Origin of the sequence: Nonomuraea sp. NPDC049141 (assembly GCF_040648415.1) — a bacterium.
Taxonomy (GTDB): domain Bacteria; phylum Actinomycetota; class Actinomycetes; order Streptosporangiales; family Streptosporangiaceae; genus Nonomuraea.
In genome coordinates this window covers 1-110,909 of record NZ_JBEZDR010000005.1, presented here as the reverse complement: position 1 = coordinate 110,909, position 110,909 = coordinate 1, and the positions used below count along the sequence as shown (strand labels likewise).

Below are 110,909 nucleotides of genomic sequence, written 5' to 3'. Positions count from 1 at the left end.
GAAGGCCAGGTCGCCGATGAACGCGACGCGCTGCCCGCCGGTCTCGGCGACGATGTAGGAGTCGGCGTGGCTCTCGGCGGGGCCGGCGTCGGTCACCGTCAGCCGCACCCCGCCGATCTCCACCTTGCCACCGCTCTCCAGCAGTTCCTCGGGGACGCGGAACCGGTCCGGCCATTCCTCGCCGTACATCGGCTGCCACTGTTCCCGCTTCGCCACCGCGCTGTCCTGGATCACCTTCGCCACCGAGGCGGTGGCGTAGACGGGCACCTCATCGGGGACCACGTACGGCAGCCCGTTGAAATGGTCGGGATGGGGATGCGTCACGAACGCCGCCAGCAGAGGCTTGCGCAACGCGGCCAGCCGGGCGGCCAGTGCCCTGGCGTCCGACACCAGCAGGCTCGCATCCACCAGCACGACTCCTTCGGCCGTCTCGACCAGGTAGCTGTTGACGAAGATGCCCGTCTCGGCCGCGCTGTAGGTGTGCACACGAAAGTCGGTCATAGAGGTCCCTTCCGGTTACTGTTGATCCCGAACGTAGGCCGCGAGGCCACCGGCGGGACAGAAGGCACTTTCAGGTGCCCTTCTCGGTTGGGAGACGTGGATGGCGTTGATGATCCCTGACGTGTTCGAGGAATCGTGCGCCACCCGCCAGGCTCTGGAACGGCTCGCGGCGAAGTGGCGGATCCTGCTGATCTACGCCCTCCTCGACGGCCCCCAGCGCCACGCCCGGCTCCGCCACCGCCTGCCCGGCATCACGCAGAAGGTGCTGACCGAGACGTTGCGCGGGATGGAGGCCGACGGCCTGGTGAGCCGCCAGATCGTCAAGCAGAGCGCTCCCCAGCATGTGGAGTACGCACTGACCGAGCTGGGCGCCTCCCTGAAGGAGCCCTTGGCCGCCATCTGCGCCTGGGCACAGGAGCAGACCCAGGTCCGCGCCTGAGCGGCCGATCGTGTCAGCCGCGGAGCAGATCGAGGATGTGCGGCCAGGCGGCAGCTCCGAGCTCGGCGTCGGCGACAGCGTCACCGCCGTAAAGGAAGTGCGGCGATGCCGAAGCGGGCCCTTCCCCCGGAAGCCGCGGCCGATGGCCGGCTTCGGCCCTGCTGATCAGCCGAGCTGTACGGCCGGCGCTACTGCGACGGCCGACAAGCCGCTCAGCGAACGGGAGGGACGGCCACATCGCATCGTCCCCGCCCGCCACCAGCAGCACGTCGGCACGGGTCTCCTCGATGGGGATCTCGGCGGCGAGCAGCAGGTCGGCGAACGTCTGTTCACTCTTCTCGTACCAGCCGCGGACAGCGACCGGACCGTCCGCCGGTTCAGCGGCCGTCCAGTCATCGTCGTAGGGCACGAAGGGCAGCGGCTGCCCCTTCCAGGTCCAGGACGACCGGTAAGGGCGCTGCTTCCCGTCTCGCCCTGGGCCGACATTGCCCCACACCACCGAGGTGGGCGACATCGCCACGACGCCGTCGACACGCGGGTCATGAACGGAGGTGAGCAGGACGGCCTCCGCGCCCTTGGACGACCCCATCAGGCAAATGCGCCGTACTCTGGTGGATTCGAGCAGATCGACGGCGGACACGAACGTCTCCAGCGGAATCTCGCAGATGCCCGGTGACTGGCCAGGACCGCCGAACCAGCGAATCGACATCGCGGTCATCCCCTCCTGAGCGAGGATGCGGGCCCTGTCCCGTTCGATACGACCGCTCGACCCCGCCAGAACGAGAACGCCTGTGTGACCGATCGGTCCCGGACTGATCAAGACGCCTTCCCACGGCTCGGTCAGTTCCCGCTCATCCATGTTCACCCTCACCTGTCAGCACAGAAAGCCCGTATTTACCGTAGCTCGGCGCCATGTCATCATGCGCTCAGCGTCTGCCGATGGGAGCGTAGTGATTCGCGACCTATTGACCGTTCTGCGCTGTGCCCGGCTGGCGATCGCCCTTCCCGTCGCGCTCAAAGACGCCGTCGCCCGCGCTCCCGGCGCCGTGCGTGACTTCGAGCGGGCCGTGGAACCGATCGTCCGCGACCTCCTCTCCGAGCCTGAGCGCGAGGCGATGATCGCCTCGCTGCGCGGCACCGCACTGTCCTTCAACGTCGGTATCCATGCCTACGCCAGGATGGCGGGGCAGCCTTGTGACGGCGAGCTGGTCATGCTCGCCGGATCGGTCGCCCGGCTCTACGACGACCTGATCGACAACGGCGGCGACCCGGAGATCGACTCCTGGGTGTCGTCCCTGTTCAAGGCCGGCGGGCATGCCGTACCACATGATCATCACCGACGCCTGCTGGCCGCGCTCTACGCGGAGATCCACCGCCGTGCTCCCGGCGAACTCTGGCACACCGCCCTGCTCGAACTGCACGACTACCAGGTGCTCTCCCGTACGCAGCGCGATCCCGGCACCCCGCCGGCGCAGCTCGGCAAGATCACTCGGGGGAAGGGCGGGCTGGCGGGCGTCGTGCTGTTCGGCCTGGTGCATCCGGACATGAGCGTGGTGCAACGCGAGGCGGTGATGGAGGCGGGGGAGGCACTGCAGCTCCTGGACGACTACCTCGACCAGGACGCCGACCTGCGCGACGGCATCGGCACCCCGCTCAACCGGGGTGAGGTGAGCCTGGCCGAGGTGGGCGCCCGGCTGCGGGCGCTGCGGCCCCGCCTGGCCGCCTGCTACGGGGCAGCCGCCGCCCGGCCCTTCACCGCGACGCTCCTTCTGGTCCTGGTGGCTGACGTGCTCAAACACCACCAGAACAGACGGGCCACGAGAAAGCGAAACACCCCGCTCGGGCTGCTGCTCGCCGGCGGCACCCACGCCATCCCCCCGAAGAGAGCCTCATAGATGCGCAGGCTGCAGACCGCGCTGCTCGTCATCCTCCCGCTGGCGTTCGTCATCCTGGCAGTCGTACGGCTGGCAGTGGGCGGCTGGTCCAACGTCGAGGCGGTCATCGCCGCGGCCGCCCTCGTCGTGGCCTACATCGGCACCCTGCGCGGCACGCGGCCCTCGGACGACACCTCCGACCTGGCCGACCGGCTGGCCGACGAGGTCATGCAGGCGGCCAGGCGGGAAGCGGGCAACCGAGACGTCCCCCACAGCCGTGGCATCCCGATCCGCTGCCAGTCCGGCCACCCGCTCCCCGCAACGATCGAGGAGCTGGCCGACCACCTGCTCACCACGAAAGGGCGCGTGGTGGTGACAGGAGAGCGGGGCTCCGGCAAGACCACGCTCGGCCTGCTCCTCGCGTTGCGGCTGTCCTCGGTGCGGCATCGGCCGATCCCGGTCACGCTGCCACTGTCGTCGTGGGAGCCGCAGCTGGCCCTGCGTGAGTGGGTGGCGCTGCGGCTGGCCGCCGAGTACCCGTTCCTGCGGGCCGCGCCTCTCGCGTTGGAACGGCTGATCAGGGGCGGCAGCCTGCTGGCGGTGTTCGACGGCTTCGACGAGGTGCCGCCGGCGCGCCGTGCCGAGGTGGTCAGGGCCATCGACGAGGACTGGTCCGGCTCGCCGTACGTGCTGACCAGCCGCGTCGAGGCGTTCACCGGCCCCGTGACCCGCAGGCTCGCCGGGACGCCGGTCGTGCGGCTGCTGCCGGTGGACGCCACTGGGATCGCCGGATACCTGGAGTCGCGCTGGGGTGACGTACCCGAGGCCGCCGCGCTGGTCGCCCAGCTGCGCGCGGAGCCGGACGGCCCGCTGGCCGAGGCGCTCGACACGCCGTTGATGATCTTCCTGGCGGCGCGCATCTGCGAGAGCGGCCACCCCCCACGCATCGACGGCACCGCCACGCGGATCAGGCAGAGCCTGGTCGCCGGGTTCGTGCCGGCCGTCTACCGGCCGGAACCGGAGGCCGATCAGCGGTGGAGCCCCGACGAGGCGGCCCGCTACCTCCGGTTCCTGGCCGATTTCCTGCGCCGCAGGGGGACCGGCGACCTGGCCTGGTGGGAACTCCACCATGCGGTGCCCCGCGCGGTGCTCCCCGCCTTCCAGACCGTGCTCGGGATGGCCTTCTTCGGGCCGCTCTGCGCCGCGGAGTTCGCGCTGTTCGGGTTGGGCCAGGTCGGCTGGTGGTTCGGCCTGACGGTCGGGCTGGCCGGTGGTTTCGCGGTGTCGCTGGCCAGGCAGCACTACCCGCGTGAGGCGCGGCCGAAGCTGCGCAAGACGCTGACCCGGCGCTACCTGCTGCGCCGCCTCGGCCAGGGCCTGGTGTGCGTGGTGCCCGGCATGGTAATCGTCCTGGTGCTGTACGACGGGGTGACCTTCGCACTGACCGAGGGTGCGGTGTTCCTGCTCGGCTTCCTGGCCGCCTCCCTCGCCCTGGCCCCCGCCAACGCCGACAAGGCGGGCACGCCTGACGGCTTCCTGCGTAACGACCGGGCGGCCGTGCTGCTGGCCTTCACCGCGGGCGGCTTGGTCGGGCTCGCCGTCGGCGCCTACCTCGGCTGGTGGATGGAGAGCGGGCTGCGGGTCAGGGACCACGTGCTGCTGCTCACGCTCGACCGGTGGCAACAGACGCTCATCGGCGCCGCCGGTGGCGTGGTGCTCGGGGCGGCCGGGTTCGGCGTCACGATGATGGCGCCGAGCGCGTGGGGGCGGTTCATCAATGTCCGGATATGGTACGCCTCGCGGCGGACGCTGCCGCTGCGGCTGATGGCCTTCCTGCACGACGCCTACGAGCGCGGGGTGCTCCGCCGTACCGGACCCTACTACCAGTTCAGGCACGAACTCCTGCAGGATCAGGCCGCAGCCGAGCCGGCACCGCCGGAGTCAGCAGCACCCGCCCGGCCAGCGACCAAGCCGTGACCCGGCCGCTCGCGCCGATGACGTAGCTCGCCTCGGGGAAGCGCACCCGGCCACTGTCCGGCGCGAAGCGCGCGTACTGTATCTCCAGCTCCGCGCGCTCGCGACGAATCCGTTCGACCGCGACGCGCCCACTCGCCGCGGGCCGGTAGCCGAACTCCAGCACCACCTCCGCGTCAGGCGCGGCCCACGTCAGCGCCGCCATGTCACCCGGCCTGGTCAGGTCGCAGACCCGCCCGGCGACCGTACAGCGCAGGACGTCGAAGCCGTGCCCGCGCAGCACCCGCGTCTGCGCGGCCAGCCAGTCAGGCTCGAATCGCCGCTGGGCCCGCGCCAGCAGCCGTAGCGTCACGACCCGCGCCGCCACGTACGCCGCGGTCAGCCAGGTGGCGGCGGAGAAGGCCGGATGCGGCACGAAGATCGCCGCCAGCGCGAGCGCGGCGGTGACCAGCGCCCAGCCGAACGTCGCCGTGGCGGCGCGCTCCGGCGACGTCCCGCCCAGAACACGGCGGATCGTCACGGGCACCCCGGGCAGCGGCACAGGCGGGACCGGCAGGTCGGGGCGGGAGTATTCGGGCCCGTAGGTGACCGGCATCCTGCCAGTATCACCCGAGACGCCGCCTGGTGTTACTGACCTGCCGGTCCATCCTCCGATATGGACCCACGATCATCGGGGACCGCAGAGCGGAGTGGTAGGGCGCCCGGGAACCTGCGGATTGAAAGTCGCAGTGCTAAATGCCGCCCACTATTGAATCGTGTCTCACCGTACTTGAAATGTCCAAGAATGCCGCCCGGCATTATGCCGTATCAGGTGCCGATGCGCATCCAAACAGCAACTATGGGGCTTGGCCGTTCGTACCTCGCCTGGCTTCGCGCCGATACCGGTTTGAGTTGAGTGAAGACCGTGAGTGCTGTTACCTTCACACGGTGGACGACAGGCGTGCACGTGCGGAGACGATCGAAGGCTTTGCGGCGACTCTGCGGGAATTGCGTAACGTAGTCGGTAACCCACCTTTCCGTGAGATGTCCGGCCGTTCAGGGGCGATTTCTCACACAACGTTGCACGAAGCCACAAAGGGTAACCGGCTCCCGAGTTGGGAGACCACCGTCGAGTTCGTTAAGGCGTGTAACGCGGACCCGGCCGCCTACCGCGAACTCTGGGAGAGAGCGAACCTGGCGGTCAGATCGGCGAGCGCCGGGGACCCGTCAATCCGCACGGACACCTCGGCGGACCGTCTGTCCGGTGGACTCGCGGCCTCCGCCACAGGCGGCGCCGTGGAACTTCGTACCGTGCACCTCGCCGTCGGGTCGCAAGCGCCCCGGTCGGCCGGCGAGATCTCGGCATCCGTGCCTACGTCGTCGCCCGACGAGATCGCGGGCGACATTCAGCATCTGCTCCCCACGCGAGGGAGCAAAGAGAGATTACGGCCGACCCGCCCGGCCGTGTTCGCGGCAGCGGCCGTCACCGTGGGGGCCGTGGTCCTCATCGTGGCCGCCGTCAATCGCGACTCCACGCCCGACGGACACACCCTGAACCCGACCGGCAGCCCATCGATTGCCGCGGTGGCCCCAGTCGGTTGCCCGGTGCGTTCGACCAACCCGCCTTGGGCCCAGCCGTTGCACGAGGGCGATGCGGCCGTGTTCATCGCGGACCTCACGCTCCCCGACTGCACGCGCGTCGGCGCCGGCAAGACCATGACCAAGGTATGGCGGCTGAAGAACACCGGAACCGTGCCGTGGAAGGGATATTCGCTGCGGCGTCTAGACGTCACGCAGCGTGCCGATCAATGCCAGACCATTACCGACGTGCCGATCAAGGACACGCAACCCGGCGAGATGGTCGACATTCGGACGGACATCACCACGCCGAGGAAGCCGGGCCTGTGCTACGTGCGATTCAAGATGGTGGACGCTTCGGGAACGGTCGTGTTCCCCGGAAGCCGGCCGATCAACTTCCAGATCATCGTCGAGGAACTCTAATTCCCCGCCGCGCATGACACGGCGGGGAACCAGAGTTAGGGGGTTCAGGAGCCGATAACGATCCCCGTGTAGTAGTTCTTGAGGATCCTGGAGTAACTCCAGCCCGCATTGGCCTTGTCGCGAGAGCCGTACTGCGACATCCAGTCCCCGTCGACCCAATTGCCGCACGCCGTCGTCGTGGAGCAGTATTGGGCCCGGAAGATCTTCCCATTGCGAGTCAGCCGGGTGCCCCATGTCGCGTCCACCGCGGCGCTCGTCACCGCCTTCGCGGAGCCGGGCTTGTACACCTGGCTCGAGGTGTGGTCATAGACGTCGAAGCACTGGCCGCTCGGCGTCTTGCTGGCGGAGTGCAGCGCCCAGTACCAGCCGAAGTTCTTCACGGCCATCGCCCCGGCCTTGAGGGACTCGCTCGGCCAGGTCGTCACCCACTCGTTGGGCAGGACGTTCTTGACGTAGGTCTTGAAGTCCACCCGCTCCACGCGATTGAGAGACTCGCGGTACACGAGGATCGTCGTGGGCAGCTTGCTGTCCGTGCCGTCGGTCTTGCATTGGGTCGGCGGCAAGGAACTACCCAGGAACTCGTGCGAGGCGTTCTGGTTCTTGAGGGTGGGGTTCAGGTTGGCTTTGGCACCTGGAGCGAAGTCCTGGTACGTGCCGGTGAGGCCGGTGTTGAAGTAGACGCGGACCTTCTTGCTGCTGCGGTTCCAGGCGGAGGCGGCGGCGTTCTTGAGGCACTTGCCCTTGCCCTCGCCGGGGCCCTTGAAGTCGTAGCAGCTGGGCTGCGTAGTGGAGTAGTCGGGGATTGATCCGGTGAAGTCGGAGACCGACCCTTTGTTGTTGCTGTTGAAGTAGTAGCAGAACTCGCCGGTGTCGCAGACGCCGTCGCGGCTGGCCGCCGAGGCGGGCGTCGCTGTGGCCAGCATGGTTCCGCCGAGCGCCATCGTCGCGGTGAACCCCGAGATCAGCCGTACAGTTCGTGAAGGCACAGGTGTCTTCCTTTTGTCAGCGGTCAGGGTTCGTTATCGGACGTTGTAGCCCTGGGAGTTCCAGAACGAGGTCGGGTTCGGGTTCTGCAGGTTCGGGTCGCCGACGCTCTTGGCCGCGAGCGTGACCCGTCCGGGGCGCATCTCGACGTGGGTGTGCGCGGATGCCTTGGTCGACACCCCATGCCACGACTCGGTGGCGATGACCTGGCCGCGGGTGACCTGCTGGCCCACGCGCAAGGAGGACAGCGGAGCGGAGTGCAGGTAGATCACCGTCTTGTTCACCGAGGAGATGTAGATGGCGATCGTGGAAAGTCCCGCCCTGCCGGTGGCGCCACGTGCGACGTTGATGATCTGGCCCGTCACCAGGGAGCGAACATTCGAGCCCACGGCGCGGGCGATGTCGATGCCTTCGTGCCGGCCGGAGGTGGAGGTGTAACCGTCGAAGCCGCAGGAGATGCCGCCGCCGCTGGTCCCGTACAGCGAGAACGACATGTTGGTGCGCGTCGATGATGACGGGCTGAACTGGTGCGAGGCGTTCTGGTTCTTGAGGCTGGCGTTCAGGTTGCCTTTTGCGCCTGCGGCGAAGTCCTGGTAGGTGCCGGCGTAGCCGGTGTTGAAGTAGACGCGGACGGGCTTGCTACTGCGGTTCCAGACGGAGGCGGCGGCGTTCTTGATGCATTTGCCCTTGCCCTCGCCGGCTCCCTTGAAGTCGTAGCAGGTGGGCTGCGTGGTGTCGTAGTCGTCGATCGATCCGGTGAAGTCGGAGACCGATCCCTGGTTGTCGCTGTTGAAGTAGTAGCAGAACTCGCCTGTATCGCAGACGCCGTCGCGGCTTGCCGCCGAGGCGGGCGCCGAGGTGGCGAGTACGGTCCCGCCGAGCGCCATCGCGGCGGTCGTCGCGGCGAGGATCCTGGTGAGCGTGGTCATGTTGTTCTCCTTCTGTCTGCGGAATGTCTGCGAGCCTGTGTTTCGGATGGTCAACGGGGGTGGAGTCAGCGGCGCTGGTACTCCTCCCAGGTGCGGATGGTCACCTTCGGGCCGTCGTCGGGGCCACGGCCGGCGAGCCCGTTCAGACCGAGGTAGTAGTCACCGATCTGGTGCTGGGCCTGGCTGGAGAGGGCGGTGTCGCTGATGGCGGTGGCGTGGATGTGCCACGGCCAGTCGTCCTGCTGGGGGTTACGCACCCATGCCGCGAAGCCGACAAGGCGCAACGCGCGGACGACCGAGGTCCGGGTGGCGGAACTCATCCCCTCGACCGAGATGTCGACGACGCCGCCGCCGTCGTGGGTGCCGGCGGACGTGGGGTCGCCGCCGGGGTTGTACGACCCCTGATCCAGCTTGAGGTTGCGGCCGAGCAGCCGCTTCGCCTCGGCCAGCATGCTTCGCGTACGGGTGTTGATGGTGAACCCGCCGGTGGACACCCGGGCGCCCGAGTCGATGGCGTTGGTGACCTTGAAGCGGCCGGTTCCGAGCTTGGCGAGCGACGTCTTGCCCGGCAGGCCGTTGGCGTCGAGACCGGTGAGGCCGAGAGACTTCTGATACTTGGCGAAGGCGGTGACCGTCGTGGAACCGAAGTAGCCGTCCACCCACTTCGCGTCGAGGAGCTGCCGGTCACGCAGCGCCTGCTCAACGAGGAGCACGCTGGCCTTGGCACCCGGGGTCAGCGTGCTGTCGGGCCGTCGCGGGTCGATCTGGGCCGCCTTGACGGTGGCTTCCATGTTCACGCTCGGAAGCGCCCCAGCGTCGGCCGCTTGTGCCGCCGACGCCCCGTACGCTCCAATCAGCGAAGCGAACAGGACGGCCGGCACGAGGGCAGCGGCGTATGACGGCAACTTCATAGTTACTCCTGGTGCGGGGGCTGAGGCGATTCCGGTGCGGCGGAAGCCAACTTTTCGGATTGCTCACATGTCCGCAAGAAGATCGGTGTTGTCAGCCTGTCCGACAGGCGCCCTCGTACAGGCGTACGCGCATGTCACAGGTGATCCGATGGCGGGTGAGCTGCGACCCCACGACCAACACGGAGGTAGCGTTCAGCTGATACCTGTGGGGCGTGGCCGGTTGTCCAAGGACGCCGAAAGACCTGCCCTAGCCGCCGAGCCGGATGATCCCCCGCGTGGCCGCCACGGTCACGGCGGCGGTGCGGTCGTCGACGTCGAGCTTGGCGAAGATGTGCAGCAGGTGGGTCTTGACCGTGGCCTCGCTGATGCACAGGTGGGCGGCGATGGCCTTGTTGCTCATCCCCTGGGCGACCGCGCCCAGGACCTCGATCTCCCGGCCGCTGAGCGCGCCGGGCGCGTCGGTGCGCGCCCATGACAACACCCGGGTCGCGATCGCCGGCGACAGGGCGCTCTCGCCTCGGGCCGCCGCCCTGATGGCGTCGAACAGCTGCTCACGGCGGGTGTCCTTGAGCAGGTAGCCGATCGCTCCGGCATCGATGGCACGGGAGATGTCGCTGTCGGTGTCATAGGTGGTCAGGACGATCACCCTGGCGCCGGGGTCGTGCTCGCGGATCCGGCTGATCGCCGCCGCGCCGTCGAGCTCGGGCATCTGCAGGTCCATCAGCGTGACATCCGGCCGCAGATCGCGCGCCAGCCGTACCGCGTCCGAGCCTGAGACCGCCTCGCCGACCACCTCCAGATCGTCCTGGGTGCCGAGCATCGCCCGGATGCCGTCACGGACCACCGGGTGGTCGTCGGCGATCAGGACCCGGATCGCCGCCCGCGCGGTCATCGCGCCACCGCCGGGAGGCTGGCCACGACCGTGGTGCCCTCCCCAGAGGTGCTTTCCACGAGAAGCGTCCCGCCAAGTTGCTCCATCCGCTCAAGCATGATCAGCAGTCCGTGGCCGGCGGCGGCCCGCTCGGGATCGAAGCCGTCGCCGTCGTCGTGGACGTCCAGCACGACCAGGTCCTCCATGTACGACAGGGTAAGGGTGACATGTTCGGCATGGGCGTGACGGCGGGCATTGGCGAGCGCCTCCTGCGCCACCCGCAGCAGTTCCACCTGGAGGTGCGTGTCCAGGGGCCGCAGCGCCCCGGTGATCACGGTGTGCGCGTCGATGCCGGTCTCGTCGGACAGCCGGCCCGACAGCCGCCGCAGCGCCTCCGGCAGGCCGCCGTCGTCGAGCTCGCCGGGCCGCAGCGCCCGCACCACGCGGCGGCTTTCCGCGAGGTTCTCCCTGGCCGCCCGTAACGCCTGGGTCAGGTGCCGGTCGTCCGGCAACCGCTCCTGCGCCGCCTCCAGCAGCATCACCACGCTGGCGAACCCCTGGGTCAGGCTGTCGTGGATGTCGCGAGCCAGCCGCTGCCGCTCGGCGGACACGCCCGCCTGCCGTTCGGCCGCCGCCCGCGCCTCCTGGGCGGCCTGCAACTGGTCGATCAGCTCCTTGCGCTCGGCGCTCTGCCGGGCCACCGAATAGAAGTACCCGACCGCGGCGGTCGCGCTGATCGCGATCAGCCCGGTGATGGCGATCTCGGTCCAGGTGATCGACCCGCCTTCGTGGTAGCTGTGCCACAACCACCCTCCGGCGCACGACAGCACCGCGACCAGCCCGACGCGCAGGGCGTCCATGCAGTACGGCACGAGCACGCTGAAGCAGACCACCAGGAAGGACGAGTCGATCGCGAACAGCCCCAGCCAGAGCAACCCGCCGCCGACCACATAGGGCAGGGGCACCTCACCCGCGGGAGGCGTACGCAGCACGAACCACACCGCGTACCAGGCGGCCAACCCGGCCACGAGCGCCACCGGCAGGACCTGACGCACCTCCATCAGCGGCCCGGCCGAGGTCAGCACCAGCCACGAGGCGAAGAAGGCATGCTGCCACCGACGCCGGGACCGCTCCCAGGACTCCACAGCACCGACGATAATCAGCCACCCGTCTGTCCGGCATCAACCAGTCGACTGACCCGGCGATCGGTGTCCCGTTCGATGTGCGCGCAGCCACACCGGAGCCAGACTCGACGGCGTGACAGCCATCCCCAGCCCGTCCCAAGCCGTCTGGTACCTCGGCCCGCTGCCCATCCGCGCCTACTCCCTGCTCATGGTGCTCGCCGTCGCCGTCGGCATCTGGGTCACCCAGCGCCGCTGGACCGCCCGCGGTGGCGAACGTGGCACGATCGGGGACATCGCCGCCTGGGCCGTGCCGTTCGGCATGATCGGTGCGCGGATCTACCACGTGGCCACCGACTGGCAGCAGTACTTCGGCCCCGGCAAGAACCCCCTGCGCGCCTTCGCGATCTGGGAGGGCGGGATCAGCATCTGGGGCGCCGTGGCCGGCGGCGCGCTGGGCGCGTGGCTGGCCTGCCGCCGGCGCGGCATTCCGCTGCGCGACTTCGCCGACGCCGTCGCGCCCGGGATCGCCCTCGGGCAGGCGATCGCCCGCTGGGGCAACTGGTTCAACCAGGAGTTGTACGGCGGGCCGACCACCCTGCCCTGGGCGCTGGAGATCGACCCCGCCCACCGACCGCCGGGCCTGGAATCCACGGCCACCTACCACCCGGCCTTCCTTTACGAGTCGCTGTGGGACCTGGGTGTGGCCAGCCTCGTCCTCTGGGCCGAGCGGCGCTTCCGACTGGACCGTGGCCGAACATTCGCCCTGTACGCCGCGGCCTACACCACCGGCCGCGCCTGGATCGAATGGCTGCGCATAGACCCCGCCCCGCACATCCTCGGGCTGCGCTTCAACGTCTGGACCGCGCTGCTGGCCTTCGGGGCGGCGATCACCTACCTGACCGCCACCCGCCAGAAGCAGCCCACTGGCCCCTGACCACCCCCACCAGCCCAGCCGATCCGCACTTCATCCGAGTGGATCACCACCAAAGTCACCAAGACCGGCATCCAAAGTGTCTGGCGGAAGTAACCGGGGTTGCCACGTTCCGGCCGTTCGCCAGCAGAAACGGGCTCCCGCCACCCGGCACGCTGGCCCTATGAACGCACCCGACAGGCCAAAGGGCGGCCGCCGCGCCGCGCTGACGCTGGCGGTGATCACGCCGGTCATCGCCGAGCTCTTGCTGGGCAACCCGCCGCTCAGCAAGATCTGGCTGATGCTCCTCTGGATCCCGATCTACGGCGCGGGCACCGTGCTGATCCGTGAGCTGGTACGGCGGCGCGGCGGGGGCTGGCCGCCGATCCTGCTGCTCGGGCTGGCGTACGGCATCGTCGAGGAGGGACTGGTGCTGCAGGCGCTCAGCAGCCCCACCATGTACGGGGTGGCCGGATGGGCGCCCAGATTCCTCGGGCTGAACAGCGCCTACACCGAGCTCAACCTGCCCTACCACGCCGTGTTCAGCGTGGCGCTGCCGATCCTGCTGGCCGACCTGATCTTCCCCAGCCTGCGCGACCGGCCGTACCTGAAGCGGACCGGACTCGTGGTGGCCGGGGTGGTGTTCGTGCTGGGCGGACTCCTGCTGCGGGTAACCGTGGCAACCTCCATCGACCCCGGCTACCAGGCGCCGGTCGCGGTCCTGGCGGGGTGTGTGGTCGCCGTGGCGCTGCTCGCGTTCGTGGCCCTGCGCGTACTCCGCGAGGCGTCCGCCGCCCCATCGACGGTGCGAGGTGCGCGGGTCGGGGCCTCGGTGGCGGGGGTCTTCGGGGTGTTGGCGGGGTTCGGGTATCTGGCGCTGCTGTACCCGTTCGGCGGGGCCAGTCAGCCCGCCTTCACCCACGGCGCCTGGGTGGCCGTGCCGATGCTGGGCGCGGCGGCCCTCGCCGTGCTGACCGGTTGGCTGGTACGCCGGTGGACGGCGAGCGGCGAGTGGACGGACCGGCACAGCCTCTGCCTGGCCGGCGGGGCGCTGGTGGGACACACCGCGTTCGGGGTGGTGTCCAACGCCGTCACCCTTGCCGACAAGCTGGAACTGTCCGCCCTGGGGCTGCTCACAGTGGTCCTGCTGGCGCTGCTGGGCCGCCGTTTGAAGCCCACCGGCCGTCGTAAAGGACCGAGAACATTTCGCGCCGGAATGATGTAGAGAACGTCGCCCCGGTTCCGACCCACCTTCGCGAGCAAAGAGAGCGGGAGCGAAACATGCGTAAGATCATCTACTGGGTGCACACCTCGATCGACGGCCACATCGACGGCCCGAACGGCGAGTTCGACTGGCCCCTGATGGGCGAGGAACTGTCGGCGTACTCCGAGACGCTGAGCGACCGTTGCGACACCTTCCTGTACGGGCGCGGCGTCTGGGAGGGCATGGCGGCCTTCTGGCCGAACGCCGAGTCGATGTCGGACCACCCACACGTCCTGAAGTTCGCACCTCTCTGGCGCGACACACCCAAGATCGTCTTCTCCAGGACACTGAAGGAGACCGACTGGGCCACCCGGGTCATCGGCGACGACCTCGCCGAGCGGGTTACCGAGCTCAAGCGGCAGGACGGCAAGGACCTGCTGCTCACCGGCGGCTCCAGCCTGGCCGCCGCGCTCACCGACCACGGCCTGATCGACGAGTACCACATCGCGGTCCACCCGGTCGTGCTGAGCGGCGGCCGCCCACTGTTCGTCCCGCGCGACGAGCGCCTGGGTCTGAGGCTGGCCGAATCGCGTACCTACGATGCGCAAGTGGTCGTGATGCGGTACGACCGCGTCTAGCGGGAGCGTGGCAGGGCTGCTGGTAGGTGATGGACCAGCGGCGTAACCGGGCCCGATATGCCCCGGCCTTCGCCGCCGCGATGACCGCAGCGGCGGTTTGTTCGACGGAAGAAGCCGCGAAGGACCTCTACCGCGCGCGGGTTGTGTACCCCTGCGGCGAGCAGGCCCGCCGGGTCGCGCCGGCGCCGATCTCGCCACGAGCGCGAGCGGCGACGGGCGTGGATCGCCGACCGACGCCCCATCCCGAATATCCACAAAGGAAACGATCAAAGGAACATCGTGACCGAACCCACGATCCGCAGGTACACCGGCCTGTTCGGCATCATCGCCAGCCTCTTCATCGTCGTGCAGGTGCCGCTGTACTTCATCTACGAGACCCCACCGGACTGGGACATCCTGACCCGCAGTCTCATCGGCATCACCGGCTGCACCTTCTACATCGTCTACTTCATCGGACTTCGTCAGCTCATCCGCCACGTCAACCCGGCCTACGACTGGATCGCCGGCATCGTCCAGACGGCGGGTGTGCTCTGGGTGGCCATGGTGTTCGTCCCCCAGTCCATGGAGGTGGGCGCGGCGATCTCGGTGGACCACGACCTCGACACGACAGCGCAGGGGCCTTTCGCCGCGGCGCAGTACCTCATGCAGGGCGCCGTCTCCCGACTCCTCATGGGCCTGTTCCTGATCGCCCTGGGAATCGCCGTGTCGAGGCTCGGCCTGCTCCCGCGCTGGGTGGGCCGCTCCGCGTACGTCCTCGCCGCGATCAACCTCGCCTTCCTGCCGGCCCTGTACTTCGGCGACAACCCCGCCGACTTCTACAGCGCACAGGGCTGGGGGACCACCGCCAGCATGGGCGCCCTCTGGAGTCTGTGGACCCTCGTGGTCAGCATCAGCACATTGCGCAGCGCCCGCCACACCGCGGCCACGAGCGTCGTGACTCCGGCCGCCGCCGCGGCCACGACACGGTAGTCGGAGGACATCACAAGGCCGAGGACGGCAGGAACACAACAGCCTGCCCTTCTCAACCGGACGCCGGTCAAGGAGAGCATGTGGTCATCGGCGACGCCGATGACCTTGCGGTTCCCCGGTGAGGAACTCCAGGCCGATGACCGCCGCCTCGACGGGGCGACACCGCGGAGGCGTGTCGCACCGTGGCTCACGATCAGATGACCGTGACTACAGAATGCCGCTCTCTGTTATGTCGTATCGCATGCCGATGCGCACCTGCCGAGCATTCACCCCTGGTGTCAACGAGTACTACGCACCACCGATAGCCGCATAGAGTCACACCGCAAGGTCCGCTGTCCGGAACGATCTTGGCCCCTCAGTCGCCTTGGCGGCTCCCCGCCCGTACATGTCCGCGCTGCTGCGCATCACGGGCCTGGACCGCAGCCTGCCGATGGTGGCCTGAGCGGATGTTGCCGTGCCGACCGGCGTCACGGTGAACATGGGCTCGCTGGACGCGAAAACGACCCCGGCGTGTTCGCGCCGGGGCCGTCCCTTCCAGGCCGTTGCACATGAGAGTGCACGCCCTGCATACAACACTACAGCCGACCGAGCCCGATTCCTCGTCAATCGAGTTGCCGATTCCAGGACGGCCGCAAAGGTGCCGGGAGTGGTGTCAATCGCGGGGCCGGCTTTCCCGCTACAGGTACTGTCCCGCCTCGGCGCTGTCTGTCTTCGACACCCGCACCAACACCACGTTGGCCAGGTTGATGACCACGCCGTTCGTCTCGGTCTCCCGGTCGTACCTAGCGCGGGTCAAAACCAGGCTGCGCTGCTCGTCAAGAGCGCGAGCGATCACCTCGAGCGCCCCCTGCTCTCCATCGAAATCTTTACTGATCATGGAGATATCTTCACCGCTTAGTGAGTGAAATCGAATGATCAGTACGCAGTTGTCAGGCACTGTTGCCCCCTTTCATCAGAACCGGATTCAGGCAGCGGCTCAAGCCTGGGCTCTGTGCGGTCCTGCGGGCGATCTCCCCAGAGGGACAATGCCCGTACACGGGGCCCTCCTGGCCGCGCGCAGGTCCGAGGCTCAGCCGTAGGGCGGATGCTCCGGCCGGAGGTCTGAATGGAACGCGGGCGGCAGGTGAGGTGACTTGCCTTGTCGTCATGATCGACCGGCCGTCTCGGCCGGCTGGGGCCGCAGTGGTGAAACGCCCCGGACGGCGCCGACGTGATTGCCGGCGCGCTAAATATCTTTAGCGACTCCATTGTACTCGCTTCGGTGGAATTCAGTTCGATTGGCGCTTTCCGGGGATAATTTTGGGCGTATATTGAAGATGTCGCTTTCGTCCTACGTAGCCGATGCAAGGTGCGGGACGAGTCGGAAAGGCTTGGGGCGTCTTTCATGTACGGCCGGCACGGGCAGTGAAAGGCGAACTGAAGGCGGTGAAATGCGGCGACTCTCCTGTCATGATCCGACACGAAACCGACCAGCATATTCATCGTCACTCAGGAGTCGGTCATGGGCATCGTCGCCTGGATCATTCTCGGCTTCATCGTAGGATGCGTCGTCAAGCTCGTCATGGGTGGAAAGGACGTACAAGGCATCGTCGTCACATGCCTGCTCGGCATCGCGGGTGCGCTGTTCGACGGCGCCCTCACCGCTCTGTTCTTCGACCTCGGCGGTACCGGCGAATTCTTCGGCGAGGGCTTCCCGTCTTGACAGGGGAAACGGCGGCGACCTTTCTGAGGGGGAATCGCCAGGGCGCTCCGATCGGAGAGACGTGATCGTCAGCGTGTCACGCTGACCAGCGGAACTGGATCACGCGAAGGTCAACTCATACGCCACTTCGCTGGACGTGACTCAGAGCATCGGAGCTACGTCAGGTTCGCTGGGACGGGACATCAACGGCGGCCAGAGCGGGCTTGGGCGGTTGAGACCGTGGCGGAAGGTAGTCGTGGGTCAGCGGTGGCCGGTACGGCTGGTCCCGGTGTGGGCGGCGATGGCCGGCAGCTTCACCGGTTGCTCCCGCAGGGCTTCGGACAGCCGTCGGTCGACATCGACGGGCAGATAGCGGGCGGTCAGCGGGGGTATACCGGGGTTGGTGGGGGCCGACTGGCGCCGGTGGGGGGCGACCGGCCGCAATAGGCACCAGGCGCAAGCGGCCAGGGCCGTGATGAGCGTGTCGGCCGCCACGGGTCGGTGCGGCGAGGGGGCGTCATGATAGGGATTCCGGCCGAGTCGGAACACGAGTTCCTGACGGCACTGCGGTATTGACGCCGATGGCGACCTACTCGTTCAGGTTGTACGTGGTAGGGCAGACACCGCGGTCGCTGGCCGCGGTGGCGAATCTGCGGGCCCTGTGTGACACCTATCTTCCCGGCTGCCATGAGATCGAGGTCATCGATGCCGCCGAACAACCGGACCTCGCGGAGGAGGAGCGGATTCTGGCCATCCCAATCGTGATCAGGACCAAGCCGCTCCCACGTTTCCGGGTTATCGGAGATCTGTCCGATCAGGCTCGGGCTGCAGCTTTGCTCGGCCTTCCTGAGGTGGGCAGATCGTCCCCAGAAGGGCAGGCGCAATGACGGGCAGTGCCACGGTCGGGCGGACACCGACCGGTATCAATGGCTTCGACGACATCGCCATCGGGGGGCTTCCTGCCGGTCGGTCCACGCTCGTGGCCGGCACGACCGGCACCGGGAAGACGCTGTTCTGCCTGGAGTTCCTCGCCCGGGGCATCGCCGGTTTCGGTGACCCCGGCGTGTTCGTCGCCTTCGACGAGACACCTGAGAACCTCCGCCGCAACGTCGGCTCCCTGGGCTTCGACATCGCACGCTGGGAGGCCGAGGGAAAGTGGACGTTCGTCGACGCCTCGCCGGAGGCCGGTGAGCAGACGCCCACCGTGGGGACGTACGACCTGGGCGCGCTGATGGCCCGCGTCGATCGCGCCGTGCGTCAGATCGGCGCCAAACGGGTCTCCTTGGATTCGCTCGGCGCGGTCTTCATGCGTTTCGACGATCGGGAACTCATTCGCCGTGAGTTGTATCGGCTCGCCCGGGTCTTGGAGTCGCTCGAGGTCACATCGGTCCTGACCGCCGAACGCGACGCAGAATACAACCACATTACCCGGCAAGGCATAGAGGAGTTCGTATTCGATAACGTCATGATCATGCGGAACGTCATGCGGGACGAAAGACGACACCGGACGATCGAGATTGTCAAGTTCCGCGGCACCACTCACCGCACCGGGGAGTGGTTGTTCACCATCGACCCGAAAGACGGGCTGGTCATCATCCCGGTCGCGTTCCTCGTGCCACGTGACCGGGCATCGCAGGAGCGGGTCTCCACCGGGAACATCGAGCTGGACGCCATGGTGGGCGGTGGTGTCTTCCGGGACGCGGTCGTCCTGCTCATCGGGTCGTACGGCGGCGGAAAGACCCTGGCGGCTCTGCAGTTCGCCGATGCCGCGTTCCAGGCGGGCGAACGCTGTCTTTTCCATGCCTTCGACGAGACTCGCGGGCAACTCGGCCGCAACGCCGCTGGCTGGGGTCTGGACTTGGACGTCATGGAGGCGTCGGGACTGCTCCGAGTAACTGCCACGTACCCGGAAGTGGCCTCAGTGGAGGATCATTTCCTGCGTATCAGGAGAGACACCGAGGACTTTGCCCCCGCTCGGCTCATCATCGACGGTCTCTCCGCCCTTGAGCGGAGAGCGACGCCGCGGACACTGCTGGATTTCGTCATCGCACTGGGCGGGGTCGTGCGGCAGCACGAGATCACGACCCTGTTCACCTCCGCACCGACCGGCGGGGGAACATCGATGTTCACAGCGCCGATCATGGAGGTCGCCAGCATCGCCGACGTGACGATCCTGCTGCCCTACATCGAAGGGGCGGGTGTGGTCCGGCGTGCCATCGCCGTCCTGCAGACGCGCGGCTCGGCACATGACCACACCATCCGCCAGGTCGCCATCGACGGTGCCGGTATGCACATCGGTGACCCCTATACCGAAGCCTTCCACATGCTCTCCGACGCCTGCGTACTGCCACGCCACCCGGAGTGGCCGATCGACCCAGACCGCGCAACGGCCGGGGACCAGGATGAGAGCTGATGGGTGAGCCCCGCGACAGCGCGGAGAGGCCGAACACCGAACCGATGCGGCTCTCCGATCCCGGACGCGACGCCGGACATATGGTCATGGCGGCGCTGGCGGACGGGATCGTCGCGGTCGACGAGGACGGTGTGATCCGGATCTGCAACCCCGCCGCCGAGGAACTGCTCGGCCGGCCGTCGGACGAACTCATCGGCACCCCGTTCGGTTACCCGGTCGTCAACGGCGAATCGACCGAGATCGACCTGATGCTGCCCGGCGGCCAGACGCGAGTGGTCGAGATGCGCGCCACCACCGCGACGGTGGCAGGAGAACACCTGTACGTCGCCGCGCTGCGCGACTTCACTCTCCGGCGCGAGGCCGAACAGCAGCTCGAAGCAGAACTCGAACGCCACAGCAGGGTGATCGCCGTGGTTGCCCATGAAGTCCGCAACCCGCTGGCGGGGATCGGCCTGCTGGTGGACATGCTGCGTGAGCCCGAGGAGAGCTTTTCCGACGAGGAGCGTGTCGACGTCCTCGACCGCATCGCGGTTCGTACGGCGAATCTCCAGGCACTGGTCAAGAAGCTGCTCACCGTGGCGAAGATCGATGCGAACGCCGTGCGGGTCTCTGTGGAGCCGGTGCCGGTGCTGGAGGTGATCCTCGAACGGCTGGCCGAGTTCGCCGATCGGCCCAAGGACGTGTACGTGTCGTGCGATCCCCAAGTCCGGGCTCTGGTGGATCGTAGCGAGTTGTCAGAGATGTTGATCAACTATCTGGAGAACGCCTTCCGATACGGAGCCCCGCCGTTCGAGGTACGGGTAGCCGAGCAGCCCGACGGCGTGGAGATCCGGGTGTGCGACAACGGGCCCGGCGTGTCCGAAGAGTTCCGGCCGAGCCTGTTCGAGCGGTTCAGCCGTGAATCGCGCACCCAGCGGGAGACCGAGGGCTCGGGGCTGGGTCTGTGGATCGTCCAAAGCCTGGCCCAGGCCAACGGTGGCGACACCTACTTCGAACCGGGCGAACAAGGAGGCGCTTGCTTTTGCCTGCGTCTACCCCAGGCACCGCCGTTCTAAGTGTTCGCCTGTGGGTGCCAAGAACTCGCGCGAGGAGTTCGATACGTCGGCCGCCCGTGTAATGCTGGTATCTGCGGGGAAAGCGGCTTGATCAAGTCTTGATGTGGTAGCAGGCGAAACCCGGATCGGGCTGCCCGGCTTGGTGTTCTCTGGCCTTCCTGTAGCTCTGGCCTGAAAAACGGGCCCCATCCAGGAGCCGGGATGCCCGGTGATGTGCCGGAACCGTGCCGAAGAGCAACCAGCGAGCGGCCGACGGCGTATCTCGGCCTCCCCGCGAGGCCCCGAGAATCGAGAAATCGCAGGTCAGATCGAGTGTGGAGTAGTAGGGCGCCCGGGGCTCGAACCCGGAACCTATGGATTAAAAGATCCAGTCCGGCCCGTTCCAGATCGTTCAATGCAGGTCAGAGGGCATACGAGGTCCATCCTGAACGGCTCTGAACGGCCTCGTACTGCAACCCGAACTGCAACCCGGCGGCTAACCGACCACACACGTCGTTGAAGATCATAAGCACGAACCGAGCCGGACTGGCAGTGCGGTCGTGTTGGGGCCAAGCCCGCTTGACTCTCGGGTAGCCCGAGACCGGATGCTGTCTGAGTGAGTAGCGACAATCTCTTGGGTATCGGTGTCTTCGCTCTGGTTTGCGGCCTGTCGATCCATGCATTACGGCACTACGACGAACTCGGCTTGCTGCGGCCGGCGGTCGTTGATCCGGTCACTGGTTATCGCCGCTATCGCCCTGAGCAGGTCCGGCAAGCCAGGCTGATCTGTGCGCTACGGCGCGTCGATGTGCCGATCGACGCTGTTCGCGTCGTCATGGACGACCCGGACGGCGAGTCGTTGCGCACCGTGCTGCACCAGCACCGAGAGCGGCTGGTGGATCGCGCCGAGGTTCTGTCCCGCATGGTCCGCGTTGTGGACCACTACATCGAACACGGAGTGGCTATGCCTGACCTGAAGACCCCGCGCATCGTCCAGGTGACGATCAACGTCGCAGACTTGGCCGAGTCGATCGCCTTCTACCGGGCCGCGTTCGACGCGGTGTTCAACGAGGGGATCTCTTCGTTCCAGTTCGGTGCCTGGCCGAGTGAGGAGTTCTTCCTGCTGACTGTCGCGCATGAGGCCAACGAGCATGGCAAGCAGGACGGTCCAGCCGGGGTGTCTCGGTTCGGTTTGCTCGTCGAGGACGTGGACGCTGCGCACCGCCGCGCCGTTGATGCCGGGGCCATCGAGGTCTACCCGCCGGTGGACAAGCCGTGGAAGCCGCGGTCTTCGTGCGTGGCAGATCCCAATGGGAACCGCATCGATCTCTATCAGGGCTGACGGAAGACGCTCGACGCATGGTGCCCTTGCTACCTCCGCTATGTCGTCGCTGGTGGTTCGGGCTGTTGCTGGACGGTTTCAGGGGCGAGCGGTGCCACTGGAGGACGGGCGAGTGCTGCACGACGGCGAGAAACGCGTGGTGGTCAGCCACGATCCCCGGTGAGCCAGCAGCGGTCACCGATGCGGGCCAGGCCGCGAGCTTGCACGTCGGGCGGTCTCGGCCTCTTCTCGCTCCCCGAGGTCGTAGTGCACGCACCCCAGCAGGGCGGTCAGCCAGTCGGTGATCACGAGCAGTTCGCGGTGCTGGTCATGGGGCGAATGGTTCAACACGACCCGCCTGCACTCCTCGATCGGCAACATCCCGCCGGAGGAGTACGAGGCCCTCTACTACGCTCAACACCAGCCCAGCGAGCCTGTTGGCAAGCCCCTGAGATGTGCATTCGCCCTCTGCATTCGTCCCGTCAAGTGATCGATATGGAAGGGCATCCTATGATCCGAGTTATCGCTCAGGTCCGCAGCCTGCCGACGGTCTTGATCGTGTGCGGGTACGCGGCGGCTGTACTCACGCTGACATGGCTGACCCATGACGGTTATCTTGGCGACGCAGCCTTCGGAGTGATGGCCATGATCCTGATGGCCTTCCCTCTCTCCCTTGTCGGGGGCTCGCTGTACGGGACGCTGGAGGACACGATCATCGGTCAGAGCCACGATGATCCCACCTACGGCTGGAACTACAACTACGCCTGGGACTACGTCTTGATGGCCTGGCCGGGGATCGTCACGGCCGGGGCCCTGGCGCTCCTGTTGATGTGGAGGCGGACCCGTCCAGTGGCGATGGTGATCGGCTGGGCGCTGAGTGCTGTCGTCGTCTTGGTGGGAGTGACGACGATCTTCGACGAGTGGGGACCTCGCCGACCGTACGGCTGGCCCTTTCTCGCGTATGGACTGATCATGGCCATCGGGTTGATCGCCGCGCCTAGGGCCGCACCAAAGGAAGCTGTTGCCAGTGAGGCGTAACGTGCCCTTCCATTGCTCGACATGTGATCTGAGGTCGCGCGACTCGGGCGACGGGCCGGTGTAAGCGCGGGTTGACCTAGCGGTTGATGTACCGCAGAGCACCAGTCCGAGGCAGGACAGCAATCTGGTTCCCCGGTGGGCCGGGGCTGAGGCACGGAGTCCCGGACCGTCGATCGCCCCCTACCCCGTGCGATGGCTGGCCACAGCATGGCGATCGTCGTGCTGTATCTGTACGGCGGCGGCGCGCCCCTGGTCGGCGGGTGAGGCTTGGTGCGGCGGGCGGCCCGTGTTCTCGCCGCCGTTCGACGCTCTCTGGGGTTAACTGCAACTGGGTGGACTTCTTGATCATGGAGATCGGGGAGTCCGCCCAGGTCATTGAGGTAGGGCGCCCGGGGCTCGAACCCGGAACCTACGGATTAAAAGTCCGCAGCTCTGCCAATTGAGCTAACGCCCCCAGCAACAGCAAGGGTACAGAGATTACCGCCCCCCACGCGACGCCCTTTCGCCCCCTCACCGGTAAGCCGCGAGCCCCGTCAGCGCCTCGCCCAGCACCAGTGTGTGGATCTCCTGGGTGCCTTCGTAGGTGAGCACGCTCTCCAGGTTGTTCATATGCCTGATCACAGGGTACTCCAGCGTGATCCCGTTCCCGCCCAAGATCGTCCGAGCTTGGCGGGCGATGTCCAGCGCTGCCCGTACGTTGGCCAGTTTGCCGAAGCTGATCTGCCGGGGCTCCAGCTTTCCGGCCTCCTTCAGGGCGCCCAGATGCAGGGCCGTCAGGCCGGCCTGGGCCGTCCCGACGTACATCCACGCGAGTTTCTCCTGTGTCAGCTGGAAGGCTCCGATCGGCTTGTCGAACTGGATGCGGGTCTTCGCGTACGAGACCGCCGCCTCCAGGCAGGCGCGGGCCGCGCCCACGACGCCCCAGATGATGCCGAAGCGGGCTTCTGAGAGGCAGGAGAGAGGGCCCTTGAGGCCGGACACGCCTGGGAGTACGGCGGAGGCGGGCAGGCGTACGTCGTCGAAGTACAGGGACGAGGTGACGGAGGCCCTAAGGGACAGCTTCTTGTGGATCTCAGGGGCGGAGAAGCCGGGTGTATCGGTCGGTACGACGAAGCCGCGGATGCCCTCGTCGGTCTGGGCCCATACGACGGCCACGTCGGCGATCGAGCCGTTGGTGATCCACATCTTGGAGCCGTTCAGGATCCAGTCGGAGCCGTCTCGTTTGGCGTACGTGCGCATGTTGGCGGGGTCGGAGCCGTGGTCGGGTTCGGTCAGGCCGAAACAGCCGATCGCCTCACCGGCGGCCATCGGGGGCAGCCATTGATCTTTCTGCTCGGAGGACCCATAACGCCAGATGGGGAACATCGCCAGCGATCCCTGAACCGAGACGAAGGACCGCAGACCCGAGTCTCCGGCTTCGAGCTCGCGGCAGGCGACGCCGTAGGAGATGGCGTCCGTGCCGGCGCAGCCGTAGCCCTCCAGGTGCATGCCGAGCAGGCCGAGCGAGCCCAGTGCGGGCGCGAGCTCGCGGGCGGGGAAGGTGCCCTGCTCGAACCAGTCGCCGACGTACGGCAGGACGTGGTCGGCGACGAAGGACTTGACCGTGTCGCGGATCAGCCGCTGGTCGCCGTTGAGCCGGTCGTCCAGGCGCAACAGATCATCCATCGATCGTCCTTCCGTAAGTAAGGGCCTACCAGGGTTCTACCAGGGGGAATCCTGATGTGCGAACGCCGGGCCGAAGGGCACTCTTGAGGCATGAGCGAATACAACGTCAAGAAGCTTCGTCGGACCAACAACGGCCGGATCATCGCGGGTGTCTGCTCGGGGATCGGGGAGTACGTCGGCATCGACGCCAACCTGATCAGGATCGGCCTGGCGATCGTCACGCTGTTCGGTGGGCTCGGGATCGGCGTGTACGCGGTCGGCTGGCTGCTCATGCCGGAAGAGGGCCGGGACGCCTCGATCGTCCAGGACCTGCTCGACAAGCAGCAGGCCAAGTCCACCTGGCAGGACCACACCGACTACAGCGGCGAGCAGAAGCCGCAGCAGTGATCAGGCGGGGGCGGGGGTCTCGGCGCGGGACTCGGACCAGAGGATGGCGAGCACGGCCGCGGCCGTCACACCGATGACGCCGGCCAGCGCGACCACCGGCTCTGGGCCGAGTCTCTCCGCGGCGAACCCGCCGATCAAGATCCCAATCCCCTGTACGGCCATGAGCCCCGACTGCACCAGGCCGAACGCCTGACCCCGTCGATCCGCCGGTACGCACTGAACGAAAGCGGCATTCGCCGCGAGCTGGTACGCCCCACCAACCCCTGACAGGAACCACGCGGCCAGCACCACGGCCAACGGTGGCCGCAGCGCGGTCACGACCAGCGGCAGACAGCTCAACATGGCCATCCACCCCATCATGCGCAGGCGCCGCGGCGGCGTGACGAACCTGCTGAAAAAGAACGCCCCCACCGCGGTCCCCGTCGGCATCGCCGCCATCAGCAGTCCGGTGACCACCGGGAGCGACAGGGCGCCGGTGCTGAGCTTCGCCGCATAGGGGACGGCCAGGCCCTCCGGCAGGATGTAGAAGCCGCAGAGCCACGCGAAGAGCACGAGGGTGCGGAGTTTTCGGTCACCGAAGACCAGGCGGGCTCCCGCCCTGGTCATCGCCCACATCGACGGCCTGGCGCCCTCGCGGGCGGCGGCTGGACGTGGTCGTACGCGGATGACCAGGATCAACGCGGAGCCCAGGAACGTGATCGCGTCGAGCGCGAGCGCGCGGTAGGGGCCTATCGTGGCGATCATCGCGCCGCCGGCCGCGAAACCGAGCATCTGGATGCCCTGGTTCGTCATGTTCTGCAAGGCGGAGCCGACGACGTACCGGTCGCCTTCGAGCACCTCGGGCAGCAGTGCCGCGCGCGCGGCCGAGAACGGCGCGCTGAGCAGCACCACGAGGAACACCAGCCCGCACAGCACGGGGAACGGCACCCCCGGGAGCGCCATCACGCCCACCAGGCCCGCGCGGAGCAGGTCGCACGTCATCATGACGCCCCTGCGCGCGAACCGGTCGGCCAGGCCGGCCAGCAGCGGGCCGCCGAGGATCGTCGGCAGGTAGGTCAGCGCGTAGACGGCCGCGGTCGCCAGCGGTGATCGTGTGCGGTCATAGACAAGGACGGCCAGCGCCACCTGGGCGAGCTGGTCACCGAGCAGGGAGAGGCCCTGGCCGTACCAGAGCGCGCGAAACTCCCTGATGGCGATGACCTCGCCGTATGTGGCTTGGCGTTGGAGGGCGCGGCGATGCCGTCCCAGCAGCCGTCGCGTCCGCATGGCCCCCATTGGACTCCGCTGTGCCTGACTCAGAGTGCTCGCTATGTCACCTAAGGTGCCCGATCCTTTAGCAGCCCGCAACCCAAAGCAGCCAACCCATTGCGAACGGTTACCAGCCTAGTTCATGAAGCCGGGCGTCATCGATGCCGAAGTGATGCCCGACCTCGTGGACGACCGTTATGCGTACTTCGTCGACCACGTCGTCCTCGGTATCGCAAATCTGGCATATCGGGTTCCGGTAGATCTCAATACGGTCGGGCAGGACTGCGGAGTACCAATCGCCGCGCTCAGTGAGGGGGATTCCGGTGTACAGGCCCAGCAGGTTGGGTTCGGGCGCATCGTCGACGACCGTGACGACGACATTGCTCATCGCCCGGGTCAGACCTGGGGGAATCGTGTCCAACGCCTCGGCTACGAGCTCCTCGAACTTCTCCCGCGAAACCTCGATCACCCTTGCCATTCTGCCCCGCTGGTCGGGTAAGCAAGAAACTGTATGAAGTTCACTGACAGAGTGAAGGCAGTCCTCCAGTCGCGGGTGTCCAGGGCCGTGGCCGTCCTCATCGTGGCCGCGGTGGGCGCCTGGCTCGGCATCTTCCTCAGCGGGACTCTCAGGGCTCAGGTCGGTCCGGTTGAGACGGGTATGTCGCTCCGGCCCGCCTGGGACGGCGAGACGATCGTGGACGCCAGCCCGCTGGGCACGCTCACGTTCCGCACCCATGACGCCCCGCTCAGACTCCGCATCTCGCTCGAGAACATCGACCAGGAACGCGCCAAGGCGCTCCTCGAGGACCCGCGCCTGGCGGACCGGCTGCCGGAGATCATCGAGCGCGACCTGCTGGACGGTGTCCGCTTGCTGCTGATCCGCTCGATGCTGTGCGCGGGAGCTGGGGCGCTGATCGCGAGCCTGCTGGTGTTCAGGCGCCCGCGGGTGGCGTTGCTCGGCCTGCTGGCCGCCTCGGTGGCGCTGGCCGGCACGAGCGCGCTCGCCGCGCTCACATTCCGCCCCAATTCGCTTGTCGAGCCCAGATACTCGGGCCTGATCGCCGCCGCGCCGTCGCTGGTGGGCAGCGCGGAGTCGATCGTGACGAAGTTCGAGTCGTACCGGTCGCAGCTCACCAAGCTGGTCACCAACGTCTCGAAGTTGTACGACACGGTGTCGACACTGCCGTTGTACGACGCGGACCCCAGATCCATCCGGGTCCTGCACATCTCGGACATCCACATCAACCCGATCGCCTGGAACGTAGTCCGCTCCCTGAAGGACCAGTTCAAGGTCGACATGATCATCGACACGGGCGACATTTCCGACCACGGCACCAAGACCGAGAACAAGTTCGTGGACGAGATCTCCACCCTCGGTGTCCCGTACGTCTACGTTCGCGGCAACCACGACTCGATGATCACCCAGAAGGCGGTCGCCAAGCAGAAGAACGCCATAGTTCTGGACGACAAGGCCCAGAAGGTGGCAGGTCTGAACATCTACGGCCTGGGTGACCCCCGCTTCACCCCCGACAAGACCGTCGCCGTCGACTCGGACCCGGCCGTGCTGGCGCAGTTCGGCCGCTCACATGTGCCGAAGATCGAGAAACCGGACGTGGTCGCCGTCCACGACCCGGAGGTCGGCCGCGGCTTCTCCGGCGCCACACCGATCATCCTCGCAGGTCACACCCATGAACGATCGACGACCGTGCTGCCCACGGGCACCCGTCTGCTGGTCCAGGGCTCCACGGGCGGCGCCGGCCTGCGTGCCCTCGAACACCCCCAGCCGACCCCCGTACAGGCCTCTGTCATGTACTTCGACAAGGAGACCAGACGCCTGCAGGCCTGGGACGACATCACGCTCGGGGGCCTCGGGGAGCAGTCTGTGTACATCCAGCGTCACGTGGAGCGTGACCCGGGACGTATGATTTCTCCAGCGCCAACGAACGCCCCGTCGCCAACGGGATCGATCACTGGCACGACAACGCCGGCCGCCGGTCCGCCACTTTGGCATCAAGGGCAATCGTCCCCTATGCTTCAGAGGTCTCCGACGGAAGGCGACAGGGAAAGTTCCTGAGCCCCCATCGTCTAGCGGCCTAGGACACCGCCCTTTCAAGGCGGCGGCACGGGTTCGAATCCCGTTGGGGGCACCGCAAAGCGCACCACAAAACGGTTGGTCGAAGGCCACCGAAGAACTGGTAAGCTAAGCGAGTCGCAAAGCAAGAAAGCAAGGTCCTGTAGAGCAGTTTGGAGTGCTCGCCACCCTGTCAAGGTGGAGGTCGCGGGTTCAAGTCCCGTCAGGACCGCTCTGGGTCAGGTAGCTCAGTTGGTACGAGCGTCCGCCTGAAAAGCGGAAGGTCGGCAGTTCGACCCTGCCCCTGACCACATTTTTTTGCCCCGAACGGATCATCGTTCGGGGCTTTTTGCTCTTCTGGGACGGTTTATGGAGCCCGTGGATTCCGTCGAGCCGAAATTCCTCCTGATCGACGGTGATGATCAGGTTCTCGGGGTCTGCCTCGACGCGGACGGCTTCTTCGCCGACCCGGGCGAGGACGTGACGGCCGAACTCCTGGGCTGCCTTCCCACTCAGCGGCTACGCGACCACCTCGCAGGATCCAAGCGCTACCGCCAGAGGAACCCTCTGGGCCTGGAAGGGCTTCGGATGCTCGACACGGCAGGAGAGCCGCTCGCGGACTTCTGGATGAGCGAGATCATCGACTGGCGACCCTCGCGACTTGATCCCGAGCGGGTGGACATCGTCGCTCTGTGGGGATTCGACAGCCCTCCGCCCCGGATGCGGCATCTCTGGGAGCGCTGGCGGGTGGCTCGGCCTGATCGGCCGAACCAGTGGGCCGAGTACGGGCCGGAGGACCGGGCGGAATGGCTGACCATCGTCCGCCGCAGCAACTCCCGGCGGGTAAGACAGCTCGATCATCCGCCAGGACGCGTCTACCACCTCGAAGGCACTCACGTCACCGATGAGGCCGCCTTCTACCTCGCGCTCGGAGAAGCCATCAACGGGCCCGGTGGCTACTTCGGCGGGAATCTTGATGCGCTGGACGACTGTCTGCGGGGTCGCTTCGGAGCTAGGACGCCGTTCACCCTGATCTGGAACGACTCCCACGTGGCGCGGTGGTCCCTGACGAGGGCATTGGCGGACGCTCAACCGTATTTCGCGCTCATCCAGACGATCTTCGCGGAACACGATGTGGAGGTCGTGTGGAGGTGACCTCGTACGACGGCGGGGTCCGGGGCTGTGTGGCCACCCCGAACCCCGCCCCGGACCCCGCTTCGTGATCAGGCGGTGGCGCCGCCGTCGATGACGAGATCGTGGCCGACGGCGAATCCGGACTCGGGGGAGGCGAGCCACAGCACGGTGGCGGTGACCTCTTCGAGCGTGCCGACCCTGCCGAGCGGAATGTGCGGCGCGAGACGGGCGTCGCGTTCCTCCCGGCTCTCGCCGGGCCGCGTTGACATCGGGGCGTCGCTGGCTCCGGGGCTGACCGCGTTGATGCGGATGCCGTCATCGATGTGGTCGAGTGCCGCGGTACGGGTCAGGAAGCTCACACCCGCCTTGGAGGTGCCATAGGCGCTCGCCCCGCGGAGTCTGCGATGGGCGCCGATGTTGGAGGAGGTGTTGACGATCGTGCCTCCGCCGTTGGAGCGCATGTGCTGAATCTCGTACTTCATCGACAGGAACACGCCGGTCAGGTTGACGTCCAGCACGTTGCGCCAGCCGTCGACGTCGAGGTCGGCGAGCGGAGCGACCTGGCCGAAGACACCGGCGTTGTTGTGCGCGACGTGCAGGCCGCCGTGACGCTCCACGGTCGTCGCCACCATCCGGGCGACGTCCTCCTGCTTGGTGACGTCGGCGATGACCAGGCTCGCTCGCCCGTTCTCGGCCTCGATCAGCTTGACCGTCTGGTCGAGGTTCTCCGCGTCACGCCCGGAGACGACGACGGTGGCGCCCTCACGGGCGAAGGCCCGGGCGGTCGCCCGGCCGATGCCGGAGCCACCGCCGGTAACCAGGGCGACCTTGCCGATGAATCGAGCGGTCATGATGTTCTCCTTTATCGAGGGGTGCGCAGCAGTAGGGCTGCGATCGGGGCCATGAGGATGAAGGCGACAGCGGCGATGCCGAGCGCGAAGCCATAGCCGGAGGTCGTGCCACCGGCCAGCGACACCAGCGCGGAGAGGCCGAGGGTCGGTCCGACCTCCATCGCCGTGTTGACCACGCCACCGGCGAGCCCGGCCTGCTCGTCGGGCACGTCGGTGACCGCGGCCACCGTCGCCCCGGCGAACGTCAGGGCGATGCCGAGCGGCAGGACCAGCAGCCCGGCGATGAGGGCGCCGTCGAACCTGCCGACCAGCACCAGTCCGGCCGCGGCCGTGATCAGCCCGGTCGTGAGAACGATCCGGATGCCGAAGCGCGCGAGCAGCCGCCCGGCGACCGCGCCCGTACCGATCAGGACCGCGCCGTACGGCAGGAACGCGGCAGAGGTCAGCAGCGGAGACAGGCCGCGAACCTGCTGGAGATGCAGCGAGAGGAAGAAGAAACTGGTGGCCATGCCCGCTGAGCCAAGGACGATCGCCGCCAGGGCGACGGCTCTCCGCGGTACGGCGAAGAACGCCGGTGGCACCAGAGGGGCGGCCGTACGGGATTCCACGATCATGAAGGCGAGCAGCAGGACGGCTCCGCCGATGAGCGGGCCGTACGAGCTCTCCACCAGCCCGTAGCTCAGTGTGGAGAGTCCTGCCGTCACCAGTGCGGCGCCGAGGATGTCGATGCGTGTACGCCGGACCGGCCGATCGGCGGGCAGCAGCCGGGGTGCCGCCACCAGGGCGATTGCCGTGGCGATCACCGGCACGCCGAATGCCCACCGCCATGACGCCCACTCGGCGAACACCCCGGACAGCAGCATGCCCCCGGTCGCCCCGATGCCCGCCAGACCACCCCAGACGGCGGTGGCCCGGGCTCGCCGGTGGGGGTCGGGAAAGACCACACCGAGCAGGGCCATGGCCGAGGGAGCCACAAGGGCGGCACCGATGCCCTGGGCGAACCGCGCGGTGAGGAGCAGGCCGAGCCCCGGGGCCAGGGCGGCCGCGGCCGAGGAGACCCCGAACAGGCCGAGGCCCAGCATGAACATCCGGCGCCTGCCGTACAGGTCCGCCAGCCTGCCGCCGAGCAGGAGCAACCCGCTGAACGCCAGCCCGTACGCCGTGCTGACCAGCGCCAGATCACCACCGCTGAGCCGTAACTCATCCTGGATCGCCGGCAGGGCGACGGAGACGACGGTGATGCCCGAGATCAGCATGATCTGGACACCGCCGAGCAGCGCGAAGGCGGGGGCGGGCGAGACGGCTATGGGGACGGCCACGGACGCTCTTTCCAGATCGATCGTTCTAGTATGAAGGCATGAAAGTCTGAAGCTTCTAGGGGAGGTTCGGGCTAGTCGAGAGCGCGCAGCGCCTGTGCGGCGGCGTCGTAGAGGCGCTCGGGGTCGTTGGAGCTCTTGCCGATGACCCGCATGCCCTGCATCACGGTCAGCAGGAACCGGGCGAGCGCCCGGGGATCCTTCTCCTCGGCCAGCTCACCCTGGGCGCGGGCCCTGGTCAGCGCCGAGGTCAGCGTGGTCTCGATGAAATCCCAGTTGGACTCGACAAGCCGGGCTACCGTGGGGTCGTGCGGCGCCACCTCCACGGCGGTGTTGACCACCAGGCAGCCGCGCCGCCTCTCGTCGTGGGCGGACTCCTCGGCGAACCGCTCGACCAGCGCGCGTACGACGGGCAGCACCGGCCCCGGTTGGGACAGCAGGCCGATGTAGTCGATACCGTTCTGCTTGTAGCGCTCGTAGGCCTTCAGGTAGAGGTCGCGCTTGTTGCCGAACGTGGCGTAGATGCTGGCTCTGCCGATCCCCAGGTGCTCGACGAGGTCGGCCATCGACGTCGCCTCGTACCCCCGCTCCCAGAACAGCTCCAGGGCTGCCTGCAGAGCCTCGTCGGGATCGAACTCCTTGGTCCTTGCCACGACGCAGAGCCTACGGTTTTCTAGAACGACCTGTCAAATATGGTTCACTTCTGGCGTCTCCAGAGCTTGCCTGTCGCCAGGTCGAGGTTGTAGACGCGGTCGTTGTTGTAGGTGCGGACCAGGAAGGAACCCTCCTTCGACCAGCCGAGGCCGATGTCGAGGAAGTCGGCGTCGGGGATATGGGGAACAACGCTGGACACACGCTCGCCGGTCCGTGGGTCGAAGGTGTCAACACGGCCCTCACTGCCTCGGACGGCCACGAAGTGGGTTCCGTCCGATCGGAGGTGGTACGTGTCCTCGGAATCGTCTTTCTCGATTTTCCTGAGGGGAAGCGCCATTCTCGTCTTTCCCCGATGGTCCAGAACGAGCACCTGAGATGCCGTCGTGACCACGATTCCGCTCTCGTTGAGGTCATGGACCTGCCGAGCGCCGGGGATCGACAGCGTGGTCCAGGTCTTGGTGTCAGTGATCTGCGCGCTGTCCTTGGCCAGGGCGACGTACCTGCTCTGGGCGGCGAACGTGGGCGTAGGCACTGCGGTGTCAGTCAGGCTGCCGGTGAGGTAGTGGACACCCCCGGCGTCCTGATACACCATGCGGCGATCGTGTCTGCCCAGGTAGACGACGGCCTTCTTGTCGGAGCTGCGGACGAACGGCGCCCGCTGAGGTGCTCCGCTTTTGCTGACGATGTACGGCGCGGCCTGGGAAAATGGCGCCTCGTTAACCAGCCAGTACCGGCAGGGATTGTCCATCTGAGTGGTCCACGGACAGGTAGGCCCCTTGAATTTGTCCACCGTCGCGAAAGTCCCTATACGTTCAGGAAACGACTGGGGCATCGAGTATTCGGGCAGTTCGCGTTGTGGCGGTTGCCCAGGGATGAGCAGCGCCCCTGACAGAACGATCGCGGTTCCCGCGAGGTAGAGGGTCCGCGTTGACCATTGACCGATGGCCAGTTCGGCTTGGGCTATGTCATCCGAAGCTTCGGGTGCCGGCCTGGCGCTCAGTTTCCGGGCGGCGAGTGGTACGGCTGCCGCCACGACAATCACGATGACGGCATGGGCCAGACGCGCCGGGGTGGCGCCCTGGATCGCCAGGAGATAGCCCTCTGCCACCACGGCGCCGCCCAAACCGAGCAGCCATGCTTTCCGATAGATATTCGCTTCGTCGTGCGCATGGAGCAGCCGTACATCGCGGAAGACAGAAACGGCGCACCACCCCAGGACCAGATAGAACAGGTCATTGGTGAGGCAAGCCAAGGGAACGGCGGGGGTGAGGGCGATCAGCCGCCACCGGCGCAGGCCGGCGAAATGGTCGATGACCTGGCGGGCGTTGGCCTCTGTGACGGAAAGGCCAATCAGGGCGGCGAACCTGTTGAGCCGTTCTCGCGTGACCGGAACGGCTGCCGCCAGCAGGGCGATGGCGGAGACTACCCAAGCGATCATCGGAGGTATCGTCACGAAGGGCCACCATATATGGTTCTATATCGTGAGTTCGGACGATATATGGCAGCAATTTGGCATCGCCACGTGGCGTGCACGGCGTGCGCGATTACTGGTCGTGGTATGCAGTTCACTGTCGCTCGTGATTATCGCCGCCGCCCCGTGGTGGTCAACGGCGATAACACCGCATATCCGCTGGGAGGTCGACCCGTTCTTCGTCCATGCGGACGTCGACGAGAATGGCGTCCTGTCCACCAGGGCGTTCATCGAGCTCGAAAACGAGGGACCGGTCTCCGTCACCCTCACCGATATCTCGGCGGAAATCCCGGGCCTCCGCTTGCTACCTGCTGACAAGGTGGACGAGGAAAGTTCCGTGGTCACCTTGAGGCGCGGTGGCTCGGCGACCGTGAGTAGGCGCATCGTCATCACTGACTGCGCGGCGGTGCCACATGAGCCCCAGCCGATGCGCTTCACTTTCCGGACCTGGACGGGCTCAGGGTCAGCGGAGGCGCTGGCGGACTCATGGCAGCTGACAGGACCCACAGGTAGTATCCCGCTCGCCTGGCAGCGAGGCCTCGCCGACGACGTGTGCAATGACGCGGTGAGCCCGCAGTGGCCCTGACAGTCAGCTCAGACCCGCCTGGAAGGTTGTGGCGCATGCCGCCCGTCACGAAGATCGCCACCGGGTTCGTGTTCGTGTTCGGTGCCCTCCGTTTCAATGGCTTCGACCTGCTGTTCGACCCCGTCGGATGGGGATTGTGCGCGGCCGGGCTGGCTCAGCTGCAGCGATCCGTCGACGACCCCTTCAGCCGGGCCAGGTTCTTCGCCGCCGTCATGGCCTGCGCCTCGTTCGTCGTCATGCTCGCGTCCGGCGAGCGCTCGGGTCATCCCCTGACGGTTTTCTCCTTTTCGCACGTGCTCGGCCTCGCCAACACAGTCGGTGCCTTGGTCACGGTCTGGCTCGTGGTTGAGGCCATCATCGGACGGATTCGTCCCCGTGCGGAGAGCTCCAGGACCGCCCTCCTCGACGTGCTGCGCTGGGCCGTGGTCAGTCTGGGCGTGCTCGGCCTGCTGTCCGGGTACGGCTACGCCGATCTGGGACCTGCCACGACCATCGCGTGGTTCGCGACCGTCGTGGCCCTGATCGTCGTGCTCTACGGTTCGGCCGGCCTGCCGTACCTGGCCCCGACCTGGGAGCCCGTGGCCGATCGCGTGCCGTGACGAGTGCTGCTACTGGGTCGTGCAGACGGTTCCGTTGAGGGTGAAGACGGCAGGCAGCACGTTCGGGCCGTTGTAGTTGCCGACGAAGCCGATCGAGGTCGATCCTCCGGTGGGTAGTGAGCCGTTTCCGGTCTCGTTGACGGCCTTGACGTCCGATCCGGTCTGCGTCCAGACGGCGCTCCAGCCGCTGCCCAGGCTCTGCCACGTTCGGGGCCAGCTGAAGTTCAGGGTCCAGCCGTTGATCGGTGCGCCGTTGTTGGTGATGTCGAGGGCGCCGACGTAGCCGCTGGCCCAGTCGGTCTGGATGGTCAGCCGTACCGAGCAGGAGCTGGAAGCGGGTGTGCCGGTGGTGAACGTCAGCGGCGGGGAGGCCCACGACAGGCCGCCGCCGCTGTCCCGGGCGATCACGTTGAGTGTGTAACGGGTGCCTGGAGTGAGGTTGTTCACCGTGAGGGAGGTGCCGGGGGTCTCGCTGAGTTGCTCGCTGATGGCGCCGTTCTGGCGGTGGAGCTCGTACTTGACGATCGGGCGTGCGCCGGGGGCGGCGGCGGGCCAGGAGATCGTGGCGGTTCTGTCCGTGACGTTAGCGGCGGTCGGCTGCCCCGGCGTGCCCGGACGGCCGGTCTGGGGTGTGGAGGGGTGCAGGACGATCGTGGTCAGCGAGAGCGGTGACAGGGTCTGGCTGGTCGCGGTTCCCGCTGTCGAGCTGGTGATGCTCGTGGCGCCGTTGGTGTGCGTCAGTACGGTCGGCGCGCCGGACGCCGGGCTGAAGCCGGAGTAGTTGATCGTGACGGGGTAGGACGTGTCCGACGACGTGTTGATCAACAGGACCGACAGATCGCCGTTGGGGCGGCGGGCGGCGTGCGCGGTGACCTTCGCCTGGTCGGTCGCGGCCCGGATGAACTGGTCGCCGGGGCGGGCGAACCTGCTCATCATCTGGAGTGCGTAGTACGGCGCGAACGGGGTGTTCAGCGGCGGCTCGCAGACGCTGCCGTCGGAGGTGCACGTAGCGCTCGACAGCAGGCCGAAGTCTCCGTAATCGGTATGTCCTTCGACCTGGGTGACGTTGCCGATGCCGTTGTGGACGTTCCACCAGTCGACCGTGAACACCCCGTTCGCCAGCACCGTCGCGTAGGCGTCGGCGGCGGCCAGCGCGCCGGGCTGCGTGTTGGTGCCGGCGCTGCTGGACCCCGTGTTGAACTCGGTCATGGCGATGCCGATCCGCTCAGAGCCGGTCCCGGCGTACTTCGCGATCTGCTGCCTGGTGAGCTGGATCATGTCGGGGACCTGGGCGGCCTTGTCGAGGGCGCCGGGATACCAGTGCAGGATCACGAAGTCGATCTTCGGTCCGGCGATCGACAGGACGACCTTGTTCCAGGTGCCGTTGTCGCCGTCGGCGACGATGGCGTCGGGCCAGTTGGCGGCCGTGGTCAGCACCGCGCCGATCTTGATGGTGGGGTCGACCGCCTTCATCGCGTCCGCGTAGGACACGACGTTGCGGGCGTACTCGGCCGGGCTCTTGTCGGCGTGGTTGTCCGCCTCCCAGGCGGAGCCGTAGTGGCCGTTGCCGTAGTTCTCGTTGCCGATCTCCCAGTACTTGACGCCGTAGCCCTTGGTGACGTTGGCGCTACGTACCCAGGCCGCGGCCTCCTCGGCGGTGCCGGTGCCGTAGTTGGCGGTCACCATCGGCTGCGCCCCGGTGCGACGCGCACCACGCATGAAGGTGTCGAAGTCGGTGTTGGGCGCCACATAACCGCCGGGAGCGGTGTGGTCGGCCCAGTGGTAGATGTCCGAGTAGGAGCCGCCGGGATAGCGCAGCAGCTTCACGCCGGCGTCCTTGAGGAGGTCGGCGGTCGCGTCGGTGCCGAGATTGGTGTCCCAGATCGCATGGTTGGTGCCGATGCCGGTTTCGGGGACGGTGGCGAGCGCGGCGCGGGCGTTGACGGTCACCGCGACCGGGGTGACCTCGTCGGCGTACGCCGTGGGGGCGTTCAGGGCGGTCAGCGTCAGCAGGACGGCGGACGCTGCTCTTAGTGAGAACTTCGGCATCGGCGCACCTCGCCATGGATAGCGGCAATCACTCGACGCCTCCTTCCGACCCAGGAGGCACCATGATCGTGCGGGGTGACGCCAAGCCCGTCAAACAACAGTGAAACTTTCACACCGACAGCTGTGGCTCTATTGATGACCGATCCGGGGCTTCGCTGGAGCGGCGGTTCCGGTTTTGCCGAGGTGCCTATCAAATCGAAAGATGTCCGCATCTGGACATGCCTGGTCGGCAACGCGATCAAGGCAGTGATCGTCCCAGATTAGTCCTGCTTTATCGGTATTTATCTGGGAGCGCCTGTTGCTCAGACGTCTGCTCGTTTCCGCCGCTCTCGTAGGCTCGGCGCTGGTCGTGCCCGTCGCGGCCGCCCTGCCTGCTTCCGCCGTTCAAGTGCACGTCAACGCCACGGCGGCCGCCTGCACCTACCAGCGATCCGGCAACCACTGGAACTGCGTCACGCCGGGTGCCTACTGCCCGAAAGCCGCGCACAGCCGGTACGGATTCGCCAAGGTGACCAACCGTAAATATCAGTGCAGCCAGTACAGCAACGGGCAATGGCGGTGGAAGAGGGTCTGAGCCTCCACGCGAAACGACCGCCCCGCCGAACCAGCGAGGGCGGTCGTTTCCCTGAGGCTCAGGATGACGGCTTCCTGTCGGTCCAGCCGGCTTCCAGTACGGCCTGCGAGCTCCACACGGTGCCGGGTTCGAAGGCACTCTGGACACCGTCGGGCTTCACCAAAACGCTCTCGTTCGCCAGGCCCCGCCCGGTCGCCTGGTCGAAGATCAGCCGAGTCTCCACGACGCCGGAGTATTTGGTGTGCGACTTGACCGCCACGGCGGTGCCCTGGCGGCCCTCCGCGTCCGTGACGTTCTCGATGACGTCGACGGTGTCGAGGTCGGCGAGCATCCGGAAGGCGGCGCCGCGTACCTGGGGTGTAACCGGCATGTCGGTGATCAACCCCACGCTCACGGTGAAGAGCCAGGTGTCGGCCGGCATCGGGTCGCTGCTGGACTCGGTGCTGTGCCCCTTGTACGAGCGAAGCAGCCACGCCTTGAGCTTGGCCGGGTCGGAGGGCAGGCCGCGCAGGTCCTTCATGGTGACGTTCCGGCCGAGCCAGAACACCTTGTCCCCGTCGACCAGGGGGCTGTGGCTGATGCTCGTCTTTTGGGGAGAGGTCGAGAGGGTCAGCGCGCCTAGCTTGCCCGGCACCTTGACTGAGATCTTGGCCGGGGAACCGGCCTGCTTCCACGCCTCCTCGTCCGCGGCGGTGGCCGGTCGCGCGCCGAGCGGCTTGGTGCTGCCCCACTGGTCGCCTCCGGTGGCGCTGGGCGTCCAGCCCTCGTTCCGCTGCTGGTCCATGACCAGGTAGTCCGCGCCATCGGCTACGAACAGGGTCCGCTGCACGGACACGGTGTGCCAGTAGGCGCCCGTCCCGCCGGGCTGGCGGGCCGCCTTCGCGGCGGCGGTCAGCAGGATGTCCCGAGCCGACAGCTTCACCTTGGGCGTGGCGGAGTTGGGCGTGGACGAGGTGAGCGTCGCCGGGGCCGCGTCGGGCGCCCGCGGCGTCGTGCCGCCGGTGCCGGAGACCACGACGGCCACGGCGGTCGCGGCCGCGGCGGCGCCGACGAGGCTGAAACCCCACACCGGTCGTACGGTCCTGCGCTTACGCCGCGCCGACCGCGGCTGGGACATGGCGTACGAGAGCTCCGCGGCCCTGGTGCGTTCGTCGACCGGCGTGTCGCCGAGGTGTGCGGGCCGGGCGGCCCGTAGTTCGTCGATGGGGTTCATGACCACTCCTCACTGAGGTTCCGCACCCGGGTCCGGGACTGTCCCGCCGGTTCCATCGCCTGCTTGAGCCGCTTGCGCGCACGATGCAGCCGTACACGGAAGGCGGCGGACGAGCAGCCGATGACCCGGGCCGCGTCCTTGGGGGACAGGCCCTGCCAGGCGATCAGGAGGAGGACCTCCCGGTCGTCCTCCGGCAGTTCGGCCAGCGCCCGCAGTACGCCGAGCCGTTCGGTCACCTGGTCGGCCACGTCGCCCTCGGTCCAGGCCCGCAGCTCCGCGTTCAGCGCCTCCCGCCGGGTCTCCGCGCGGATGTTGTCCCGCAGGACGTTGCGCGCGACGCCGAGCAGCCATGGCAGGGCCGGTTCCGGTACGTCGTCCAGCCGCCGCCAGGCGATCGCGAACGTCTCGCTCACCACCTCGTCCGCCACCTGCCGGCCCGCGCGACTGACCACGTAGGCCCACACACGTTGTCGGCATCCGTCGTACATGCTGGTGAACCGGTGCGCGTCATCCGTCACCGCCTCAGCCCCTTAATCCCGGACATCGTTCTTCTGACACCAGGAAGTGGTCCGAGCCCCATCGTTGTTACAGCAATCCTGAAATATACGGACGGCCTCCTACGTAGAAAGAGCCCCTATACGCTCGATGCCGACGTAGCCGAGGGCGGGGGACGAACGTGGACGAACGGATCGAGCGAGCCAGACTGCTGTACGAGCGCGCCGTCTTCGACGGCGATGCCGCGGCACTGGAGACGGCCGACCGGGAACTGGACGCCGCCGAGGCGGATCTCGCCCTGGCCCGCGGCCGGATCATCCATGGTCGATTCCTGGACGGGGAGAAAGAGGACCCGGCCGAACTGACCCTGTTCGAGCGCGCGGCGCGGCTCTACCAAGCGCTCGGCGACGTGCGCGGCGAGGGCGAATCGCTGTTCTGGATCGGCATCTTCCACCAGGTCGTCCGCCAGGACGACGACACCGCGGTCCCCGCACTCGAACGCTCCCGCGAACTCGCCGCCCAGGCGGGCGACAAGCTGACCATGTCGTACGCCCTCCGGCACCTGGGCATCGCCGAGCACGTCGCCGGCCGGCTGGGCCCGGCCCGCGAACGGCTGGAGGAGTCGGTACGCCTGCGCCGCGAACTCGGTTTCCTGCCCGGCGTCGCCGCGAACCTGATCGGCCTGGCCTACATCACCGCCGCCGAAGGCCGCCGTGACGAGGCACTGGAGGTGCTCGCCGAGGCGGGCGAGCTCGCCGAGGCCGCCGGCGCCCACGGCATCCTGCGCTCGGTCGAGGAGACGCGCAAGACCCTTGGATAAAGCTACGTTCTACGTACTATGGCCTTCGGCAAGACGGGGGTTGCCTGAGCGACGCCCGCCAGCCGTACGGTCACCGCCAGGCCGCCTTCGGGCCTGGCCGCGGCCGTGACCGTGCCGCCGTGCGCGTCGACGATGGCCCGCACGATCGACAGCCCGAGCCCCGACCCCCTGGCCGACCGCACCCGATCGGCGTGCAGCCGGTGGAACGGCTCGAACAGGTCGTCCACCTCGTACGGCGAGACCGGCGGGCCGGTGTTCTCCACCACGATGACGGCGCCGTCACCGTCGGGGCGGACGGTCACCCACACCTCGCCGTCGCGGACGTTGTACTTGATCGCGTTCTCCAGCAGGTTGAACACGCAGCGCTCCAGGAACAGCGGGTCGCCCCCGGCGACGGCCGGACGCAGGTCCTCGTGCACGGTGACGTGCCGCTTCCCGGCCGCGAGCTCGATCTGCTCCAGCGCGATCCGGACGATCCGCGGTAGCTCCACTGGCTTGCGCGCGGTCAGCTCCTGCTCCGACTGCGCGAGCAGCAGCAGGCCCTCGATCAGCCGCTCGTAACGGGCGTTGGTGCCCAGCAGCGCCCGAGCCAGTGCCTTGAGATCCGGCGAGGCCGCCGGCTCCTCCAGCGACACCTCCAGAATCGTCCGGTTGATCGCCAACGGCGTCCGCAACTCATGCGAGGCATTACCGATGAACCTGCGCTGCGCCTCGAACACCCGATGCAACCGATCCAACATCGCATCGAACGTATCGGCCAGCCGCTTCACCTCATCATGCGGACCCCGCAACCCGATCCGCTCACGCAACGTACTCTCCGACAACCGCCGCGCCGTCTCCGTCACCCGATCCAACGGCCGCAACGCCCGATCAGCCACCAGATAGCCGAGCACGAACGCGATGACCCCGATCAGGATCATGATGACGACCGAGGACCGCAGCATGTCACTCAGCACGGTGGCCGCCCCTTGTTCCACGTTGACCTGTACCTGCTGCATGGAGGGGCCGACGATGGGCGGATCCTTCGTGACGGCGATCGCGGAGCCGCCGAACCTCGTGACGAACTGCGTGTTCAGCGCCTTGGCGGTCAGCAGATAGGTGACCCAGAGCAGCATCGACCCGGCGACGAAGAACAGCCCGCCGTACAGCAGGGCGAGCCGCATCCGCAGTCCGAGCCGGTCCCACGGCCGCGCACGCGTCACAGCCGGTAGCCCTTGCCGGGCACGTTCTGGACCGCGAGCGGCGCGCCGAGCTTCCTGCGCAGCGAGGTGATCGTGACGCGCAGCACGCCGGTGCCGGTGTCGGCGTGCTCGTCCCAGACGCGCCTGCGCAGCTCGGCGGAGGTGACGAGGTCGCCGCCGGCCAGCAGCAACTGCTCCAGGACGTCGAACTCCTTGCGGTTCAGCGCGACCACCCGCTCGTCCCTGGTCACCGTACGGCGGCCGGGATCGAGCCGGATCCCGGCCCGTTCCAGCGCGGCCGGCGCGGCCCGGGAGGACCGGCGGGCCAGCGTCCGGATCCTGGCCACCAGCTCGGCGAACGCGAACGGCTTGACCAAATAGTCGTCGGCGCCCAGCGACAGCCCGTCCACCCGGTCGTGGACCTGCCCGGCGGCGGTCAGCATGAGGATCCGGCTGGAGCTGGCCAGCTCGCCGCAGACGTCGTCGCCGTGCACCTCGGGCAGGTCGCGGTCGAGGACGACGACGTCGTAGTCGACGTACGAGGCCAGGTTCAGCGCCTCCTGCCCGTCGTAGGCCACGTCGACGGCCATCGCGTGCAGCCGCAGGCCGCGCGCGACCGCGTCGGCCAGCTCTTCCTCGTCTTCCACGACAAGCACTCGCATGTGGTCGAGCGTGGCGGGTCGGGTGTTAGCCGCGAGTAAGCGCCTTATCCGGGTTTAGCACGGCTGGGAGTGGAGTGGGCTCCGCATCCCGGGCGAGTGACCCGGGCGGCGAAGGAGCGGGTCATGAGAGTTCGACTGCTGCCTGCAGTACCTCTGCTGGTGTTGGCACTGGCGGCATGCGGGCAGAGCAAGGCCGCCGACGACGGGATCGCCAGCGCGGGCAAGGGTACGGCCACGCCCACCGCGTCGAGGTCGGTGTCGGAGACCGACCGGCAGGCGGCGCAGCTGAAGTTCGCCCAGTGCATGCGGGAGCACGGCGTCAACATGCCCGACCCCGGGGCCGACGGCAGCGTGCTGCTCAGGCAGAAGAAGGGCGAGGACCCCAGCAAGATGAAGAAGGCGATGGAGGCGTGCCAGCCCCTGATGAAGGACGTGATCGGCGACAAGGTGAACCAGCCGATGGATCCGAAGCAACGGGACCAGATGGTGAAGTTCGCCCGCTGCATGCGGGAGCACGGCGTGGACATGCCGGACCCGGGGCCGAAAGGGGAGATCAAGATCAAGATGCGCGGCGGCGAGAAGAAGCTCCAGGAGGCGCAGGAAGCCTGCAAGAGCCTCGCTCCGGGCTTCGGTAGCTTCCGGGCCAAGCCGTGAGGCGGCCCCTGGTCGTCGCCGGCGCCGCCCTCCTCGCGGTCGCCGCCGCCTGGACAGCGCTGACCGTACTGAACCAGAGCGGCGGCACGGGCGCGGCGGCGCCGAGCAAGCCCCCGGTGCCCGCCACCGCGGAGATCACCAGGCAGGACCTGGTCGACACCAAGACCGTCAGCGGCGCGCTCACCTACTCCGGCGAGCGCGAGCTCGCGGCCGGCTCCGCGGGCACCGTGACGTGGGTGGCCGCGGAGGGCGCGGTGATCCGCCGGGGACGCCCGCTGATCAGGATCGACCGGAAACCGCTCGTCCTGATGTACGGCAAGCTGCCGCTCTACCGGACACTGCGTTCCGGCATGTCGGACGGCCCCGACGTCGAGCAACTGGAGCGCAACCTCAAGGCGCTCGGCTACGGCGACGACCTCACCGTGGACGACCACTTCAGCTACGCGACGCGGCTGGCCGTCAAGGAGTGGCAGGACGGCGTGGGACTGTCCGAGACGGGAGAGGTGGACGCCGCGCAGGTGACGTTCCTGCCTTCGGCGGTACGGGTGACCGAGGCGAAGGCCGCGGTCGGCGGCAAGGCCGGTCCCGGCCGGACGGTCCTCACGGTCAGCGAGCTGCGGCGGCTGGTGCACGTGGACCTCGACACCGGCGACCAGGCGATGGCCAGGAAGGGCGCCAAGGTGAGCGTGGAGTTGCCCGGCGGCGAGCAGGCGGCCGGGAAGATCAGCGAGGTCGGCACGGTGGCCAAGAGCCAGGAGGACAGCACCACCATCGACGTGGACATCACGCTGACCAAGCCCCCGAAGTCCAAGCTGGACCAGGCCCCGGTCGAGGTGGAGCTGGTCAGCGAGCGGCGTAAGAACGTGCTGAGCGTGCCGGTGGAGGCGCTGCTGGCGCTGCGCGAGGGCGGCTTCGGCGTCGAGGTGGTCGAGGGCGGCGCGACCCGCGTCGTGGAGGTGAAGGTCGGCGGCTTCGGCGGCAGCCGGGTCGAGATCAGCGGCGCGGGGCTGGCCGAGGGCATGAAGGTCGGGGTGCCCGCGACATGAGCGTTGTGGAGCTGCACGACGTGACCAAGGTCTACGAGGGCCACGTCGAGGCGCTGCGCGGAGTGGACCTGACGGTCGAGCGGGGTGAGCTGGTGGCCATCGTGGGGCCGTCGGGCTCCGGGAAATCCACCATGCTCCACATGATCGGCACCCTGGACCTGCCCACCAGCGGGACCGTGCGCGTCGCCGAGTACGACGTCGCCGAGCTCTCCGACCGGGAGCTGTCCGCGCTGCGGGCGCGGCATCTGGGGTTCGTGTTCCAGCAGTTCCATCTGGCTCCGGGGGTGAGCGCGCTGGACAACGTGGCCGACGGCCTGCTGTACAGCGGCATCGGGCTGCGGGCCAGACGCGAGCTGGCCGCCTCCGCCCTGGAACGGGTGGGCCTCGGCCACCGGCTGGGCCACCGGCCGAACCAGCTCTCAGGCGGCGAACAGCAGCGGGTGGCCGTGGCCCGAGCCGTCGCCGGTGACCCGCCGCTGCTGCTGGCCGACGAGCCGACCGGGAACCTGGACTCCGCCTCGGGGGCCGAGGTGCTGACGGTTCTGGGCGGGTTGCACGCGGCCGGTACGACGATCGCGATCATCACCCACGACGCGGAGATCGCCGCCTGGTGCCACCGCCAGGTCAGGCTCCGCGACGGCCGGATCGTCGCAGACCTCACACGGACCGCCGACCTCACGCGCAACGCCGACCCAGAGCGGGCCGCCGGTTTCGAGCAAGGAGCTCCAGAGTGACGCGTAACCGGCTGACACCCGCGCGTCTCGGCTTCGCCGACGTCCTGCGGGTCGGCGCGGCCGGGCTCAGCACCCGCCCGACGAGAGTGATCCTGTCGGCGCTCGGCATCGCCATCGGCATCGCGACGATGATCGCGGTGATCGGCATCTCGGCCTCCTCCCGCGAGCAACTGCTGCGTCAGCTCGACCGGCTCGGCACCAACCTGCTGACCGTCTCGGCCGGCCAGACCATGTTCGGCAAACCGGCCGAACTGCCCACCGGCGCGGTCGCCATGGTCGAGCGCATCGGCCCGGTCCGCACGGCCGGCGCCACCGGAGCCATCACCGCCACCGTGCGGCGCACCCGCTACATCCCCGAGGAGGTGACCGGCGGCATCGCCGTACAGGCGGCGACCACCGGCCTGCTTGCCACACTGGAGGGCGGCCTGTCGAAGGGCACCTGGCTGAACGCCGCCACCGAGCGGCAACCCGTCGTCGTCCTGGGCGCCAAGGCCGCGGAGACGCTCGGCATCTCCAGGACCGGCGTGCGGGTGTGGATGGGCGGCCGGTGGTTCACCGTGGTCGGCATCCTGACCCCGATGCCGCTCGCCCCGGAGATCGAGCGGTCGGTGCTGGTCGGGTTCCCCGCCGGGGCGGAGCTGCTGGGCTTCGACGGCCACCCGTCGACGATCTACGAGCGGTCGGCGGAGGAATCGGTGGAGGGCGTACGAGGGGTGCTCCCGCGTACGGTCAACCCGGAGAACCCGCAGGAGGTCAACGTCAGCAGGCCGTCCGACGCGCTGGCGGCCAGGGCGGCCGCCGCGGGCGCGTTCACCAACCTGCTGCTCGGCCTCGGCGCGGTCGCGCTGCTGGTCGGCGGCGTGGGCGTGGCGAACACCATGGTGATCTCGGTACTGGAACGACGCAGCGAGATCGGCCTGCGCCGCTCGCTCGGCGCGACGCGTGGGCAGGTGCGGGTGCAGTTCCTTTCGGAGTCGCTGCTGCTGTCCGCGCTGGGCGGGGTCGTCGGGGCGGTGCTGGGCGCGCTGGCCACCACCGGCTACGCGCTGTCACGCGGCTGGCCGGCCGTGGTGCCACCGTGGGCGCTCGGCGGCGCGATCGCCGCCACACTCGTCATCGGCACGATCGCCGGCCTCTACCCGGCCATGCGAGCCGCCCGCCTGTCCCCGACGGTCGCCCTGACGACCACCTGATGGTGGCGCTACGCGCGGGTCGCGCGGTCGAACGTCTCGACCAGTTCGTCCGCGCACAGCTCCGGATCCAGCCCGTCGACCAGCCGATCGGCCACGGCGTCGACCGCGGCCCGCAGCGTCGTGGCCATGATCGTCGAGTCGAACGACCGGAACGTCCCCGTACGCCGGCCATCATCGAAGAACGCCACCAACCGGGCGATCGCCGCGTCCCGCTCCTGGCCGCCGAGCGGGGCGGAGTTGGCGGCGATCTGCTGAACGGCCCGCACATGGTCGGGATGGGCGGCGATGAAGGCCACGTTCGACCGGATGTAGGCCTGGAGCAGGTCGCGGGCGCCGTCGGCGGCGTCGAGCGCGGGCCGCATGAAGGCGGCCGCGTCGTCCACGACCTTGCGGACCACGGCCGCCAGCAACTCGTCCTTGCTGGAGAAGTGGTAGGAGATGAGCCGCTTGCTGCTGAGCCCGGCATGCTCGCAGATGGCCTCGAAGGTCGTCGCGGCGTAACCGCGTCCGGCCAGCAGGGCGATCGTGGCCTGGGTGATCTGGGCCTTGCGTGCCTCAGTCGCCGCATGACGAGCTGTCTCCATGTCATCCGAGCTTGCCACGCTTCGGGTAGGCCTGCCGTACGGTCCGGCGGTTGACGAGCGTCGCGACGGCCACCAGCAGCACCCCGACCAGCCCCTGCTCGACCCGCATCCAGAGCGGGTAGCCGCTGGACGGGACGGCCACGATGAGCAGGATCCCGATGGGGGCGATGGTCGCGATGAAGCGGATGCGGACATAGGCGGCCCGCCTGCCCTTCTCGGCCTGGCCGGTCAGCGCGATGAGCCAGGCGGCAGCGGCGGCCACGGCCACGCCGCGTACCCACACCACCCAGTCCCCGCCGATGATGGCCGCCACCACCAGAGCCAGGACCGAGACGGCGAGCATGACGACGAAGAGCGTCCTGACATGAGTCCAGATTTTGTTATCCATGCGAGTAAATTTATCCGCACGGATAACTAGTTGGCAAGCAGTAATCGGCACGGCGCCGGCCGTACCGATCACTTGTTCGTCACATGTTGATCATGTGGCCGGCGAGGCCGTGGATCGCTTCCTTGACCGCTTCGCCGAGCGTGGGGTGGGCGTGCACGTTGCGCGCGACCTCGTGCACGGTGAGGTCCCACTGCTGGGCCAGCGTCAGCTCGGGCAGCAGCTCCGTCACCTCCGGGCCGATCAGGTGCGCGCCGAGCAGCTCACCGTACTTGTTGTCGCTGATGATCTTGACGAAGCCGTTCGCGTCGCCCAGGCCGTGCGCCTTGCCGTTCGCGGTGAACGGGAACTTGACCACCTTCACGTCATAGCCCAGGTCCCGGGCCTGCGCCTCGGTGTAGCCGAAGCTGGCCACCTGCGGCTGGCAGTACGTGGCCCGCGGGATCATCACGTAGTCGAGCTCCATGGTCTCCGCGTCGCCGATCGTCTCGGCCGCGATGATGCCCATGGACTCGGCGGCGTGCGCCAGCATCAGCTTGGCGGTGACGTCGCCGATGGCGAAGATGTGCGGCACGTTCGTCCGGCACCTGCCGTCGATCGCGATCGCGCCCCGGTCGGTGAGTGCCACGCCGGTCTTCTCCAGGCCGTAGCCGTCGACGCGCGGTGCGAAGCCGATGGCCTGCAGCACCTTGTCGGCCTCCAGCACCTGCTGCTGCCCGTCGCGGGTGACGGTCACCTTGACCGAGGCGCCGGTGTCCTCGATGCCGTCGACGCGGGTGGAGGTGAGCACCTCGATGCCGAGCCGCTTGTAGCGCTTGGCCAGCTCGGCCGAGACCTCCGCGTCCTCCAGCGGGACCATGCGGTCGAGGAACTCCACGATCGTCACCTTGACGCCGTAGTTGTGCAGGACGTACGCGAACTCCACCCCGATCGCGCCCGCGCCCGCGATGATGATGCTGCCGGGAAGCTGATCGGTCATGATCTGCTCCTCGTACGTCACCACCCGCTCCGACAGCGACGTGCCCGGGATCAGCCTGGTGCTGGCCCCGGTGGCGATGATGCAGGTGGCGAAGGTGATCGTCTCGTCGTTCACCTGGATCGTGTTGGCGTCGAGGAACGTGCCGCGGCCGTCGTACTCCGTGATGGCGTTCTTCTTCATCAGGTAGTGGACGCCCTTGACCCGCCCGTCGGCCACCTTGCGGCTGCGCTGGAAGGCGGCGCCGTAGTCGAAGCTGACCTCGCCGCTGATGCCGAAGGTCTTGGCCTCGTTGTGGAAAATGTGCGCGAGCTCGGCGTTGCGCAGCAGTGCCTTGGACGGGATACAGCCCACGTTCAGGCAGACGCCACCCCAGTACTTCTCCTCGATGACCGCTGCGCGCAGCCCGAGCTGGGCGGCGCGGACCGCGGCCGTGTACCCTCCGGGACCCGCGCCGAGAACGACGACGTCATAGTGAGTGCTCATGAGTCAGACCGTACCGTCCACCTAGCGCTACCCCTGAACCTCGCCCCCGTGCCAATGACCCGGCCGATCGCGCTCGGTTGGATCTAGGCATGACCGAATTCCCCGGACGGTGGGCCGAAGGCGTCAGCCTCGTGATCGCGCCGGTCCTCATGCTGGCGGGCGTGCTGCTGCGCCTGCCGTACGACGCCTTCTTCCCGCGCCAGCTCGCGGCCTTCGCCGGGGACCCGGCGCTGATGACCGCCTCCTACAGCTGTTTCGCCGCGGGCAACGTGCTGCTCTGGCCCGGCGTGCTCGGCCTCGTGCGGCGCTCGCCCGGCTCGCGGTGGGTGCTGTGGGGCGGGGTGATGGTGATGCTGGGCCTGTTCGAGCGGGCCTTCCACGCCGGGGTCAGCCATCTGGCGTTCCAGCTGGTCTCCGTGCAGGGCCTTCCGGCCGCGCAGCGGGCGGTGGCGGACTCCTACGGCGCCTTCCACGTCTTCGCCTCGCTCAGCGTGGCGCTGTTCTTCGGCTGGATCGTGCTCGCCGTCGGCCTGTGGCGGGCCGGCACGCTGGATCTCGTACGGGCGGTCGCCCTCGGCCTCATGTCCGCGCTGCCGATCGGTGTGCTCAAGGGCACCGGCGTGATGTCGATCGTGGCCACCGCGGGCCTGTGCGTCGCGCTCGTGCCCTTCGGCGTCAAGGTGCTGCGCGACGGCCCCGCGCCGAAGTGGTGGGCGTTCCCCCTGGCTCTCGCCATCGGCGCGGGCGCGGTGGTGCTCGGCACCCTCGGTTAGACCTCCACCTTGTACGGCAGCGCCAGCTCGTCCGCCGGGACCCCGCGGATGCCCCAGTTGACCTTGGGCATCTCGATGATCGTGATCTCCACGTCCTCGGCGGCGAGCCCCGACCTCTCGTAGATCGTCCGGATCAACGCCCGCTTGGCGTCGTCGCTGCGACCGGTGAAGCAGACCACCTCGATGATCAGGTAGTCCGGGCCGCGCTGCGGGCACACGAAGTCCTCGGCGTCGAGCAGCAGGAACCGGTGGAAGCGCTTGTCCTCCGGCAGCCCCCACGCGCTCACCACGCAGGAGTGCAGGAGATCCGAGAGCTCCCGCTGCCGTCCGGCCCACACGTCCCGCCGACCATAGATCTTGAGCTGCGCCATGCCGGTCAATATAGGGGGTCACCGTGATTGGTAGCCTGACCCCTGATGTATCGCCTCGTGTTCACGCAGGTCTTGCGACGTTTCGACGCCGAGGCCGTGCACCATCTGACTGTCAGGGCCCTCGCGCTGCTCTCGGCGCTGCCCCTGCTCAAGCGGCTGCTCTATCGAGCGCTCGCGCCGCACGACCCGGTTCTGCGCGTCAGCGCGTTCGGCGTGCACTTCCCCGGACCGCTCGGCCTGGCCGCCGGGTTCGACAAGGACGCCGCCTGCGCCGAGGGCGTCGCCGCCCTGGGCTTCGGCCATGTCGAGGTCGGCACCATCACCGCGCACGCCCAGCCGGGCAACCCTCGGCCCCGGCTGTTCAGGCTGGTGCCGGGACGGGCCGTCATCAACCGGATGGGTTTCAACAACGCCGGGGCGGTCGCCGCGTCGCGCCGCCTGCGCCGCCCCAGAGGGTTGCCGGTCGTGGTCGGGGTCAACATCGGCAAGACCAAGGTGGTGCCCGAGTCCGGGGCCGTCGCCGACTACGTGGCCAGCGCCAAGGAGCTGGCGTCGCTGGCCGACTACCTCGTGGTCAACGTGAGCTCGCCCAACACTCCCGGACTGCGCGACCTGCAGGCCGTGTCGCTGCTGCGCCCGCTGCTCGCCTCGGTCAAGGAGGTCGCCGACGGCACGCCGCGCCGTACCCCGCTGCTGGTGAAGATCGCCCCCGACCTCGCGGACGAGGACATCGACGCGGTCGCCGACCTGGCGCTGGAGCTGGGGCTCGACGGGATCATCGCGACCAACACCACGATCCGGCACGGCGGCCAGACCGGCGGGCTGTCGGGGCGCCCGCTGAAGGCGCGCTCCCTGCAGGTGCTGCGCCGGCTGCGGGCCCGCGTCGGCGACCGGCTCACGCTGGTCTCCGTGGGTGGCGTGGAGGACGTCGACGACGTGTGGGAACGCCTGCTCGCCGGGGCCACGCTGGTCCAGGGCTACACCGGGTGGATCTACGGCGGGCCGTTCTGGGCCGCGCGCATCCACCGGCAGCTCGCGCGCCGCGTCCGCCGCCACGGCCTCACCTCGATCTCGGAAGCGATCGGTCGTACGGCCTGAGACAGCCGACGATCGGTCGTACGGCCTGGAACGGGTGGACGGCCTGGAGTTCACGGCAGGCCGAAGAACGAGCCAACTGGGACGGCACGCGTTCCCGGCGTTGCTAGGGTTCCCGGATGCTCGATGATCTGCACGCCACACCCGCGCGCCTGTGCCGGGACTACCTCGAACTGGCCGATCGCCACGCACCGGGTCTGATCGAGGGGCTGTACCTGCAGGGGTCGATCGCGCTGGGCGACTACCGGCCGCGGGTGAGCGACGTCGACTTCGTCGCGGTGACCGGCCGGCCGCCCGATCCCGCCGCGCTCCGTACGATCCACGCCGAGCTGAAGACCCGTGGGGCCAAGCCGCACTTCGACGGCCTCTATGTCACCTGGGACGACCTGCGCAAGGACCCGGCGCAGGCGCCCGAGGGGCCGTCGGTGCACGAATGGCGGCTGACCGAGTCCGGAAGGTTCGAGCGCGGCCTGGTCACCTGGCACGTGCTGGCCCAGGGTGGCGTGGCCGTGAGAGGGCCGTCGGCGGCCCAGCTCGGCATCCACACCGACTGGGACACCCTGGCCAGGCAGACCAGGAAGAACCTGGCGACGTACTGGACCAGGTGGGTACAGCACAGCGCCCGGCCGGCCTCCCGGGCGGGCGTGGCCGCGCTGAGCGAGTACCAGACCGCGTGGGGGGCGCTCGGCGTCACCCGCCTGCGCCAGACGCTAGCGGTGGGCGAGGTGACGTCGAAGACCGCCGCCGGCGAATACGCGCTGGAGGTGTTCGACGCGCGTTGGCACAGGATCGTGCGCGAGGCGCTGCGGATCAGGCTGGGCGGGCCCGCGCTCTACCGCAATCCGTTCCGTCGCCGGGCCGATCTGCTGGCCTTCATGACCATGGTGCTGGAGATGTGACGGACGGTCACACGCTGGGTCTGGTCGACTCCGCGTCGTGGGTCATCGAGTCGACCCGCTTCATCACCTCGGCCACGCGTACCGTGGCGGGCCGGTGGGGTCTGCGCCGCTGCCACGGCTTGGGCCCGTCCAGCGGCCGGTACTCCACCCCGATCGCGTCGAGCCGGCCGAGATGCTCCTCCAGGCGGGCGGGGAAGTCGGCCCCCGCCGAGCCGGACCACGCCACCTCCGCCAGGGCGCACGCCCGCGGCCACGCCCGGTAGTCGAGCGTGCGAGGGTCGGGGATGCGCTCGGTCCAGAGCTGGGCCTGGGCTCCGACGACCCGCGACCGCTCTTCGCCGGACCAGTCGTCCGGGGCGGGGGAGAAGGCCGCGACGTCGGCGACGGTGATCGCGTCACCGATCGCCATGGGCTCGTCGGCCGACGCCGACTCCGCGTAGTCGAAGTACAGCGGGAAAACCGGCGTCGCGATCACGTCGTGGCCCGCCGCGGCGGCCCGCCGGCCGACGCCCATGCCGCGCCACGGCATCACCAGCGTGTCGTGCCGCAGCTCACCGCTGACGAACGCCTCGTCCCACACGACCGCCCGCGCGCCGCGGTCCGCGAGCACGTCGGCGAGCCGGCGCAGGAACCACGCCTGCAACTCACCCATGGACGACAGACCCAGCGAGTCGCGGTAGGCGGTGATCTCGGGGGAGGCGGCCCAGTGGTCGAGCACCACCTCGTCGCCGCCGATGTGCACGTAGGGAGTCTCGCCGATGGCGCCGATCAGCTCGTCGAAGATCGTGGTCAGGAACTCGACCGTGGGCGGCATGGGGGACAGGATGGCCGGGGTGATGCCCCACCGCTCCAGCACCTGGTAGTCGTCGTCGGAGGAGCCGAACTCCGGATAGGCGGCCAGGATCGCCTGGGCGTGCCCCGGCACGTCGATCTCCGGCACGACGATGACCGCACGGGCCCGCGCGTAGGCGGCGATCTCCGTCAGGTCGTCGAGCGAGTAGTAGCCGCCGTGCGGGATCTCGTCGTAGGCGTCGGGCTCGCGGTAGTGGTTGGTCGCCGTACGCGAGCGGTGCGAGGCCACCTCGTGCAGCCGCGGGTACGCCCTGCTCTCCACCCGCCAGCCCTGGTCGTCGACCAGGTGCAGGTGGAGCCGGTTCAGCTTGTGCATCCCCATCAGGTCGATCAGGCGGAGCACCTCACGCTTGGGGAAGAAGTGCCTGGCCACGTCGAGGTGCAGGCCACGCCAGGAGAAGCGGGGAGCGTCCTCGATCCGCACCCCGGGAACGATCCACGCCGCCTCGGCCGAGAAGCGGTAGGAAGCGGGCGGCAGCAACTGGTGCAGCGACTGCCCCGCGTAGAAGGCGCCCGCCCGGTCACCCGCCGTGATCTCCACCCCGCGCGACCCCACGACCAGCCGGTACGCCTCCGGGCCGAGGGCTGGGTCGTGCCGCAGATCGACGGCTCCCGCGTCGCCCGGTCGCAGGTCGAGCACCGGCAGCGCCAGCCGTACGGCGTCGACCAGGTCCTCGGGCCCCGAGACGGCCGCGCCCGAGGTCAGCTCGTAGGAACCGGAGAGATTGCTCAGCAGATTGGGGCGAGGAATCATGCTTTGAGATAGTGCTGCAAACCGTCGGCCAGCGCCACCGCGATGCGCTGCCTGAACGCGGAATTCTGGAACTTGGCCGCCTCGCCCGCGTTACGCATGTTGCCGCACTCGATGAAGATCTTCGGCACCGTCGACAGGTTGAGGCCGCCGAGGTCGTCGCGGAAGTCGAGGGCGTTGCTGCCGATGTAGGTCGAGTAGGGCAGCCCGGTCTCCTTCTTGTACGCGTCACGCACGGCCAGGCCCAGCTTGCGCGAGTCGGCCACGACGGGGTCGACCGGGCCGTTGATCTTCTTCGGCATGATGACGTGGAAGCCGTGGTTGGCGGCCGCGGCGCCGTCGCCGTGCACGGAGATCGCGGCGTCGGCCTTGGCCTTGTTACCGATCGCGGCCCGTTCGGTGATGCACGGCCCGACACTGCTGTTGTCGGCCCTGGTCAGCTTCACCGTGGCGCCGCGGGCCTTGAGGATCTTGACCATGCGGTTGGAGACGTCCCAGGTGAAGGCGGCCTCGGTGTAGTGGCTGTTGGTCTCGGTCCCCGTCGTGTCGCACGGCTTCCATTTGGTCAGCACGTTGACCTTGCGGTTGACGGCCTTCGGATCGCGGTAGTTGCCGCCGTTGTGCCCCGGGTCGATGACGATGGTCTTGCCCTCCAGCGGCCGGGCCGCGGCCTGCGGCTTGGCGCGGGCCTGGGGCTTGGTACGAGCCTGAGCCGGGGCGGGGGCCAGGGTCGTCGCGTCCGCTTGGGCGGCCTGACCTGCCGCGGCGCCACCGCTGCCGGTGCTGCCGCACGCGGTGGCGATCAGGCCGCAGACAGCGAGGAGTGACGCAGGAAGAGCACGCATGCGTTCCAACTTACGTCAAGAGCGGTCCTCGCCAGACGCTTATGTCCAGAGCGGTCCCCGCCGGAGGCTCACCTCAGGGGCGGGCGTCACCAGACGTGTTCGCCCACCTCCTGCCGTTCGAGCAGCGCGGCCAGCTCCCGTGCGTCCTCGGCGTCGAGACCGAGAACGACGCGGGGACGGCCCCATGGGTGGTCGAGGGAGTGGGCGACGTAGCTGGCCACGGACTCCGCGCCGACGTCGGTACCCCTGTCCCTGCCCGCGCGCCACTGCGCCCAGGCGCGTTCGAGCTCGGTCGCCGCGCGCTGGGCGCAGGACACCAGTTCCGGATCACGCATGGCTGTCCCCCCGGATCAGATCGTGTCGCTTGACCTGACGAGTAAACCTCCGTGCGGCGCCGCCACCGCACGGGTTGACCCAGCTTTGGCCCTCTCTAAACGCGACCCGTGCTCCCTCGGCCCTCCCTAGGCGGGTCCGGTGCTTCGCCGGACGATCAGTTCGGGGGTCACCTGGCGCAGCCGGGCGACTTTCGCTGGGTCTCCGATCCGGTCGCTGAGCAGGGCCGCCGCGGACCGGCCCATGGTGCGGCGCGGTTGGTCGACGGAGGTGAGATTGATGTGGTGCGAGGCGGCCAGGTGGGTGTTGTCGTAACCGACCACCGACAGGTCGTCCGGCACCTTCAGGCCCAGTTCCGCCGCGGCCGACAGGACGCCGAGCGCCACCACGTCGTTGGCGGCGAAGATCGCCGTGGGCCTGGGTTCGCGGCTGAGCAGGGCGAGGGCGGCCTGCCGGCCGTCCTCCTCGGTCGACTCCGCGGCCTCGACCATGATGTAAGGCGCCAGCGAGTGCCTGCGCATCGCCACGAGATAACCCTCGCAGCGGGATGAACGCGGACCCTCGATGTGCGCGATCCGCTTGTGGCCGTGGTCGACCAGGTGGTCGATGGCCAGACGGGCGCCGAGCTGGTCGTCGTCGACGACGATGTCGACGCCCTCGAGCTCGATGTCACGTTCCCCTACGACGACCGTGGGCGTGTAGGAGGTCGCCTCGATCAGCGTCTCGCTGGTCGGCGCGATGCCGAGCAGCACCAGCCCGTCGACCCTGAGCTCCAGGAAGGCCTCCACGGCCTCGTCCTCGAACGCGGGGTCCCACTGGCTGTTGCCGATCAGCATGCGCAGTCCGTCGCCGTGCAGGCTCTCCTGCAGACCGTCGAGGAACTCGGCGTAGAACGGGTTGTGCAGGTCGGCGACGAGCGCGCCGACGAGGTGGGTACGGCCTTCGACGAGGCTCCGCGCGACCGCGTTGGGCCGGTAGCCGAGCTCGCGGGCCGCCTGCAGTACAGCTTGCCGCCGGTGTTCGCTCACGTGCGGGGATCCGCGCAGTACGAGTGAGACCAGCGATTTCGAGACGCCGGCTCGCTCGGCGACGTTGCGGATGGTGGGTCTTGGCCGAGGCACCGCGTCTACCTCACGGAGCTCGGCGATAGTTGAAGTGTTGACGGGTGGTCCTGACATGTGTCTCCCCCGCGATGCGAAGTTGGGCACCTGTCTGACCAAACGATCGAGTTCGCCACAGGGTACGGCTTCAGGTTAGGGAAGGCTGATATTGACCGGTTGGCTACATGTCCGCTATTAGGCAGGGGGTCGGATACTGTGCAGTTGTGACACTCGGGAAGTCAGCCGAAGCGGCCCGACCGGCTCGGCGCAGGCTCAGCGTGGATCGCCGTCGCGAGGAGCTCATGGCCGCGGCACTCGAGCTCTTCAGCACACGCGACGCGGAAGACGTCTCGATCGACGACGTGGCCTCGGCCGCCGGCGCTTCGCGAGCACTGGTCTACCACTACTTCGGTGGCAAGCAGGAGCTGTACGTGGCGGCGCTGAAGAGCGCGGCCGAGCAACTGGAGTCACGGCTGCGCCCGCAGGGCGGCGGCAGGCCGCTGGACGAACTCGCCTCGGGGCTGCGGCGCTACTTCGACTTCGTCGAGGAGCACGCGGCCGGCTTCGCGGCGCTGCTGCGCGGCGGCCCCGCCAACCGGGCGGGAGAGATCGGGGAGATCGTCGACGGAGTGCGGCAACGCCTCTTCCGGCTCATCCAGCGGCAGATGCGGGTCGAGCGGCCGAGTCCGGTGCTGCGTACGACGCTGAGATCGTGGATCGCGTCGGTGGAGACCGCGGGCCTGGACTGGCTGGAGCACCGCGACATCGAACGCGCGACGCTGGAGAAGATGCTCGTCGATCACATGGTGGCGCTACTCAGAGTAGCCGCCGGCTATGACGCGGAGGTCGACGGATTGCTGGATCTACTGACCAGGGAACAGCTCGCCTAGGGAAGGATGGCGCCGGGCGGGCGGCGCCAGCTTCCCACTACGACATGACGTCGTCACCTGGGTGGACCGGGCTGTCCAGCACGGCCCACCATTCAACCCCCCTGAGGTTCGTGACGACCCCGGCACTACTCCGAACGCTGCTGCGGAATGCCCGCCAGCAGTGCCCGGACCTCGGTCTCCCGGTAACGCCGGTGACCGCCGAGGGTACGAATCGACGTCAACTTGCCTGCCTTCGCCCACCGGGTAACGGTCTTGGGGTCGACCCTGAACATGGTCGCGACCTCAGCGGGCGTGAGCAGCGGCTCGGCCTCGGGTGTACGAGCTGACATTTGTGCGGCCTCTCCTCCGTGTGGACCGGCTCAGCGATCCTGTGACTCCCTTTGCGCGTGTCACGGATGTCCCCCTATAGCCCAGAGCGTGCGGCTTTTCTGAGCCATATGCGGCATCACCCGAAGTGACCATACCGCCACGCAGAGCGATTTGCGAGCCCTTCTTTGACCCAACTGCCCGCTCACATGGCGATGTCACGCTCGGTGATTCTAGCGACACGTTTCGTGGTATCGCAGTGAAAACGGCAAACTACTCAGTTCGCAGAAGAGAGCAGCCGCGAGTCATGACCTACTTATGCAGGTCAGACGGTTGTATTGGGGCTCAGTTGGCAGATTCCAGAAGTTGCATTGACTTCCAGCGCAGGATCACCCTCTGATACATGGCGTAGGCAAGCTCTTCTTGACCCGTGTCCAGCCCCGTGAGGGCCGCGGAGAGCTCCGCGACGGACTGATCCGCTTGCAGAGCGTCATCATCCATAAGGCGTACCAACCCGCCGTAATCGAGCTCGACCAGCGAGTGCGGATGGAACTCCTCAAGCCACCTGGCCACGTCCTCCACGTCGAGGTTGGCCGACACCTCGCCCAGGTGCCTGCGCAGCACCTGCAACGCCCGCGCGGAACGCCTCCTGGCCTGGGCCATGGAGGTGACGTAGATGAGGTTGCGTCCCGTCGTGGTGGTCACGTCCTGTCCCGGGGTCGAGGAGCCGAGCACCAGCCAGCGCTCGTTCCCGTCAAAGGGCACGAACCACGCGGGTGGCACGTGCCAGGCCGTGGTGCGGATGTGGGTCCGGAGCGCGGAGGAGCCACCCGTGCGCTTGTACCTGTCGAAGTCGTCGACGGTCTGCTCGGCGATCGCCTTCGGGACAAACCGGTCCATGAGCTTCACAGGAGTGCTCCCACGCAGCCTTGAGAACGCCAGCCACGAGCGCAACCGCGTCTGCCACGGACAGACATAGAGCCGGTCCTCAACGCGCCGCAGATAGGCGTTGGGGCTCTCCTGCGCGGGTGCCGGGTGGGGCGGCATGCCGAGCAGGCGCCTGACGGCCTCGTCGTGCTCGGCGTTGAGCGCGGTGGCCCGGCGGGGGCGGTCGCGCGATTCGGCGTACTCGGCCCAGACCTTGCGCTCGGACTCGGCGAACGCGGTCAGCGGCTCGTAGACCCGGAGGTAAGCGGCATAGGGCAGCACGGAGGCATCGTGTCATGAAGACAACCTGCTCGCACCGTCGCGGCTATTACGCTGAGAAGCGATATCCGTCGCGACGGAGCGACGGAGTGTAACGGACAGGGAGTCACTACCGTGACCGATGTCTTCGGTTCGTCCCACAAGGACGTCCATGAGCAGGTCGTATTCTGCGCGGACGAGCAGAGCGGCCTGCGCGCCATCATCGCCATCCACAACACCGCACTCGGGCCGGCCCTGGGAGGCACCAGGTTCTACCCCTACCCGGACGAGCAGGCGGCCCTGGCCGATGTGCTCAACCTGGCCAAGGGCATGGCCTACAAGAACGCGCTGGCCGGTCTCGACCTCGGCGGCGGCAAGGCCGTCATCATCGGTGACCCGGGCCGGGACAAGAGCGAGGCGCTGCTGCGTGCCTACGGCCGCTTCATCGAGTCGCTCGGCGGGCGCTACATCACCGCCTGTGACGTTGGCACGTGCAGCGAGGACATGGACGTCATCGCAAGGGAGTCGCGCTCCGTGGTCGGCCGCACGCTCGCCCACGGCGGCGCCGGCGACTCCTCGATCCTCACGGCGTTCGGCGTCTTCCAGGGCATGCGGGCCTCGGCCGAGCGCGTGTACGGCACGCCGTCGCTGCTCGGCAGGCGGGTCGGCGTCGAGGGCGTCGGCAAGGTCGGCCACCGGCTGGTGGGCCTGTTGCGCGAGGACGGGGCCGAAGTGGTCGTCTGCGACGTCGACCCCAAGGCGGTCGAGCGCGTACGGCAGCGCCACCCCGAGGTGGACGTCGTGGCCGACGCGGCGGCGCTCACCACGGCCGACATCGACGTGTTCGCCCCGTGCGCGCTGGGCGGGGCGCTCGACGACCAGGTCTCGGCCACGCTCCGGGCCAGGATCGTCTGTGGCGCGGCCAACAACCAGCTCGCCCATCCCGGGGTCGAGAAGCAGCTAGCGGAGCGCGGCATCCTCTACGCGCCCGACTACGTGGTCAACTCGGGCGGCGTGATCCAGGTCGCGGACGAGCTCGAGGGCTTCAACATGGAGCGTGCCAGGGCCAAGGCGACCCAGATCTATGACACGACTCTGAAGATCTTCGCGATCGCGACCGAGGAGGGCGTACCTCCGGCGGTCGCAGCAGATAGGCTGGCCGAGCGCAGAATGTCGGAAGTCGGGCGTATTAGGGGCATTTGGCTGGGCCACTGATGCCCCACGCCCATACGACGTACCGAGCTGGGCACAAAACAGGTACGGTAATAGGCGAACGATAGGCTGACGCCCAAAGTCAGGCGGCGTCAGTGTGTGGTGCGTTAGCGACGAGGGGTCGGGGACGACCCCACACGAGGGGGTCGAGCCAATGGGGCGCGGCCGAGCAAAGGCCAAGCAGGTCAAGGTTGCTCGCCAGCTGAAGTACAACAGCGGTGGCACGGATCTTGATCGTCTTCGCGATGAACTCGGGGTCGGAGACTCCAGCGACAATGACGACGCCGACGACCTCAGCGATGAGCTGGCGGATCGCTATGCCGATTACGCCGATGACTACAGCAACAACGACGACGATCGTTCGTCTGGGCGTTCGTAGTCGTTCTTCTGGTTGAGCGAAGTCCACCCCACGGCACCCACCCGTGGGGTGAATTTTCTTTTTTGTGGGGTTACGGCACGGCCAACCTGGCCGCCACCCGCCGTCCGTGGCTGGGGGCCTCCAGGAATACGGCCGCTGAGCCCGCACAGGGCCCGGCGCCGTTACAAGACGGTGAGACCATCTGGGTGGTGAATTGTCGGCCGGTGCCTGAGCCGGTGCGACGTGGCAGGCGTTGCCGGCGGCAACCCCTGCCACCCGTGTCAGCGGTAGCTGGCCTTGCCGGTGCCTTCGGTGATTTCGCCCAGGACCCAGGCTTCCAGGCCGCGGTCGGTCAGGAGGCGTAGGGCTTCGTCCGCAGACTCTTGCGCCACGATGGCGGCCATGCCGATGCCCAGGTTGAAGGTCTTGTCCATGTCCTTCTGCTCGATGTTGCCGTGGCCGGACAGGACCGAGAAGATCGGTGGTGGGGTCCACGACGAGCGGTCGAGGGTGGCGTCCAGGTGGTCGGGGAGTGAGCGGGACAGATTGCTCTCGATGCCGCCGCCCGTGATGTGGGCGTAGGCGTGCACGTCCACCGCGCGGGCCAGCTCCAGGCAGTCGAGCGAGTAGATCCGGGTGGGCTCCAGCAGCTCGGCGCCCAGTGGCCTGGCCAGCTCGGGGAGGTCGGCGTCGAGCGACAGTGACGACTCGCGCAGCACGTGGCGGACCAGCGAATAACCGTTGGAGTGCACTCCCGACGACGCCAGGCCGAGCACCGCGTCGCCGGCCCGCACGCGGGAGGCGCCGAGCATCGCCGACGCCTCCACGACGCCGGTGCCCGCGCCGGCCAGGTCGTATTCGTCGGGCCCCATGGCTCCCGGGTGTTCGGCGGTCTCGCCGCCGAGCAGGGCCGCCCCGGCCAGCCGGCAGCCCTCGGCGACGCCGCCCACGATCTCGGCGATCCGCTCGGGCACCACCTTGCCGCAGGCGATGTAGTCGGTCATGAACAGCGGCTCGGCCCCGCACACCACCAGGTCGTCGAGGACCATGGCGACGAGGTCGATGCCGATCGTGTCGTGCTTGCCGTATCGCTGGGCGAGCATGACCTTGGTGCCCACGCCGTCGGTCGAGGTGGCCAGCAGCGGGCGCTGGTAGCGCAGCAGGGCCGAGGCGTCGAACAGGCCGGCGAAGCCGCTGGCGTCGTCGACCACCTCGGGCCGGCGCGAGCGGGCCACCTTCGCCTTCATCAGCGAGACGGCGCGCTCGCCCGCCTCGATGTCGACTCCGGCGGCCTCGTACGTCGTCACGCCTTGCTCTCCAACACGAACTTGCCCACGTTGTCCTGGTCGATGGGGATGGGATAGGAACCGTCGAAGCAGGCCCGGCACAGGCGTTCGGCGGGGATGGTGGTGGCCTTGGTCAGGCCCTCCAGCGAGATGTAGCCCAGCGAGTCGGCGCCGAGCGAGGCGCGGATCTCCTCGACGGTGAGCGAGCCCGCGATGAGCTCGGCCCTGGTGGCGAAGTCGATGCCGTAGAAGCACGGCCAGGCCACGGGCGGCGAGGAGATGCGTACGTGCACCTCTTTGGCGCCGGCCTCGCGCAGCATCCTGACGATCGCGCGCTGGGTGTTGCCCCGGACGATGGAGTCGTCCACGACGACGAGGCGCTTGCCCTCGACGACCTCGCGCAGCGGGTTGAGCTTGAGCCTGATGCCGAGCTGACGGATGGTCTGCGAGGGCTGGATGAAGGTGCGGCCGACGTAGGAGTTCTTCACCAGGCCCTGGCCGTAGGGGATGCCGCTCTCCTGCGCGTAGCCGACGGCGGCGGGCGTGCCGGACTCGGGCGTCGGGATGACCAGGTCGGCCTCGACAGGGTGCTCGCGGGCCAGCTCGCGGCCGACCTCGACCCTGGTGACCTGGATGCCGCGCCCGGCGATGGTGGTGTCGGGGCGGGCCAGGTAGACGTACTCGAACAGGCAGCCCTTCGGCTCGGCCAGCGCGAACCGGCGCGACCTGACGCCGCGCTCGTCGATGGTGAGCATTTCGCCCGGCTCGATTTCGCGGGTGAAGGTGGCGCCCACGATGTCGAGTGCGGCCGTCTCGGAGGCCACCACCCAGCCCCGCTCAAGACGGCCCAGGACCAGCGGGCGGATGCCCTGTGGGTCGCGGGCCGCGTAGAGGGTCTTCTCGTTCATGAACACCAGCGAGTAGGCGCCCTTGACCTGGGGCAGCAGATCGGCCGCCGCGTCCTCGATGGACCGGTCGTCCTGGGCGAGCAGCGTGGTGAGCACGTCGGTGTCGGTGGTCGCCCTGGTCGTCCCGGGCTCCAGCCGCAGGGCCAGCTCCGGGGTGTTGATCAGGTTGCCGTTGTGGGCGAGCGCGAGGCCGCCGACGTCGGTGGAGCTCAGCGTGGGCTGCGCGTTCTCCCACACACTGGAGCCGGTCGTGGAGTAGCGGCAGTGGCCGATGGCCAGATGCCCTCTGAGGGTGCCGAGCACCGACTCGTCGAAGACCTGGGAGACCAGACCCATGTCCTTGTAGACGAGGATGCGGCTGCCCTCGCTGACCGCGATGCCCGCGGACTCCTGTCCGCGGTGTTGCAACGCGTACAGTCCGTAGTAGGTGAGTTTGGAGACTTCCTCGCCTGGCGCCCAGACTCCGAAGACGCCACAGGCGTCCTGCGGAGCACGGTCTTGGGGGTCCAGGTCATGGCCGAGCCGGCCGTCGCCTTTCAGCACGTGCTTCAGTCTAGGTCGGCCGCTCCCCTGCTCGCGCACCCGGGGGCCAGATCAGCGGGCATGCGCCGACCGGCCGGCGTTGGATCCGCCGCGCTCCGCGAGGCGGTTTCGCTGGGAGTGAAAGGGCCGTTAGGTCATGGCACGCAGCAGGCGGGCGAACACGTCGCGCTCCTCCGCGTCGAACGCGCCCAGCAGTTCTTCGTCCATCCGGGCCCAGATCTGTTCCACGGGCTCGCGGACGGCCTTGCCGGCGTCGGTCAGCCAGACGCGGCTCACCCGCGGCCGGTCGGGGTCGGGTGCGCGGTGCAGGAAGCCGGCCCGTTCCAGACGCTGGACGGTCTTGGTGACGGTCGGCGGCTCGACGCCCAGCTTGCCGATGAGCTCGCTCTGGGTGCGGCCGTCCTGCTGCCATAACTGGTTGAGCAGCAGTTCCTGGCCGCTGTGCAGGCCCAGGGGGACCAGGGCCGCCGCCATCCGGTGGCGTTTCGCCTTCATGACCATGATCAGCGCGTAGGTCAGGGTCTCTTCCAGCATGCCCTCATCCTGCCGCCGCCTGCCGGTTTGGCGCATGGTGACCCAAGGATGAGGGGGGTTTTACCGTGTCGTGCGGTTTCGGTGGTGGCATGCGCGAAAGGGTGAAGTATCCGGCATGCTGACCCGTCGGGAGACGCAGACGTGACCACACCTGGAGATCCGAACCACCCCCGGCCGAACGATGGCGACGAGCCCGGCCGGCCGCCGCAGGAGGGCGAGCCCACCGGCAGGGCGCCCGGCGACTCCGGCACGGGCGCCAACGGGGAGGGCGGGGAGCCCGAGGAGCCGATCACGCCCGCGCCGCCGGTGGTTCCCCGGGAGGAGCCGCCGCGTCCGGGTGGGGAGCCGCTGAGGCCGTTCCACCCCGACCTGCCCACCTCACCCGAGACGCCGGGTCCGGCCGCGGCCCAGGAGCGCGACGCGGAGGAGACCCAGGCGTTCCCGATGCCCGGGGCGCGGCCGCCCTATCCGGGCTGGGAGCGCGACGGCGGGGAGCCCGGCGAGCCGAGGGCCACGACACCGTCGCGCTACGAGCCGGCGACCACGCCGCCGGAAGAGTCGCCGCCGTCATCGCAGGACGAGCGGCCGTCGTTCGCGCCTCCGGGCGTGCCGCCGCCGTCCGAGGGGACGCGCCCGCCGACGCCGCCTGGTGAGGGCGCCGGCCCGGCGTACGGGGAAGGCCGCCCGCAGCCCTCTGAGGAAGGTCCCGAGTGGCCGTTCGAGGAAGCCCTCCCGCGGCCGTCCGGTGAGGGCGCCGGGCCGCTGTACGGGGAAGCCCCTCCGCCTGGGTCGCCGTACGAGGGCGGGCCCAGGGCATACGGCGAGCAGCGGGACATTCCACCGAGGACCGAGCCCATTCCCGCCGTTCCTGGCACTTCGCCCTCCAGCCCGTACGGTGGCCCGCCCGGCGGTGGCGGTCCCCCCTACGGCCCGCCCCCGGGGTACGGCCCCTACCAGACCGGCCAGCCCATCAAGCCGGGCAGTGGTCTGGCCACGGCCTCGCTGGTGCTGGGCGTCGCCAGCCCGTTCCTCGTCTTCGTCTGTTTCACCGGCCTGCTCACCGCGATCCTGTCGATCGTCTTCGGCAGCGTCGCGCTCAGCAGGGGCGTGGGCAAGGGCCGCGCCATCACGGGCATCGCGATCAGTGTCGTCGCTCTGATCATCTTCGCCATCGTGGCCATCTGGTTCTGGAACGTGGTCCAGGAGTGCGGCCACCTTCCCGGCCAGCTCGCCGACAAGTGCTTCGAGGACAAGTTCCCCTGGATGCGGCGTACCCCTTAAAGGGGGAGATGGGCGGACAGGTCGGCACGGGCGCCGCTCGCCGAGACGGCGCCCTTCGCCATGGCCTCGGCCCACGTGAGGCGGCCCAGCGCGAGCTCGATCCAGGTGCGGCCGTCCGTCTCCACGACGTTCGGGGGAGTGCCGCGCGTGTGGCGTGGCCCCGCGATGGCCTGTACGGCCGCGTACGGCGGCACGCGCACCTCCACCGTCCTTCCGGGTGCGGCGGTCGCCAGCCGGTCGAGCAGGTAGCGCACGGCCTGCCGGGCCGCGTCCCGCTCGGGCCGCAGGTCCCGCTCGTACGCGGCGAGCACGGCTGAGACCAGCGCACCGGCCAGTGCCGACGGCGGCCCGTCGAAGGGCGGTTCGTCCAGCGCCACGAGCTGGGCGTCCAGTGCGGCTCGCAATTTGTCCGGGTCCGGCTTCCTCGATGGCACCCCACCATTGTGTCCCCAGGAAGCGTTCATCGCGCTGGCGGTCGTCGTTCATCTGCGGTTTCGATGACGGTCGTAGCGTCCCCGCCGGAAGACCGTACATTTTTGGAGGACCTGTGGCGAACCGGCTGCTACCGCTGCTGCCCACACATACATCTGGCCGATCGGCGATGACCTGCCGGTTCCGCTGCGGCAACGCTTGCGCGCACGACGTGGCCAACACCAGTGACAACCCCTACTTCGGTGACGTGGTCGCGCAGGCGATCTCCCGCAGGGGCATGCTCCGCGCCGGCACCCTGGGCGCCCTGGCCGCCGGGGTCGCCGGGGTCGGCCTCGCCGGAGCCGTGCCCGCCCTGGCCGAGCCCACGGAGCCGGAGGCCGAACTCTTGGGGCACTCCTCGGGGGACATCCGCTTCACCCCCGTGCCGCCGAACAAGGAGGACGCGCTGCGCGTCCCCGACGGTTACACCTCGGCCGTCGTCGCGCGCTGGGGCGACCCCGTGACGGCCGACGCGCCCGCGTTCGACTTCGACCACCAGAGCGCCGAGGCGCAGTCGAAGCAGTTCGGGTACAACTGCGACTTCGTCACGCTCTTCCCGATGGGCGCCAACCGCGGGCTGCTGTGGGTGAACCACGAGTACACCAACGAGAACCTGATGTTCCGCGGCTACACCACCGGCGCCGCCGCCACCGAGGAGCAGATCAAGATCGCGCTGGCCGCGCACGGCGGCTCGGTCGTCGAGATCGAGCGCGTACGCGGAACCGGCCAGTGGAAGCTGGTCACCACCGGCCGCAGGCGCTACAACCGGCGCGTCACCGCCCAGACGCCGATGCGCTTCAGCGGTCCCGCCGCGGGCAGCGACCCGCTCAAGACCGCCGCCGACCCGGAGGGCCGCACCCCCGTCGGCATGCTGAACAACTGCTCCGGTGGATCGACGCTGTGGGGCACGGTGCTGACCGCCGAGGAGAACATCGACCAGTACTTCGTCAACGGCGACAAGGTCCCGGCGGCGCAACTGCCGTACATCTCCCGCTACACGATCACCACCGGCACCCCGGCGAGCAGCCGCCGGTTCGACCGCGTCGAGGAGCGCTTCGACCTGGCCAAGCACCCGAACGAGGCCAACAGGTTCGGCTGGGTCGTGGAGATCGACCCGTTCGACCCCGACTCGACGCCGGTCAAGCGGACCGCGCTGGGCCGTCTGAAGCACGAGGCCGCCAACACCACGCTGGCCCGCGACGGCCGCGTGGTCGTGTACATGGGGGACGACTCCCGCTTCGAGTACATCTACAAGTTCGTCTCGAAGAACCGCTACATCCCCGGCAACGACCGGCACAACCGGAACCTGCTCGACGAGGGCACGCTCTACGTCGCCAAGTTCACCGGTGACAGCCCCGCCGCCGAGATCGACGGGTCGGGCAAGCTGCCCTCCGACGGCGCCTTCGACGGCTCCGGCCAGTGGATCCCGCTGGTCTCGGGCGACAGGTCGTACGTGGACGGCATGACCGCCATCGAGGTGCTCGTCTACACCCGCGTCGCCGCCGACAAGGTGGGGGCGACCAAGATGGACCGCCCCGAGGACATGGAGCGCAACCCGGTCACCGGCGGCGTGTACGTGGCACTGACCAACAACACCAACCGCACCGCGGCCCAGGTCGACGAGGCCAACCCGCGCCCGTCCAACAAGCACGGCCACGTGCTGGAGATCGTCGAGCGGCGCGACGACGCGGGGGAGAAGACGTTCGCCTGGTCGCTCCCGCTGATCTGCGGCGACCCGAACGACCCCGCGACCTACTTCGCCGGCTACGACAAGACGAAGGTCTCGCCGATCTCCTGCCCGGACAACGTGGCCTTCGACCGTGACGGCAACCTCTGGATCGCCACCGACGGCAACCAGCTCGGCAGCAACGACGGTATGTTCGTCATGCCGGTGCGCGGCAAGGAGCGTGGGCACCTGCGCCAGTTCCTCACGGTCCCGCTCGGCGCGGAGACCTGCGGGCCGATGGTCACCCCGGACCAGCGCAGCGTGTTCGTCGCGGTGCAGCACCCGGGCGAGCTCGACGGTGCCACCCCGGACAAGCCGGCCAGCCACTGGCCCGACGGTGACCAGCCGCGCCCGTCGGTCGCCGTCGTCTGGCACGCCAAGGGACAGAAGGTCGGCGCTTGACCTGAAGTTAACTTGAGCTCCTAAGCTGCCATGCATGAGCATGGAAATGACCGCATGGCACCAGCTGTACTCGCTGAACAATCAGACGGAGCGTCGCCCGCTGTCCAGGGCGACGCTCCGTCGCGTCGCCGCGTTCGCCCGCCCGCATCGGCGAAGAGTGGTGCTCTTCCTGGTGTTAAGCGTGGTGATGGCGGCCTTGGCGGTGGTCTCGCCCGTTCTCGCGGGGCAGGTCGTCGACGCGATCGTCAAGGGTGAGACGTTCGGCCTCGTGGCCGGGCTGGCCGGATTGATCGCGGTGCTCGCCCTGGCGGAGGCCGGGCTCGGGCTGCTGACCAGATGGCTGTCGGCGGGGCTCGGCGAAGGGCTGATCCTCGACCTGCGCACCGCCGTCTTCGACCACGTGCAGCGGATGCCGATCGCCTTCTTCACCAGGACCCGCACGGGCGCCCTGGTCAGCCGGTTGAACAACGACGTGATCGGCGCCCAGCGCGCCTTCACCGACACCCTGTCCAGCGTGGCGGGCAACGTCGTGACGCTCGTGCTGACCCTCATCGTGATGATCGGGATCTCCTGGCAGATCACGCTGCTCGCGCTGGTGCTGCTGCCGGTGTTCGTCCTGCCCGCCCGGCGGATGGGTACCAGGATCGCCCGGCTGAGGCGTGAGGCGGCCGACCACAACGCGGCCATGGGCACGCAGATGACCGAGCGCTTCTCCGCGCCAGGCGCGACGCTGGTGAAGCTGTTCGGCCGGCCCGCCCGTGAGTCGGCGGAGTTCGCGAGCCGGGCCAGGCGGGTGCGTGACATCGGCGTGCGTACGGCCATGACCCAGTCGGTCTTCGTCACCGCGCTCACCTTGGTCTCCGCGCTGGCCCTGGCCCTCGTGTACGGCCTGGGCGGCTTCTACGCCCTGCGCGACCAGCTCGACGCCGGCTCGGTCGTGGCGCTGGCGCTGCTGCTCACCCGCCTTTACGCACCGCTGACCGCGCTGGCCAGCGCCCGGATGGACGTGATGAGCGCGCTGGTCAGCTTCGAGCGGGTCTTCGAGGTGCTCGATCTCGAACCGCTCATCAAGGAACGGCCGGATGCGGTCCGTGTCCCCGACGGGCCGGTCTCGGTGGAGTTCGACGACGTGCGCTTCGCCTACCCCTCGGCCGACAAGGTCTCGCTCGCCTCGCTGGAGGAGGTCGCCGTGCTCGACACGCGCGGCGGGGCCGAGGTGCTGCACGGCGTCTCCTTCACTGCCGAACCGGGCCAGATGGTCGCCCTCGTGGGCTCCTCGGGCGCGGGCAAGTCGACGATCGCCCAGCTCCTGCCGAGGCTGTACGACGCCGACTCCGGGTCGATACGGATCGGCGGCGTGGACGTGAAGGACCTGACCGCCGACTCGATCCGCGACACGCTCGGCATGGTGACCCAGGACGGGCACCTGTTCCACGAGACGATCAGGGCCAACCTGCTGCTGGCTCGGCCCGAGGCCGACGAGGACGAGCTGTGGGAGGTGCTCGGCCGGGCCAGGCTGGCCACGCTGATCGAGTCCCTGCCCGACGGCCTCGACACCGTGGTCGGCGAGCGCGGCTACCGGCTGTCGGGCGGCGAGCGCCAGCGGCTGACGATCGCCCGGCTGCTGCTGGCCAGGCCCAGGGTGGTGATCCTGGACGAGGCCACCGCGGCGCTCGACTCCACCTCGGAGGCGGCCGTGCAGGAGGCGCTGGGCGAGGCCCTGCAGGGCAGGACCGCCGTGGTGATCGCGCACCGCCTCTCCACGATCCGCGCGGCCGACGTCATCCTGGTGATCGAGGACGGGCGGGTGGCCGAGCGGGGCACGCACGCCGAACTGCTCGCCGCCGGGGGCCGTTATGAGGAGCTGTACCGGACCCAGTTCGCCGACCCGCTGATCGAGGAGGTCATCGGTGAGCCTGTCGCCGCAGGCTAACCGGTTGTCACGCGCTCCTGCCGGGCGGCCCGGGGCTGGTCCGTCCGGCCGCTCGTACGGCGGGTGCGCAGGGCGTACAGGCTGACCGGGACCGCCGCCAGGACGAGCACGGCCGCCAGCACCAGCGTGAACTGGTAGGCGTCGAGGAAGGCGATCAGCGGCGGCCGGTCGCTGGCGCTCTGCCTGGAGTTCAGGATGGCGCCCAGGACGGTGATGCCGAGCAGCCCGAACACCTCGCGTGACACGTTCAGGACCCCGGAGGCCACGCCCGACCTGCCCGCGGGCATTCCGGTGAGGATCGCCGAGGTCAGGGGCACCAGCAGGCCGCCGCCCAGGCCGTACAGGAGGAACCAGGGCAGGACGTCGCCGTACTCGCCGTCGGCGCCGATCCCGGAGAGCATGAGGATGCCGCCGCCCATCAGGGCCATGCCGAGCGCGACGGTCGGGCCGATGCCCAGCCGCGCGCTGATCCGCTGCGAAAGGATCGCCATGACCGCCATGAGCAGGGCCATCGGCACGAACGCGGCGCCGGCCTCGGTGGGGGAGAAGGCCAGCACGTTCTGCAGCCAGAGGGCGCTGAAGAAGTAGATGCCGAACACACCGAACGACCAGATGCCCATGGTGACCAGGCCGCCGCTGAACGCCCTGGCCCGGAACAGCGACAGGTCGATCATCGGCTCCGCGGCCCGCGCCTCGACGAGCAGGAACGCCAGCGCCGCCGCGAGCGAGAGGCCGAAGGCGGCCAGGATCTCCGGTGAGGTCCATCCGGCGCCGTCACCCTCGATCAGCGCGTACGTCAGAGCGAACAACGCGAGCGCCGAGGTGGCCAGGCCCGCCAGGTCGAGGCTGCGCCGTACCCGGGTGAAGGCGGGACGGACGGCCCAGAGCGCGAGACCCAGCGTGAAGCTCCCGATCGGCACGTTGATCAGGTAGATCCAGCCCCAGTGCAGGTGCTCGCTGATGAAGCCGCCGGTCACCGGGCCGAGCGCCATCGACAGCGCGCCGGAGGCGCTCCAGATGCCCACGGCCCGGCCACGCTCGCCCGGGTCGGGGAAGATCTGCGTCAGCAACGCGAGCGCCGTCGGCGTGAGCAGCGCCGCGCCGAACCCCTGCACCGCGCGGGCGGCGATCAGCGTGGTGCCGTCACCGGCCAGCCCGGCGGCGAGGGACGACAGCGTGAAGATCACCAGGCCGGTCGTGAAGACCCGCCTGGCGCCGAACACGTCTGCCAACCGGCCGCCGACCAGCATGAGCCCGGCGAACACCAGGATGTAGCCGCTCACGATCCACTCCAGGCCGGAGATCGTCAGCCCGAGCTCTCGCTGGATCGTCGGCAGCGCGACGTTGGCGAGGTTGTTGTCGAGGTAGGTCATGAATGTCCCGAGCGTCACCGCGGTGAGCGCCCACCAGCGCCGGTCCATGTTCGTCTCCTATACGCCGTACTTGTACGTCGTATAGTGAACTTGTACGGCGTATAGTTGTCAACCGTGATGGGAAAACTGACCGCGAGGGCCATCGTCGAGCGGGCCCTGGAGATCGGCGACGCCGAAGGACTCGACGCCGTGACGATCAGGCGCCTGGCGGCCGACCTGGGCGTGACGCCGATGGCCCTCTACTGGCACTTCAAGAACAAGGACCAGCTGCTCATCGGCATGGCGGACCACCTGATCCTGGACTTCGTGGTCAAGGACGGCGAGGACCGCCCGTGGCGCGACCGGCTGAGAGAGCTGGTGGAGGGCCTGGTCCGGGTCCTGCGCACCCACCCTTGCGCGAAGAACGTGCTGGAGCAGGTGGACCAGGGCGCGGTGCCCAGCTTCCTCGCGGTCTGGGACCAGGCACTCGGCCTGGCTCGGACGGCGGGGTTCACCGTGGAGGAGTGCTGCCTGATCTCCAAGTATCTGCTGCAGAGCGCCATCTCCATCGCCGACGCCCCGGTCCACTTCCGGTCCGGCCACACCTCCGAGGAGATCGCCGAGATCGTCCGGGTGAAGCGCGTGGGCCTGCAGTCACTGCCGGCGGAAAAGTACCCGAACCTGGTGGAGATGGCGGGCCCCATGGTCGAGGGGATGACCGCCGACTTCTACGACTCGTTCGGCGTGGACCTGGTGATCGGCGGCGTGGAGGCGCTGGCGGCCAAGCGTTAAGGTGCTGACCATGGCATTCGAGCTGGTCTGCGAGATCGAACCCCCCACGAAGCCTGATCTGAAGCACGTCCGGCACCAGATCGGCACGATGAGCAAGATCGCGCACTCGTTCCTCATCCCCGACAACCACATCGGCCGGGCGACCGTGTCCAGCGTGGCCGTCGCGCACGAGGTCGAGGCGATGGGCGGGCGGAGCATCGCCTGCCTCAACTCCCGTGACCGCAACCTGCTCGGGTTCCGGCGCGACCTGCTGACGGCTGCGGCCTATGGGGTGGACCAGTTCCTGTTCGTCTACGGTGACAAGCCGGCGAGCGGCGGCCGGACCAGTGACCTGACCGTGCGTTCGATGATCGACGAGGCCAGGGACTTCGACGCCGGGTTCCGCGTCGGCGCGGCGGCCGGGCTGCGTCCGCTGCCCGCCTGGAAGCGCGCGGCCGACTTCCTGTTCCTCCAGGTCGGTTTCTCATTGGAGGCCCTGCTGCGCTGGCGCGAGGCCAACCAGGTCGACGTGCCGGTCTACGCGGGCGTGATGGTCCTGGCCAGCGAGCGCCACGCCGGCGCCCTGGCCGCGGCCATCCCCGACATCGCCATCCCCGACCGGCTGATCCGCGCGGTGGCCGCCGACCGGATGGCGGGCGTGGAGGCGGCCTGCGAGCAGGTCCTGGCCATCCGCGACTCGGGCGCCTTCGACGGCGTCCACCTGATCCCGGTCAGCCGCTACCGCGACGTCGAATCGAGGCTGGCCACCGCGCTCTGAGACCGGGCCAGGGAGGCGAACAACGTGCCGGTCAGGGCGACGGCGAACAGTAGCGCGTACGTCCGCTCGAACCCGTGCATCACCTGCCCCACCGCCACCGGCGACAGCTTGGCCAGCGTCCCCGCGTACACCTGGGCCCGTTCGACGGGGCCGACCGAGCCGGCCAGGACGCTCAGGGACGCGCCCACGCTGATCACGATCCCCACGTTCATGATCATCACCCGGAACCCGTTCACCACCCCCAGACTGCCGCGCGGCAGGGCCCGCATGACCTGCGTGGTGTTGCCGGTCAGGAATGTGCCGCTCCCGCACCCGGCCACGAACAGACCGACCCCGATGATCCAGTACGGCGTGGCGGGATCGGCCGTCAGCATCAGGATGCCGAGGCCCAGGGCGCTCATCAGCGTGCCGCCGATCGACAGGAAGTACGGGGAGATCTTCAGCGAGCCCGCGAGCGGCGAGGCCAGGGCCATGCCGACCGGCACCGGCAGCACGCTCAGCCCGGCCGTGAAGGCGTCCACGCCCCTGGCCGCCTGGAAGTACAGCGCCACGACCAGGATCAGCGCCGCGCGGGCCAGCGCGTTGCAGAAGGAGGCCAGGTTCGCGAAGGCCAGCAGTCGCCCGCCGAACAGCCGCAGGTCGAGCACCGGATGCGCGGCCCGGCGCTCCACCAGCACGATCAGCGGCACCAGCACCGCGAACACCGCCGCCCCGATCAGCACGGCAGGACTCGACAGCCCGGCGGAACCCGCCTCGGACAGGGCGATCAGCGCGGCCGAGAGCGCGGCGAACAGCAGCGCGTTGCCCAGCGCGTCCACCGGTTCACGTGGGCCCCGGGGCATCTTGCGCAGGACGACCGCGCCCCAGCTCAGAGCGATCAGGCCGGCCGGCACGTTCACCCAGAAGATCCACTGCCAGCCGGCCGTCTCCGCGATGAGGCCGCCCAGCGTCGGCCCGGCGAGCTGTGCCACGGACAGGGTGCCGATGTAGACGCCCATGCCCTGGCTAAGCCGGTCGGGCGGGAACGCGTCGGTGATGATGACCGTGCCGTTGGCCAGGATCATCGCGGCCCCGATCGCCTGCAGCACGCGCATGGCTACCAGGAACCACACGCCCGGCGACAGCCCGGCCAGCAACGAAGCCACGGTGAACAGGGCGAACCCCGTCAGGTAGATCTCCCGCCTGCCGAGCAGGTCGGCCACCCGCCCGAAGAACACCAGGCTCGCGGTGTTGACCAGCAGGAACGACAGCAGGATCCAGCCCGACTCGAACGCGCCGGCGTGGAAGTGCCGCACCACCGAGGGGAGCGCGACGTTCAGCGTGCTGCCGGCGATGCCGATGAGGACGAGCCCCAGGCTCGTCACGGAACACACGCGCCAGGCATAGCGGAGACGGCTGTCGTAATCGGGGGAGACCGCGACCATGCCCTCCACTATGACGTACGACGTACGTCCGATTTGTCGCAGGTGGTCACCTGGCCCGCTTGCGCAGCCCTTCGAGATCGTGGATCACCACGCGCCGCCGCCCGGTCTCGATCAGCCCGCGGTCGCGCAGCGTCCGCAGCGCCTTGCTGACCGCCTCGCGCGAGGCCCCGGTCCACCCGGCCAGCTCGTCCTGCGAGAGCGGCAGCGCCACGCGTACGCCGCTGTTGGTCTTCTCGCCGTAGCGCTCGGCCAGCTCGATCAGCCTGGTCGCCACCCGGCCCGTGGTGTCGAACGCGCCGTACTCGATCCGCTTCCTGTCGGCGTCGCGCAGCCGCCCCGTGACGAGCTGCATGAGCAGTACGGCGATACGTCCGTGATCCTGCAGGAACGCGGGGAAGTCGCGGATCACCATGCCCGCGATCGGCTCCAGCGCGGTGACCGTGGCCGAACGCGGGGAGCCGTCGATGGCAGACATCTCACCGAGCAGCGCGCCCGGCCCACGTACGGCCAGCACGACCTCGGTGCCGCTGCTCGTGTGCGACGACACCTTCACCCGGCCCTCGGTCAGTACGAGCACCCAGTCGGAGGTGTCGCCCTCGCTCATCACGGTCGTCCCGCGATCCCACCTGCGCGGACGTCCCGCGGTGCGCATCTCCTCGACATCGTCGGCTGTGAGCATGGAGAGGAACTCGCCGGGATCTGGGTTCATGCGCCGATTATGTCGGTACGAACACCGCCCATCTAGGTCAATGACGTCAGAACGTAGGCGTCCACGAGTTCTTCCTTGCCCTTGAGGCTCAGCTTTCCCAGCGGGTTCACCGTGACGCCGACGCCCAGTTGCTTGCGGGTCGTCTCGCCGATCACCACCGTGCCCGGTTCGGCCAGGCCCTGCAGCCTGGCGGCCACGTTCACGCAGTCGCCCATCGCGTTGAAGCCGCGCAGCTCCGGGCTGCCGATGTTGCCGACCAGGGCGGGACCGGTGTTGACGCCGACGCGGAACGTCGGCCACGCCTCCGCGTCCTCCCGCTTCCAGGCGATCTCCTCGGCCACCTCGGCGGCGGCCTCCTGCATGGCCAGGGCCGCCCGGCAGGCCGCCCTGGCGTGGCCGGTCTGCGTGGCCGGGGCGTTGAACAGGGCGAGCAGCGCGTCGCCGACGAACTGCACGATCGTGCCGCCGTTGGTCAGGATGCAGGGCACCGCGGCCGTGTGATAGCGGTTGAGCATCTCGACGATCTCGCCGGGCGTGACCCGCTCCGAGAACGTGGTGAAGCCCTTGAGGTCGGCGAAGAGCGCGGTGAGTTCCTTCATCTGGCCGCCGAGCGCCGCCTGGGCGGGGTCGGCGAGCAGGGCGGCGGCCACGTCGGGCGACATGTACTGCCGGAACAGCGTATTGAGCTCCTGGTAGAGACGGGCGTTCTCGAGAGAGATCGACAGCTGCCCGGCCAGGGTGGCGGCCAGCGCCTCGTCCTGCGACGTGCGGCCGACCGGCACCTCCAGCACGCCCGCCAGGTGGCCCTTGACGGTCAGCGGGAAGGCGAACAGGTTGTCGCGTCTGATCGGGGCGTCTCCGGAGAACTCGTACTCGCGCGAGCCGATCTGCGTCCTGCCGTCGGCGATCAGGCCGATCCGTACGTCGCCGTACGCCTGGCGGACGCGTTCCAGCGCGGTGGCCAGGAGGTCGGTCTCGGACTGGTGCACGCGGGTCTGGGCGCTCACCGCCACCAGGGCGCCTAAGCGCTGGGAGAGCTCGCGCTCGCTGGCCAGCGCCTCGCCGGCCCGGTCGAGAATCGCGGCCTGCCCCTCGGTGAGCCGGAACTTGCCCGACAGCCGGGTCGCCGCCAGCGGCTCGCCGCGCCGTACGTGCTCGACCAGCTCCTCCAGGACCTCGTCGTACTGCCGCTGGATGCGGGCCACGGTCGCCGACAGCGCCACCGAGTCGAACAGGCCGGCGCTCGACCCCTCACGCATGAACTGCAGGTACGCGCTGTAGGCTACGAAGACGAAGGCCAGCGTCAGCAGGATGTGCCACTCCCACCAGGACAGGTGCCAGTTGAGCTGCGACATCCCGGCGATCATGGCCTCGGCGAGCAGCGCGTAGGCGGTGATCAGGCTGACCAGCATGGCCGACGGCCGCTGCCTGTGCAGCTGGTACATCATCACGCTCGCTGCCCCGTACAGGCCCAGGCCCGGCAGCGACAGCCAGACGAGCCAGTCGACCGGCTCCTTGAGAGGCGGCTCGCTGAGCGGCGTCAGCCCGGGGATCAGCGAGGCCACTCCCCAGAGGATCATGAACCCGAAGAGCACGCCTCGGATGACGTGCTGGGACTTCAGTACGGTCTGCGCCGCCCGCTCGCCCAGCGGAAAGGCCGAGACGAACGCGAACGCCGAGGCGATCGTGAGCCCGACCTGCTGCCCGAGGTCGAACCCCATTGATCCGGTCGGCAGGATGACCTGCGGCGTGGCCATGCCGTGCAGGAAGAAGAACCCGGCGCTGGCCAGGAACACCATGGAGACCAGGAAGAGCCGGGCGTCCTGCCGTCTGCGCGACGCCTCGCTGATCATCGTGCCCAGCACCACGTTGATGCCGGCCACCGCGATGATCATCCAGAAGTGGCTGGAGTGGTGCTCCCACATGATGTTGAGGTGGTCCTGGGCCAGGAGCAGCCAGAGGCCGAGCAGTGGCAGGACCAGATGGATGGCCCAGACCACCCCGCGCACCGGCTGCGTGGCAGGAGGGAGGTAAGGACTGGCGGTCGGCAAGGTCATCCTCCGTGGAATACGTGCGCCCCCGAACAGTCCCGATTATCCACGGCCGACAAGGCCCGCCAATGCGTCCTTTTACCCACAGCCGACTTTCATGACTCGTCAAGTAGCGTCATACGCATTGTCGCGTGATGAACACGTTATGTAGTTCTTGTCATCCTTTGGAACGTTTGAAACGTGAATCTCATGCTCACCCTGAGCAACACACGTTCCTCGGAGGAAAACCCGTGGCCATCAAGATTCGCGGTGGGCGCACGCTCACCCTCGCCACTGTCGGAGCGCTGGCCGTCTCGCTCCTCGCCGTCGGCGGAGTCGCCACCGCGTCGTCGGCGGAAGAGGTGTACGCCTGCGTGCACAAGAAGTCGCGGTACGTCCGTATCGTCAACCCCACCACTCCGTGCAAGAAGACGGAGATCCGGATGGTGATCGGCGGCGGCGGTCAGTCGACGACCACGATCACGGAGGGCACCAAGGGCGACACCGGCCCGCAGGGCCCGAAGGGTGACACCGGCCTCCAGGGCAGGCAGGGCTTCCCCGGCAAGAACGGCAAGAACGGTCTGCCGGGCAAGGACGGCCTTCCGGGTAAGAACGGCATCGACGGCAAGGATGGCCTCCCTGGCAAGGACGGCAAGGACGGTCTGCCCGGCAAGAACGGCACCGACGGCATCGATGGCAAGGACGGCAAGGACGGCCTTCCGGGCAAGGTCGGCGCCGACGGCAAGGACGGCAAGGACGGCCTGCCTGGTAAGGACGGTAAGGACGGCGTCGACGGCAAGAACGGGCTGCCGGGCAAGGACGGCGCCGATGGCAAGAACGGCAAGGACGGCCTGCCCGGTAAGGACGGCAAGGACGGCAAGGACGGTGCCGACGGTAAGGGCATCACCTACACGACCTACACCCGTTCGAGCTCCTTCAGCTCGGGCAGCGGCTCCGTCTCCTGTTCCAGCGGCGACGTGGCGACCGGCGGCGGCTTCACCATCAGCGGCAGCGGCAACGTCACCAGCAGCGCCCCCAGCGGCGGCTCGGGTTGGTCGGTCACCGCAGTCAAGGACGACAACAACAACATGGCCACCCAGAACAGCGGCAACCACGGCATAAGTGGCACCGTCTACGTGGTCTGCCTCAAGAAGTCCTGACTGAACGACGAGGGCCGGTACGGCAGCACCCCGTACCGGCCCTCGCGGGAACCTCAGCCGAACAACGCGGGCAGCGTGCCGGAGTGCGTCTCGCGCAGCTCCGCGACCGGCACCTCCAGCACCCCCTCCACCACCAGCGACGTGCCGCCGGTGGTGCCGAGGCCGTAGCAGGGCACCTCGTGGTCGGCGCAGAGCGCGGCGAACCGGTCGAACGCCTCCGGCCGGATCACCACCAGCGCACGCGCCGACGACTCGCTGAACAGGCCGGTGAACGCGTCGCCGCTCAGCGCCACCGTCGCTCCGATGCCCCGCGCCAGGCAGGACTCGGCGAGCGCGATGGCCAGGCCACCGTCGGACAGATCGTGGGAGCCCTCGACGAGCCCCAGCGCGGCGGCCTCCACCAGCACGGTGGCCATGGCCTGCTCGGCCGCCAGGTCGGCCTCGGGCGGCAGGCCGCCGAGGTGACCGTGGGCGACGTGCGCCCACTCCGAGCCGCCGAACTCCTCCTTCGTCTCACCGAGCAGCGCGATGCGCAGGCCCTCGGCGACGAACCCGGTGGCGACCCGCTTGGCCACGTCGTCGATCACGCCGAGCACGCCCACGACCGGGGTCGGGTGGATCGGGGTCGAGCCGGTCTGGTTGTAGAAGGAGACGTTGCCGCCGGTGACCGGCACGCCGAGGGTCCGGCAGGCGTCGGCGAGCCCGCGTACGGCCTCGGCGAACTGCCACATGACCTCGGGGTCCTCGGGCGAGCCGAAGTTGAGGCAGTTGGTGACGGCCAGCGGGCGGGCCCCGGTGACGGCGACGTTGCGGTAGGCCTCGGCCAGTGCGAGCTGGGCGCCCGCGTAGGGGTCGAGCCGCGCGTAGCGGCCGTTGCCGTCGGTGGCCAGGGCGATGCCCCTGGTCGTCGGCTCGGCCCCGGCCATGATCTCGGAGATGCGCAGCATGCCGGCGTCGGCGGGCTGGGCGAGCACGGTGTTGGACCGGACGTAGCGGTCGTACTGGGAGGTCACCCACTCCTTCGACGCCAGGTTCGGTGAGCCGAGCAGCTCCAGGAGGGTGGCGCGCAGGTCGGCGGGCCGGTCGAGGCGGTCGGGGGTGTCGGCGTTGAGCGCCTGCTGCCCGGCGGGCTCGTGGAACGGCCGCTCGTAGACCGGGCCGTCGTCGGCGGCGGTGCCGGGCGGGATGTCGACGATCGTCTCGCCGTCCCAGGTCATCACCAGCCGGCCGGTGTCGGTGACCTCGCCGATCACGGTGGCCGGGACATCCCACTTCTGGCAGATCGCCATGAACGCCGAGATGTCCGACGGCCGGACCACGGCCATCATCCGCTCCTGCGACTCGCTCATCAGGATCTCCTCGGGCTTGAGCGAGGGATCGCGGAGCGGGACCAGGTTGAGGTCGACGTGCATGCCGCCGGTGCCCTTGGCGGCCAGCTCGGTGGTCGCGCACGAGACGCCGGCCGCGCCGAGGTCCTGGATGCCCACGACCACGTCGGCCGCGTACAGCTCCAGGCAGCACTCGATGAGCAGTTTCTCCATGAACGGGTCGCCCACCTGCACGGCGGGCCGCTTGGCGTGCGACTCGTCCTCGAAGGTCGCCGAGGCGAGCACCGACGCGCCGCCGATGCCGTCGGGCCCGGTCGAGGCGCCGAACAGCACCACCTTGTTGCCCGGCCCCGGCGCGGTGGCCAGCTTGATCTGGTCCTTGCGCAGCAGGCCCACGCAGAGCGCGTTGACCAGCGGGTTGCCGATGTAGCAGGGGTCGAAGACGACCTCGCCGCCGATGTTGGGCAGGCCCAGGCAGTTGCCGTAGCTGCTGATGCCCTCGACCACGCCGGGCAGCACGCGCCGGGTGTCGTTCTGGTCGGCCCCGCCGAAGCGCAGCGCGTCCATGACCGCGATCGGGCGGGCGCCCATCGACATGATGTCGCGGACGATCCCGCCCACGCCGGTCGCGGCGCCCTGGTGCGGCTCCACGTAGGACGGGTGGTTGTGCGACTCGATCTTGAAGGTGGCGGCCCAGCCGTCGCCGATGTCGACGACGCCGGCGTTCTCGCCCATACCGACGAGCAGTGCGTCGGACTTGGGGGCCTTGGTGGCGAACTGCCGCAGATGCACCTTGGACGACTTGTACGAGCAGTGCTCGGACCACATGACGCTGTAGATGGCCAGCTCGGAGCCCGTGGGACGGCGGCCGAGGATCTCCTTGACCCGGTCGTACTCCTCCTGCTTCATCCCCAGCTCGGCGAACGGCATCGGCTCGGCGGGTGTCTCGACGGCCCGCTTGACGCTGTCGGTGCTCACGCGTTCACCAGCTTCTTGAGGATGGAGGTGAAGAAGCCGAGCCCGTCCGTGCTCGGCGCGCCGACCAGGTTTTCGACGGCGTGCTCGGGGTGCGGCATGAGACCGACCACGTTGCCCGCCTCGTTACGGATGCCGGCGATGTCGTTGAGGGAGCCGTTGGGGTTGCCGAGGTAGCGCACGACCACACGGTTGTCCGCTTCGAGCGCGGCGAGCGTCTCGGGGTCGGCGACGTAGCGGCCTTCGCCGTGCTTGATGGGCAGCACGACCTCCTGGCCGGGCTCGAACGAGTTGGTCCAGGGCGTGCCGGTCGCCTCGACGCGGAGCCGCTGGTCACGGCAGACGTAGTGCAGCGACGCGTTGCGCGTCAGCGCGCCCGGCAGCAGGTGCGCCTCGCACAGGATCTGGAACCCGTTGCACGTGCCGAGCACGGGCAACCCCTCACGGGCCGCCGGGACGAGCTCCCGCATCAGCGGGGCGAACCGAGAGATGGCGCCACACCGCAGGTAGTCGCCGTAGGAGAAGCCGCCGGGCAGGAAGACGGCGTCCACACCCTTGAGGTCGTGGTCGGCGTGCCACAGCGGAACGGCTTCCGCGCCGGACAGTCTGATCGCTCTGGCGGCGTCCTGGTCGTCGAGAGTTCCTGGAAAGGTGACTACCCCCACGCGGGCGCTCATGTCTTGCGTCTCCTCCAGCGTTTCGTGGTGTGCACAGCAAGGCTATCTGGTGCTCGTCCATGCCACTCAACGGCGTCATCACACCCACGCGTGGAGACGGGCCGTCGGGACGGCCCGTGGCGGGGTTGAGAGTCGGCTAGACCGCGGCCAGCTCGCGGGAGCGGCGGTTCGCCGTTTCCTCCCAGGCGAGGGTCTTGCGGAGGTGGACCGTGGTGCCACGGCCGGGAGTGATGCCGAAGGAGATCTCATCCACGACCGAGCGCATGATCAGCAGGCCGCGGCCGTTCTCGGTGTCGGGGGGTGGAAAGGTCAGGGGCATCGAGGGGATGCCGACCCCGTTGTCGACAACGCGTACATCGCAGCGGCCGGAGCCGATCGAGGCCGTGACCTCGTAACGGTTGGCCGGGCCGCCGTGGCGTACCGCGTTGGAGCACGCCTCGGAGACCGCGAGCAGCATGTCGGAGATGCACGCCTCGCTCACGTTGAGCGAACGCATCGCATCTCCCAGCACTCGCCTGACCATCGGTATGCCGATCGCATCCCGGGGCAGCGCCAACGAGAACTCAATATCCACCGGACTCCTCCGGGCTCCGGAATGTCACCTGGAGTAGGTTTCCCCGTGAAATCGGGGCTAACCGCAAAATCACGTTGTTGTTATTTACTGTTGGCAAGCTCGTGGCATTGTGGCACGCCCGAACCCGACTTTAGCCGGTCGCGGGTATTTCCAGGCGTCAAATGTGCCGTTCTACTGTTCGACGCGCACGGTGTAGTCCTCGATGACGGTGTTGGCCAGCAGGGTCTCGGCCATCTTTCGGACGTCCGCAAGTGCCGCCTCGTCGGCCGGCCCCTCCAGGTCGACCTCGAAGCGCTTGCCCTGGCGTACGGCTGCGACTCCGGAGAAGCCCAGCCTGGGCAGTGCGCGGGCGATGGCCTGGCCCTGCGGATCGAGAATCTCGGGCTTCAGCATGACGTCTACGATGACGCGCGCCACTGCGTTCCTCCTGGGTGCGGCGGGAGATGGGAAAGCCAGCCTACCGGCGCGTGTGGCAGGCAACACAACGGGAAGTGGGAGGGCATGGGGCTTGCGCGAAGGGCCGTGACGTCTGCCACCATGTCCCCAAACGCGTACGAACCACCACCACATGGTCCGACGCTCGAAAGGCTGGCCTAAGGTGGCAACCCCATCGACCCCGGCCCTGACCGCACAGGAGTGGCACGTGACCGTCGACGCCTCTCGTGGTGCCCAAGCACCCCCGGAGCTCGTCCAGCTCCTCACCCCGGAGGGTGAGCGGGTCGAGCACCCCGACTACGACATCGATCTCAAGCCAGAAGAGGTCAGGTCCCTCTACCGCGACCTCACACTCGTCCGGCGCATCGACCTGGAGGCCGTCGCGCTGCAGCGGCAGGGCGAGCTCGGCATCTGGGCGTCACTGCTCGGCCAGGAGGCCGCGCAGATCGGCTCCGGCCGGGCGCTGACCGACGCGGACATGGCCTTCCCCACCTACCGCGAGCACGGCGTGGCCTGGTGCCGTGACGTCGACCCGGTGAAGCTGCTCGGCCTGTTCCGCGGGGTGAACCATGGCGGATGGGACCCCAAGGAGCACAACTTCCACCTGTACACGATCGTGATCGGCAGCCAGACCCTGCACGCCGTCGGCTACGCGATGGGGATCCAGCGCGACGACGCGACCGCGGCCGTGATCGCCTACTTCGGCGACGGCGCCACCTCCCAGGGCGACGTGAACGAGTCGTTCATCTGGGCCAGCGTGTTCAACGCGCCGATCGTGTTCTTCTGCCAGAACAACCAGTGGGCCATCTCCGAGCCGCTGGAGAAGCAGAGCCGCATCCCCCTCTACCGCCGGGCCTCCGGGTTCGGCTTCCCCGGCCTCCGGGTCGACGGCAACGACGTGTTCGCCTGCCTCGCCGTGACCAGGCAGGCGCTCAAGAACGCCCGCGAAGGCCAGGGCCCGACGCTCATCGAGGCGTTCACGTACCGGATGGGCGCCCACACCACCACGGACGACCCGACGCGCTACCGCGTGGCGAGCGAGCTGGAGGCGTGGAAGCTCAAGGACCCGATCGAGCGGGTCAAGGCGTACCTGTTCAAGAACGAATTCGCCGACCAGGCCTTCTTCGACTCGGTCGAGGGCGAGGCCGACCAGCTCGGCGCCGACCTGCGCAGGCGCTGCCTGGCGATGCCCGACCCCGGACCGCTCGACATCTTCGACCACGTGTACGCCGAGCCGCACGCGCTGATCGACGAGGAACGCGCCCAGTACGCCGCCTACCTGGAAGGCTTCGAGTCATGAGCGTGCTCAGCCTGTCCAAGGCGCTCAACGAGGGCATGCGCAAGGCGATGGAGGACGACTCCAAGGTCCTCATCATGGGTGAGGACGTCGGCAAGCTCGGCGGCGTGTTCCGCGTCACCGACGGCCTGCAGAAGGACTTCGGCGAGGACCGGGTCATCGACACCCCGCTGGCCGAGTCGGGCATCATCGGCACCGCGATCGGCCTGGCGCTGCGCGGCTACCGGCCGGTGTGCGAGATCCAGTTTGACGGCTTCGTCTTCCCCGCGGCCGACCAGATCATCACCCAGCTCGCCAAGATGCCGATGCGCTCGCTCGGCGCGATCAAGCTGCCCGTGGTCGTCCGCATCCCCTGCGGCGGCGGCATCGGCGCGGTCGAGCACCACAGCGAGTCCCCCGAGGCCTACTTCACGCACACCGCCGGGCTGCGCGTGGTCGCCTGCTCCAACCCGGCCGACGCCTACACGATGATCCAGCAGGCCATCCGCTGCGAAGACCCGGTCATCTTCTTCGAGCCCAAGCGGCGCTACTGGGAGAAGGCCGAGGTCGACACCGTCGACACCGACTGGTGGCCACCCCTCGACCGGGGCCGGACCGTGCGCCAGGGCACCGACATCACGCTGATCGCCTACGGCCCGATGGTGAAGACCTGCCTGGAGGCCGCCACTGCCGCCGAGGCCGACGGGCGCTCGGTCGAGGTCATCGACCTGCGCTCGCTCAACCCGCTCGACACGCCGCTGGTCATGGACTCGGTACGCCGTACCGGCCGGGCCGTGGTGGTGCACGAGGCGCCGGTCAACAGCGGCTTCGGCGCCGAGCTGGCGGCCCGGATCACCGAGCAGTGCTTCTACCGGCTGGAGTCACCGGTGCTGCGCGTCGGCGGCTTCTCCACGCCCTACCCCCCGTCGAAGCTGGAGGAGCACTACCTGCCCGACCTGGACAGGGTGCTCGACGCCGTCGACCGTGCCTTCGGCTACTGAGGAGGGGCCTCATGCGACGTGAATTCAAGCTTCCCGACGTCGGCGAAGGCTTGACGGAGGCGGAGATCGTCCGCTGGCACGTCAAGGCCGGCGACGCGGTCAAGGTCAACCAGATCGTCGTGGAGATCGAGACGGCCAAGTCCATCGTCGAACTGCCGATCCCCTGGGACGGCGTGGTCTCCGGCCTGATGGCCGACGAGGGCCAGACGATCGACGTCGGCCTCCCGATCATCGCCGTCGACACGGACGAGGCGGATGACGCCTCCGGCCAAGCGGCCGACACCTCCGGCCGGGCGGACGACGTTTCCGGAGAGGAGGCCGGCCGGATCGAGGCGCTGGCGGACGACCTGGTCCCGCGACCCCCGGCCGAGGGGGCCGTCGAACCCGGCGCCCACGGCAGCCCCGCCCCCAAGGAGGAACGCCAGGCGGTCCTGGTCGGCTACGGCGTCAAAACCGGCGCCACCAAACGCCGCCCCCGCAAATCCCGCCCCGACAAGCCCTCCGGCTCCGGCCAGTCGCCGGTGATCCCGGCCACTCCGGTCGCGAACCCGTCCCGCGTCGAGGTCTCCGCCGCACCTGGTGCCACTCCGGCGGGGATCGGCGCGCCTCGGGGTCCCGTGGGGGGCGGCGCGGCCCGCACGGACCTCAGCCCGTCGCAGGTCGCCGTCCTGGCCAAACCGCCGGTCCGCAAGCTGGCCAAGGACCTGGGCGTGAACCTGGCCGGCCTGGCGGGTTCGGGCCCCCACGGCTCGATCACCCGGGACGATGTCCACGCCGCCGTGGCGGGGCCCGCCCCTCAGGCGGCACCCCAGCAGGGCGAGGAGCGCATCCCCGTCAAGGGCGTCCGCAAGATGACCGCCCAGGCCATGGTGGCCAGCGCCTTCACCGCCCCGCACGTCACCGAGTTCCTCCAGCTCGACGTCACCGAGACCATGGACGCGGTCCGGCGTCTGCGCACTCTCCCGGACTTCGCCGAGGTCAAGGTCTCGCCGCTGCTCCTGGTCGCCAAGGCCGTGCTCACGGCCGCCAGGCGGCACCCGATGATCAACTCCTCGTGGGACGAGGCCGCTCAGGAGATCGTGGTCAAGCACTACGTCAACCTGGGCATCGCCGCGGCCACCCCGCGCGGTCTCGTCGTCCCCAACATCAAGTCCGCCCACCAGCTGTCCCTCCCCGAACTGGCCGCCGAACTGGGCCGGCTGGCGGAGACCGCCAGGGCGGGCCGCACCCAACCGGCCGAGATGGCGGGCGGCACGATCACGATCACGAACGTGGGCGTGTTCGGCGTCGACACCGGCACCCCGATCCTGAACCCGGGCGAGGCCGCCATCCTCGCCTTCGGCCAGATACGGGACATGCCGTGGGTGGTGGACGGCGAACTGGCGGTACGCAAGGTCACGACCCTGGCGCTCTCCTTCGACCACCGGATCGTGGACGGCGAGCTGGGGTCGCTGTTCCTGCGCGACGTCGGCGCCATGCTGGAGGACCCGCTCCGCATGCTCGCCTGGAGCTGAACCGGGGCGGGCGCGAAGGCCCGTTCGTCTGTGTGAGGACGGGCTTGTCCAGGAGGCTCAGTAGCAATGCGGGCGGCCGCGCACAGACGTAGGTCACGGCAGCTGAGTTCAGCGGGGACGGCGGGGCTGGATGGGACCGGCTTCGGCGGTGACGCGGGCGGAGGTCTCTTCACCGGGGCGGACGTAGCGGTCGAGGCTGGCCAGGTGCTGGTGGCGGCTCTTGGCCCGCAGTTCGGGCGCGGTCCGGCCGGCGTGGGCCAGATGCTGCAGAGCACTGTGGCGGAGCTGGTGCAGCGTCCAGCCCTGCCGGTGCGGGTCGAGCTGGGCTGAGGCGGTCTTGAACAGGTACTCGGCGCGCGGATAGGACAGCCGCCCCCGCCCAGTGGCGGGGTCGATGTCGGCGGATGCAGGGGCGCGCGGGCCAGAGACGGGCGCACGCCGGTCGGCCAGGAACAGCGGCCCGGTGGTGCGGCCGGCCAGCAGGCGGGGCAGTAGCCGGGCGGTGGGGGTGGCCCAGTGCACGTACTCGATTGCGCCGCCCTTGGAGACGACGCGGGCGCGGCGGAACTCCAGGTCGAGGTCCTCGACGTTGAGGGAAAGGATTTCCTCGGCGCGGGCGGCCGTGTCGTACAGCAGCCGCCACAGCAGTCGTTCGCGCAGGGCGTGGGCGGGGTCGTTGAAGAGCGTCTCCAGCCGGGTGCGCGGGATGGAGCGGTCGCCGCGGCGGGCGGGTGTGCGGCGCTGCAGGCGCCGGGCCGGGTTGGTGTCCAGCAGGTCCTGGCGCTGGGCCCAGGTGGTGAAGGAGCGCAGGGCGGACAGGTGCCGGTTCCAGGTGGCGGCGGCCGCGGTCTTCCAGCGGTCCATCACCGCGGCGTAGTGCTCGGGGGTCAGGTCGGCGACCTGGTGGTGGGGGCCGGTCACGGCGGTCAGCCGGGCGAGTGTTTCGGTGTAACCGGCGCGGGTGGTGGCCGTGGTGATGGAGTCGAGGAAGCGCCCGGCCGCCGACTCGATGCCGGCCGCGGTCGTCGCGTCGGCGGCTGGGCCGGGTTGGCTGGGGAAGGCCACGACGGACACGGGCACCCTCCTGGCAGGCAGTGTGACACATAATGTGGCCGAGTCGCCCTCACAGCGGCGAACGCCGATATGGGCGGACACGACCCGATGGCCAGCAGTGTGACAGATAATTCAAATTCTGTGTCGTATGTGAGTGGATGGCGGAGGACGTGATCTGGCGGCGCGCTCCGTGTTTCCGCATGTCAGGCTCACGGTCCACGCCGATCGGCTCAACTGCCATACCCTGCCGGAAATTTTGCCGTCGCCCGCGGACACGTAGGAGTTGAAAGCCCTCAGCGTACGGAAGGTCTGACGAGGATGACGCGTGAGTGAACATGATGAGCGGTCCTGGTTCGAGGCGGTGTACCGGCGAACCTATGAGCAGATCCTCGGATATGCCGTGCGGCGGTGTTCCTCGCCCGAAGACGCCGCCGACGTTGTGGCCGAGACCTACGTGATTGCCTGGCAGCGGATTGCCGAGTTCCCCGACGGTGAGGCCGGCAAGCTGTGGCTGTACGGCGTGGCCCGGCGAGTTCTGGCCAATCACCGCCGTAGCGAGCGGCGCAGGCTCACCCGGCACACCGAGCTCACCGACGAGATCCAACAGCTCTACGCCGCCCCCTCTCGCCACGGTGAGCAGCACGGCGTGGACGAGGCCATGAGCATGCTCGCCGACAGCGATCGTGAGCTGCTGGCCCTGGCTCTCTGGGAGGGGCTCGACCCCGGAGAGATCGCCACAGTGCTGGACTGCTCCCGCAACGCCGCCAGGATCCGCCTGCACCGGGCCCGCAAGCGCTTCGCCAAGGCCTTGGAAAAGACCCGCCCATCGGCCGCCGGTTTCGCGTCGCGGCCGCTCATCCAGAAGGAGTCAGGGTGAACAACGACCAGATTTTCAAGGACCGGGCGAGGGCGCTGGATGCGGACCTGGCCGGCAGCGCGTCCACCGCGGGGGCGGACGCGCTGCTGGTGCAGATCGTCTCGCTGGAGCGCGTTCCGGCCCGACGACGGCTCTTGCCCTCTCCTCGCCGCGCCCTGCTCGGCATGGCCGCGGTCGCCACCCTGGTGGGAGCCATCGTCGTCGGGCCGTCCCTGTTCGAGGCCTCCGAGCAGGTGTACGCCAGCCAGGCGGTGACGATCGACCGCGTCGGAGATGACTACGCCTTCTACTTCACCGATGGAGATCCTGACCCCGCCGAGCTGAAGAAGGCCTTCCACAAGGTCGGCCTGGACAACCTCACGGTGACGCTGACCCCCGTTTCGCCGCGGCAGCCGGGCACCGTCTTCGGTTTCGAGAAGTCCGACCCCGACGCACATGCGCTATTCACCGGTGAAAACTGCCCTGAACGGCTCCCAGGCTGCATTACGTCCTTCAGCGTCACCGCGGATATCAAGGGCCCCGCAGAGGTCAGCCTGGGCCGCCCGGCGAAGCCCGGTGAGAAGTACTCCTACCCCGCCGATGCGAGCTGGCCGGGGGAGGCGCTGGCCGGGGTGAAACTTCAGGGACGTCCGGTGTCCGAGGCGGTACGCGTCGTGCGCGAGCGTAACTTGAAGGTGGCCTACGAGTTCGACTGGCCGCTGCGGAACAGTGACGAAGGCGTTCGTTACGAGGAGAACGTGTCGGCTTCCCGCATCGATCCCGGCGCGTCGGTGGCGCGCGCGGATTCCTACAACGACGGCGTGATCGTCCTGCACGTCGTGCCGGACCCGGCCGCGACTCCGCCGCCCGGATTCTGAGCAGCCCGGTGTGATTTATCGGCCCACTCGGACATGACGTCCTTCAAGAGTGAGGCTGGGCCGGACCAGGTGGGTAGTCGTTCGCGCGCACGGCTGTCCACCTCGCCAGGGCGTTCTGCGGGGAAGCCGCCGACCACTTGCCGTCTAGGCGAGGGTGGGCGCGAGGACGCGCTTGTCGGCCGAGGTCGGCCCGTATGACCCGACCCAGACGGGCGCGCCCAGAGCGTCCGTCACCGCTGCGGGCCAGTCGGTGACGGCGTCGCCGTACACCGGCTTGGCCCGCAGCAGGCGCGCGGTGAGTGTGGCCCGGTCGCCATGCCAGAGGTCTGTCTCACAGCCCTCGTACGCGTGACACAGCCGAGACACCGGCGCGTCCAGGTGCGTGAGCGCCAGCCCGTCGACACCCCCCGCCACCGCCACCGCGTACCGATGCGCCACGGCGTCGAAATGCCCCACCCGGAACGGCCCCTGCCACGGCCCGGTGCCGTTGTGCCGCTCCGGCAGCTCCAGCGTGGGGTCCTCCGTGACCAGCGGCCCCGGCCCGTGCCGGGGCGTGTAGGTCCGCAGCACGCCGAGCCGGACGGCCCCGGCCCCGCCCAGCAGCTCCAGCGCGTTCGCGAACGTCGTGGTGCTCCAGGTCGTGTACGGGTCGAACCCGTGGTTCTCGTCCAGCAACACCCCCTGCGCCCCCTCGAACACCACCGGCCCCCGCCTGAGCAGGTCATCAGCCGAATCCACCAGCCGGACCCGCGACGCGAACCCCCGGTAGGCCGCCACGCAGTCCGCCACCGGCGGCCCGTCCACACCCAGCGCCTCCCGCAGCACGCCGAGCTTGCGGGTCAGCGTCGCGGGAGAGTCGCCCGCGCGCGGGGCGAGCGAGCCGTGCGCCAGCGCGTACGCCATCGTCTCGCCGACGCCCATCCCGCACGACCCGTGCCGCTCCGCCCCGCGCGCCTGCTCCCGCCGGCGGCCCGCCTCGATGTGGTACGGCGTGGCCAGCAGGCAATCCCGATGGACCGTGAGCAACCCGAACGGATCCGGCACGCCGAGCCGTGCCAAATGGGCGGCTTCGGCGGAGAGCGCCAGCGGATCGACCACCACGAACCTCGACAGATGCGTCGGCACACCCCGCAACGTCCCCGAGCCGAACTGCGCGAACGTGTGGTGCCGGCCATCCGGCAGCACCACGTTGTGCGCCGCCTGCGCGCCGCCGTTGAAGCGGATCACCGCGTGGACCGGCCGGGTGGCGCACAGCCAGTCCACGACGGTGCCCTTGCCCGCGTCGCCGTACCCGAGGTCGGCGACGATGACGTGCTCGCTCACGCGTCCAGCCCGTCGAGCGGCTCTGAGCTGACGTGTTCGCTCACGCGTCCAGCCCGTCGAGCGGCTCCGACACCACGAGCGTGCCGCGGTCGAGTTTGGCCAGTGCCTTCGACACCGAGGCGCCGGCGCGCGAGCCGAGCCCGGCCAGGTCGTCGAGGCCCTCGTCGAGGCCGATGGCGTCCTCGCCGAGCCCGACCGTGAGCGCGATCGTCTCGCAGACCGCGTCCAGGTCGTCGAGCTCCAGCACGTTCTGGCCGAGCAGGCCGCGCCAGGTGCTCAGCACCTTCGCGTTCCCGGCGTAGCTGGCCCCGGCGGGCAGGATGTAGTAGACGTCGTACTTCTGGGTCAGCTCGGCGACCATCGCCGCGACGTCGATGTCGCGCTGGCGCGGGTCGCCGATCAGCTTGGTGACGGCCTTCCCGCTGACCCGCGGATAGGGCAGCTCGTCGCCGATCATGAACAGGTATCCCCGCTTGCCGCGCTTCTCGTAGCAGTCGATCGAGGTGTGCCTGGCCATGAAGTACATGGCCAGCTCGTACGACTCGCACATCTGGCCGCCGCCCCCGCCCTCCAGCAGGATCTGCCCGAGCTGTTCGTCCATGCGGTTGTCGGACTCGAACTGCCCGACCTGGAGCGGCGCCCGGTCACAGGTGGCGTCACCGATCGCGCCGAACATGATCTGCGGATCCGTGGCGTACCCCTTGCGCAGCAGCAGCCCGAGCAGGTCGGGCAGCTTGGCCTGCAGCGTGCGCGGGACGTTGCCCATCGAGCCGGTGACGTCGAAGAGCACGGCGACGGCCAGCGAGTCCGGGTGCTCGTCGGAGTCGCGGCTCTCCCGCGTGACGCCGAAGGGGTCGAGGTCGGGGTGGGTGGTGGAGGCGCCGCTGTCGCTGTAGGCGAAGGCGCTGGCGCCGGTGGCGGCCCGGTAGCGGGCGGCCGAGCTGTAGACGTCGGTGGACCAGATTCCGCTGCCCATGATCTTCTCCCTAGAGGTGAAGGGGCCGGTAGGTACGCGGCCCGTAAAGGTCTTCGAGGAGCTCGTCGAGCTCGGCGAGCAGTGCCCACGCGTCGGAGGGCGGGCGCCGCAGGCAGCCGCCGACGAAGGCGCGCATCGCTCGGGGGTGGTCGCCGAGCAGGCCGGCGACGCATCGGGTGACGCCCAGGACGTCGCCCGAGGCGTCCTTCGAGGCGTCGGTGAGATACGACCGGCACCAGTCGACGAGGACGAGTCCGTGGTCGATGGGGTGGACGAGTACGTGGCGGGGGAGCACGGCGCCGTGCGTGACTCCGGCCCGGTGCGCCAGGCCGGTGGCCACCAGCAGGCGCCGCCAGATCCAGGCCACGTCCCGGGGGTCGAGGCCGGTGCCGAGCCGGGTCAGGGTGATGAAGCCGCTGGGTGCCCGGCTGAGGACGTTCGCCTGCCGTACGGTCCGCCCAGCTTTATGCCGAAATTTCGAGACAAGGCGGGGAATGTACGGCAGGAAGCGCGGGTCCGCGTCCGAGGCGATCTGAGTGAGTGCGGCGGCCTCCCGCACCAGCAGGTGGTTGTCGGCCGGGTCACGCGGCAGCTTGAGCAGCGCGTCGTCGTCGGCCGGGTACAGGACGGCGGTGCCGCCCCGATGCAGGAGCGGCCCGATCCGATAGGGACCCACCCGCTGACCGCGGTTGTAGTCGGACCACAGCTCGGCCAGCCTGGCGAACGCCCCCGCGGTCTCCGGAGACACGTCCGGGTGGAGTAACCGGGCCAGGCGCCGGTAGACCCGCGCGGGGGAGTCGCCCGCGAAGAGGTCGCCGGCCGAACGCGCCCCTGTGACGATCGACGCGGCCTCCTCGGCGTTCACCGGATCTCCTCCTCGTTTCACCGGATCTCGTCTTCCCGCGAGGGCCGTAGCAGGGCGGGATGCAGCAGCCGGGCGTCGCCCGCGCGGTACAGCTTGGCCCGCGGCCCGCCCTTGGGCCCGCCGGTCTGCGTGGTCTCGCCGGTGCCCTCCACGAACCCGGGCACCGACAGCACCTTGCGGTGGAAGTTGCCCGCGTGCAGCGGCGTGCCCCACACGCTCTCGTAGATCAGCCGCAGCTCGGAGACCGTGAACGTGTCGCCGGCGAAGGCCGTGGCCAGCGGGGTGTACTCCAGCTTCGACCGGGCCCGCTCCACGCCGTCGGCCAGGATGCGCTGATGGTCGAAGGCCAGCCGCGGCACGTCGTCGACCGGATGCCACACGGCCGCCGCCGCGTCGGTGCCCGCCCGGGGGTCGGGCAGGTCGGGGGCGAAGGCCAGGTACGAGATCGACACCACGCGCATCCGCGGGTCCCTGCCGGGGCCGCCGAAGCTGGCCAGCTGCTCGATGTGCGCGGGCGCGGTGTCCAGCCCGGTCTCCTCGGCCAGCTCGCGTACCGCCGCCTCGGCCAGGTCCTCGTCGGGCCGGATGAAGCCCCCGGGCAGTGCCCAGGCGCCCTCGTACGGCTCGACGCCGCGCTCCACGATCAGGACGTGCAGCCGCCGGTCGCGGATGGTCAGCGCCACCACGTCGACCGTCACCGCGACCGGTGGGTACCGCCGCGGGTCGTAGCCGGCCAGGAACTCTTCCATCGCACGTCCTTCTCAAAGTGAGTCAATCTCTCTCTGAGAATAACCAGCCAACCCCAACATGTCCACAAATTTGGGCATTTACGAGATCGCGTTTAGTTGTTAAGAAGGTTTATTAACAAACTCCATCGAGCTTGCGAGGACCCATGGCCCGCTCCCGGCTCATCCTCATCCTGCTCTGGACCTGCACTTTGCTGGTCAGCGCAGGGGGTGTCGCCCTGGCCGCACCGGCGGCGACCGCTTCCTCCACAGCCCTCTCCGGCTACAAGATCCAGTCATCCGCCAAGGTGTCGGACTCCGGCACCGCGATCTCCACTCCCGGCTACGCGGCCTCCGGCTGGTATCCGGTCGGCCCGCGCTCGACCGTCCTGGCCGGGCTGCTGGAGAACAACGTCTACTCCGACCCGTTCTTCTCCACGAACATGCAGTCGATCCCGACCGCCGACTTCGACGTCCCCTGGTGGTACCGCTCGGACTTCACCCTCGGCTCCGAGGCCGGGTTACGCACGTTCCTCGATTTCAGCGGCGTGATGTCGAGCGCCGACGTGTGGGTCAACGGCACCCAGGTGGCCACCGCCGCTCAGGTCGCCGGCGCCTACACCCGGCACGAGCGCGACGTCACCGCGCTGGTCCACCCGGGCGTCAACTCGGTGGCCTTCCGCGTCAACGCCAACAACCCGAACAACCACCTGACGATCGGCTGGATCGACTGGGTGCAGGTCCCGCGCGACGACAACACGGGCATCTTCCGTGACGTGCTGATCAGGCGCAGCGCCGACGTCTCCTTACGCGACGCGCACGTGATCACCAACCTGGCCGTGCCCGCCCTCGACCGCGCCGACCTCACGATCAAGGCCGACGTACGCAACGGCACCGGCAGTGCGGTGACCACCACGGTCAGCGGGACGATCGGCTCGCTCGCGTTCTCCCAGAACGTCTCGCTCGCGGCGAACGAGACGAAGCGCATCACGTTCAGCCAGACGCTGACGAACCCACAGGTCTGGTGGCCCTACCAGATGGGCGCCCAGCCGCAGTACGACCTCAACCTCACGGCGACCGTCGGCGGCGCGGTGAGCGACACGCTGACCCAGCGCTTCGGCGTCCGCAAGGTCGAGTCGGCCAAGAACGCCAGCGGCCGCCGCTTCTACAAGATCAACGGCCGGTCGATCCTGATCAGGGGCGGCGGCTGGTCACCGGACATCTTCCTGCGCAAGGATCTGCGCTACCTGGAGGACAAGATCCGGTACGTCAAGGACCTCGGCCTGAACACCATCCGGGTCGAAGGCCACCTGGACACCGACGAGCTCTACGACCTGGCCGACAAGTACGGCATCCTGACCATGCCCGGCTGGGAGTGCTGTAACAAGTGGGAAGGCTCCTTCGCCACGGCCGACTACCCCATCGCCAAGGCGTCGATGCAGGCGGAGGCCACCAGGCTGCGTAACCACCCCAGCGTGATCTCGTTCCTGATCGGCTCCGACAACCCGCCGACGGCCCAGAAGGAGACCAACTACCTCGACGCCCTGACGGCCGCCGAGTGGCCGCTGCCGATCGTCTCCGTGGCCTCGGACAAGTCCAGCCCGCAACTGGGCAACTCCGGCCTGAAGATGCCGGGCCCGTACGAGTGGGTGCCGCCGAACTACTGGTACAACAAGCGCGAAGGCGGCGCGTTCGGCTTCAACTCCGAGACCAGCGCGGGCCCGGACGTCCCGACCCTCGACTCGCTCAAGCGGATGATGACCACCGCGCAGATCAACTCGCTCTGGCAGAGCCCGAGCGCGACGCAGTATCACCGCTCCCCGTCGAGCACGTTCAACAACCTGACGATCTATCACAACGCCCTCAGAGGCCGGTACGGCGTGCCGTCCAGCCTGACGGACTACGTGAAGAAGGCGCAGCTCGCCCAGTACGAGGCGGTCCGCGCGCAGTTCGAGGCGTACGGCCGCAACTTCACCGACTCCAGCAACCCCTCGACCGGCGTCATCTACTGGATGCTCAACAGCGGCTGGTCGTCGCTGCACTGGCAGTTGTTCGACTACTACCTCGACCAGGGCGGCTCCTACTGGGGTGCCCGTGAGGCGAACAGGCCGCTGCACGTCCAGTACTCCTACGACAACAAGTCCGTCGTCGTGGTCAACTCGGGCCCCTCGGCGGCCTCGGGCCTGACGGTCAAGACCGACGTGTTCAACATGGACGGCACCTCGAAGTACACCAACACGGTCACGGTCACCGTCCCCGCCGACGGCGGCAAGGCCACCGCGGTCACCGTCCCGTCGATCAGCGGCCTGTCCACGACCTACCTCGTCCGGCTGAGCCTGCTGCGGGGCGGGGAGGAGATCGACCGCAACGTGTACGCGCTGTCCACGGCGAGCGACGTCATCGACTGGGACAACAACGACTGGTACTACGTGCCGACCACCAGCTACGCCAACCTGACCGGGCTCAACAGCCTGGCCCAGGCCCCGATCACCGCCACCGCCACGTCGCCGTCCCCCGGGACCGTCGCGGTGACGATCAGCAACACCGGCACGGGCAAGATCCCCGCGTTCATGCTCGACGCGCACGTCGTGGACGCGTCCGGCAAACCGGTGCTGCCGATCCAGTGGTCGGACAACGCGATCAGCCTCTGGCCGGGCGAGTCGAAGACCCTGACCGCCACCTACCGGGCCGCCGACCTGAGCGGCGCGGCGAGCGTCAGGGTGTCCGGCTGGAACACCGCGACGCTCACCGTCCCGACCGGCCCGCCGGACACCGAGAAGCCGACCGCGCCGGCGAACCTGCGCAGCACCGCCAAGACGTCCTCCAGCGTCACGCTCTCCTGGGACGCCTCCGCCGACAACACCGGGGTGAGCGGCTATGACGTCTACAACGGCACGACCCTGGCCACCACGGCCACCGGCACGACGGCCACGGTCTCGGGCCTGACGGCCGCCACGTCGTACACGTTCACGGTCAAGGCCCGCGACGCGGCCGGCAACACCTCGGACGCCTCGAACGCGGTGACCGAGACCACCGGCAGCGGCCCGGTCGTCTACCAGGCCGAGGACGCGACGATCTCCCAGGGCGCGGCGGAGTCGAACCACGACGGCTACACCGGCACCGGGTTCGTCAACTACGACAACGTGACCGGCAGCTACGTCGAGTGGACGGTCAACGCCCCCGTGGCGGGACCGGTCACTCTGGAGCTGCGCTACGCCAACGGCACCACGGTGAACCGGCCGATGGCCATCGCGGTCAACGGCGGCACGGCGGTCAACCGCGACTTCAACGGCACCGGCGACTGGGACACCTGGCAGACCTCCACCCTCACCATCAACCTCACCCAAGGAGCGAACAAGATCAGAGCCACCGCCACCACGGCCAACGGCGGGCCGAACGTCGACCGGATCTCGATAGGCTGACCTCATGATTCGCCACGTCGTGCTGTTCACCTGGACCGAAGACGCCACCGAGGAGCAGAAGGCCACGGTCGCGACAGAGTTGCGCAAACTGCCGGGGATCATCCCGGAGATCCGGTCCTACACGGCGGACGCCGACGCGGGCATCAACCAGGGCAACCACGAGTTCGGGGTGGTCGCCGACTTCGACAACGTCGACGACTACCTGGTGTACCGCGATCACCCTCAGCACCAGAAGGTGATCGCGGAACACATCAAGCCGATCATCGCGAGCCGGGCGGCTCTGCAGCTCAGTCTTTAGGAGCTTCGTCGGTCCACCCGAGCTTCTTGATCACGTTGCTGTCGACCAGCTCGCCGACCGGCGAGCCGTCGGACCTCGTCGGTGTGCGCTGAATGGCCAGCAGGTCGCCGCTCTCCCGGTCGATGATGATCTGCTGGAGTACCTCCGGGCTGTTGAACAACAGCCCGAGTCCGGTACGTCCGTCGAGGTCCGTGACCCCGTCGGCCACCCGCACGCCGGGCAGCTCCGTGAGCATCCGGTAGAGCGCGGCACGCGTGCCCGGCGTGGTCTCGGCGTCCTCCAGCAGCTGACAGACGACGGTCCAGAGCCAGGTTTCCCGGTTGTCCCGGGGGTCGGAGTAGCGCTTGAGCAACTCGGCCTCGAGCGCCTCCGCGTCGGTGGGCAACCCTGTCACGGGCTTGAACTCCGACAGCTCCACCGGCCCGTAGAAGGTCTTGCCGACCTGGCAGCCGCTCTTGGAGTCGCAGAGCGGTGGCGATCCCGCGTCCTTCCATGCCTGCTCGTCGGCGCGCGTCACCGGTGCGGCGGTGAGATCAAGCTTCTTGATCCGCTGCACACCGTCTCGGCTGATCCACATCACCTCAGGATTGCGATACTCGACGGTGTAGTGGGGGGTGGCCTTCCTCGTGATCCGCACCATCTCGCGCCGCCACCAGGCGCCCTCACCGGGCGGCTGGGCGGCCAGCCGGTCCGCCGCCGTTGCGAGCGCCTGGGCCGGGTCCTCCTGAGTCGCGGCGGTGTCCGAGCCCCCGCCCAATCCTGGCACCACCACGAACCCGCCGATCAGCACCAGGGCGACGGACGCCGCCGCGAGCGCCACCCGGGACCAGCCGGGCAGACGTCGGCGCGGGGCATCGTTCAGCATCCGGGCGCGGACCGCCATCACCCGCGCGTGGTCGGCCGGCGGCACGTCCGGCATCACGTCGTCGATGAGCTGGAACTCCTTCATCAGACCTCAACTCCCAGCGCGTCACGTAGTTTGGTCCTGGCTCGGCTCAGCCGGGAGGCGACGGTGCCGTTGGCGATACCGAGCGCCGCGGCCACCTCGTCGTAGATCAGCCCGCCGTACGCGACGAGCAGCAGCACGTCGCGCTCACCGCGCGACAGCCCGGCCAGCGCGGCCGAGAGCTTCTGGACGGTCACCCCGGCGGCGACCCGGTCCACGACTCGCTGGTCGTGGCCGCCGTCGTCGCCTGGTGGCCCGGACCTGGCCAGTGCCCGGTAGCGCCGCATCTCGGCCCGCCGGTGCTTGCCGATGAGGTTGGTGGCGATGCCGTACAGCCATGGCCTGACGCCGCCCTTGGCGGCGTCGAAGCTGTCGCGACGGCGGAACGCGACGAGGAAGGTCTCGGCGGCGAGGTCCTCGGCGATGTCGAGGTCGAGGCGGCGGCCGATGTAACGGCGGATCTCCTCGTAGTGCGCGTCGAAGACCGTGGCGAACCGCTCGGGATCGGCCACCGCTCCGTCAAGAGACGTGATCATGCAAGGGTCTCCCTTGCCGGGGAACAGGGACACCTGTGATTACCCGCTCCCGGGAGACCCTTCCATCAGATTGCCCGCAGGATGGTCGACATTAGATGAGATCGGCGACCTGAAATGAGAGCACTGCTCTTGACTTGATCGCCACCGTGAGAGAGCATTGATCTCGTAAGAGAGCGGCGCTTCAAACGGAGGAGACATCATGGGCAAGCACGTCATCGCAGGAGCGGGACAAGTCGGCAAGCACCTTGCCGGGCACCTGCTCGCACAGGGGCACCAGGTCGTCGTGGTCACCAGGTCAGGCAAGGGCCCAGCCGGCGTCGAGTCCGTCGCGGCCGATCTCACCGACCGCGACCGGCTCGCCCGGATCGTCAAGGGCGCTGACGCCCTCCACAACTGCGCGGGTCCCGCCTACCCCCGCTGGGCACAGGACTGGCCGCCGCTGGCTTCCGCGTTGCTGGCCGCCGCCGAGGCCACCGGCGCGGTGCTCGTCACCGCCGGTAACCTCTACGCCTACGGACCCGTGACCACGCCGATGGTCGAGGACCTCCCCCTCGCCGCCCCCGGCGTCAAGGGCCGTGTCCGCGCCAAGATGTGGACCGACGCGCTGGCCGCGCATCAGGCCGGCCGTGCCCGCGTCACCGAGATCCGCAGTTCCGACTACTTCGGCCCGGGCGCCAGCGACCAGACCCCCGTCGGCACCCGCTTCGTGCCTTCGCTGCTCGCCGGCAAGAGCACGTCCTTCCTCGGCGACCCCGACCAGCCCCACTCGTGGACCTACCTGCCCGACGTGGCCGCCGCGATGGCCATCGCCGCCACCGATGAGCGAGCCTGGGGCCGTGCCTGGCACACCCCCAGCAACCCGGCGCTATCGGCCCGCGCACTGGCCGGGCGGCTGTGCGAACTCGCCGGAGCGCCCGCACCGCGCCTCAACCGCCCTCCGGCGCCGATCCTGCTCGCACTCGAGCTGATCAACCCCGTCATCCGTGAGCTGAAAGAGACGCGCTACCAGTTCGACCGACCCTTCGTCGTCGACTCCTCGGCGTTCGAGAACACCTTCGGCATGACCGCGACTCCGCTCGATGCCGCCCTCAAGGCCACCATCGCCGCCGCACCCACCACCTGACGTCGCAGGTGGCGGCGTCGAATCAGACTTCCGGCGGGTTGTTCTCGCGGTGCATCAGCTGGTTGTCGGAGGTACGGCCCCGCCTCGGGGCCAGCACGATGCTCAGGACCACGCCCACCCCGCCGACGATCATGAAGATGACGCCGATCGTGTCCATGTGCACACTCTGGCCGAACACGTCCGGCTCGATGGCGAATCGCAGGATGGCGCCGAGCGTGAGGAAGAAGATGCTGACCCCGACACCCATGACGACCTCCACAACGGCAAAGAGCACGTACGCCCTCGGTCATACCCGAGTATGCGTGATCACACGCTCAGGCGAGACAGGAGAGTGGCTTTCCGCCATTAAACGTGATCATGTCGGTGATGGCGGCGACAAGGTCGATCTGGCCGCCCCGGGGCAGTCCGTCCAGCTCGGCGTAGGCGCGGTGCAGGTTGCCGACGATGCGCTCGGCGTCGAGCAGCTCGCCCCACTCGCCCAGGTCGGTCTCGCGGGCCGCCTCCAGTGGGGTCAGTCCCGCCGCCCGGCCGCGCTCGGCGGTCGCCAGCACGAACTCCAGGTAGCCCCGCACCCGGTCGAAGACCTCGGGCCCGCACACGTCACCGTGCCCTGGCACGACCGTCTCCGCGCCCAGCTCCTTGAGCTGGTCGAGCGCCTCGATCCCGCCCGTCACCGAGCCCATCAGCACGAACGGCGTGCCGCCGTTGAAGGCCAGGTCGCCCGAGAACAGCAGCCGCCGCTCCGGGATCCAGACATAGGAGTCGTTGGTGGTGTGCGCGGCGAATCCGACATGCCGCACCTCGCACCGCAGCTCGTCGGAGTAGACCGTGATCCGGTCGCTGTAGGTGAGGAACGGCGCCACCGCCTCCAGATGGCCCACTCCACGTCCGGTGACCAGGCGAACGTCCGGTACTCCGGGATGCCCTCGGCCAGGATCAGCTCGCGGGTCCGCTCATGGGCGACGATGGTGGCCTCGGGGAAGAGGTAGTTGCCGAACGTGTGGTCGCCGTGGTGATGAGTGTTGATCAGCGTGGTGATCGGGCGGGCGCTGACCTCGGCGATGGCCCGCCGGTACGTCCGCGTGCGCCGCTCGGTCGAGCAGGCGTCGATGGAGATCACCCCGCGCCGCCCGGCCAGGAAGCCCGTGTTGTTGATCCACCAGCTCCCGTCAGGCTGAATGTAGGCGTAGATGCCTGACGAGACCTCTTCCAAACGGGGTGGCGGCAGAGGCTGGTCGTCGTGGTGAGAGGCACTCATGTCGCGAACGTACCGCGTGCGAGCCGTTCGGAGAGAGCGTTTTCCAGCAGAACGCCCGCTCCACGGCGGAGCGGGCGTTCAGCGGGAGGCGGATCCGGCGGCGGATCCAGAGGCAGGTCTAGAAGGCGGCCTCCGGGAGGTCCATCAGGTCCTGGCCGGTGGCGGTGAGCACCCGGCGCTCGGCGGCCAGGCGGGGCAGCACGGTCGCCGCGAAGAACGAGGCGGCGGCGACCTTGCCCTGGTAGAAGGGGTCCTCGCCGTCGGCGAGCCGGGCCAGCGCGATCTCGGCCTGGCGCAGCAGCAGCCAGCCGATCACCAGGTCGCCCAGGCCCAGGAGCAGCCTGGTCGTGTTGAGCCCGACCTTGTAGACCTCCTGCGGCGTCTCGAGCGCGCCCAGCGCCCAGCCGGCCATCGTGTCGCCCATGGCCTTGATGTCGGCGGCGGCCTCGGCGAGCAGCTTGCGCTCCTCCTTGAGGCGGCCGTTCCCGGCGTCGGAGGAGGCGAAGGCGTTGATCTCGGCCAGCAGCGAGTTGATGGCGGCGCCCTGGTTGCGCAGGATCTTGCGGAAGAACAGGTCCAGGCCCTGGATCGCGGTGGTGCCCTCGTACAGGGAGTCGATCTTGGCGTCCCGGATGTACTGCTCGATCGGGTAGTCCTGCAGGTAGCCGGAGCCGCCCAGCGTCTGCAGGGACCGGGCCAGCAGCTCGTACGAGCGCTCCGAGCCGACCCCCTTGACCAGGGGCAGCAGCAGGTCGTTCATGTCGCGCGCGTGCCGGTCGTCGGGGTTGACCTGGATGGTGTCCTGGAACGTGGCCGTGTAGAGCACCAGCGCGCGCATGCCCTCGACGTACGACTTCTGCAGCATCAGCTCGCGGCGTACGTCCGGGTGGTGGGTGATCGGCACCCGGGGAGCGGACTTGTCGGCCATCCTGGTCAGATCGGCACCCTGGGCGCGGCTCTTGGCGTACTCCAGGGCGTTCAGGTAGCCGGTGGAGAGCGTGGCGATGGCCTTGGTGCCGACCATCATGCGGGCGTGCTCGATCACCATGAACATCTGCCTGATGCCCTCGTGCACCTCACCGACCAGCCAGCCGATGGCCGGGTGCTTGTCGCCGAAGGTGAGCTCGCAGGTCGTGGAGACCTTAAGGCCCATCTTCTTCTCGACGTTGGTGACGTAGACGCCGTTGCGCTCGCCCAGCTCACCCGTCTCCAGGTCCACGTGGAACTTCGGCACCAGGAACATCGACAGGCCCTTGGTGCCGGGTCCGTGCCCCTCGGGGCGGGCCAGCACCAGGTGGAAGATGTTCTCGGCCATGTCGTGCTCGGCGCTGGTGATGAAGCGCTTGACGCCCTCGATGTGCCACGTGCCGTCGGGCTGGCGGATCGCCTTGGCGCGGCCCGCGCCGACGTCCGAGCCCGCGTCGGGCTCGGTCAGCACCATGGTGGCGCCCCAGTTGCGCTCGATGGCCAGCTCGGCGAAGCGCTTCTGCTCGTCGGTGCCGACCTCCCACAGGGTGTAGGCGAAATTGGGGCCGGCCGCGTACATGTAGAGGCCGGGGTTCGCGCCGAGGATCATCTCGGCCGTGGCCCAGGCCAGGCTCCGCGGGATGCCGGGGCCACCCAGCTCACTCGGCAGGTCGAGATGCGCCCAGCCGCCGTCGACCAGCGCTCTGAACGACTTCTTGACGCCCTCCGGCATGGTGACCGAGTTCGTGGCGGCGTCGAAGACCGGCGGGTGGCGGTCGCCCTCCTCGAACGACTCGGCCATGACGCCGGTGGCCAGTTTGTTGACCCCGTCCAGAAGGCCGCGGGCGATCTCCTCGTCGATGTCCGCATACGGCCCTGTGCCGAGGATCTCGCCTCGCCCGAACACCTCGAAGAGGTTGAACTCCAGGTCACGCACGTTGCTCTTGTAGTGGCCCATGGTGTCGATCTCCTTGAACCGGGGGCGTTATGTACTGGCGAGTAACCTTACTCGAAATGCTACCCGCGAGTAACCATGAATATGCGTGGCATGCTCATCTCCATGGACGCCGAAGAACTCGCCGCCCGGTGGCGAGAGCGACTGGACTCCTGGGCCATCCCCGCCGAGATCATGGCCAAGGCACCGGTCGACCCGTGGGGTCATTCCCCGGCGCGCTTCGCCACGCGCACCGACAGAGCGCTCGCGGAGCCCGACGACGGCCCCACCGCGACGCACCTCATCGAGGCGCTGGGCGAGCGCGCCACGCTGCTCGACGTCGGCGCGGGCGCCGGCGCCGCGTCGCTGCCCATGCACGATCGCCTCTCCACGCTGTACGCGGTCGACACTTCGGCCGGGATGCTCGACGAGCTCAGCCTCAGGGCGGACAAGCTCGGCGTCCCGCTCACCGCGGTCCAAGGCCGCTGGCCCGACGTGGCCGACCAGGTGCCGGTCGCCGACGTGGTGATCGCCGCGCACGTCATCTACAACGTGCCGGACCTGGCCGACTTCCTCCGCGCGCTGAACGACCACGCCCGGCGCCGCGTCGTGCTCGAACTCCCGCACCGCCATCCCATGAGCTGGATGGAGCCGCTGTGGCAGCACTTCCACAACGTGGGCCGCCCGGTCAGGCCCGTCGCCGAGGACTGCGTGGCGCTGGCGGCAGCGCTCGGCTACCGCGTACGGGTGGAGGAGCGTGAGGCGCCGCTGAACCGGTACAACTCCCTGGAGGAGCTGGCGGAGAGCGTCTGCCAGCGCGTCTGCCTCGACCCGTCGCGCTCGGCGGAGGTCGGCGCGACGGCCCTCGAACTCGGCATGTGGCCGCTCCCGCGCGAACGCTGGGTCACGATCTGGTGGGATCGACCCACGCGCTGATCCAGCATGTCAGGGATGGCTCAGGGTAGGTCCCCGATGCCATCGGGGGGTCTCAAAAGGCACTCTGAGGACATGAACGAAATCAGTCGACGCGATGAGGTCTCGTTGTCCGGCGCCGCGCTGCGCGGCGCCCCCTGGAGGGCCGCCGCCATCGGCGGTGGCGCGACGGCCGCCGCCAGTTTCGGGCTGGGCGTGATCCTGCCCGGCTCCGCCGACCTGGTGTGGGCGCTCGGCCTGGGGATCAGCGTCTTCGCGCTGGTCGCCGCCATCGGCGCGGTGTCCAAGCCGAACGAGGGCGACCGGGTGACCCGCCAGGCGCGCCTGTGGGCGCTGAAGCACCCGTGGCGGTTCGCCCTGCTGCCCGCCGCGATCACGGCGGTCCTGGACTATCCGGTGCAGCTGGTGCTCGACGGGGAGGGTGTGTTCGGTTCGGCCTTCGAGTCGGTCTGGCACGGCGCCCTGGTATATCTGATCGCCGGCGTCCTGACGCTCACGATGCAGGGACGAGCACGATCTTCCCAGTGACCCGGCGGTTGATCAGATCGTCCATCGCCCGCCCGGCCTCCTCCAGGGGCCTTGCCTCCGGTGGCGCCGGGTCGATCCCGGGCATCGTGAGCAGCTCCTGGAGCATCAGCCGGTTGGCGGCCGCGTGGCTCATCGACCACGCGCCCCAATCCACCCCCACCACCGCCCGGTTGCGCAGCAGCACCTGGTTGGCCGGTAGCCGCGGAATGCCGCCCCCGGCGAAGCCGACGACCAGGAGCCGCCCGCCTTCGCGCAGCGAGCGCAGCGCCTCCTCGGACAGTTCGCCCCCTACGGGATCCACCACCACGTCCACGCCCCAGCGTCTGGCGGCGGCCTTCAGCCCCTCGTAGCCGATGACCTCGTCCGCCCCGGCCCGCGCCGCGCGCTCGCGCTTCTCCGGCGTCGACGCGGCCGCCAGCACGGCGGCCCCCAGCGCCCTGGCCACCTGGATGGCCGCCAGCCCCACTCCACCGCCCGCGCCGAGCACCAGCACCCGCTCGCCGCGCCGCAGCCCGGCCCGCTCCTTGAGCGCGTACCTGGCCGTGCAGTAGCTCTGCGCGAACGCGGCCGCCGTCCGCGGCTCGAAGCCCTCCGGCAGAGGTACGGCCTGTGCCTCCGGGACGACCACGTGCGTCGCGTAACCGCCGATCCCGGTGATGGCGAGCACCCTGGTGCCGTCGGCCAGCCGCCCGGCCACCTCGTACCCCGGCGTGAACGGCAGCGGCGGCCTGATCTGGTAGGTGCCACCGACCATCAGCCCGTCGACGTAGTTGACCCCGGCCGCCTCGACCTCGACCACCACCTGGCCGGGACCCGCGACGGGATCGGGCCGCTCGACGAGCTCGACCGGCTTGCCGTACGCGGTGCAGACGACTGCCCTCATCCGGACAGCCTCTCCGATAGAACATCATTCTGGCAAGCGCTCCGGCATGATGCGGGCATGGACGAAAACTGGATAATCCGCCCTGCTCGCGCCGACGACGTGCCCGCCGTCGTGGCGATGCTGGCCGACGACCCGCTCGGCGCCAAGCGCGAGGGAGACCCGGCCGATGAGCGGTACCTGGCGGCATTCGCCCGGATCGACGCCAACCCCTACGACGAGCTGATCGTCGCCGAGCGTGAGGGCAAGATCCTGGGGACGATGCAGCTCACCTACCTGGCCGGGCTGTCGCGGCTCGGCGCCGAGCGCTGCCAGATCGAGGCCGTCAGGGTCGACGCCACGACCCGGGGCCAGGGTCTGGGCCGGGAGATGATGCGGTGGGCGATCGACCGGGCGCGCGCCCGGGGCTGCGCGATCGTCCAGCTCACCTCGGACAAGACGCGCGTCGACGCGCACCGGTTCTACGACTCGCTCGGCTTCAAGGCCTCACACGAGGGCTACAAACTGTCGCTGAGCTGACAAGGGCTGACCTCCACCAGGTTGTCGTGGTACGAGGGGCCCCGGCCCATGTCGGCGTCGCGTTCCGCCACGACCGTGTTGGGGTTCGCGCCGCCGGGGTTGTGCTTGGGCCAGCTCCCCTTGGGCGAGGCCACCACGCCACGCGCCACCCGGTCGCTCACCTCGACGTCGGCCAGGAACTCGCCGCCCTCGTTGTGCACCCGCACCCGCTGCCCGCTCACCAGCCCGCGCGCCTCGGCGTCGGCCGGGTTGACCAGCACCACGGGGTCCTTGGCCCGGCGCCTGAGCTCCGGGTTGTTGCCGAAGATCGTGTTGAGGAAGGTGTGCGCCGCCGGTGTCACCAGGGTCAGCGGGTACGGTGAGGCGCCGGCCGTACGCAGGGAATGGGGTGGCACGTACGCCTTGCCGTGCGGCGGGAAGCGGAGCCGCCCCGAGGCGGTGGGGAAGCCGTCGGCGAACGGGGTGAACGGCCGGGGGTAGTTCATCCGCACCCAGCCCTCCTTGCGCAGCCGGTCCAGCGTGACGCCCTCCAGCGACGGATGGCCGCTGCTCAGCAGCTGCTCGGCCAGCTCCAGGTCGGAGTCGTACAGCGACTGCTCCGTCATGCCCATGTGCGCGGCCAGGCGGCGGAACGTCTCGGCGGTGGACAGGCACTCGCCGGGCGGCGCCACGGCGGGCTCGTTCCAGAGGAGGTAGAGATGGCCGTATCCCGCGTGCAGGTCCATGTGCTCGGTCTGCATGGTCGCGGGGAGCACGATGTCGGCGTAGTCGACCGTGTCGGTGGGGAAGTGCTCCATGACCACGGTGAACAGGTCCTCGCGGGCCAGTTGCCGCCGGATCCTGTTGGTGTCGGAGGTCGAGCCGACCGGGTTGGCGGCGTAGACCCAGAGGCACTTCACCGAGTCGAGCTCGGAGGCCAGCCGGGTCATGGTCAGCGTACGGACGGGCTTGGCCAGCAGGTCGTCGCGGGTGTCGATGTCGAGGTGCACGTGGCCGCTGGTGGAGTAGGCCAGGCCACCGCCCGGATGGCGCCAGTCGCCCGTGACACCGGGGATCGCGCCGATCGTCCGCAGCGCGGTGCCGCCGCCCGCGTGCCGCTGGACGCCCATCGTGGCCCGGATCGCGGTCGGCCGGGTGTGCGCGACCCGCATCCCGAGCTCGCGGATGTCGGCGGCGGGGATGCCGGTGATCTCCGCGGCCCGCTCGACGGGATACTCCAGGATCTCCGCGCGGAAGGACTCCCAGCCCTGGGTGTGCTCGGCGAGGAATTCCTCGTCCTGGGCGCCCTCGGCGAGCACCACGTTCAGCAGCCCGAGCGCGAGCACGGCGTCGGTGCCCGGCCTGATCGCCAGGTGCTGGTCCGCCTGGTCGGCGGTCCTGGTGCGGATCGGGTCGATGGCCACCACGTGGGCACCGGCGGCGCGGGCGTCCTGGATGAACTTCCACAGGTGATGCCCGCTGGTCAGCGTGTTCGTGCCCCACAGCAGGATGAGCTTGGACAGCGCGAGGTCCTCGGGGTCCATGCCGGCGGGCGTGCCGTTGGTCAGGGTCAGCCCGGCGCCGCCGGCCGTGGCGCAGATGTTCAGCCAGTGCTTGGACGCGCCGAGCATGTTCCAGAACCGGCGCCCGGCGACGCCCTCGGCGCCCTGGATGTAGCCGAGCGAGCCCGTGCCCACGTACGGCCAGATCGCCTCGCCGCCGTGCTCGTCGACGATGCTCCGCAGCCTGGACCCGATCTCGTCGAACGCCTCGTCCCAGGTGATGCGCTCGAACTGCCCCGAACCCTTGGGTCCGGTACGGCGCAGCGGATACAGGATGCGGTCGTCCGCCTGGGTGTGCTCCAGATACCGGTTGACCTTCACGCACAGCGCGCCCCTGGTGTAGGGCTGCTCCGGGTTGCCGCGCATCTTCACGGCCTTGCCGTCCTCGACGGTGACGATCCAAGAGCAGGTATCCGGGCAGTCCAGTGGACATGCTCCCAAAACCCTCAATTCACCCGACATGCGACACAGCTTACGTGTCACTCCACCGGGCGTTATGGGACGCCACGGCAGGCTCCGACTCGCGGTAGAAATCAAAGGTGAAGGATTGGCAGGACCCAAAGATCGTACGGTCGGTCGGGAAGGTGCAGAATCTCTGTCGGTGGCCGAAATCAGGGAACGTGATGACGCGGAGGACCTCGCGGAGGGGGATCCAGCCGTGGACGAAGCGCGCGCTCACCCGGACGTCTACGTAGTCGAGCCGCTGCTGCCGCAGCGCCTGCGCCGGCCCTCGGACCTGCTGCGCTTCCTGTCCACGCTGGTCGTGCTCGCCGCGGTCGTCCTCATCGCCCTGGTCGCCAAGCAGACGCTCAACGGCCTCGAAGCGGACGTCAAAGAGGGCACCACCCTCGTCCCCGATCTGCTCAGCCGCGTCGCGACGTTCCTCGGCGGCGCGGCCGTGCTCATCGTGCCGGTGGCCTTCGCCGTCGAGCGCGTCTTCCACCGCGACGGCCTGCGCGTCGCCGAGGGTCTGATCGCCGCGATCATCGGCATGGTCGGCTCGTTCCTGCTCGGCCAGTGGCTGATCGGCGGCAGCGTCGAGGACCTGCGCATGCTGCTGACCGGCGGGCGGTCCATCGAGCCGCTCAACACGCTGCTCACCTCTGTGGTCGCCTACGCCACCGCCGTGCGCATCTCGCGCCGCCCCACCTGGCGCATGCTCATGTGGACGGTGATCGCGCTCGACATCTTCGCCCTCTTCTCCGGCCGGCAGATCACGCTGCCGGGCGCGATCGTGCCCGTCCTGGTCGGCATGGCCGTGGGCTACGGCACCTTGTACGGCGTGGGCAGCCCCAACACCCGGCCGCCCGGCAACGCGGTCATCGCCGCGCTCCGAAAGCTCTCCTTCTCCCCGGTCTCGGCCCGCCGCATCGAGGACGACCACCAGGGCAGCCGCCGCTACGCCATCGGGCTCAAGGACGCAAGCCGCCTCGACGTCACCGTGCTCGACCGCGACCGGCAGGTCGCCGGCCTGCCGTACCGGCTCTGGCGGCGGATCCGGCTCAACTCCGAGACCAGGCGCAGGGCGATCAGGTCGCTCCGCGCCGAGCTGGAGCGCGAGGCGCTCATGGCCTACGCCGCGCAGGCGGCGGGCGCGAGCACGCCGCGCCTGCTCGGCACCAGCGAGATCGGCACCGAGGCCGCGCTGCTCGCCTACGAGCACCTTGAGACGCGCCCGCTCGACGACGTGCCCGACGCCGACATCGACGACGCCCTGCTCGCGCAGATCTGGGAACAGGTCGCGCTGCTGCAGATCCAGCGGCTCGCCCACCGCCGGCTGACCGGCGACAGCATCCACCTCGACCAGGCCGGCCGGGTCGTGCTCACCGACGCCCGCAGCGGTGAGATCGCCGCCGGCGACCTGCTGCTCCGGCTCGACGTCGCGCAGCTGCTCACCTACCTGGCGCTCCGCGTCGGCGCCGAGCGATCCGTCAGGGCCGCCGCCGCCGTCATGGGTTCCGACGCGCTGGCCGCCGCGATGCCCCTGCTCCAGCGCATCGCCCTCACCCGCGAGACGCGATCGGCGCTGTCGAAGGACAAGGGCGCGCTCGCCGCGCTGCGCGAGCACATCGTCGCGCTCAAGCCGCAGGGCAAGGTCGAGGAGATCCGGCTGGAGCGGTTCCGGCCGCGCACCCTGGTCACGATCATCGCCAGCACGCTGGCCGCCTACTTCCTGCTGTCGCAGCTCAGCCAGGTCAACCTGATGCGGGTCATCACCACCGCCAACTGGGCCTGGTCGGGGCTGGCGCTGGTCGCCTCGTTCGTCAGCTTCGTGGCCGCCGCGCTGATGCTCAGGGGCTTCGTACCCGAGCATCTGCCGCTCTGGCGCACGGTGCTCGTCCAGTTCGCGGCCTCGTTCGTCAAACTCGTCACGCCCGCCGCCGTCGGCGGCGTCGCGATCAACACCCGCTACCTGCAGAAGCGCGGCATCTCGCCGGCGCTCGCGGTGGCCAGCGTGGGCGCCTCGCAGCTCAGCATGATGGTCTTCCACATCGCGCTGCTGCTGCTGTTCGCCTACATCACCGGGTCCAACACCGCCACCGCGTTCAGTCCGTCACGTGGGCTGGTCGTGGTGATGCTGGCGGTGGCGGTGCTGGTCGTGGTGCTGTTCGGGGTGCCGCCGCTGCGCCGGTTCATCACCGGGCGGATGCACTCGCTGTTCGCCAACGTGCTGCCCCGGCTGCTCGACGTGCTGCAGACGCCGCGCAAGATGATCGAGGCCTGCGTGGGCACGCTGATGATCACCATCGCGTTCGTCGTCTGCCTCGACGCCTGCGTCGAGGCCTTCGGCGGCGAGATCGGCTTCACCACCGTCGCCGTCGTCTACCTCACGGCCAACGCGATCGGCTCGGCCGCGCCCACACCTGGTGGCCTGGGCGCGGTCGAGGGGGCGCTCACGCTGGGCCTGACCGTGGCCGGGCTGCCCGCCGAGCTGGCCACGTCGGCCGTGCTGCTGCACCGGCTGCTCACGTTCTGGCTGCCGGTGCTGCCGGGCTGGGCCTCCTTCACCTACCTCCAGCGGCACGAGGCCCTGTGACCTTGTCGATGGCGTCGAGCTCGTCCTGAGTGAACGCCGGGCCGTCGACGCAGGCCACGTTGTCCTCCAGCTGCTTCACGCTGCTCGCGCCGATCAGCACGCTGGTCACCCGCGGATCCCTGATCGCCCACGACAGCGCCATCTGCGCCAGCGACTGGCCGCGGCTCCCGGCGATCTCGTTGAGGTCGCGCGCTAGATCGAGGTCGATCCGGTCGGCGCTCAGGAACCTGCTGGTCGCCGCCCGCGAGTCGGCGGGCACGCCGTCGAGATAGCGGTCAGTCAGCAGCCCCTGGGCGAGCGGTGAGTACACGATGCACCCCATGCCCGCCTCCTCCAGCACGTCGAGCAGCCCGTCCTCGATCCAGCGGTTGATCATCGAGTAGGACGGCTGGTGGATGAGCAGCGGCGTGCCCAGCTCCGCCATGATCCGCGCGGCCTGCGCGGTCTGCTCGGCGGAGTAGTTGGAGATCCCCGCGTACAGCGCCTTGCCCGAGCGCACCGCCCGGTCCAGCGCGCCCATCGTCTCCTCCAGCGGCGTCTCGGGATCGGGCCGGTGGCTGTAGAAGATGTCGACGTAGTCGAGCCCCATCCGCCCCAGCGACTGGTCGAGGCTGGCGAGCACGTACTTGCGCGAACCCCATTCGCCGTACGGACCCGGCCACATGTCGTAGCCGGCCTTGGTGGAGATGACCAGCTCGTCTCGGTAGCCGGCGAAGTCCTCGCGGAAGATCCCGCCGAAGTTCCGCTCCGCCGAGCCGTACGGCACGCCGTAGTTGTTGGCCAGGTCGAAGTGCGTGACGCCCAGGTCGAACGCCCGCCGCAGGATCGCCCGCGAGTTGTCGATCGGCCGGTTGTCGCCGAAGTTATGCCACAGGCCGAGCGAGACGGCCGGCAACTTGAGGCCGCTCCTCCCGCTGCGGTTGTACGGCTGGCGCTCGTAACGGGTGTCGTCCGGCTGGTAGGTCATGCGGTGCCCCTCTCGATGATCCAGGAGAGCGCGAAGGCCTCTTCGCGCCAGGCGTCATAGCGCCCGCTCCGGCCGCCGTGTCCCGCTCCCATCTCCGTCTTCAGCAGGAACGGCCCGCCACCGGCCGTCGCCCGGAGCCTGGCGATCCACTTCGCGGGCTCGTGGTACATGACCCGGGTGTCGTTCAGGCTGGTGATCGCGAGGATCGGTGGGTACGGGCGGCCGTCGACGTTCTCGTACGGTGTGTAGCTCTTCATATACGCGTAGACATCGGGGTTGTGCAGGGGATCGCCCCACTCGTCCCATTCGATCACAGTGAGCGGCAGCGACGGGTCGAGGATCGTGTTGAGCGCGTCGACGAACGGCACCTCGGCCACCACGCCCGCGAACTCCTCCGGCGCCAGGTTCGCCACCGCGCCCATCAGCAGGCCGCCGGCCGAGCCGCCCCTGGCGATGACCCGCTCGCTCCAGCCCGACGCCTTCAGGTGCCTGGCCGCCGCGACGAAGTCGGTGAAGGTGTTCTTCTTCCGGGTGAGCTTGCCCTCCTCGTACCAGCGGCGGCCCATCTCGCCGCCGCCCCTGATGTGCGCCACGGCGAAGATGAAACCGCGGTCGAGCAGGGACAGCCTGGGGACCGAGAAGCCCGGGTCGATGGAGGTCTCGTAGCTGCCGTAGCCGTACAGGACGGTGGGGGCTGGCTTCGCGGTGTCCTTGCGCTTGACGAGGGAGATCGGCACCCGCGTGCCGTCCTCGGCGGTGGCCCACTCACGGAACTGCTCGTAGTCGGCCGGGTCGTAGCCGCCCAGGACAGGGCGCTGCTTGAGCAGGATCAGCTCGTGGGTGGCCAGGTCGTAGTCGTAGACGCTGGCCGGGGTGATCATGCTGGTGTAGGCGAGCCTGAGCCGGCCGGTGCTGAACTCCGGGTTGCCCGCGGGGCCGACCTCGTAGAGCGGCTCGGGGAACTCGATCTCGTATTCGGCGGCCTCGCGCGGCAGGACGCGGATGCCGGTCAGCCCGTCGCGGCGGAAGTGGACGACGGCGTGGCCGGCGAACGCGTCGATCTCCAGGAGCCTGGTGTCGGCGCTGTGGGCGATCAGCGGCGTCCAGGTGCCGGGGTCGTCGAGCGGGGCGGTGGCCAGTTCGAAGTTCTCGGCGCCCTCGTTGTGGAGCACGTAGAAGAAGTCACCGGCGTGCTCGATGCCGTACTCGACACCCGTCTTCCTGGGGCGGACGACCTGGAACTCGCCCGTCGGGTCGTTCGCGTCGAGGATGCGCACCTCGCTGGTGATCTTGCTGCCCGCGCCGAGCACGAGGTACTTCTCGCTGCGGGTGAGCCCGATGCCGACCCAGTAGCGCTCGTCGGGCTCCTCGTAGACCAGGACGTCGTCGCGCGTGCCGAGCGTGTGCCGGTAGACCTGGAACGGACGCCAGGCGTCGTCGACGCGCGTGTAGAAGAACGCCGACCCGTCGGCCGACCAGGCGCCGCCGTAGAAGACGTTCTCGATCTCGTCGTCGAGCAACTCTCCCGTCTCGAGGTTCTTGAACCTCAGCGTGAAGCGCTCGTCGCCCTTGTAGTCGGTGGAGTAGGCCAGCAGTGTCCCGTCGGGCGTCATGGCGCTGGTGCCGACGGAGAAGAACGGGCTGTCGCCCGCCAGCTCGTTGCCGTCGAGGATGACCTGCTCCTGGTCGAGCCGCACGCCCGGGGTGACCGCAGGCGGGGTCTCGCCGTCCGCGGGCACGCGGCAGGAGACGGCGTACTGCTTGCCCTCCTCGGTGCGACTGAAGTACCACCAGGCGCCCTTGCGGCTCGGCACCGACAGGTCGGTCTCCTGGGTGCGCCCCTTGATCTCCTGGAAGACCTGCTCCTGGAGGTCGCCGAGGTGAGCGGTCTGGTGTTGGAGGAACGCGTTCTCCGCCTCCAGGTAGGCGATCGTGTCGGGATCGTCCTTATTGGTAAGCCAGGCGTACTCGTCGATCACGGTGTCGCCGTGATGGGTGCGCTCAGTTGGAGATTTCTTCGCCACAGGCGGTGTGTTGCTGCTCACGTGGGGAGTCTATGTTCCTGGCCGTGATCGTTCTGTGGCCGTTGATCGGAGTGAAGGCGTCTCGAGTGGTCGGAGGCGCTGCTAATCTTTAGAAGCCGCCAGGGTGCGGCGCAACCAACCTCTTCCACTTCGGTGGCTTTGATGTGCGTTGCGCTGTGCTGGGCGGCAGTCGCTTCGATTCGCTACCCGGTCTACGGGATGGTAAATTGAAGAGGCGGTCGACATTCTAAGCAAGTCCGGTCAGTTTGACAGAAAAACGGACTGGTGAAAGAATAGAGACACAACGAAAGAACGAAATGAGCGCCTCTCGCAGGTTGAGGAGTACGCGTCCGTTTCTTGAGAACTCAACAGTGTGTTAAAAGCCAGTGCATGATGCACAACCCCGTCATGTCCATGCTTTCGGGTGTGGATGA

109 protein-coding genes, 4 tRNA genes and 1 pseudogene (1 of these 114 running past the window's edge) are annotated in these 110,909 nt (G+C 68.8%); 53 read left to right on the top strand and 61 right to left on the bottom strand.

Annotation, left to right across the window (positions count from 1 at the left end; all coding sequences use genetic code 11):
* On the bottom strand, positions 1-501 hold the 5' portion of the coding sequence (locus tag AB0B91_RS16545; protein ID WP_358319509.1) for an MBL fold metallo-hydrolase. The gene continues 324 nt to the left of window position 1, outside the view; the window shows 501 of its 825 coding nt (coding positions 1-501); its start codon is at positions 499-501; the stop codon falls past the left edge of the window.
* Positions 502-601: 100 nt separating this feature from the next.
* Here AB0B91_RS16545 and AB0B91_RS16540 point away from each other — a divergent pair, with 100 nt between their 5' ends.
* A complete protein-coding gene (locus tag AB0B91_RS16540) occupies positions 602-940 on the top strand; it encodes a helix-turn-helix domain-containing protein (RefSeq protein ID WP_358319506.1) in 339 nt (112 codons plus the stop codon).
* 13 nt (positions 941-953) lie between these two features.
* Here the strand turns inward: AB0B91_RS16540 and AB0B91_RS16535 are convergent, their stop codons facing one another.
* Positions 954-1,799: an acyl-CoA thioester hydrolase/BAAT C-terminal domain-containing protein gene (locus AB0B91_RS16535; RefSeq protein ID WP_358319503.1), complete on the bottom strand. Its 846-nt coding sequence runs from the start codon at positions 1,797-1,799 to the stop codon at positions 954-956.
* A gap of 91 nt (positions 1,800-1,890) precedes the next feature.
* On the opposite strand from AB0B91_RS16535, the gene AB0B91_RS16530 reads away from it, so the two are divergent.
* Together AB0B91_RS16530 and AB0B91_RS16525 are read left to right on the top strand one after the other, a co-directional pair.
* The gene (locus AB0B91_RS16530; RefSeq protein ID WP_358319500.1) at positions 1,891-2,835 is read left to right on the top strand and encodes a class 1 isoprenoid biosynthesis enzyme; all 945 of its coding nucleotides are present in this window, start codon (positions 1,891-1,893) and stop codon (positions 2,833-2,835) included.
* Entirely contained in the window at positions 2,836-4,791 is a 1,956-nt protein-coding gene (locus AB0B91_RS16525; protein WP_358319497.1) for a hypothetical protein, read from the top strand.
* On the opposite strand, the gene AB0B91_RS16520 is transcribed toward AB0B91_RS16525, so the two are convergent.
* A complete protein-coding gene (locus AB0B91_RS16520) occupies positions 4,703-5,383 on the bottom strand; it encodes a hypothetical protein (protein ID WP_358319494.1) in 681 nt (226 codons plus the stop codon). The two genes, AB0B91_RS16525 and AB0B91_RS16520, sit on opposite strands and share 89 nt — an antisense overlap.
* 680 nt (positions 5,384-6,063) lie before the next feature.
* Here AB0B91_RS16520 and AB0B91_RS16515 point away from each other — a divergent pair.
* On the top strand, positions 6,064-6,768 hold the full coding sequence (locus tag AB0B91_RS16515; RefSeq protein ID WP_358319491.1) for an NBR1-Ig-like domain-containing protein: 705 nt from the start codon (positions 6,064-6,066) through the stop codon (positions 6,766-6,768).
* A gap of 44 nt (positions 6,769-6,812) precedes the next feature.
* Here the strand turns inward: AB0B91_RS16515 and AB0B91_RS16510 are convergent, their stop codons facing one another.
* From AB0B91_RS16510 to AB0B91_RS16490, 5 genes are all read right to left on the bottom strand, one after another.
* Positions 6,813-7,754 carry a SpoIID/LytB domain-containing protein gene (locus tag AB0B91_RS16510; RefSeq protein WP_358319488.1) on the bottom strand — a complete coding sequence of 314 codons (942 nt, stop codon included), beginning with the start codon at positions 7,752-7,754 and terminating at the stop codon, positions 6,813-6,815.
* 33 nt (positions 7,755-7,787) lie between these two features.
* Complete coding sequence (locus AB0B91_RS16505; RefSeq protein ID WP_358319485.1) at positions 7,788-8,681, bottom strand: peptidase inhibitor family I36 protein; 894 nt, start codon at positions 8,679-8,681, stop codon at positions 7,788-7,790.
* A 65-nt stretch (positions 8,682-8,746) separates the two neighbouring features.
* Complete coding sequence (locus AB0B91_RS16500; RefSeq protein ID WP_358319483.1) at positions 8,747-9,592, bottom strand: peptidoglycan-binding protein; 846 nt, start codon at positions 9,590-9,592, stop codon at positions 8,747-8,749.
* 247 nt (positions 9,593-9,839) lie between these two features.
* Entirely contained in the window at positions 9,840-10,484 is a 645-nt protein-coding gene (locus AB0B91_RS16495; RefSeq protein WP_358319481.1) for a response regulator transcription factor, read from the bottom strand.
* Positions 10,481-11,608 (bottom strand): sensor histidine kinase, encoded by a 1,128-nt coding sequence (locus AB0B91_RS16490; RefSeq protein ID WP_358319479.1) that lies wholly within the window; start codon positions 11,606-11,608, stop codon positions 10,481-10,483. Before AB0B91_RS16490 ends, AB0B91_RS16495 begins: the two co-directional genes overlap by 4 nt.
* Positions 11,609-11,720: 112 nt before the next feature.
* Here AB0B91_RS16490 and lgt point away from each other — a divergent pair, with 112 nt between their 5' ends.
* The 4 genes from lgt to AB0B91_RS16470 all read left to right on the top strand — a co-directional run bounded on the left by lgt (position 11,721) and on the right by AB0B91_RS16470 (position 15,308).
* Positions 11,721-12,521, top strand: coding sequence for a prolipoprotein diacylglyceryl transferase (lgt, locus tag AB0B91_RS16485; protein WP_358319478.1), 801 nt, complete (start codon positions 11,721-11,723; stop codon positions 12,519-12,521).
* A gap of 160 nt (positions 12,522-12,681) precedes the next feature.
* Positions 12,682-13,722, top strand: a complete 1,041-nt coding sequence (locus AB0B91_RS16480; RefSeq protein WP_358319475.1) for a hypothetical protein — start codon at positions 12,682-12,684, stop codon at positions 13,720-13,722.
* 56 nt (positions 13,723-13,778) lie between these two features.
* Positions 13,779-14,339 carry a dihydrofolate reductase family protein gene (locus AB0B91_RS16475; RefSeq protein WP_358319473.1) on the top strand — a complete coding sequence of 187 codons (561 nt, stop codon included), beginning with the start codon at positions 13,779-13,781 and terminating at the stop codon, positions 14,337-14,339.
* 279 nt (positions 14,340-14,618) lie between these two features.
* Positions 14,619-15,308: a hypothetical protein gene (locus AB0B91_RS16470; RefSeq protein WP_358319470.1), complete on the top strand. Its 690-nt coding sequence runs from the start codon at positions 14,619-14,621 to the stop codon at positions 15,306-15,308.
* 676 nt (positions 15,309-15,984) lie between these two features.
* Here AB0B91_RS16470 and AB0B91_RS16465 read toward each other — a convergent pair.
* The gene (locus AB0B91_RS16465) at positions 15,985-16,185 is read right to left on the bottom strand and encodes a hypothetical protein (RefSeq protein WP_358138084.1); all 201 of its coding nucleotides are present in this window, start codon (positions 16,183-16,185) and stop codon (positions 15,985-15,987) included.
* Between the two features lie 624 nt (positions 16,186-16,809).
* Between AB0B91_RS16465 and AB0B91_RS16460 the strand changes: the two genes are divergently transcribed.
* Entirely contained in the window at positions 16,810-17,010 is a 201-nt protein-coding gene (locus AB0B91_RS16460) for a GlsB/YeaQ/YmgE family stress response membrane protein (RefSeq protein ID WP_358319467.1), read from the top strand.
* A 240-nt stretch (positions 17,011-17,250) separates the two neighbouring features.
* Here AB0B91_RS16460 and AB0B91_RS16455 read toward each other — a convergent pair whose 3' ends face one another.
* Positions 17,251-17,484, bottom strand: a complete 234-nt coding sequence (locus AB0B91_RS16455; RefSeq protein ID WP_358319464.1) for a hypothetical protein — start codon at positions 17,482-17,484, stop codon at positions 17,251-17,253.
* A gap of 86 nt (positions 17,485-17,570) precedes the next feature.
* Between AB0B91_RS16455 and AB0B91_RS16450 the strand changes: the two genes are divergently transcribed.
* The 4 genes from AB0B91_RS16450 to AB0B91_RS16435 all read left to right on the top strand — a co-directional run bounded on the left by AB0B91_RS16450 (position 17,571) and on the right by AB0B91_RS16435 (position 21,778).
* Positions 17,571-17,876 carry a circadian clock KaiB family protein gene (locus tag AB0B91_RS16450; protein ID WP_357653770.1) on the top strand — a complete coding sequence of 102 codons (306 nt, stop codon included), beginning with the start codon at positions 17,571-17,573 and terminating at the stop codon, positions 17,874-17,876.
* Positions 17,873-19,402, top strand: coding sequence for a circadian clock protein KaiC (gene kaiC / locus AB0B91_RS16445; protein ID WP_358319462.1), 1,530 nt, complete (start codon positions 17,873-17,875; stop codon positions 19,400-19,402). Before AB0B91_RS16450 ends, kaiC begins: the two co-directional genes overlap by 4 nt.
* Positions 19,402-20,457, top strand: a complete 1,056-nt coding sequence (locus AB0B91_RS16440; RefSeq protein WP_358319459.1) for an ATP-binding protein — start codon at positions 19,402-19,404, stop codon at positions 20,455-20,457. Before kaiC ends, AB0B91_RS16440 begins: the two co-directional genes overlap by 1 nt.
* A gap of 595 nt (positions 20,458-21,052) precedes the next feature.
* On the top strand, positions 21,053-21,778 hold the full coding sequence (locus tag AB0B91_RS16435) for a VOC family protein (RefSeq protein WP_358319457.1): 726 nt from the start codon (positions 21,053-21,055) through the stop codon (positions 21,776-21,778).
* A gap of 174 nt (positions 21,779-21,952) precedes the next feature.
* Here AB0B91_RS16435 and AB0B91_RS16430 read toward each other — a convergent pair whose 3' ends face one another.
* Positions 21,953-22,108 carry a hypothetical protein gene (locus AB0B91_RS16430; RefSeq protein WP_358320824.1) on the bottom strand — a complete coding sequence of 52 codons (156 nt, stop codon included), beginning with the start codon at positions 22,106-22,108 and terminating at the stop codon, positions 21,953-21,955.
* 135 nt (positions 22,109-22,243) lie between these two features.
* On the opposite strand from AB0B91_RS16430, the gene AB0B91_RS16425 reads away from it, so the two are divergent.
* The gene (locus AB0B91_RS16425) at positions 22,244-22,795 is read left to right on the top strand and encodes a hypothetical protein (RefSeq protein WP_358319455.1); all 552 of its coding nucleotides are present in this window, start codon (positions 22,244-22,246) and stop codon (positions 22,793-22,795) included.
* 381 nt (positions 22,796-23,176) lie between these two features.
* Here AB0B91_RS16425 and AB0B91_RS16420 read toward each other — a convergent pair.
* Positions 23,177-23,249: transfer RNA gene (locus AB0B91_RS16420), tRNA-Lys, on the bottom strand.
* 56 nt (positions 23,250-23,305) lie between these two features.
* The gene (locus tag AB0B91_RS16415; protein WP_358319452.1) at positions 23,306-24,460 is read right to left on the bottom strand and encodes an acyl-CoA dehydrogenase family protein; all 1,155 of its coding nucleotides are present in this window, start codon (positions 24,458-24,460) and stop codon (positions 23,306-23,308) included.
* Between the two features lie 90 nt (positions 24,461-24,550).
* On the opposite strand from AB0B91_RS16415, the gene AB0B91_RS16410 reads away from it, so the two are divergent.
* Entirely contained in the window at positions 24,551-24,847 is a 297-nt protein-coding gene (locus AB0B91_RS16410) for a PspC domain-containing protein (protein ID WP_358319449.1), read from the top strand.
* Here AB0B91_RS16410 and AB0B91_RS16405 read toward each other — a convergent pair whose 3' ends face one another.
* A complete protein-coding gene (locus AB0B91_RS16405) occupies positions 24,848-26,113 on the bottom strand; it encodes an MFS transporter (RefSeq protein ID WP_358319446.1) in 1,266 nt (421 codons plus the stop codon).
* Positions 26,114-26,222: 109 nt separating this feature from the next.
* Positions 26,223-26,564: a metallopeptidase family protein gene (locus tag AB0B91_RS16400; protein WP_358019593.1), complete on the bottom strand. Its 342-nt coding sequence runs from the start codon at positions 26,562-26,564 to the stop codon at positions 26,223-26,225.
* A gap of 60 nt (positions 26,565-26,624) precedes the next feature.
* Here AB0B91_RS16400 and AB0B91_RS16395 point away from each other — a divergent pair, with 60 nt between their 5' ends.
* The 5 genes from AB0B91_RS16395 to AB0B91_RS16375 all read left to right on the top strand — a co-directional run bounded on the left by AB0B91_RS16395 (position 26,625) and on the right by AB0B91_RS16375 (position 29,321).
* Entirely contained in the window at positions 26,625-28,169 is a 1,545-nt protein-coding gene (locus AB0B91_RS16395) for a metallophosphoesterase (protein ID WP_358319444.1), read from the top strand.
* Positions 28,170-28,242: transfer RNA gene (locus tag AB0B91_RS16390), tRNA-Glu, on the top strand. It begins immediately after the preceding gene.
* An 81-nt stretch (positions 28,243-28,323) separates the two neighbouring features.
* Positions 28,324-28,398 (top strand) — tRNA-Asp (locus AB0B91_RS16385).
* Between the two features lie 5 nt (positions 28,399-28,403).
* A tRNA-Phe gene (locus AB0B91_RS16380) sits at positions 28,404-28,477 on the top strand.
* Positions 28,478-28,544: 67 nt separating this feature from the next.
* Positions 28,545-29,321 (top strand): barstar family protein, encoded by a 777-nt coding sequence (locus AB0B91_RS16375; RefSeq protein ID WP_358319442.1) that lies wholly within the window; start codon positions 28,545-28,547, stop codon positions 29,319-29,321.
* Between the two features lie 68 nt (positions 29,322-29,389).
* Here AB0B91_RS16375 and AB0B91_RS16370 read toward each other — a convergent pair whose 3' ends face one another.
* From AB0B91_RS16370 to AB0B91_RS16355, 4 genes are all read right to left on the bottom strand, one after another.
* Positions 29,390-30,151 (bottom strand): glucose 1-dehydrogenase, encoded by a 762-nt coding sequence (locus AB0B91_RS16370; protein ID WP_358319439.1) that lies wholly within the window; start codon positions 30,149-30,151, stop codon positions 29,390-29,392.
* A gap of 11 nt (positions 30,152-30,162) precedes the next feature.
* Positions 30,163-31,470, bottom strand: a complete 1,308-nt coding sequence (locus AB0B91_RS16365; protein WP_358319436.1) for an MFS transporter — start codon at positions 31,468-31,470, stop codon at positions 30,163-30,165.
* Between the two features lie 71 nt (positions 31,471-31,541).
* Complete coding sequence (locus AB0B91_RS16360) at positions 31,542-32,120, bottom strand: TetR/AcrR family transcriptional regulator (RefSeq protein WP_358319433.1); 579 nt, start codon at positions 32,118-32,120, stop codon at positions 31,542-31,544.
* A gap of 44 nt (positions 32,121-32,164) precedes the next feature.
* Positions 32,165-33,559: a hypothetical protein gene (locus tag AB0B91_RS16355; protein WP_358319430.1), complete on the bottom strand. Its 1,395-nt coding sequence runs from the start codon at positions 33,557-33,559 to the stop codon at positions 32,165-32,167.
* A 43-nt stretch (positions 33,560-33,602) separates the two neighbouring features.
* Between AB0B91_RS16355 and AB0B91_RS16350 the strand changes: the two genes are divergently transcribed.
* Positions 33,603-34,178 (top strand): hypothetical protein, encoded by a 576-nt coding sequence (locus tag AB0B91_RS16350; RefSeq protein WP_358319427.1) that lies wholly within the window; start codon positions 33,603-33,605, stop codon positions 34,176-34,178.
* Between the two features lie 35 nt (positions 34,179-34,213).
* Complete coding sequence (locus AB0B91_RS16345) at positions 34,214-34,777, top strand: hypothetical protein (RefSeq protein WP_358319423.1); 564 nt, start codon at positions 34,214-34,216, stop codon at positions 34,775-34,777.
* Positions 34,778-34,786: 9 nt separating this feature from the next.
* Here AB0B91_RS16345 and AB0B91_RS16340 read toward each other — a convergent pair whose 3' ends face one another.
* Positions 34,787-36,826: a cellulose binding domain-containing protein gene (locus AB0B91_RS16340; RefSeq protein ID WP_358319420.1), complete on the bottom strand. Its 2,040-nt coding sequence runs from the start codon at positions 36,824-36,826 to the stop codon at positions 34,787-34,789.
* Positions 36,827-36,901: 75 nt separating this feature from the next.
* On the opposite strand from AB0B91_RS16340, the gene AB0B91_RS16335 reads away from it, so the two are divergent.
* Positions 36,902-37,090: a hypothetical protein gene (locus AB0B91_RS16335; RefSeq protein WP_358319418.1), complete on the top strand. Its 189-nt coding sequence runs from the start codon at positions 36,902-36,904 to the stop codon at positions 37,088-37,090.
* A gap of 34 nt (positions 37,091-37,124) precedes the next feature.
* Positions 37,125-37,400, top strand: coding sequence for a hypothetical protein (locus tag AB0B91_RS16330; RefSeq protein ID WP_358319415.1), 276 nt, complete (start codon positions 37,125-37,127; stop codon positions 37,398-37,400).
* Positions 37,401-37,458: 58 nt separating this feature from the next.
* On the opposite strand, the gene AB0B91_RS16325 is transcribed toward AB0B91_RS16330, so the two are convergent.
* On the bottom strand, positions 37,459-38,613 hold the full coding sequence (locus AB0B91_RS16325; protein WP_358319412.1) for a CU044_5270 family protein: 1,155 nt from the start codon (positions 38,611-38,613) through the stop codon (positions 37,459-37,461).
* A complete protein-coding gene (locus tag AB0B91_RS16320; protein ID WP_358319409.1) occupies positions 38,610-39,131 on the bottom strand; it encodes an RNA polymerase sigma factor in 522 nt (173 codons plus the stop codon). Before AB0B91_RS16320 ends, AB0B91_RS16325 begins: the two co-directional genes overlap by 4 nt.
* A gap of 158 nt (positions 39,132-39,289) precedes the next feature.
* On the opposite strand from AB0B91_RS16320, the gene AB0B91_RS16315 reads away from it, so the two are divergent.
* Complete coding sequence (locus AB0B91_RS16315) at positions 39,290-39,928, top strand: hypothetical protein (protein ID WP_358319406.1); 639 nt, start codon at positions 39,290-39,292, stop codon at positions 39,926-39,928.
* A gap of 2 nt (positions 39,929-39,930) precedes the next feature.
* Here AB0B91_RS16315 and AB0B91_RS16310 read toward each other — a convergent pair whose 3' ends face one another.
* Positions 39,931-41,130: a HAMP domain-containing sensor histidine kinase gene (locus AB0B91_RS16310; protein WP_358319404.1), complete on the bottom strand. Its 1,200-nt coding sequence runs from the start codon at positions 41,128-41,130 to the stop codon at positions 39,931-39,933.
* Positions 41,127-41,771 carry a response regulator transcription factor gene (locus AB0B91_RS16305; protein WP_358319401.1) on the bottom strand — a complete coding sequence of 215 codons (645 nt, stop codon included), beginning with the start codon at positions 41,769-41,771 and terminating at the stop codon, positions 41,127-41,129. Before AB0B91_RS16305 ends, AB0B91_RS16310 begins: the two co-directional genes overlap by 4 nt.
* A 123-nt stretch (positions 41,772-41,894) precedes the next feature.
* Here AB0B91_RS16305 and AB0B91_RS16300 point away from each other — a divergent pair, with 123 nt between their 5' ends.
* Genes AB0B91_RS16300 through AB0B91_RS16285 form a run of 4 tightly spaced genes read left to right on the top strand, consistent with a single transcriptional unit; the run spans position 41,895 to position 45,398 of the window.
* Positions 41,895-42,425: a hypothetical protein gene (locus tag AB0B91_RS16300; protein ID WP_358319399.1), complete on the top strand. Its 531-nt coding sequence runs from the start codon at positions 41,895-41,897 to the stop codon at positions 42,423-42,425.
* Complete coding sequence (locus AB0B91_RS16295; RefSeq protein WP_358319396.1) at positions 42,422-43,471, top strand: peptidoglycan-binding protein; 1,050 nt, start codon at positions 42,422-42,424, stop codon at positions 43,469-43,471. The genes AB0B91_RS16300 and AB0B91_RS16295 overlap by 4 nt, the downstream gene beginning before the upstream one ends.
* Complete coding sequence (locus tag AB0B91_RS16290) at positions 43,468-44,205, top strand: ABC transporter ATP-binding protein (RefSeq protein ID WP_358319393.1); 738 nt, start codon at positions 43,468-43,470, stop codon at positions 44,203-44,205. Before AB0B91_RS16295 ends, AB0B91_RS16290 begins: the two co-directional genes overlap by 4 nt.
* Positions 44,202-45,398, top strand: coding sequence for an ABC transporter permease (locus AB0B91_RS16285; protein ID WP_358319390.1), 1,197 nt, complete (start codon positions 44,202-44,204; stop codon positions 45,396-45,398). Before AB0B91_RS16290 ends, AB0B91_RS16285 begins: the two co-directional genes overlap by 4 nt.
* 8 nt (positions 45,399-45,406) lie before the next feature.
* On the opposite strand, the gene AB0B91_RS16280 is transcribed toward AB0B91_RS16285, so the two are convergent.
* The 3 genes from AB0B91_RS16280 to lpdA all read right to left on the bottom strand — a co-directional run bounded on the left by AB0B91_RS16280 (position 45,407) and on the right by lpdA (position 47,829).
* On the bottom strand, positions 45,407-45,982 hold the full coding sequence (locus tag AB0B91_RS16280) for a helix-turn-helix domain-containing protein (protein ID WP_358319387.1): 576 nt from the start codon (positions 45,980-45,982) through the stop codon (positions 45,407-45,409).
* A 1-nt stretch (position 45,983) separates the two neighbouring features.
* Complete coding sequence (locus AB0B91_RS16275; protein ID WP_358319384.1) at positions 45,984-46,370, bottom strand: hypothetical protein; 387 nt, start codon at positions 46,368-46,370, stop codon at positions 45,984-45,986.
* Between the two features lie 79 nt (positions 46,371-46,449).
* The gene (gene lpdA / locus AB0B91_RS16270) at positions 46,450-47,829 is read right to left on the bottom strand and encodes a dihydrolipoyl dehydrogenase (RefSeq protein WP_358319381.1); all 1,380 of its coding nucleotides are present in this window, start codon (positions 47,827-47,829) and stop codon (positions 46,450-46,452) included.
* Positions 47,830-47,918: 89 nt separating this feature from the next.
* Between lpdA and AB0B91_RS16265 the strand changes: the two genes are divergently transcribed.
* Complete coding sequence (locus AB0B91_RS16265) at positions 47,919-48,602, top strand: hypothetical protein (RefSeq protein ID WP_358319378.1); 684 nt, start codon at positions 47,919-47,921, stop codon at positions 48,600-48,602.
* On the opposite strand, the gene AB0B91_RS16260 is transcribed toward AB0B91_RS16265, so the two are convergent.
* On the bottom strand, positions 48,599-48,973 hold the full coding sequence (locus tag AB0B91_RS16260; RefSeq protein ID WP_358319375.1) for a tautomerase family protein: 375 nt from the start codon (positions 48,971-48,973) through the stop codon (positions 48,599-48,601). The two genes, AB0B91_RS16265 and AB0B91_RS16260, sit on opposite strands and share 4 nt — an antisense overlap.
* A 45-nt stretch (positions 48,974-49,018) precedes the next feature.
* Between AB0B91_RS16260 and AB0B91_RS16255 the strand changes: the two genes are divergently transcribed.
* The gene (locus AB0B91_RS16255) at positions 49,019-50,071 is read left to right on the top strand and encodes a quinone-dependent dihydroorotate dehydrogenase (RefSeq protein ID WP_358319372.1); all 1,053 of its coding nucleotides are present in this window, start codon (positions 49,019-49,021) and stop codon (positions 50,069-50,071) included.
* Positions 50,072-50,187: 116 nt separating this feature from the next.
* Positions 50,188-50,967, top strand: coding sequence for an aminoglycoside adenylyltransferase domain-containing protein (locus tag AB0B91_RS16250; RefSeq protein WP_358319369.1), 780 nt, complete (start codon positions 50,188-50,190; stop codon positions 50,965-50,967).
* 7 nt (positions 50,968-50,974) lie between these two features.
* Here AB0B91_RS16250 and AB0B91_RS16245 read toward each other — a convergent pair whose 3' ends face one another.
* From AB0B91_RS16245 to AB0B91_RS16230, 4 genes are all read right to left on the bottom strand, one after another.
* A complete protein-coding gene (locus tag AB0B91_RS16245) occupies positions 50,975-52,573 on the bottom strand; it encodes a beta-N-acetylhexosaminidase (RefSeq protein ID WP_358319366.1) in 1,599 nt (532 codons plus the stop codon).
* Positions 52,570-53,415: an N-acetylmuramoyl-L-alanine amidase gene (locus AB0B91_RS16240; RefSeq protein ID WP_358319363.1), complete on the bottom strand. Its 846-nt coding sequence runs from the start codon at positions 53,413-53,415 to the stop codon at positions 52,570-52,572. Before AB0B91_RS16240 ends, AB0B91_RS16245 begins: the two co-directional genes overlap by 4 nt.
* A gap of 86 nt (positions 53,416-53,501) precedes the next feature.
* Complete coding sequence (locus AB0B91_RS16235; RefSeq protein WP_219532555.1) at positions 53,502-53,750, bottom strand: hypothetical protein; 249 nt, start codon at positions 53,748-53,750, stop codon at positions 53,502-53,504.
* A 126-nt stretch (positions 53,751-53,876) separates the two neighbouring features.
* Positions 53,877-54,926, bottom strand: a complete 1,050-nt coding sequence (locus tag AB0B91_RS16230; protein ID WP_358319360.1) for a LacI family DNA-binding transcriptional regulator — start codon at positions 54,924-54,926, stop codon at positions 53,877-53,879.
* 224 nt (positions 54,927-55,150) lie between these two features.
* Between AB0B91_RS16230 and AB0B91_RS16225 the strand changes: the two genes are divergently transcribed.
* Positions 55,151-55,738 (top strand): TetR/AcrR family transcriptional regulator, encoded by a 588-nt coding sequence (locus tag AB0B91_RS16225; RefSeq protein ID WP_219532557.1) that lies wholly within the window; start codon positions 55,151-55,153, stop codon positions 55,736-55,738.
* 125 nt (positions 55,739-55,863) lie between these two features.
* Here the strand turns inward: AB0B91_RS16225 and bldC are convergent, their stop codons facing one another.
* A complete protein-coding gene (gene bldC, locus AB0B91_RS16220; RefSeq protein ID WP_013133571.1) occupies positions 55,864-56,067 on the bottom strand; it encodes a developmental transcriptional regulator BldC in 204 nt (67 codons plus the stop codon).
* A 322-nt stretch (positions 56,068-56,389) separates the two neighbouring features.
* Entirely contained in the window at positions 56,390-57,253 is an 864-nt protein-coding gene (locus AB0B91_RS16215) for a hypothetical protein (protein WP_358319357.1), read from the bottom strand.
* Positions 57,254-57,364: 111 nt separating this feature from the next.
* Here AB0B91_RS16215 and AB0B91_RS16210 point away from each other — a divergent pair, with 111 nt between their 5' ends.
* Both AB0B91_RS16210 and AB0B91_RS16205 read left to right on the top strand, forming a co-directional pair.
* The gene (locus AB0B91_RS16210) at positions 57,365-58,444 is read left to right on the top strand and encodes a Glu/Leu/Phe/Val dehydrogenase dimerization domain-containing protein (RefSeq protein ID WP_358319354.1); all 1,080 of its coding nucleotides are present in this window, start codon (positions 57,365-57,367) and stop codon (positions 58,442-58,444) included.
* Positions 58,445-58,595: 151 nt separating this feature from the next.
* The gene (locus AB0B91_RS16205) at positions 58,596-58,820 is read left to right on the top strand and encodes a DUF3073 domain-containing protein (RefSeq protein ID WP_214643532.1); all 225 of its coding nucleotides are present in this window, start codon (positions 58,596-58,598) and stop codon (positions 58,818-58,820) included.
* Positions 58,821-59,080: 260 nt separating this feature from the next.
* Here AB0B91_RS16205 and purM read toward each other — a convergent pair whose 3' ends face one another.
* From purM to AB0B91_RS16190, 3 genes are all read right to left on the bottom strand, one after another.
* The gene (gene purM, locus AB0B91_RS16200; protein ID WP_358319352.1) at positions 59,081-60,106 is read right to left on the bottom strand and encodes a phosphoribosylformylglycinamidine cyclo-ligase; all 1,026 of its coding nucleotides are present in this window, start codon (positions 60,104-60,106) and stop codon (positions 59,081-59,083) included.
* Positions 60,103-61,536 (bottom strand): amidophosphoribosyltransferase, encoded by a 1,434-nt coding sequence (purF, locus tag AB0B91_RS16195; RefSeq protein ID WP_358319350.1) that lies wholly within the window; start codon positions 61,534-61,536, stop codon positions 60,103-60,105. Before purF ends, purM begins: the two co-directional genes overlap by 4 nt.
* Before the next feature lie 129 nt (positions 61,537-61,665).
* The gene (locus AB0B91_RS16190; protein ID WP_358319347.1) at positions 61,666-62,070 is read right to left on the bottom strand and encodes a MarR family transcriptional regulator; all 405 of its coding nucleotides are present in this window, start codon (positions 62,068-62,070) and stop codon (positions 61,666-61,668) included.
* A gap of 141 nt (positions 62,071-62,211) precedes the next feature.
* Between AB0B91_RS16190 and AB0B91_RS16185 the strand changes: the two genes are divergently transcribed.
* Positions 62,212-63,351 carry a hypothetical protein gene (locus AB0B91_RS16185; protein ID WP_358319345.1) on the top strand — a complete coding sequence of 380 codons (1,140 nt, stop codon included), beginning with the start codon at positions 62,212-62,214 and terminating at the stop codon, positions 63,349-63,351.
* Here the strand turns inward: AB0B91_RS16185 and AB0B91_RS16180 are convergent.
* Positions 63,348-63,815, bottom strand: coding sequence for a sterol carrier family protein (locus tag AB0B91_RS16180; RefSeq protein WP_358319342.1), 468 nt, complete (start codon positions 63,813-63,815; stop codon positions 63,348-63,350). The two genes, AB0B91_RS16185 and AB0B91_RS16180, sit on opposite strands and share 4 nt — an antisense overlap.
* A 137-nt stretch (positions 63,816-63,952) precedes the next feature.
* Between AB0B91_RS16180 and AB0B91_RS16175 the strand changes: the two genes are divergently transcribed.
* Both AB0B91_RS16175 and AB0B91_RS16170 read left to right on the top strand, forming a co-directional pair.
* Positions 63,953-65,950: a PhoX family phosphatase gene (locus AB0B91_RS16175; RefSeq protein ID WP_358320801.1), complete on the top strand. Its 1,998-nt coding sequence runs from the start codon at positions 63,953-63,955 to the stop codon at positions 65,948-65,950.
* A gap of 34 nt (positions 65,951-65,984) precedes the next feature.
* On the top strand, positions 65,985-67,883 hold the full coding sequence (locus tag AB0B91_RS16170; RefSeq protein WP_358319339.1) for an ABC transporter ATP-binding protein: 1,899 nt from the start codon (positions 65,985-65,987) through the stop codon (positions 67,881-67,883).
* Here AB0B91_RS16170 and AB0B91_RS16165 read toward each other — a convergent pair.
* The gene (locus tag AB0B91_RS16165; protein WP_358319336.1) at positions 67,880-69,304 is read right to left on the bottom strand and encodes an MFS transporter; all 1,425 of its coding nucleotides are present in this window, start codon (positions 69,302-69,304) and stop codon (positions 67,880-67,882) included. The genes AB0B91_RS16170 and AB0B91_RS16165 overlap by 4 nt on opposite strands.
* Before the next feature lie 69 nt (positions 69,305-69,373).
* Here AB0B91_RS16165 and AB0B91_RS16160 point away from each other — a divergent pair, with 69 nt between their 5' ends.
* Both AB0B91_RS16160 and AB0B91_RS16155 read left to right on the top strand, forming a co-directional pair.
* Positions 69,374-70,027: a TetR family transcriptional regulator gene (locus AB0B91_RS16160; RefSeq protein WP_358320798.1), complete on the top strand. Its 654-nt coding sequence runs from the start codon at positions 69,374-69,376 to the stop codon at positions 70,025-70,027.
* Positions 70,028-70,037: 10 nt separating this feature from the next.
* Positions 70,038-70,784, top strand: a complete 747-nt coding sequence (locus tag AB0B91_RS16155) for a methylenetetrahydrofolate reductase (RefSeq protein ID WP_358319333.1) — start codon at positions 70,038-70,040, stop codon at positions 70,782-70,784.
* On the opposite strand, the gene AB0B91_RS16150 is transcribed toward AB0B91_RS16155, so the two are convergent.
* The 3 genes from AB0B91_RS16150 to AB0B91_RS16140 are packed head-to-tail and all read right to left on the bottom strand — an operon-like array spanning position 70,745 to position 74,974.
* Entirely contained in the window at positions 70,745-72,208 is a 1,464-nt protein-coding gene (locus AB0B91_RS16150; RefSeq protein WP_358319330.1) for an MFS transporter, read from the bottom strand. The two genes, AB0B91_RS16155 and AB0B91_RS16150, sit on opposite strands and share 40 nt — an antisense overlap.
* Before the next feature lie 46 nt (positions 72,209-72,254).
* Positions 72,255-72,917, bottom strand: coding sequence for a Crp/Fnr family transcriptional regulator (locus tag AB0B91_RS16145; protein WP_358319327.1), 663 nt, complete (start codon positions 72,915-72,917; stop codon positions 72,255-72,257).
* Positions 72,918-72,949: 32 nt separating this feature from the next.
* On the bottom strand, positions 72,950-74,974 hold the full coding sequence (locus AB0B91_RS16140) for an adenylate/guanylate cyclase domain-containing protein (RefSeq protein WP_358319324.1): 2,025 nt from the start codon (positions 74,972-74,974) through the stop codon (positions 72,950-72,952).
* 224 nt (positions 74,975-75,198) lie between these two features.
* On the opposite strand from AB0B91_RS16140, the gene AB0B91_RS16135 reads away from it, so the two are divergent.
* A complete protein-coding gene (locus AB0B91_RS16135) occupies positions 75,199-76,107 on the top strand; it encodes a hypothetical protein (RefSeq protein WP_358319321.1) in 909 nt (302 codons plus the stop codon).
* A 53-nt stretch (positions 76,108-76,160) separates the two neighbouring features.
* Here AB0B91_RS16135 and purL read toward each other — a convergent pair whose 3' ends face one another.
* The 4 genes from purL to purS form a co-directional block, all read right to left on the bottom strand.
* Positions 76,161-78,365, bottom strand: a complete 2,205-nt coding sequence (gene purL / locus AB0B91_RS16130; protein WP_358320795.1) for a phosphoribosylformylglycinamidine synthase subunit PurL — start codon at positions 78,363-78,365, stop codon at positions 76,161-76,163.
* Between the two features lie 44 nt (positions 78,366-78,409).
* Positions 78,410-79,087 (bottom strand): phosphoribosylformylglycinamidine synthase subunit PurQ, encoded by a 678-nt coding sequence (gene purQ / locus AB0B91_RS16125; RefSeq protein ID WP_358319318.1) that lies wholly within the window; start codon positions 79,085-79,087, stop codon positions 78,410-78,412.
* Between the two features lie 136 nt (positions 79,088-79,223).
* On the bottom strand, positions 79,224-79,661 hold the full coding sequence (locus AB0B91_RS16120; RefSeq protein WP_358319315.1) for an ATP-binding protein: 438 nt from the start codon (positions 79,659-79,661) through the stop codon (positions 79,224-79,226).
* A gap of 171 nt (positions 79,662-79,832) precedes the next feature.
* Positions 79,833-80,078, bottom strand: a complete 246-nt coding sequence (gene purS / locus AB0B91_RS16115) for a phosphoribosylformylglycinamidine synthase subunit PurS (RefSeq protein WP_358319312.1) — start codon at positions 80,076-80,078, stop codon at positions 79,833-79,835.
* 226 nt (positions 80,079-80,304) lie between these two features.
* Here purS and pdhA point away from each other — a divergent pair, with 226 nt between their 5' ends.
* The 3 genes from pdhA to AB0B91_RS16100 are packed head-to-tail and all read left to right on the top strand — an operon-like array spanning position 80,305 to position 83,887.
* Complete coding sequence (pdhA, locus tag AB0B91_RS16110; protein WP_358319309.1) at positions 80,305-81,396, top strand: pyruvate dehydrogenase (acetyl-transferring) E1 component subunit alpha; 1,092 nt, start codon at positions 80,305-80,307, stop codon at positions 81,394-81,396.
* Positions 81,393-82,373 carry an alpha-ketoacid dehydrogenase subunit beta gene (locus AB0B91_RS16105; RefSeq protein WP_358319306.1) on the top strand — a complete coding sequence of 327 codons (981 nt, stop codon included), beginning with the start codon at positions 81,393-81,395 and terminating at the stop codon, positions 82,371-82,373. Before pdhA ends, AB0B91_RS16105 begins: the two co-directional genes overlap by 4 nt.
* A gap of 11 nt (positions 82,374-82,384) precedes the next feature.
* The gene (locus tag AB0B91_RS16100; RefSeq protein ID WP_358319304.1) at positions 82,385-83,887 is read left to right on the top strand and encodes a 2-oxo acid dehydrogenase subunit E2; all 1,503 of its coding nucleotides are present in this window, start codon (positions 82,385-82,387) and stop codon (positions 83,885-83,887) included.
* 108 nt (positions 83,888-83,995) lie between these two features.
* Here AB0B91_RS16100 and AB0B91_RS16095 read toward each other — a convergent pair whose 3' ends face one another.
* Positions 83,996-84,961 (bottom strand): tyrosine-type recombinase/integrase, encoded by a 966-nt coding sequence (locus AB0B91_RS16095; RefSeq protein WP_358319302.1) that lies wholly within the window; start codon positions 84,959-84,961, stop codon positions 83,996-83,998.
* Between the two features lie 304 nt (positions 84,962-85,265).
* Between AB0B91_RS16095 and AB0B91_RS16090 the strand changes: the two genes are divergently transcribed.
* Together AB0B91_RS16090 and AB0B91_RS16085 are read left to right on the top strand one after the other, a co-directional pair.
* Complete coding sequence (locus AB0B91_RS16090) at positions 85,266-85,817, top strand: sigma-70 family RNA polymerase sigma factor (RefSeq protein ID WP_358319299.1); 552 nt, start codon at positions 85,266-85,268, stop codon at positions 85,815-85,817.
* Entirely contained in the window at positions 85,814-86,674 is an 861-nt protein-coding gene (locus AB0B91_RS16085; RefSeq protein ID WP_358319297.1) for a hypothetical protein, read from the top strand. The genes AB0B91_RS16090 and AB0B91_RS16085 overlap by 4 nt, the downstream gene beginning before the upstream one ends.
* 144 nt (positions 86,675-86,818) lie before the next feature.
* Here the strand turns inward: AB0B91_RS16085 and AB0B91_RS16080 are convergent, their stop codons facing one another.
* The 4 genes from AB0B91_RS16080 to AB0B91_RS16065 are packed head-to-tail and all read right to left on the bottom strand — an operon-like array spanning position 86,819 to position 90,587.
* Positions 86,819-87,997, bottom strand: a complete 1,179-nt coding sequence (locus tag AB0B91_RS16080; RefSeq protein WP_358319294.1) for an adenylosuccinate synthetase — start codon at positions 87,995-87,997, stop codon at positions 86,819-86,821.
* Positions 87,998-88,037: 40 nt separating this feature from the next.
* The gene (locus AB0B91_RS16075) at positions 88,038-88,973 is read right to left on the bottom strand and encodes a hypothetical protein (protein WP_358319291.1); all 936 of its coding nucleotides are present in this window, start codon (positions 88,971-88,973) and stop codon (positions 88,038-88,040) included.
* Positions 88,974-88,983: 10 nt separating this feature from the next.
* A complete protein-coding gene (locus AB0B91_RS16070; RefSeq protein WP_358319288.1) occupies positions 88,984-89,838 on the bottom strand; it encodes a molecular chaperone DnaJ in 855 nt (284 codons plus the stop codon).
* A 17-nt stretch (positions 89,839-89,855) separates the two neighbouring features.
* Positions 89,856-90,587 carry an NUDIX hydrolase gene (locus AB0B91_RS16065; protein ID WP_358319286.1) on the bottom strand — a complete coding sequence of 244 codons (732 nt, stop codon included), beginning with the start codon at positions 90,585-90,587 and terminating at the stop codon, positions 89,856-89,858.
* Positions 90,588-90,730: 143 nt separating this feature from the next.
* Here AB0B91_RS16065 and AB0B91_RS16060 point away from each other — a divergent pair, with 143 nt between their 5' ends.
* On the top strand, positions 90,731-93,985 hold the full coding sequence (locus AB0B91_RS16060) for a fibronectin type III domain-containing protein (RefSeq protein WP_358319283.1): 3,255 nt from the start codon (positions 90,731-90,733) through the stop codon (positions 93,983-93,985).
* A 4-nt stretch (positions 93,986-93,989) separates the two neighbouring features.
* Positions 93,990-94,283 carry a Dabb family protein gene (locus AB0B91_RS16055; RefSeq protein ID WP_358319281.1) on the top strand — a complete coding sequence of 98 codons (294 nt, stop codon included), beginning with the start codon at positions 93,990-93,992 and terminating at the stop codon, positions 94,281-94,283.
* Here AB0B91_RS16055 and AB0B91_RS16050 read toward each other — a convergent pair.
* Positions 94,273-95,232, bottom strand: coding sequence for a CU044_5270 family protein (locus tag AB0B91_RS16050; protein ID WP_358319278.1), 960 nt, complete (start codon positions 95,230-95,232; stop codon positions 94,273-94,275). The genes AB0B91_RS16055 and AB0B91_RS16050 overlap by 11 nt on opposite strands.
* Positions 95,232-95,765 (bottom strand): RNA polymerase sigma factor, encoded by a 534-nt coding sequence (locus tag AB0B91_RS16045; protein ID WP_358319275.1) that lies wholly within the window; start codon positions 95,763-95,765, stop codon positions 95,232-95,234. Before AB0B91_RS16045 ends, AB0B91_RS16050 begins: the two co-directional genes overlap by 1 nt.
* Positions 95,766-95,964: 199 nt before the next feature.
* Between AB0B91_RS16045 and AB0B91_RS16040 the strand changes: the two genes are divergently transcribed.
* Entirely contained in the window at positions 95,965-96,888 is a 924-nt protein-coding gene (locus tag AB0B91_RS16040; RefSeq protein WP_358319272.1) for an NAD-dependent epimerase/dehydratase family protein, read from the top strand.
* A 22-nt stretch (positions 96,889-96,910) separates the two neighbouring features.
* On the opposite strand, the gene AB0B91_RS16035 is transcribed toward AB0B91_RS16040, so the two are convergent.
* From AB0B91_RS16035 to AB0B91_RS16020, 4 genes and pseudogenes are all read right to left on the bottom strand, one after another.
* Complete coding sequence (locus AB0B91_RS16035) at positions 96,911-97,135, bottom strand: hypothetical protein (protein ID WP_358319270.1); 225 nt, start codon at positions 97,133-97,135, stop codon at positions 96,911-96,913.
* A gap of 67 nt (positions 97,136-97,202) precedes the next feature.
* Positions 97,203-97,769 carry an MBL fold metallo-hydrolase gene (locus tag AB0B91_RS16030; protein ID WP_358319267.1) on the bottom strand — a complete coding sequence of 189 codons (567 nt, stop codon included), beginning with the start codon at positions 97,767-97,769 and terminating at the stop codon, positions 97,203-97,205.
* A 113-nt stretch (positions 97,770-97,882) separates the two neighbouring features.
* Positions 97,883-98,146: pseudogene (locus AB0B91_RS16025) on the bottom strand (MBL fold metallo-hydrolase); the annotation flags it as partial.
* A 118-nt stretch (positions 98,147-98,264) separates the two neighbouring features.
* Positions 98,265-100,070, bottom strand: coding sequence for an acyl-CoA dehydrogenase (locus AB0B91_RS16020; protein ID WP_358319264.1), 1,806 nt, complete (start codon positions 100,068-100,070; stop codon positions 98,265-98,267).
* 90 nt (positions 100,071-100,160) lie between these two features.
* On the opposite strand from AB0B91_RS16020, the gene AB0B91_RS16015 reads away from it, so the two are divergent.
* Together AB0B91_RS16015 and AB0B91_RS16010 are read left to right on the top strand one after the other, a co-directional pair.
* Positions 100,161-100,982 carry a methyltransferase domain-containing protein gene (locus AB0B91_RS16015; RefSeq protein WP_358319261.1) on the top strand — a complete coding sequence of 274 codons (822 nt, stop codon included), beginning with the start codon at positions 100,161-100,163 and terminating at the stop codon, positions 100,980-100,982.
* Between the two features lie 72 nt (positions 100,983-101,054).
* A complete protein-coding gene (locus AB0B91_RS16010; protein ID WP_358319258.1) occupies positions 101,055-101,507 on the top strand; it encodes a hypothetical protein in 453 nt (150 codons plus the stop codon).
* Here AB0B91_RS16010 and AB0B91_RS16005 read toward each other — a convergent pair.
* Positions 101,473-102,390: a zinc-binding dehydrogenase gene (locus tag AB0B91_RS16005; RefSeq protein WP_358319255.1), complete on the bottom strand. Its 918-nt coding sequence runs from the start codon at positions 102,388-102,390 to the stop codon at positions 101,473-101,475. The genes AB0B91_RS16010 and AB0B91_RS16005 overlap by 35 nt on opposite strands.
* Positions 102,391-102,447: 57 nt before the next feature.
* On the opposite strand from AB0B91_RS16005, the gene AB0B91_RS16000 reads away from it, so the two are divergent.
* The gene (locus AB0B91_RS16000) at positions 102,448-102,906 is read left to right on the top strand and encodes a GNAT family N-acetyltransferase (protein WP_358319252.1); all 459 of its coding nucleotides are present in this window, start codon (positions 102,448-102,450) and stop codon (positions 102,904-102,906) included.
* On the opposite strand, the gene AB0B91_RS15995 is transcribed toward AB0B91_RS16000, so the two are convergent.
* Positions 102,885-104,909 carry a molybdopterin oxidoreductase family protein gene (locus AB0B91_RS15995; protein ID WP_358319249.1) on the bottom strand — a complete coding sequence of 675 codons (2,025 nt, stop codon included), beginning with the start codon at positions 104,907-104,909 and terminating at the stop codon, positions 102,885-102,887. The genes AB0B91_RS16000 and AB0B91_RS15995 overlap by 22 nt on opposite strands.
* Before the next feature lie 139 nt (positions 104,910-105,048).
* Between AB0B91_RS15995 and AB0B91_RS15990 the strand changes: the two genes are divergently transcribed.
* Entirely contained in the window at positions 105,049-107,484 is a 2,436-nt protein-coding gene (locus tag AB0B91_RS15990; protein WP_358319247.1) for a lysylphosphatidylglycerol synthase transmembrane domain-containing protein, read from the top strand.
* Here AB0B91_RS15990 and mgrA read toward each other — a convergent pair.
* Both mgrA and AB0B91_RS15980 read right to left on the bottom strand, forming a co-directional pair.
* Positions 107,453-108,451, bottom strand: a complete 999-nt coding sequence (mgrA, locus tag AB0B91_RS15985; RefSeq protein WP_358319244.1) for an L-glyceraldehyde 3-phosphate reductase — start codon at positions 108,449-108,451, stop codon at positions 107,453-107,455. The two genes, AB0B91_RS15990 and mgrA, sit on opposite strands and share 32 nt — an antisense overlap.
* Complete coding sequence (locus tag AB0B91_RS15980; protein ID WP_358319241.1) at positions 108,448-110,496, bottom strand: S9 family peptidase; 2,049 nt, start codon at positions 110,494-110,496, stop codon at positions 108,448-108,450. The genes mgrA and AB0B91_RS15980 overlap by 4 nt, the downstream gene beginning before the upstream one ends.
* Positions 110,497-110,909: the final 413 nt, after the last annotated feature.

What these genes read in the sequence shown, in the direction of transcription:
- AB0B91_RS16165 (WP_358319336.1), bottom strand. Translation starts at nt 69,304, where the DNA reads ATGGACCGGCGCTGGTGGGCGCTCACCGCGGTGACGCTCGGGACATTC.
- AB0B91_RS16175 (WP_358320801.1), top strand. Translation starts at nt 63,953, where the DNA reads ATGACCTGCCGGTTCCGCTGCGGCAACGCTTGCGCGCACGACGTGGCC.
- AB0B91_RS16340 (WP_358319420.1), bottom strand. Translation starts at nt 36,826, where the DNA reads ATGCCGAAGTTCTCACTAAGAGCAGCGTCCGCCGTCCTGCTGACGCTG.
- AB0B91_RS16145 (WP_358319327.1), bottom strand. Translation starts at nt 72,917, where the DNA reads ATGAACCCAGATCCCGGCGAGTTCCTCTCCATGCTCACAGCCGACGAT.
- AB0B91_RS16230 (WP_358319360.1), bottom strand. Translation starts at nt 54,926, where the DNA reads ATGTCAGGACCACCCGTCAACACTTCAACTATCGCCGAGCTCCGTGAG.
- AB0B91_RS15995 (WP_358319249.1), bottom strand. Translation starts at nt 104,909, where the DNA reads ATGTCGGGTGAATTGAGGGTTTTGGGAGCATGTCCACTGGACTGCCCG.
- AB0B91_RS16355 (WP_358319430.1), bottom strand. Translation starts at nt 33,559, where the DNA reads ATGATCGCTTGGGTAGTCTCCGCCATCGCCCTGCTGGCGGCAGCCGTT.
- AB0B91_RS16150 (WP_358319330.1), bottom strand. Translation starts at nt 72,208, where the DNA reads ATGGTCGCGGTCTCCCCCGATTACGACAGCCGTCTCCGCTATGCCTGG.
- AB0B91_RS16075 (WP_358319291.1), bottom strand. Translation starts at nt 88,973, where the DNA reads ATGGGCAGCGGAATCTGGTCCACCGACGTCTACAGCTCGGCCGCCCGC.
- AB0B91_RS16410 (WP_358319449.1), top strand. Translation starts at nt 24,551, where the DNA reads ATGAGCGAATACAACGTCAAGAAGCTTCGTCGGACCAACAACGGCCGG.
- AB0B91_RS16180 (WP_358319342.1), bottom strand. Translation starts at nt 63,815, where the DNA reads ATGAACGCTTCCTGGGGACACAATGGTGGGGTGCCATCGAGGAAGCCG.
- lpdA (WP_358319381.1), bottom strand. Translation starts at nt 47,829, where the DNA reads ATGAGCACTCACTATGACGTCGTCGTTCTCGGCGCGGGTCCCGGAGGG.
- AB0B91_RS16240 (WP_358319363.1), bottom strand. Translation starts at nt 53,415, where the DNA reads ATGCGTGCTCTTCCTGCGTCACTCCTCGCTGTCTGCGGCCTGATCGCC.
- AB0B91_RS16345 (WP_358319423.1), top strand. Translation starts at nt 34,214, where the DNA reads ATGCCGCCCGTCACGAAGATCGCCACCGGGTTCGTGTTCGTGTTCGGT.
- AB0B91_RS16160 (WP_358320798.1), top strand. Translation starts at nt 69,374, where the DNA reads ATGGGAAAACTGACCGCGAGGGCCATCGTCGAGCGGGCCCTGGAGATC.
- AB0B91_RS16050 (WP_358319278.1), bottom strand. Translation starts at nt 95,232, where the DNA reads ATGAAGGAGTTCCAGCTCATCGACGACGTGATGCCGGACGTGCCGCCG.
- AB0B91_RS16250 (WP_358319369.1), top strand. Translation starts at nt 50,188, where the DNA reads ATGCTCGATGATCTGCACGCCACACCCGCGCGCCTGTGCCGGGACTAC.
- AB0B91_RS16040 (WP_358319272.1), top strand. Translation starts at nt 95,965, where the DNA reads ATGGGCAAGCACGTCATCGCAGGAGCGGGACAAGTCGGCAAGCACCTT.
- AB0B91_RS16205 (WP_214643532.1), top strand. Translation starts at nt 58,596, where the DNA reads ATGGGGCGCGGCCGAGCAAAGGCCAAGCAGGTCAAGGTTGCTCGCCAG.
- AB0B91_RS16265 (WP_358319378.1), top strand. Translation starts at nt 47,919, where the DNA reads ATGACCGAATTCCCCGGACGGTGGGCCGAAGGCGTCAGCCTCGTGATC.
- purL (WP_358320795.1), bottom strand. Translation starts at nt 78,365, where the DNA reads ATGCCGTTCGCCGAGCTGGGGATGAAGCAGGAGGAGTACGACCGGGTC.
- AB0B91_RS16010 (WP_358319258.1), top strand. Translation starts at nt 101,055, where the DNA reads ATGAACGAAATCAGTCGACGCGATGAGGTCTCGTTGTCCGGCGCCGCG.
- AB0B91_RS16255 (WP_358319372.1), top strand. Translation starts at nt 49,019, where the DNA reads ATGTATCGCCTCGTGTTCACGCAGGTCTTGCGACGTTTCGACGCCGAG.
- AB0B91_RS16140 (WP_358319324.1), bottom strand. Translation starts at nt 74,974, where the DNA reads ATGACCTTGCCGACCGCCAGTCCTTACCTCCCTCCTGCCACGCAGCCG.
- AB0B91_RS16035 (WP_358319270.1), bottom strand. Translation starts at nt 97,135, where the DNA reads ATGGGTGTCGGGGTCAGCATCTTCTTCCTCACGCTCGGCGCCATCCTG.
- AB0B91_RS16480 (WP_358319475.1), top strand. Translation starts at nt 12,682, where the DNA reads ATGAACGCACCCGACAGGCCAAAGGGCGGCCGCCGCGCCGCGCTGACG.
- AB0B91_RS16155 (WP_358319333.1), top strand. Translation starts at nt 70,038, where the DNA reads ATGGCATTCGAGCTGGTCTGCGAGATCGAACCCCCCACGAAGCCTGAT.
- AB0B91_RS16105 (WP_358319306.1), top strand. Translation starts at nt 81,393, where the DNA reads ATGAGCGTGCTCAGCCTGTCCAAGGCGCTCAACGAGGGCATGCGCAAG.
- AB0B91_RS16465 (WP_358138084.1), bottom strand. Translation starts at nt 16,185, where the DNA reads ATGATCAGTAAAGATTTCGATGGAGAGCAGGGGGCGCTCGAGGTGATC.
- AB0B91_RS16015 (WP_358319261.1), top strand. Translation starts at nt 100,161, where the DNA reads ATGCTCATCTCCATGGACGCCGAAGAACTCGCCGCCCGGTGGCGAGAG.
- AB0B91_RS16020 (WP_358319264.1), bottom strand. Translation starts at nt 100,070, where the DNA reads ATGGGCCACTACAAGAGCAACGTGCGTGACCTGGAGTTCAACCTCTTC.
- AB0B91_RS16540 (WP_358319506.1), top strand. Translation starts at nt 602, where the DNA reads ATGGCGTTGATGATCCCTGACGTGTTCGAGGAATCGTGCGCCACCCGC.
- AB0B91_RS16235 (WP_219532555.1), bottom strand. Translation starts at nt 53,750, where the DNA reads ATGCGTGATCCGGAACTGGTGTCCTGCGCCCAGCGCGCGGCGACCGAG.
- AB0B91_RS16045 (WP_358319275.1), bottom strand. Translation starts at nt 95,765, where the DNA reads ATGATCACGTCTCTTGACGGAGCGGTGGCCGATCCCGAGCGGTTCGCC.
- AB0B91_RS16060 (WP_358319283.1), top strand. Translation starts at nt 90,731, where the DNA reads ATGGCCCGCTCCCGGCTCATCCTCATCCTGCTCTGGACCTGCACTTTG.
- AB0B91_RS16325 (WP_358319412.1), bottom strand. Translation starts at nt 38,613, where the DNA reads ATGAACCCCATCGACGAACTACGGGCCGCCCGGCCCGCACACCTCGGC.
- AB0B91_RS16300 (WP_358319399.1), top strand. Translation starts at nt 41,895, where the DNA reads ATGAGAGTTCGACTGCTGCCTGCAGTACCTCTGCTGGTGTTGGCACTG.
- purQ (WP_358319318.1), bottom strand. Translation starts at nt 79,087, where the DNA reads ATGAGCGCCCGCGTGGGGGTAGTCACCTTTCCAGGAACTCTCGACGAC.
- AB0B91_RS16055 (WP_358319281.1), top strand. Translation starts at nt 93,990, where the DNA reads ATGATTCGCCACGTCGTGCTGTTCACCTGGACCGAAGACGCCACCGAG.
- AB0B91_RS16305 (WP_358319401.1), bottom strand. Translation starts at nt 41,771, where the DNA reads ATGCGAGTGCTTGTCGTGGAAGACGAGGAAGAGCTGGCCGACGCGGTC.
- AB0B91_RS16260 (WP_358319375.1), bottom strand. Translation starts at nt 48,973, where the DNA reads ATGGCGCAGCTCAAGATCTATGGTCGGCGGGACGTGTGGGCCGGACGG.
- AB0B91_RS16280 (WP_358319387.1), bottom strand. Translation starts at nt 45,982, where the DNA reads ATGGAGACAGCTCGTCATGCGGCGACTGAGGCACGCAAGGCCCAGATC.
- AB0B91_RS16225 (WP_219532557.1), top strand. Translation starts at nt 55,151, where the DNA reads ATGGCCGCGGCACTCGAGCTCTTCAGCACACGCGACGCGGAAGACGTC.
- AB0B91_RS16190 (WP_358319347.1), bottom strand. Translation starts at nt 62,070, where the DNA reads ATGCTGGAAGAGACCCTGACCTACGCGCTGATCATGGTCATGAAGGCG.
- AB0B91_RS16290 (WP_358319393.1), top strand. Translation starts at nt 43,468, where the DNA reads ATGAGCGTTGTGGAGCTGCACGACGTGACCAAGGTCTACGAGGGCCAC.
- AB0B91_RS16520 (WP_358319494.1), bottom strand. Translation starts at nt 5,383, where the DNA reads ATGCCGGTCACCTACGGGCCCGAATACTCCCGCCCCGACCTGCCGGTC.
- AB0B91_RS16100 (WP_358319304.1), top strand. Translation starts at nt 82,385, where the DNA reads ATGCGACGTGAATTCAAGCTTCCCGACGTCGGCGAAGGCTTGACGGAG.
- AB0B91_RS16500 (WP_358319483.1), bottom strand. Translation starts at nt 9,592, where the DNA reads ATGAAGTTGCCGTCATACGCCGCTGCCCTCGTGCCGGCCGTCCTGTTC.
- AB0B91_RS16495 (WP_358319481.1), bottom strand. Translation starts at nt 10,484, where the DNA reads ATGACCGCGCGGGCGGCGATCCGGGTCCTGATCGCCGACGACCACCCG.
- AB0B91_RS16450 (WP_357653770.1), top strand. Translation starts at nt 17,571, where the DNA reads ATGGCGACCTACTCGTTCAGGTTGTACGTGGTAGGGCAGACACCGCGG.
- AB0B91_RS16000 (WP_358319252.1), top strand. Translation starts at nt 102,448, where the DNA reads ATGGACGAAAACTGGATAATCCGCCCTGCTCGCGCCGACGACGTGCCC.
- AB0B91_RS16405 (WP_358319446.1), bottom strand. Translation starts at nt 26,113, where the DNA reads ATGCGGACGCGACGGCTGCTGGGACGGCATCGCCGCGCCCTCCAACGC.
- AB0B91_RS16170 (WP_358319339.1), top strand. Translation starts at nt 65,985, where the DNA reads ATGAGCATGGAAATGACCGCATGGCACCAGCTGTACTCGCTGAACAAT.
- AB0B91_RS16505 (WP_358319485.1), bottom strand. Translation starts at nt 8,681, where the DNA reads ATGACCACGCTCACCAGGATCCTCGCCGCGACGACCGCCGCGATGGCG.
- AB0B91_RS16245 (WP_358319366.1), bottom strand. Translation starts at nt 52,573, where the DNA reads ATGATTCCTCGCCCCAATCTGCTGAGCAATCTCTCCGGTTCCTACGAG.
- kaiC (WP_358319462.1), top strand. Translation starts at nt 17,873, where the DNA reads ATGACGGGCAGTGCCACGGTCGGGCGGACACCGACCGGTATCAATGGC.
- AB0B91_RS16440 (WP_358319459.1), top strand. Translation starts at nt 19,402, where the DNA reads ATGGGTGAGCCCCGCGACAGCGCGGAGAGGCCGAACACCGAACCGATG.
- AB0B91_RS16415 (WP_358319452.1), bottom strand. Translation starts at nt 24,460, where the DNA reads ATGGATGATCTGTTGCGCCTGGACGACCGGCTCAACGGCGACCAGCGG.
- AB0B91_RS16275 (WP_358319384.1), bottom strand. Translation starts at nt 46,370, where the DNA reads ATGGATAACAAAATCTGGACTCATGTCAGGACGCTCTTCGTCGTCATG.
- AB0B91_RS16525 (WP_358319497.1), top strand. Translation starts at nt 2,836, where the DNA reads ATGCGCAGGCTGCAGACCGCGCTGCTCGTCATCCTCCCGCTGGCGTTC.
- AB0B91_RS16065 (WP_358319286.1), bottom strand. Translation starts at nt 90,587, where the DNA reads ATGGAAGAGTTCCTGGCCGGCTACGACCCGCGGCGGTACCCACCGGTC.
- mgrA (WP_358319244.1), bottom strand. Translation starts at nt 108,451, where the DNA reads ATGACCTACCAGCCGGACGACACCCGTTACGAGCGCCAGCCGTACAAC.
- AB0B91_RS16535 (WP_358319503.1), bottom strand. Translation starts at nt 1,799, where the DNA reads ATGGATGAGCGGGAACTGACCGAGCCGTGGGAAGGCGTCTTGATCAGT.
- bldC (WP_013133571.1), bottom strand. Translation starts at nt 56,067, where the DNA reads ATGTCAGCTCGTACACCCGAGGCCGAGCCGCTGCTCACGCCCGCTGAG.
- AB0B91_RS16005 (WP_358319255.1), bottom strand. Translation starts at nt 102,390, where the DNA reads ATGAGGGCAGTCGTCTGCACCGCGTACGGCAAGCCGGTCGAGCTCGTC.
- AB0B91_RS16370 (WP_358319439.1), bottom strand. Translation starts at nt 30,151, where the DNA reads ATGACCGCTCGATTCATCGGCAAGGTCGCCCTGGTTACCGGCGGTGGC.
- AB0B91_RS16460 (WP_358319467.1), top strand. Translation starts at nt 16,810, where the DNA reads ATGGGCATCGTCGCCTGGATCATTCTCGGCTTCATCGTAGGATGCGTC.
- AB0B91_RS16475 (WP_358319473.1), top strand. Translation starts at nt 13,779, where the DNA reads ATGCGTAAGATCATCTACTGGGTGCACACCTCGATCGACGGCCACATC.